Origin of the sequence: Enterobacter sp. MGH 37, assembly GCF_000534515.1 — a bacterium.
GTDB lineage: Bacteria > Pseudomonadota > Gammaproteobacteria > Enterobacterales > Enterobacteriaceae > Enterobacter > Enterobacter kobei.
Map to the genome: position 1 here is coordinate 721854 of NZ_KI973205.1, position 112642 is coordinate 834495.

Genomic DNA, 112642 nt, shown 5'->3' on the forward strand with positions numbered 1-112642 from the left:
CAGTTGATAATGCTAAATTGACCGAAGCAGATCTGACTGGTTTCACGAAAACCCCAGGGGCAAACGGTAACAGCACTTGGACTAAAGACGATGTTACTACTTATAAGTCAGCGACTACAGCTGATTTGCTGAATAGCGTTGCAAACGGCAGCAAAATCAGCCAGACAGCACCGACCATCGTGAACGGTTTAGGTGTTAATGCTGACGCTGATTATACTTTTGATTCCACCAGCAAGTCCTACAAATTTGATGCTACAGATGTAACATCAGCGAATGCTCTGAGTTATCTTACTAAGGGTGGTTCCGCTACTGCTACAGTCAAAATTGGAACAACAACCCAAGATGTAATCATTGATAGCGCAGGAAACATCACGGCGGCTGATGATAACTCACAACTGTATCTTGATACTACTGGTAACTTGACCAAGAACAGTGCAGGCAGTCCTCCAGCAGCTTCGCTTGCCGGATTGATGGCTAACACAAACGATGCCGGTACTACTGGTGTTATGACCACAATTACAACGGCTGATAAAGGTACGTTGGTTACTACTGGTGCAGGTGCAGCAGGATTTAAAATTACGGGTGCATCAATCTCTGCTAGCGATATGGCTACAGCATTATCTGGCAAAGATTACACTGTTACTAACGGTGCTGCGTCTTACGACGTTGATGCTGCTGGTGCGGTAACTGCTGGTGGTACGGCCGTGAATCTGGATTTAGATGGCAAACTGACTACTGATACAGAAAAAACTGTAACTACGACTTATCAAGAATTTGCCAACGGCAGCTTTATTGATGATAAAGGAGCTGCTCTCTATAAAGCAGCTGATGGTTCTATCACCACAGAAGCTCAGGGAGCGTCTGCGGCTACTCCTGACCCGTTGAAAGCGCTGGACGATGCTATTGCCTCTATCGATAAGTTCCGTTCTTCTCTGGGTGCAGTACAGAACCGTCTGAGCTCTGCTGTGACCAACCTTAACAACACTACCACTAACTTGTCTGAAGCGCAGTCCCGTATTCAGGATGCAGACTATGCGACCGAAGTGTCAAATATGTCTAAAGCGCAGATCATTCAGCAGGCTGGCAACTCCGTGTTGTCTAAAGCCAACCAGGTTCCTCAGCAGGTTCTTTCTCTGCTGCAAGGCTAATTCAACTCCAATACACGAAGCCCTGCAAATGCAGGGCTTTTTATTGAATAAATAAAGATGTATTTTGTGGCTAAATCCACTGATAGAAAATATCAATTTTAGCTTAGGATACTTACAGTGGTTTTGTTGTTCTTATAGGATTTATTGTGATCAAAAAAAAGGCATTTAAATTTCTGCTTGAACCAAGTAAAAGTCAGATTTCTGACGTTTTGGTTTTTGCTGGTGCCTGCCGTTTTGTATATAATAAAGGCCTTGCTCTCCTAAGCGAAAACTATAATAATGGCAAGCCGTTCCTGAACTACAATAAACTCGCACCTTTATTAGTTGAGTGGAAAAGTGATCATAAATTTGAGTGGCTTAAACTTTGTCCATCTCAATGCCTACAGCAATCTTTACGTGATCTCGATAGGGCTTTTCAGAATTTCTTCTCAGGAAGAGCACTGTATCCTCGATTTAAAAAGAAAGGCCGCAGTGATTCTTTTAGAGTCCCATGTCAAAGAGTCAGATTAAACCAAGAAAAAGGTTTAGTATCTTTGCCTAAATTAGGATGGGTTAAGTACCGTAAAAGTCGCGAAGTCACGGGGAATTTGAAAAATGTTACTATTTCAAAAAAACTTGATAAGTGGTACATAAGTTTTAATACTGAGGAATTTGTTTCTGAGCCGGTTCATCCATCAATCAATAAGACAAAAGTTTTACTCAATGATGGATATGTTACCCTGTGTGCTGGGAATGAGGTTTCAGTCGAAAGCTTTACTGGCATTGTTGATGAAAAAAAAATAAAACGTCTTAATAAAGAGTTAAGTAGGAAAGTAAAACACAGTAATAATTGGCTAAAAAGTAAAAAGAAAATTGACAGAATAAGAACAAGGTCAGGTAATTTCAGACTGGATGCCTTACATAAGATAACTACGGCAATATGCAAAAAACACGCAGTTGTAGAAGTAGTTGACGTAAAGAATTTTGTATCGGATAAAAACAATATTGCAAAAAATATGAGGTACGAGTTTGTTAGGCAATTATTGTATAAACAAGAGTGGTTAGGTGGAAAAATTGTTCAGCTGGATGCTTAGTTTTTATTAAATATCCTTTGAGATATTTTTCACCCGTTTTTTAATATAAATCAAAGTGATTATTGGCGGCAGGGCATGTCGTTTCAGTTTGTTGAGGAAGGTTTTTTTAACTTCTGTTGAAGCAAAAATCTCGAATGTTATTGAGAATGTCAACGTCTGGTCCAATACCAATTGGTGATTTTTCTATATATTTTATAAAGTAAAAATTTGTCGGTTGTTGATGTTAGAGCAACCGACGCAGATTCTAAGGAATTGCAATCATCGTGTAAACCAGTTATCTGCGCTTTCCAACGCTTCTTGTGGCACTTCCTGTACATATGTCTTTTTGTCTTCTTTTTCTAAGCCGCAGAATGGAAAAGCCATCTTTGCTTGCTGTCTTGACGATCACCTCTACGTCTTCATTATACGTACTCAGGCGCTTTGTCAGCTCCTGAGTCAGTGCGTCAATTGAGTCCTTCGGCCTAGCCATCGTTTTATTTTTGGCAATACTAATCTCGACACGCATGATAGTCACCGCTAATGCCTGGTTAAATATACAGTACCTGTAACCCAGAACTAAAGACTGTCAAGTCAATTGGCGAATTAGCAGTTCAGCTTTGAATGTTTTTTGATGTTTGGAATGGTCTACAAGCCTTATGGTGTCTGCTCTCGGGTAAAATTAGTCGTGGGGCATGGGTGGGGCAAAAGTGCCTTGTGAAGTTCGTTAAAGTTCGCAAATCTCGCTTTGAATCGATCTCTCTCATCCCTTGTTTAATGCGCTCCTGGACGATCTTTATCGATTTTAAAAATTATGCGTTCATATTATACAAATGTAGCGAAAAAGGTGTTTCTGCCTGAAAAGATGAACATTCTGCATAGCGCGTTTTGCGCAACAGGAATATATTGAAACGTTACTCGACAAACGATGCATAAGGTTTTCTATGACACAACAGCCACAAGCCAAATACCGCCACGACTACCGTGCGCCGGAATACCTGATTAGCGATATCGACCTGACGTTTGACCTGGATGCCACAAAAACCGTCGTGACGGCGGTGAGTCAGGTGACGCGCCACAGTGCGACTGCCGTGCCGCTGCGTCTCGATGGCGAAGACCTGACGCTGGTCTCCCTGCATATTAATGATGAACCCTGGTCAGACTATAAAGAAGAAGGCAACCAGCTGGTCATTGACAACCTGCCGGAACGCTTTACGCTGCGCATCGTGAATGAAATCAGCCCTTCAGCCAACACGGCGCTGGAAGGGCTTTACCAGTCAGGCGTGGCTCTGTGTACCCAGTGTGAAGCCGAAGGTTTCCGCCATATCACCTGGTACCTGGACCGCCCGGACGTCCTGGCGCGCTTCACGACGAAAATCATCGCCGATAAAACGCTTTATCCGTTCCTGCTCTCCAACGGTAACCGCGTCGGTGAGGGCGAACTGGAAAATGGTCGTCACTGGGTGCAGTGGCAGGATCCGTTCCCGAAACCGTGCTACCTCTTTGCGCTGGTGGCGGGTGATTTTGATGTGCTGCGCGATACGTTCAAAACTCGCTCCGGGCGTGAAGTGGCGCTGGAGCTGTTTGTTGACCGTGGCAACCTTGACCGCGCACCGTGGGCGATGACCTCGCTCATCAACTCCATGAAGTGGGACGAAGAACGTTTCGGCCTCGAATACGACCTCGACATCTATATGATCGTCGCCGTCGATTTCTTCAACATGGGCGCGATGGAGAATAAAGGTCTCAACATCTTTAACTCCAAATACGTACTGGCACGTACCGACACCGCTACCGATAAAGACTACCTTGATATCGAACGCGTCATCGGCCACGAGTATTTCCATAACTGGACCGGTAACCGCGTCACCTGCCGTGACTGGTTCCAGCTGAGCCTGAAAGAGGGACTGACCGTCTTCCGCGATCAGGAGTTCAGCTCCGATCTGGGCTCTCGTGCGGTAAACCGTATCAACAACGTCCGCACTATGCGCGGCCTGCAGTTTGCGGAAGATGCCAGCCCAATGGCGCACCCTATCCGTCCGGATAAAGTCATTGAGATGAACAACTTCTACACCCTGACGGTATATGAGAAGGGCGCTGAAATTATCCGTATGATCCACACCCTGCTGGGCGAAGAGAACTTCCAGAAAGGGATGCAACTCTATTTTGAGCGTCATGACGGCAGCGCGGCGACCTGTGACGATTTTGTGCAGGCGATGGAAGATGCCTCTAACGTGGATCTCTCGCACTTCCGCCGCTGGTACAGCCAGGCCGGGACGCCGATTGTCACCGTTAAAGACGACTACAACCCGGAAACCGAGCAATACACCCTGACCATCAGCCAGCGCACGCCGCCAACCGCCGAGCAGGAAGAAAAACATCCGCTGCACATCCCGTTCAGCATTGAGCTGTATGACAACGAAGGCAAAGTGATCCCGCTGCAGAAGGGCGGTCATCCGGTACACCACGTACTGAACGTAACCCAGGCAGAGCAGACCTTTATCTTCGATAACGTCTATTTCCAGCCGGTGCCAGCGCTGCTGTGCGAATTCTCAGCCCCGGTGAAGCTGGAGTACAAGTGGAGCGATCAGCAGCTGACGTTCCTGATGCGTCACGCCCGCAACGATTTCTCCCGCTGGGATGCCGCGCAGAGTCTGCTGGCGACCTACATCAAGCTGAACGTGAACCGTTACCAGCAGGGCCAGCCGCTGACGCTGCCGGTGCATGTAGCAGACGCGTTCCGTGCGATCCTGCTGGATGAATCTATTGATCCGGCGCTGGCGGCTGAAATTCTGACCCTGCCGTCGGCAACTGAAATTGCCGAGCTGTTTGACATCATTGACCCGATTGCCATCGTGGCCGTGCGTGAAGCGCTGACCCGCACGCTGGCTGCTGAACTGGCGGACGAATTCCTCGCCATCTATAACGCCAATAAGCTTGATGCTTATCGCGTTGAGCACGCGGACATTGGTAAACGTTCTCTGCGTAACACCTGCCTGCGTTATCTGGCGTTTGGTGAAACCGAGCTGGCGAACACGCTGGTGAGCATGCAGTATCATAAAGCGGACAATATGACCGACGCGCTGGCCGCGCTGGCGGCGAGCGTTGCCGCTGAACTGCCGTGCCGCGATGCGCTGATGCAGGAGTACGACGACAAGTGGCACCAGGATGGTCTGGTGATGGACAAATGGTTCATTCTGCAGGCGACCAGCCCGGCGGCCGATGCGCTCAGCAAAGTCCGCAGCCTGCTGAAGCACCGTTCGTTCACCATGAGTAACCCGAACCGCGTGCGTTCCCTGATTGGTGCGTTTGCCAGCAGCAACCCGGCCGCGTTCCACGCGGAGGACGGTAGCGGTTATCAGTTCATGGTAGAAATGCTGACCGAACTGAACAGCCGTAACCCGCAGGTGGCGTCGCGTCTGATTGAGCCGCTGATCCGTCTGAAACGCTACGATGCGAAGCGTCAGGCGAAAATGCGCGCCGCGCTTGAACAGCTGAAAGGGCTGGAAAACCTGTCCGGCGATTTGTACGAGAAGATCGCGAAAGCCTTAGCGTGATGTAAAAAAGCCCGGTGGGCAGGTAAAAGCAAAACGGCAACCCAGGTTGCCGTTTTTTGTGTTTTCTCCCTCTCCCTGTGGGAGAGGGCCGGGGTGAGGGCATCAGGCATTAGCCTTAACTCGCTGTAACTCCGTTCCCCCGCGCTTCATCACCCGATCCAGCACTTCTGCCTCCAGCTCCGCCAGTCTTGCCGAACCGACACGACGAGGCCGTGGAAGATCCACCGTCAGATCCAGACCAATTTTTCCGTCTTCTATTAACAGCACCCGGTCGGCCATCGCCACGGCTTCGCTGACGTCATGCGTGACCAGCAGAACCGTGAATCCATGCGTCTGCCACAGGGATTCAATCAGATCCTGCATTTCGATCCGCGTTAAGGCGTCGAGCGCGCCGAGCGGCTCATCAAGCAACAGCAGGCCAGGACGATGAATCAACGCCCGGGCCAGTGCCACGCGCTGCTTCTGCCCACCCGACAGCGCAGCAGGCCATTCACCGGCGCGGTTTTCCAGTCCGACGGCGGCCAGCGCCTGACGGGCTTCATCCCGCCAGTGTCCTTTGAGCCCCAGCCCGACGTTATCAATCACCGTCTTCCAGGGCAGCAGTCGCGCATCCTGAAACATCATGCGGGTATCGTCCTGAATAGTGGCCAGCGGCGTTGTTCCTGCCAGAATGTCGCCGCCGTTGGGGGATTCCAGTCCGGCCAGAAGGCGCAGCAGCGTACTCTTGCCGCCGCCGCTGCGCCCGACAATGGCCACAAACTGCCCGGCGGGAATATGCAGATCCAGCGCGTTAAGAATGGTGTTTTCGCCGTAGCGTTTGGTCACGCCGTTTAACAGTAACGGTGTCCCCTGATTCAGTCGTGCCGTATTCATGCTTTCGCCTCCTGAAGGGTATACGCCGGGTTCCAGCGTAGCCAGCTGCGTTCCAGCCACTGGGCGCTGACGTCGGCCAGTTTGCCGAGCAGGGCATAAAGGATAATGGCAACCACCACGACGTCCGTTTGCAGGAACTCGCGGGCGTTCATCGCCAGGTAGCCGATGCCAGAGTTAGCCGAAATGGTTTCCGCGACAATCAGCGTCAGCCACATCAGGCCGAGGGCAAAACGCACCCCGACCATGATGGAGGGCAGGGCGCCCGGCAGGATCACGTGTAGAAAGAGCGAAAAACCCGACAAGCCATAGCTTCGCGCCATCTCCACCAGGCCGCGATCGATATTGCGGATGCCGTGCCAGGTATTAATGTAAATCGGGAACAGCGTGCCCAGCGCCACGAGGAAGATCTTCGCGCTCTCATCAATCCCAAACCACAGAATGACCAGCGGGATCAGCGCCAGATGCGGCACGTTACGCAACATCTGAATGGAGGTATCCAGCAGCCGCTCGCCCCAGCGGGAAAGACCGCTGATCAACCCCAGCACCAGCCCGATGCTGCCGCCAATAGAGAACCCAATCACCGCGCGCCAGGAACTGATCGCCAGATGCTGCCACAGCTCACCGCTGACGCTCAGCGACCAGAACGCTTCTACAACGCCCTCAGGAGAGGGCAGAATACGGCTCGACAGCCAGCCGGTGGATGATGCGAGCTGCCAGAGAGCCACAATGCCGACGGGTAAAAACCACGGCGCGGCGCGCAGCAGCCATTTTTGTGAGGTGGCAGACATGGTCACTCCTTAGCTTTGCGCGGCTTTACGAGGGATAAATTCGTTTGCCACCGCTTCTCCCTGCAGCTGAAGCTGCTGTGGCTGCGGTATTTCCGGGATGGCCACATCCAGATGCGGGAATAACAGCTCGCCCACTTTGTAGGCCTCCTCCAGGTGCGGATAACCGGAGAGAATAAAGCTGTCGATACCGAGGTCGGCGTATTCATTAATCCGCGCTGCCACGGTCGGGCCGTCCCCGACCAGCGCCGTGCCCGCACCGCCGCGCACCAGGCCAACGCCTGCCCACAGGTTCGGGCTGATCTCCAGCTTCTCGCGCTTGCCGTTGTGCAGGGATGCCATTCGGTGCTGTCCGACGGAGTCGGTTTTGGCAAACGCGGCCTGCGCCTTTGCGATGGTCTCATCGTCCAGATGGGATATCAGACGGTCTGCCGCCCGCCAGGCCTCTTCAGTGGTTTCGCGAACAATCACGTGCAGACGAATACCGAAGCGCACCTTGCGGCCATGGGCGTCCGCTTTTGCGCGCACCTGGGCAATTTTCTCTTTTACCAGCTCAGGCGGTTCGCCCCAGGTCAGATACAGATCGACCTGCTCGGCAGCCAGATCCTGGGCTACATCCGACGACCCGCCGAAATAGAGCGGCGGGCGTGGGCGTTGTACCGGCGGGAAGTAGAGTTTCGCGTCACGAACGTGGATATGCTTGCCTTCGAAGGTGACGGTTTCACCTTCAAGCAGGCGTCGCCAGACGCGGGTGAACTCGGCAGAAGCCTCATAGCGCTCGGTGTGGTCGAGGAACACGCCATCGCCTGCCAGTTCCTGCGGATCGCTGCCCGTCACCAGGTTAAACAGGGCACGACCGTTGGAGAGTCTGTCCAGCGTTGCCGCCTGACGCGCTGCCACGGTGGGGGAAACCACGCCTGGACGTAACGCAACCAGGAACTTCAGACGCTGGGTGACCGGGATCATCGACGCGGCGACCAGCCAGGCATCTTCACATGAGCGCCCGGTTGGGATCAGCACGCCGGTGAAACCGATGCGGTCCGCCGCCTGTGCAATCTGCTGCAGGTAGCCATGGTCAACCGGGCGGGAACCCTCTTCAGTGCCAAGATAGTGGCCATCTCCGTGGGTGGGTAAAAACCAGAAAAGATTCAGACTCATGATTTAGCTCCTTCTTTGCCTGCGGGTTGCCAGATGCGTTCGCGAATATCGACCTGTTTTGGCACCAGGCGGTTTTGATAGAAGAGGTCAGCGGTTTGTTGCTGTAGCGCGGCGACGTGCGCATCCACGGGTGAAATGGTGGTCGGCGGACGGTGGCTGAGGTAGCTCGCAATCACCGGTTCAGGTAAGCCCATGGTTTTCGCCAGCAGCGCAAAACTTTCCTGACGCTGGCTTTGGGTCAGCGTGTCGGCCTGCGTAAAGGTATCCAGTACGCTCTGAATAAATGCGCCATTCTTTTCCGCGTAAGGACGCGCGGCAAGGTAGAACGAGCCGGTCTGTTTTAGCGTGGTGCCATCTTTCAGCACACGTACCCCTCCTTGCAGTAATGCTGCGGAGTAGTACGGATCCCAGATGGCCCAGGCATCAACGTTCTTCTGCTGAAACGCGGCGCGCGCGTCGGCAGGCGTCAGGTAAACGGGCTGAATGTCCGTGAACTTGAGCCCGGCTTCCTGCAAGGCGCGCAGCAGCAGATTGTGTGAACTGGAGCCCTTCTGGAAGGCAACTTTATGTCCTTTAAGGTCGGCAACGCTTTTAATCTCGCTGTTTTCAGGCACCAGAATCACTTCGGCCTTCGGTTTGGGCGGTTCAACGCCGACATAAACGAGGTCCGCTCCCGCCGCCTGGGCGAATATCGGCGGAATATCGCCGGTACTGCCAAGATCGATACTGCCTACGTTCAGGGCTTCCAGCATCTGAGGGCCCGCAGGAAACTCGATCCAGGAGAATTTGGTGTCCGGGAAGCGTTTTTCCAGAAGCTGGTGACTTTTTGCCAGCACCATACTGACGCTGCCTTTCTGATAGCCAATGCGTAAACTGTCCGGCGCTGTTTCTGCGGCCTGAGCCAGCCCGGTCAAGGCCATCAGGCCAGCCAGCCCGAGGCGGGTTAAGGTTTTAAACATGTGCGACTCCTTGAGGCTGGCCAAACGCAGGTGCCTGGATATCCCGGCGATGCAGCGCGTGCCAGAAGGTTTCCAGCGCAGCATCGAGGCGCGTTTGCAGATTCGGCGTAAAGTGCGGCTTGTGTTGATAATCAATGACCTGCGAATCGTCCGCGAAAACCCCATGAAGAATCTCTTGTGCTTTCAGGGCATTCAGGACCGGTTTCAGGGCATAATCCACCGCCAGTAGATGGGCAACCGTTCCGCCCGTTGCCAGCGGCAGCACCACTTTGCCGTCCAGTGCGCGCTCCGGCAGTAGATCGAGCAGGGTTTTCAGTGCGCCAGAAAAAGAGGCTTTATAGATCGGTGTCGCCACGATTAAACCGTCTGCCTCTTTCAGTTGCTCTGTGAGGGTTTTCAGCGCAGGGCTGTCGAAACGGGCGTACAGCAAATCTTCGGGTTCGAAGTTATGCAGATTCCAGTGGCACACTTCCACATCCAGCGCATTGAGCTTTTCACGGGCATATTCCAGCAGGGCGCTGGAACGCGAAGGGAATCGTGGACTTCCGGCCAGGGTAATGACGCGCATACTTCCTCCTTATAACCAATTGTTTGCTTTTATCTAACATTCATAACAATTTTCAGGAGTGTGACACCGCGCGGTTATTCCACTAAATGATTTATCTGCAATTAAAATGCGAAAAAGTGCATAAGAAAGAGACCGGGAGGTAAACGTTTGCGTTTTACGCTGATTTTTTTGCAGCAGGTCAATTCCTTTTCGCAGCGGGATCGCCCATAATCCCCTCCCGGTTTGCACACCGGGAATCCAGGAGAGTTCATGTACTACCCCTTCGTTCGTAAAGCCCTTTTCCAGCTCGACCCTGAGCGCGCTCATGAATTGACATTCCAGCAATTACGTCGCATTACCGGAACGCCTCTGGCGGCTCTGGTGCGCCAGAATGTGCCGGAAAAACCTGTGCAGTGCATGGGTCTGACCTTTAAAAACCCGCTAGGTCTGGCGGCCGGTCTGGACAAAAACGGCGAGTGCATTGATGCCCTGGGCGCAATGGGCTTTGGCTCCATTGAAATCGGTACCGTTACCCCGCGTCCACAGCCGGGAAATGATAAGCCGCGTTTGTTCCGCCTGGTGGAAGCCGAAGGGCTAATCAACCGCATGGGCTTTAATAATCTCGGCGTTGATCACCTGGTCGAGAACGTGAAAAAAGCCCATTTCGATGGGGTGCTGGGCATTAATATCGGTAAAAATAAAGACACGCCGGTTGAGCAAGGTAAAGATGACTATCTGATTTGTATGGAAAAAGTCTACGCCTATGCCGGTTACATCGCGGTGAATATTTCATCGCCGAATACCCCGGGCCTGCGTTCTTTACAATATGGCGAAGCGCTGGACGATCTTCTCAGCGCCATTAAAAATAAACAAAATGAACTGCAGGCGATCCACCATAAATATGTTCCGGTCGCGGTGAAGATCGCACCGGATCTTTCGCCTGAAGAATTGATCCAGGTTGCCGACAGTTTAGTTCGCCATAATATTGATGGTGTTATTGCGACCAATACGACGCTCGATCGCTCCCTCGTTCAGGGAATGAAAAACTGTGACGAAGCGGGTGGGTTAAGTGGCCGTCCGGTACAATTAAAAAGCACCGAAATTATTCGTGCTCTGTCTGCAGAATTAAAAGGGCGCTTGCCGATTATTGGTGTCGGCGGTATCGACTCGGTGATTGCTGCGCGCGAGAAGATGGCGGCAGGGGCATCGCTGGTGCAAATCTATTCCGGCTTTATTTTTAAAGGACCACCGCTGATTAAAGAAATCGTTACCCATATCTAATCTTTTCTCTTAATCAGACAACCAGGGCTTTATTTCCAGCCCTGGTTGTTTTATATTCCGTCACTGTTGCTTATTTAGACATTCTGGTCTTTTATTAATGGTGTTATAAACGAAGCGACAATCAGGACATTTTTAGTACAGGACGTTTGGGGACGGGAGAGAAACATGCGAATTAAACCTGACGATAACTGGCGCTGGTATTTTTGCGACGAGCACGATCGTATGATGCTCGATTTAGCCAATGGCATGTTGTTTCGTTCTCGTTTTGCCCGCCGAATGTTAACCCCGGACGCGTTTTCACCCTCGGGCTTTTGCGTTGACGATGCTGCACTTTATTTCTCCTTTGAAGAAAAATGTCGCGATCTGGTGCTCTCTAAAGAGCAGCGTGCCGAGCTGGTATTAAATGCGCTGGTGGCGATTCGTTTCCTGAAACCGCAAATGCCGAAAAGCTGGCATTTCCTGCCGCACGACATGAACTGGACGCCAGCAACGGGTGATGCGGCCAGCGTCAATCTGAGCGATACCGCCGAAGAGGTGAGTTTGTTAGTGGTGGAGCCGGGCGAAAATGCTGCGCTTTGTCTGCTGGCGCAACCCGGCGTGACGATTGCCGGGCGCGTAATGCAGTTAGGGGATGCGATCAAAGTTATGAATGACAGGCTGAAGCCACAGGTGCGTGTCGATTCCTTCAGCCTCGAACAGGCGGTTTAAGCTTCCAGCTGTACGGATGTTTTCGGTACGCAGCTACAGCACAGAATTGTGCCGTCGTTTCCCACTGCCGATTTCTTCAGCGCAGTCACTTCTCCCTCTACCAGCTTGATGCGACAGCATCCGCAGATTCCCGCACGACAAGAATACGGTACGCGAATACCGGCCTGTTCCAGTTGCTCCAGCAGCACCTGCTGATTGTTGCCACGAATAATTTTGCCCTGCCAGTGAATATCCACGGCAGAGGCGACGTTCGTCTCAACTTCAACGCTTTCTTCTTCCTGACCGGCGCCGTACACTCTCGCAGGTCCGCGGGCGAGGATTTCGACCTCATCGCCCACGCGGATCACACCGCTGGAGCGGGGGATCAGGTTCTGGCCGAAATCGACATCGCCGTTATCCTGGGCGGTGCGGAACGATTGCAGCGTTTTCAGCGGTTCGCCAGAGGGGTGCTTTTGCCCTTTTTCCGGACTCACGGTGGTAAAGATACAGCGGCTGCACGGCTTGACGACATCAAAGATGACGCTACCAATGCGGATCGTTTTCCAGGTGTCTTCTTCCCACGCATCGGCACCGGTTACCACCAGGTTCGGACGGAACTGCTCCATCTGCACGCTGGCTTTACAGCGGTTTTGTAAATCACGCAGCGACGCCTCGTTGGTCAGCAGGAACGGGAAGCCGTCGGCGAAGGAGAGCGGAACGGCATCGTGGCGCTTCACGCGGCGCGTCAGTTCAGGCCCCAGCCAGCGCAGCTGCACGTCACGGGAAAAGAAGCCGCTTAGCCAGCGGTTAATCTCTTCCGGGGCGATGCGCGCGGTAAAATGGTTACCCCAGACTTCCGTTGGCGCGTCGACGGGCGCAAAATCAGCAAAGCGAATCACCGTGCTGGAACCGTCCGGCGCGGTCAAATGCAATCCGTCATGAAGCGGGGAAGGGGTAAAGCGAACCATCTGCGGGAACTGGCGCGCGGTGATGAACGTACCGTCAGGCTCGGTGACCATAAAAATACGATCGAAGGCAAATCCGCTCATGTCTGCCAGTGCGTGAGAAACGCCAATGCCGCGCATGGATTTCACCGGATGAATAAAAAGCCTGGATAACGTCGCCACTGCATACTCCCGCAAATGAAAATAAGCCTTCAACTTTATGACATACACGCCATATTAGCTATAATGCGCGACAATTTTCTAAGAGTAAAAGTGACGATATGAATTCTCTGTTTGCCAGTACGGCCCGTGGGCTGGAAGAGCTGTTAAAAACTGAACTGGAAGCCCTGGGTGCGCAAGAGTGCCAGGTAGTTCAGGGTGGTGTCCATTTTGAGGGCGACACGCGGCTTATTTACCAGAGCCTGATGTGGAGCCGTCTGGCGTCGCGCATCATGCTGCCGATGAAGGAGTGCAAGGTCTATAGCGACCTTGACCTCTATACCGGCGTACAGATGATCGACTGGACAGAGATCTTCACCCCAAATGCCACCTTTGCGGTGCATTTCAACGGCGTGAACGATGAGATCCGCAACAGTCAGTACGGTGCGCTGCGCGTGAAAGACGCCATTGTGGACTGCTTCACCCGTAAGAATAAGGAACGCCCTAATGTCGATCGCGAAAATCCGGACCTGCGTATCAACGTCTGGCTGAACGGCGACACGGCGAGCATTTCTCTCGATCTGAGCGGCGCGGGTCTGCATTTACGTGGCTATCGCGATCGCACCGGGATGGCGCCGATCAAAGAAACCCTTGCCGCAGCCATTGTGATGCGCTCCGGCTGGCAGCCGGGCACCCCCCTGCTCGATCCGATGTGTGGTTCCGGTACGCTGCTGATTGAAGCCGCAATGCTGGCTACCGACCGTGCGCCAGGGCTGCACCGCGGTCACTGGGGCTTTAAAGGCTGGGCGCAGCATGATGAAGCCCTCTGGAAAGAGGTCAAAGATGACGCGCAGAGCCGTGCGCGTAAAGGCCTGGCAGAGTACACCTCGCATTTCTATGGTTCGGACAGCGACCCGCGCGTGATTGAACGTGCGCGAAGCAACGCCCGTCGAGCGGGTATCGGTGAGCTGGTCACCTTCGACGTGAAAGATGTCGCGAACCTGACCAACCCGCTGCCGAAAGGCCCGTACGGTACCGTCATCAGTAACCCGCCATACGGTGAGCGTCTGGACAGCGAACCGGCGCTGATCGCCTTGCACAGCCTGCTGGGCCGCAATATGAAAGACTATTTTGGCGGCTGGAATCTGTCTCTGTTCAGCGCGTCGCCGGAGCTGTTGAGCTGTCTGCAACTGCGCGCCGATCGCCAGTTTAAAGCGAAAAACGGTCCGCTGGACTGTGTGCAGAAAAACTACCATCTGGCAGAAAAAGCGGCGGACAGTAAGCCAACCGGCGTGGCGGAAGATTACGCCAACCGTCTGCGCAAGAATCTGAAGAAATTCGAGAAGTGGGCGAAGCAGGAAGGGATTGAATGTTACCGCCTGTACGATGCCGACCTGCCGGAGTACAACGTGGCGGTTGATCGCTACGCCGACTGGGTCGTCATTCAGGAATATGCTCCGCCAAAAACCATTGATGCACAAAAAGCGCGTCAGCGTATGCTGGACGTGATTGCGGCCACCATCGCCGTGCTGGGCATTGCGCCGAACAAGCTGGTGCTGAAAACCCGCGAGCGTCAGAAGGGCAAAAACCAGTACCAGAAGATGGGCGAGAAGGGTGACTACATTGAAGTGGGCGAATATAACGCCCGCCTGTGGGTTAACCTGACCGACTATCTCGATACCGGTCTGTTCCTTGACCACCGTATCGCCCGCCGTATGCTCGGCCAGATGAGCAAGGGGAAAGATTTCCTCAACCTGTTCTCTTATACCGGCAGCGCGAGTGTGCATGCCGGCCTCGGCGGCGCGCGCAGCACCACTACCGTGGATATGTCGCGTACCTACTTGGAGTGGGCCGAGCGTAACCTGCGTCTGAACGGTTTAACCGGGCGCCAGCATCGCCTGATGCAGGCCGACGTGCTGGGCTGGCTGCGTGATACCGATGAACAGTTCGACCTGATCTTTATCGATCCGCCGACCTTCTCCAACTCTAAGCGCATGGAGGATAGCTTTGACGTTCAACGCGACCACCTGCGCCTGATGACCGACCTGAAGCGTCTGTTGCGTAAAGGCGGCACCATTATGTTCTCGAACAACAAACGCGGCTTCCGTATGGATCACGACGGTTTAGCAGCCCTGGGACTGAAAGCACAAGAAATTAGCCAAAAAACGCTGTCTCAGGACTTCGCCCGTAACCGTCAAATCCATAACTGCTGGTTGATTACCGCGGTCTGAAAGGAAAAGTAAATGTCTTTAATTAGTATGCACGGCGCGTGGCTCTCTTTCAGCGACTCACCGCTTCTCGATAATGCAGAGCTGCATATCGAAGATAACGAACGCGTCTGTCTGGTGGGCCGTAACGGCGCGGGTAAATCCACGCTGATGAAAATCCTCAACCGCGAGCAGGGGCTGGATGACGGCCGCATCGTGTACGAGCAGGATCTGATTGTCTCCCGCCTCCAGCAGGACCCGCCGCGCCATGTCACCGGCAGCGTGTACGACTTCGTGGCGGAGGGGATCTCTGAGCAGGCGGAATACCTGAAGCGCTATCACGAGATTTCGCATCTGGTCATGACCGACCCGAGCGACAAGAATCTCAATGAGCTCGCAAAAGTGCAGGAGATGCTCGATCACCACGGCCTGTGGCAGCTTGAAAACCGCATTAATGAAGTGCTGGCACAGCTTGGTCTGGAAGCGGATATGGAGCTGTCTGCGCTCTCCGGCGGCTGGCTGCGTAAAGCGGCCCTGGGCCGCGCGCTGGTCAGCGGGCCGAAAGTGCTGCTGCTGGACGAACCGACGAACCACCTGGATATCGAAGCCATTGACTGGCTGGAAGGGTTCCTGAAAACCTTCAGCGGCACCATCATCTTTATCTCGCACGACCGTTCGTTTATTCGCAATATGGCGACCCGTATTGTCGATCTCGACCGCGGTAAGCTGGTCACTTATCCTGGCGATTACGATACCTATCTGCTGGAGAAAGAAGAAAACCTGCGCGTGGAAGAGCTGCAGAATGCTGAGTTTGACCGCAAACTGGCGCAGGAAGAGGTCTGGATCCGCCAGGGCATCAAAGCCCGCCGTACCCGTAACGAAGGCCGTGTGCGTGCCCTGAAAGCGATGCGCCGCGAGCGCAGCGAACGCCGCGAAGTGATGGGCAGCGCCAAAATGCAGGTTGAAGAGGCATCCCGCTCCGGCAAGATTGTCTTCGAAATGGAAAACGTTAACTATCAGGTTGACGGCAAAGTGCTGGTAAAAGATTTCTCTGCTCAGGTCCAGCGCGGCGACAAAATTGCGCTGATTGGCCCCAACGGCTGCGGCAAAACCACATTACTGAAGTTGATGCTGAGCCAGTTGCAGGCTGACAGCGGCCGTATTCACTGCGGCACCAAACTTGAAGTCGCCTACTTCGACCAGCACCGCGCGGAGCTGGATCCGGACCGCACGGTAATGGATAACCTCGCTGAAGGTAAGCAGGAGGTCATGGTAAACGGTAAGCCGCGCCATGTGCTGGGCTACCTGCAGGACTTCCTGTTCCATCCGAAACGTGCGATGACGCCGGTTCGCGCCCTGTCCGGCGGGGAACGTAACCGCCTGTTGCTGGCACGTCTGTTCCTGAAGCCAAGCAACCTGCTGATCCTCGATGAACCGACGAACGATCTGGATGTCGAAACGCTGGAATTGCTGGAAGAGCTGATCGACGGGTACCAGGGAACCGTGATGCTGGTCAGCCACGATCGTCAGTTCGTTGATAATACCGTGACCGAGTGCTGGATCTTCGAAGGGGAAGGGCGAATTGGACAGTATGTGGGCGGGTACCACGATGCAAAAGGGCAGCAGTCACAGTCTCTGGCGCAAAAACAGTCAAAGTCCAAAACAAGTGCTGAACCTGCTGTAACAAAAGCAGAAACAGTCAAGAAAAGCTCGGCTAAACTAAGCTATAACCTGCAGCGCGAACTGGAGGGGCTTCCTCAGCGTCTGGAAGAGCTGGAGGCGGCGCTTGAAGATCTTCAGGCACAGGTTGCTGATGCCTCATTCTTTACCCAGTCGCATGACTATACTCAGAAAGTATTGGCTGAACTGTCCGCGGCTGAAAAAGCCCTGGAAGAAGCATTTGAGCGCTGGGAGTACCTTGAGTCTCTGAAGAACGGCGCATAAACAGGGATAACATATGTGTGACCAGCACCATGCCGACAGGCATATATTATGCTCGCAATGCGATATGCTCGTGGCGTTGCCAGAGCTGGGTCACGGACATAAAGCCCTGTGTCCACGTTGCGGCGCAACGCTGACGACCGAGTGGGACGCGCCAAGGCAGCGTCCCACTGCTTACGCACTGGCGGCATTATTTATGCTGCTGCTCTCCAATCTCTTCCCCTTCATCTATATGAAGGTGGGGGGGATGACAAGCCAGGTGGATCTGCTTGAAATCCCGGGCGTGATGTTCTCGGAAGATTACGCCAGCCTCGGCACCTTTTTTCTGCTGTTTGTCCAGATAGTCCCGGCGTTTTGCCTGGTGGTCATTCTTCTGCTGGTCAACCGCGTCAGGATGCCGACATCACTGAAAATCCGGCTCGCGCGTGTCCTTTTCCAGCTCAAAAGCTGGGGGATGGCTGAGATCTTTCTGGCCGGGATACTGGTCAGTTTCGTGAAGCTGATGGCGTATGGCGATGTCGGGATTGGCAGTAGCTTTGTGCCCTGGTGCCTGTATTGCGTCCTGCAGCTGCGCGCCTTCCAGTGCGTGGACAGGCGCTGGGCGTGGGACGATATCGCCCCGGCACCGACGCTTGCACAGACGGTGAAGGTCGGTGTGCCGGGTATCCGCCAGGGGCTGCGTTCCTGTCCGTGCTGTACCGCCGTGCTGCCCGCCGATCTCGACGTGTGTCCGCGCTGCGAAACGAAAGGCCACGTCCGTCGCAAGAACAGCCTGCAGTGGACAATGGCGCTGCTGGTGACATCCGTCATGCTGTATCTGCCCGCCAATATTCTGCCGATTATGATCACCGACCTGCTCGGCGACAAAATGCCCTCGACGATCCTCGCGGGGGTGATCTTGCTCTGGGGCGAAGGATCCTATCCGGTCGCCGGCGTGATTTTCATCGCCAGTATTATGGTACCCACCTTAAAAATGATCGCCATTGCCTGGCTCTGTTGGGATGCAAAAGGTCACGGAAAGCGCGACAGCGAACGCATGCATCTGATTTATGAGGTGGTCGAGTTTGTTGGTCGCTGGTCAATGATCGACGTGTTTGTGATTGCCGTTCTTTCTGCGCTGGTGCGGATGGGCGGTTTGATGAGTATTTATCCCGCGATGGGGGCTTTAATGTTTGCGCTGGTCGTGATTATGACCATGTTTGCGGCCATGACCTTCGACCCTCGTTTATCGTGGGATCGTGAGCCTGAATCAAGCCATGAGGAAGAGTAAGAGCATGGAAAATAAGAGTGGAGAGGCGAAAGTGCAGAAGGTCAAAAACTGGTCACCGGTGTGGATTTTCCCCATCGTGACGGCGCTGATCGGTGCCTGGATCCTGTTTTATCATTACAGCCATCAGGGACCGGAAGTGACGCTGATTACCACCAATGCCGAGGGGATTGAGGGCGGTAAGACGACCATCAAAAGCCGCAGCGTGGATGTGGGCGTGGTGGAAAGCGCAACCCTGACCGACGATTTAACCCATGTGGAGATCAAGGCGCGCCTGAATGCCGGCATGGAAAAACTACTGCATGGCGATTCTGTTTTCTGGGTGGTTAAACCGCAGGTGGGGCGCGAAGGGATCAGCGGCTTAGGAACGCTGCTTTCAGGTGCCTATATTGAACTCCAGCCGGGTACAAAAGGTAACCAGCCGGGGCAATATCAGCTTCTGGATTCACCGCCGCTAGCTCCGCCGGATGCAAAAGGTATCCGCGTGATTTTAGACAGTAAAAAAGCGGGTCAGCTCACGGCGGGCGATCCGGTGCTGTTCCGCGGTTATCGTGTGGGTTCGGTTGAGAAAAGCACGTTTGACCCACAGAAAAGGTCCATCAGCTATCAGCTGTTCATCAATGCACCTAACGATCGTCTGGTCACAAGCAATGTCCGTTTCTGGAAAGACAGCGGCATCGCGGTCGATCTGACCTCGGCAGGCATGCGTGTTGAAATGGGCTCCCTGACAACGCTGTTTGGCGGTGGCGTAAGTTTTGACGTGCCGGAAGGTCTGGATCTGGGGCAGCCGGTTGCGGAGAACACCGCTTTCCGCCTGTTTGACGATCAAAAAAGCATTCAGGATGCGCTCTACACCGATCACGTTGACTTCCTGATGTTCTTTAAAGACTCCGTTCGTGGCCTGCAGCCGGGAGCGCCGGTTGAGTTCCGCGGCATTCGTCTCGGTACGGTTGGGCAAGTACCGTTCTTTGTGCCTGGTCTGCAGCAGGTTCTGGATGATGATTACCGCATTCCGGTGCTGATTCGTATCGAACCAGAACGTCTGATCAACCAGATTGGCGAGAACCAGGATATTGCCACGCATATCTCTCAACTGATGGAACGTGGTCTGCGCGGGTCGTTGAAGACCGGCAACCTGGTGACCGGCGCGCTGTATGTGGATATGGATTTCTATCAGAAAGCACCGCCGATTACCGGCATTCGTGAATTCGGTGGCTATAAAATCATCCCAACCGTGAGCAGCGGACTGGCTCAGATCCAGCAGCGTCTGATGGAAACGCTGGATAAGATTAACAATCTGCCGCTGAACCCAATGATTGAAGCAGCGACAGGTTCGTTACATCAGAGCCAGGCGACGATGCAACGCCTGCAAACCACGCTGGATAACATCAATAAGCTCACTGCAAGCCAGAGCATGCAGCAGTTGCCGCAGGATATGCAGAAAACGCTGCGCGAGCTGAACCGCAGTATGCAGGGCTTCCAGCCAGGCTCGGCGGCGTACAACAAGATGGTGGCAGATATGCAGCGTCTTGATCAGGTCTTGCGCGAACTGCAGCCGGTTCTGAAAACGCTCAACGAGAAGAGCAACGCGCTGGTGTTTGAAGCGAAAGATAAAAAGGATCCTGAGCCGAAGAGGGCGAAACAATGAAAAAATGGCTAGCGATTGTAGGAGCAATGGTACTCACGGCCTGTAGCTCAGGCAGTGAAACGAAAAGCTACTATCAGCTACCGCTGATGGCGCAGGCAGGTACCCAGAGTACCGCTTCGCAAGGCAACCGTCTGCTATGGGTTGAGCAAGTTGCCGTGCCGGACTACCTGGCCGGCAACGGGGTGGTCTACCAGACCAGCGATGTACAGTACACCATCGCCAGCAATAACCTGTGGGCCAGCCCGCTGGATCAGCAATTGCGCAATACGCTGGTGGCAAATCTGAGCAGCCAGCTTCCGGGCTGGGTTGTCGCTTCCCAGCCACTGGGTAGCGATCAGGATACGCTGAACGTCACGGTAACGGGCTTCCATGGTCGGTATGACGGTGCCGTTATCATCAGCGGAGAGTGGCTGCTGAATCATCAGGGACAGCTGATTAAACGTCCTTTCCATCTGGAACTGAAGCAGCAGAAAGATGGCTATGATGAAATGGTGAAAGTCCTGGCTCAGGGTTGGGCGCAGGAGTCAGCCAGTATCGCCAGGGAGATTTCCCGGCTGCCATAAGTAAAATTCATCATCAAAAACCGCAGTTAGCCTGTCGCTGATTGCGGTTTTTTTTTCGTTTTGGCTTCAGGTTGTTACTTGTGCCGGGTCACACTTTTTGTACAAATGATCTTCTGGCTAGCTCACAAATATGACACCCGTATGAATTTTGAACATTGACGCTGCAATGAATTCGGGGTATTCGTTATCTGTGCCTGTACATTTAGTGCAGACACTGTTTTCTTTCCACCAGACAAAAGAATGAGGGAAACGAGGCATGAAGAGACAGAAACGAGATCGCCTGGAACGGGCTCATCAACGTGGTTATCAGGCCGGCATCGCTGGACGTTCTAAAGAAATGTGTCCTTATCAGACGATAAATCAAAGGTCACAATGGCTTGGAGGCTGGCGAGAAGCCATCGGCGACAGGGCACTCATTGCCTGATAACGTCTCTTTAAAGAAAGAAACCTCCGCACTGCGGAGGTTTCGCCTTTCAGGGAGGGCTTAACGCAAAATCAGAATGCGGAAGTGTCCTGGAACAGGCCAACTTTCAGGTCGTTCGCGGTATAGATCAGACGACCATCTACCAGCACTTCGCCATCCGCCAGGCCCATAATCAGGCGACGGTTAACAATGCGCTTGAAGTGAATACGATAAGTCACTTTCTTCGCTGTAGGCAGAACCTGGCCGGTGAATTTCACTTCGCCCACGCCCAGTGCGCGGCCTTTGCCTTCACCACCCAGCCAGCCCAGATAGAAGCCAACCAGCTGCCACATGGCATCCAGGCCCAGGCAGCCAGGCATTACCGGATCGCCAATGAAGTGGCAACCGAAGAACCACAGGTCCGGGTTGATATCGAGTTCTGCTTCTACGTAACCCTTATCGAAGTTGCCGCCGGTTTCGGTCATTTTCACGACACGGTCCATCATCAGCATGTTCGGGGCCGGTAACTGTGGGCCTTTCGCGCCAAACAGTTCACCGCGACCAGAGGCAAGAAGATCTTCTTTTGTATAGGATTCGCGTTTATCTACCATGTTCTCAGTAAGCCTTATTTTAGTGAAGGACGCAGGATAGCTAACACGTGTACGCTGAACAAGTCCGATCAGTTTGAATTAAACCAGCCCAGCCAGCGTAACGGCCATGGATAACGGTGGCGAGCATCTTGCTGTGTCGCCTGAGCAATTCGCTCCTGGATGGTCTGCATCAGGGTCGTCTGCCCCTCGCCATCCCATACCAGGTTTGTCAGTAAGGGTAGTGCATCCTCAATCCCTTCGATGGCCCAGATGGCGAATTGTTCCTGCTCAACCGCGTCCAGAATAGCCTGGCTAAGGCTTAAATGGCGTACATTGGGTGCTGGAATAATCACACCCTGTTTGCCGTTTAAACCACGCTGCTGACAGATAGAGAAGAAGCCTTCAATTTTTTCGTTCAGACCGCCAACAGGCTGAGCACGACCGAACTGATCGACCGAACCGGTGATCGCGAGGTTCTGGTTGATCGGCACGTCTGCCAGGGCGCTGATCAAGGCGCAGAGCTCCGCCATAGAGGCGCTATCGCCATCCACTTCGCTATAGGATTGTTCAAACGTCAGCGAGGCGGAGAAGGGGATTTGCTGCTCAAGCTGCAGCTCAGACATCAAAAATGCCTGCATGATCATCATGCCTTTGGCGTGAATGTTGCCACCCAGCTCGGCTTTGCGTTCAATATCGGTGAACTCGCCATCGCCAACATGCACAACACAACTGATGCGTGAGGGTTCCCCGAACGCGCGCGGGTGGCCAGGGAATTCAATCACGGACAGGGCGTTAATCTGGCCGACGCGTTCACCTTCGGTCTCGACCAGAATTTGTTCCAGCAGAATTTCATCCTGCATACGGTCAGCAAGATAGCCTTCGCGCCACTCACGCTGCGCCAGCATCTGCGTGAGCTGTTCGCCAGTAAACGCACCTCTACCGCTGATCACACCCACTTCACGCAGCTGCTTGCCTATCCAGAGTGGACTGAGCGGCAGGGTTTCCTGGTCACCGGTATAACGAACCGCTTCGCGGATCAAACCCGGCCACGCGTCAGCGGCAGGCATTGGCAATGCAAAGCGTTCCGCAACGGCCAGCACCCACTGACACCACTGCGCCATGTCATCAGCATCGGCTACCTGGATGTTGTCTTCGTATTCGCTGTAAACCGCCAGCTCAGCCAGTTCCGGCTCCATTTCCTGGAAGTCAGCCAGCGATTCACGATCGCCCGTCAGCACGACGGTCAGCGACAGCGGCATTGACGGCACGGAGACCGGCAGAGGGCGAGACTCATCGTAACCGACCCAGTCAAAGCGTTGCTGGGTCACAATCGTTTTCAGGCGCATCCACAGCAGCGGCTGCGAGAGCAGGGTGCGCAGAGAGATGATCAGCACGCCGCCGTTTGCGCGATGTACCAGACCCGGTTGCAGTGAAAGCTCACCGTTGAACTGACGCAGACAGCCAAAGAGTTGTTCAGCCTCGACCCAGTTAGCGGTAATGACTTCACCTTTCGCTGCAAAACGGTCATCGGCCTGGTCCGCCGGTTCGAAGGCGATCTTATCTCCCGCGATACGATACTGGCCGCCAAAGACCGCGTTCGCTTCCGGGCGCAACTGGCGCATAGCGTCCCCGAGAAGCGTCAGATATTCCGCCTCTTCGGGGGCTTTCAGCAGCATGAAGGGCGATGTCGCCCATGGGCTTAACGCCTGCTCCAGCGCATAATGCAAACGGGGTTGCGTATCGCTAAGGATGAATGGATGTTCTGTTGCGAGTTCGGGCTGTGAAAACAGGTCCTGATAGCTCTCGGTATCCGGAACAAGGTCACGCCATGCAAGTTTCGTAATCGTCAAAGTTGATGTTTTTTAGTCAGATGTAAAAGCGTGGAGTATACCGTAAGCGGGGGGATCTACCCAAGCAGGATTGGGTATTTCGACAGCGGGAATGGCTGCATTGACTCACAGGATATGATTTCTTTTCAGCAGATTGCCAAAAAACTGATATTCTGAACAGAGTTACGTGGTAACACTGAGATCGCAATGAAATATCAACAACTGGAAAATCTCGAAAGCGGCTGGAAATGGAAGTACCTGGTCAAAAAGCACCGTGAAGGGGAGCTGATCACCTGCTACATCGAAGCCAGCGCTGCACAAGAAGCCGTGGATATTTTGCTGACCCTCGAGAATGAACCGGTACAGGTTAACGGCTGGATTGAGAAACACATCAATCCCGCGTTGTTAAACCGGATGAAGCAAACGATCCGCGCGCGACGCAAACGGCATTTTAATGCTGAGCATCAGCACACGCGTAAAAAATCAATCGATCTGGAGTTCGTGGTCTGGCAGCGTCTGGCTGGGCTGGCGCAACGGCGTGGTAAAACGCTGTCGGAAACCATCGTGCAGTTGATTGAGGATGCCGAACATAAAGAGAAGTATGCTAACCAAATGTCGTCGCTAAAAAACGACCTTCAGGCGTTGCTGGGCAAAAAGTAGATTTGTGTTTTTCTTCAGACAATAAAAAACCCCGCATTGCGGGGTTTTTTTATAAGACGATAACTTATGCCGCTGGCTGAGTTACAACGTCTTTAACGCCTTTAACTTCGATCTCTACGCGACGATCTGGAGCCAAGCAGTCGATCAGTGCAGCGCGAGCTTTCACGTTGTCACAGGTGTTGCCAGTAACTGGGTTAGATTCGCCCATACCACGTGGGGAGATCTTGTTAGCTGGGATACCTTTAGAGATCAGGTAATCAACAACAGACTGAGCACGTTTCTCAGACAGTTTCTGGTTGTAAGCGTCAGAACCGATACGGTCGGTGAAGCCCAGAACCACTACGGAACCGTCTTTAGGATCCAGGTTGCTCAGCTGGGTGTACAGTTGATCCAGTGCCTGCTGTCCTTCTGGTTTCAGAGTCGCTTTGTTGAAGTTGAACAGAACGTCAGACTTCAGAGTGAAGTGCTTGGTCTGTACTTCTGGAGCTGGAGCCGGCGCTGGAGCAACAACTGGTGCTGCATCTTCCTGCTGGCCGAAACGGTAGGAAACACCTACGCTCAGCATGCCGTTGTCTGGACGAACGCCAACGGTAGCACCGTCGCCGATGTTGTTAACCCACTGGTATTCCAGACGGGTAGCGATGTCACGGGTCATAGCCCACTCAACGCCACCAGCGAATACTGGGGAAACACCGGTGTCATGGTCGTCGCCAGCGATGCTGTTGCTGGAGTCAGCGCGCCATACCATACCACCCAGACGGGTGTACACGTCCAGATCGTCAGTTACTGGGTAACCCAGTTTAGCGGTCAGCTGTACGCCTTGAGCTTTAAAAGCGCCATTAACGTTGTCGCCTTTGTATGGCATACGACCTAACCAGTCGTAACCCATTTCAAAACCAACATACGGGTTAACCTGATAGCCACCGAACGCACCTGCACCAAGCTGGCTCTCGTGAGTAGGGCCATCATTGTTCAGGCTGCTGTTGTACCAGCCGGTGTCGTGGAACTGAGACCAGCCCAGTTTACCACCTGCATACCAGGTATTATCTTTCGGAGCGGCCTGCGCTACGGTAGCGAAGCCAGCCAGTGCCACTGCAATCGCGATAGCTGTCTTTTTCATTTTTTGCGCCTCGTTATCATCCAAAATTCGCCATGAATGTCTCAAGTAGAGAATCACGGTTAAATCCTTCACCGGGGGGCGTGGTCAAATATAAATCTACCGATATCTTCGGCTTAGGCCGAGCACCCCTGGCGATGTAAAGTCTACAACGTAGCTGAAAACTTACAAGTGTGAAGTCTGTCAGGCATATGAAAAAAAAAGTTCCGTATACCTATTATTTAACATTTTTAGAACGAATTTTGTGCAGTAAAATTAAGGAGAACCGCTCCAGACGCGCCTTGCCGCAATTTTGACGCCGGGAACTAAATCCGTATCTTGCGGTCAAAAAAAATTCCAGGAAAAATCTTAATTTCGCTCAATGATACAAATTTGAGTGAATTTTTAGCCCAGAAAGTTGTCCTCTGCGATAAGAATCTGGACGAACCGGGCGCATGATGAACCCGATCGCATTCCCTTCTTCAGCCGCTTCAGTCAGACGAAAATGTTCCTCTTCCGTCAGTTCTTCGGGTAACCAGCCGATCACCACGCTGTAATTTCCAGTGCGCAACGCGCGAACCATAGACTCAACGGTATCGCAGGGAGAGAGTTGGTTAATCTGCATCACCTTAGCCAGCGGCAGGCCTGCGGACTGAACCCATTCACGGCTCAATTTTTGCTGTGGCGTCAGCCAGAGCTGCCAGCGCGATTGCTGACCAAGCTGCTGTAATAAAGGCAGTAGCAGGAGTTGGGTCAACAGAGGCTGGTCTTCACGATAAACCACTTCACTAATAAGCCCCGTCGAAACACCCCCAACGGTGTTGTGCGCGACAGTGCCCGCGGTAGAGGAGAGAGAAGTTGAGCGATTTGCATAGCCTGAAGTGTACATATTCATTCCAGCCCTGTAGTTACTGTATGGATATACAGTAACCCCTGTATGCATAAAGATCAACCTCATTTTCGGAAAGCGACTCGCAAAATTCGTTCAATGTTGATGCCCCTCGAAAAATCATCTTGCTCAACGGCGCTAAGTTGCCTATTTTCCTGCTAACGGATCCGCTAGTAAGAAATTTCGCTGTTACCTTATGATTTAGAAGGGAAATATCATGAAAAAGATATCTTATGAACGGATTTATCAATCCCAGGAATACCTCTCACCGCTAGGAGAAATTCATCATCGCGCACTGTTCGGTGGCTATACCCTGGCGATAGATAACGCGGTTTTTGCCATGGTGTCAGATGGCGAGCTGTACCTTCGCGCCTGTGAAGAAAGCGCGAAATACTGTGTAAAAAATGCCGCCTCTTTTTTGACGCTGATGAAACGAGGCCGCCCGGTACTTCTCAACTATTACCGTGTCGATGATGGACTGTGGCAAGACAGGGAACGGCTGCTTCAGCTCTCCTCTTTCGCGCTCAATGCGGCGAGGAAAGAGCGCTGTCAGCGCCATCAACGAAACCGGCTTAAAGATCTGCCAAACCTGACCTTTCAGCTTGAGGTATTACTTTTTGAAGCTGGCATTACTAACGAAGAGACGCTGCGGGCACTGGGTGCCAGGGAGTGCTGGTTAAAGATGCGGGCTAAAAATAGGGCACTCGGTATTAAAGTGCTCTTCGCCCTTGAGGGGGCTATTGAGGGTTTGCATGAGGCGGCACTCCCGGCAGGCACTCGCCGGGAGTTGACGGAGTGGTTTAATGCGCTGCCTGAGCCACAGAAGAATCACTCCTCCAGGTAGCGATTTGCTGTTGTAACCGGCAAATTTCTGGCAGCAGAGCGATAAGCAGGCCAATCTGCTGTAGCACCAGCGGCGCTTTGCTGTCGTTTCCTGGCTCAAGACGCGCGATACGTTGAGTCAGTTCATCCAGCGACTGTCTCACTTTCGGTTCATCGGCTGGCCGGTGATGCAGTGCATCATCGACGTAGCAGACCGCGTCATCCAGCAGGTTGAGTATGCCCGGGTTGACCAGTTTCTCGCGGTGTGCACCCAGGGTGGAAATATAGCTGGTGAAGGTATGGTTGAGGCAGAGCAACCGGAAAGCCGTCTCACGCATCTCGGCCGTGGCACGAGGCTCCGTTGACATGTTAGAGACAACCGAAGCCAGTTCAGCATCACTGTTGTGCGCATCGCGGCGGGCTATCCGATAAGCCAGACGGTTATCGCGTCCCTGGTGGTACTGCTCAAGGATGGCATCCAGGTATCGGCAGTTGGCGTTCAATGCCCTGTCTAACACCCGCGGTAAATTACGGAAACGCCAGTCCGGCCAGATAAAGCTCACCGCTGCCCAGGCAATCGCACAGCCGATCAGGGTATCGAGCACGCGAGGCAGGGCGACCTCGAACCCTTCACCCAGCAGGTTAAAGCAGAGCAGCACCAGCAGCGTGATGAACATGGTGGCATGAGCGTACTGCACGTTGCGAAACGCGAAAAACAACACGCCGGTAATCACAATCAGCACCAGCTGCCCTTCAACAGAAGGCACGAAGTACAGCACGGGAAGTCCAATCGCGACACCGACCAGCGTACCGATAATACGCAGCGCAAGGCGGTGCCGGGTGGCGTTATAGTTTGGCTGGCAGACAAACAGGCTGGTCAGCAGGATCCAGTAGCCATGCTGCAAACCGGTTATCTGGATAAAGGCATAACCGACGCATAGCACCAGAGACATTCTCACCGCGTGGCGAAAGAGCGCCGACTCCGGCGTAAAGTTGCGGCTCAGCCGTAGCCACATATCGCTAAAGCTATGCACGCTGTCATCAGCCAGCTGATTTTCCACATCATTACCCGGTTGCGCCATCGCCTGTTCGGATTCGATGGTCGCCAGCTGAGCATCTATAGCCCGCAGGTTGTTGAGCAGAAAACCCAGCGCTTTGATATGTTCCGGTGATGTTCCGCTGGCCTGAACGCGATCGAGCGCCGCATCAAGATGGCTAAACACGCGTTCGAAACGGGGGTCATGCTGATAGGGCGTGCGCAGCAGAATGGATCGCGAGAGCTGCTGGCAGGCCAGGGACTGCATGGACAGCAGGCGCTGGAAGCGGAACATCACGTCGCTGTAGCGAAACTTTTCACGCAGGGCGGCATACTGAACATGCGAGGAACTGGCGCGTTCATGAATGTCCTGGGCGGCAAAATAGTAGTGTAAGGTTCTTCGCGTTCCACGCTGACCGCGATCGCCGCGCAGACGGGTAAGCAGTGAGGCTTTCGTCTGGTTAAGGGTGGTGACCAGCTGACCGTTTGCCAGCGCCAGATCGTAAAGCGGCGCCTGGCTTTCTTCTTCAATATCCGGGTCAAACAGCCGGGATTTCAGTTCCAGATAATGGGCCAACTGCTCAAAGCTACGGGCAAGGTTATCCTGGAGCGGGCGAACCGGGAAGATAAGATGGCCGGTTAACGTCAGCAGGTTATACCAGATGGCGCCCAGCAACAGCAGTAGAGGTTGCTGGTACCACTGGTCGTAAAGTGATACGCCCAGCATGGTATAGATGGCGATCAGTAAGGCGCCGAAGGCGATGGTGGCGTAGCGCTGCCCCAGTCCACCCAGCAAAATAAACCCGCTGGTCGAAAGCGTCAGGCCCAGCGCAAACAGCCACGGCCAGGGGAAGAGCAACTCAACGGACGCTGACGCAATAAAAAAGCAGACGAGCGTAATCACCAGATTACGCAAACGACCGGCCAGGCGATCGTCCAGATCCGCAAGCGCCCCGGCCACCACCCCCAGCGTGAGCGGGATGGTGAGTTTGACGTCATTCAACCACCACGGCAGGGCTACCGTGCCGCAAAGCGCGATAAAAATCCTGACGTTGTAAAGCCAGGAACTGTTCCAGGTATAACGGCGAAGCAGTGGGCTTAGCATAAACGCGGCCAGTCCTTATTTACTGAAAACGACGGCGTGCGTTCGCTTCACGCGCCGCCTGGGCCACTTCAACCGGAACAACTCTGCGCCCGACGGGCCAAAGGGCGATGGCGGCGATCTTAAAGTTCGCGAGCCCTACCGGAATCCCAATAATTGAGATGCACTGTGCAATACCGGCAAAAATATGCATGATGCATAGCCACCAGCCAAAGAAAATCAGCCACAGAATGTTCAGCAGGGTTCCCCCCGTGTTCATCAGGGCGTTCTTACTTTCCGGATTCAGTTCGTCAACGTGGATGGCTTCGTTACCGTAGGGGATCAACGAGAGTTTGGTGATTTCCCAGCAGGAGCGGGTCAGGGGGAGTGTGAAAATCAGGACGATGCTCACCAGTGTGGCAATAAGCCAGGAAAGGGTGGTGGCAAAACCGCCCAGCACAAAATTCAACACATTCAGAACGGTACGCATAAACCCTCACTTCCTTTCGATAAAATTAACGCCCAATGATTGTAACGTTTTTTTAGGCTGGAGCACCTTAAAACTGGCAGTTAAACTGTCAGGTAAATTATCTCTTCGTGGATTTGGCGGGACATGGAACTGAAAGCAACTTCATTAGGCAAACGCCTGGCGCAACACCCCTATGACAGCGTTGTTTTGCTCAACGCCGGGGTGAAAGTCTCCGGAGAACGCCACGAATACCTTATTCCGTTTAATCAGCTTCTGGCCATCCACTGTAAGCGTGGGCTGGTATGGGGTGAGCTGGAGTTTGTTCTGCCAGACGATAAAGTCGTGCGTCTTCACGGCACCGAGTGGGCGGAAACCCAGCGTTTTCATCACCACCTGAACGCCCGCTGGCAGCAGTGGAGTCACGACATGAGCGTGATTGCCGCCCAGGTTCTGCACCAGGTGCTGGACGAGATCGCCCAGAGCAACGCGCAACAAACGTGGTTGACCCGCCAGCAGACTGCCGGGCTGCAGCAAAAGATTCGCCAGGCTCTCTCGGCCCTGCCGATTGCCGTAACGCGTCTTGATGAGTTCGACAACTGTCGCGACGCCTGGCGTCAGTGTCAGGCCTGGCTGAACGATAGGGATAAGAGTCGGCTGGCGCATAACCAGGCCTGGACAGATGCCATGCTGACCCAGTACGCCGACTTTTTCAGTACGGTGGAATCTTCGCCGCTCAACCCTGCGCAGGCTCGCGCGGTAGTCAATGGCGAGCAGTCGCTGCTGGTGCTCGCAGGGGCAGGAAGCGGCAAAACGTCGGTACTGGTGGCGCGTGCAGGCTGGCTTCTGACGACCGGCGAAGCGGTTGCCGATCAGATTCTGCTGCTGGCTTTTGGCCGTAAGGCTGCCGAGGAGATGGACGAACGCATTCAGCAACGTCTGCATACCCGGGATATTACTGCCAGAACCTTCCATGCCCTTGCGCTGCATATCATTCAGCAGGGCAGTAAAAAAGTCCCTTCCGTCAGTAAACTGGAAAACGACACGCAGGCGCGCCAGGCGCTGTTTATCAAAACGTGGCGTCAGCAGTGCAGTGAGAAAAAGGCGCAGGCGAAAGGGTGGCGTCAGTGGCTGGAAGAGGAGCTCAACTGGGCAGTGCCGGAAGGCAGTTTCTGGCAGGATGATAAACTGGCGCGTCGGCTGGGATCGCGTCTTGACCGTTGGGTCAGCCTGATGCGGATGCACGGTGGCTCACAGGCTGAAATGATTGAAGGTGCGCCAGAGGGGATCCGCGATCTATTTTCGAAGCGGGTCAAACTGATGGCACCGCTCTTAAAAGCCTGGAAAGCCGCGTTGAAGGCGGAAAATGCCGTCGATTTTTCCGGTTTGATCCATCAGGCGATCGTCATTCTTGAGAAAGGACGTTTTGTCAGTCCGTGGAAACATATTCTGGTGGATGAGTTTCAGGATATCTCACCCCAGCGCGCAGCACTGCTCTGTGCGCTACGGGCGCAAAATAAACATACCTCGCTGTTTGCGGTGGGGGATGACTGGCAGGCCATCTATCGCTTCAGCGGCGCACAGCTTTCACTCACGACCGCGTTCCACCACTATTTTGGTGAAGGTGATCGCAGCGATCTGGACACCACGTATCGCTTCAACTCCCGGATTGGTGAAATCGCCAACCGTTTTATCCAGCAAAACCCGCATCAGCTGACCAAGCCGCTTAACAGCCTGCGGCCTGGGGATAAAAAAGCCGTCACCCTGCTGGCGGATGACCAGCTGGAACCGCTGCTGGACAAGCTCAGCGGCTATGCGAAGCCCGATGAGCGTATCCTGGTGCTGGCGCGTTATCATCACCTTAAACCTGCAGCGCTGGAAAAAGCAGCTACCCGCTGGCCGAAACTGCAGCTTGAATTTATGACTATTCACGCCAGCAAAGGGCAGCAGGCCGATTATGTGATTGTGATGGGGCTGAAAGAGGGCAGCGACGGTTTCCCGGCTCCGACCCGTGAATCGGTGATGGAACAGGCCCTACTGCCGGTGCCGGAAGATTTCCCGGATGCCGAAGAGCGACGTTTGCTTTATGTGGCAATGACGCGCGCACGTCACCGCGTCTGGCTGCTGTTCAATAAAGCGGAGCCATCCGTGTTTGTCGATATTCTGAAGAGTATTGATGTGCCGGTAGCGAGAAAGCCGTAGCGACGACGGGCAAGGATGGGTAGGCCGGGTAAGGCGAAGCCGCCACCCGGCAAAAAAGCTACTTCAGTCTCTCAGAAAGATAACGCTGATAGTCCGGAATCAGGATATCAACCGGCGAATTGAACTGCGGTGATTCGATGATGAAATCCGCCGTCGAGAGGTTTGTCGCCACCGGAATATTCCACACCGTCGCCAGACGCAGCAGGGCTTTAACATCGGGATCGTGCGGAACCGCGTTCAGCGGATCCCAGAAGAAGATCAGCACGTCAATCTTCCCTTCGGAAATCTGCGCGCCGACCTGCTGATCGCCGCCCATCGGGCCGCTCAGCATCGCATTGACCTCCAGACCCGTTTCGCGCTGGATCAGGTTTCCGGTGGTGCCGGTCGCTGAAAGGGCATGCTTTTCCAGCAAAGACTGATGGCGGCGCACCCAGTTAAGCAGCATTTGTTTACAGTGATCGTGCGCCACCAGTGCAATGTGTTTGCGTTCAGGCAGCGTGCGTGTTGTCAGTTCCATAATCATATCCATCAGGTTAACTGACTACACGATGACGGGAAGCGCCTGACGCTGCAAGCCTCAGGCGAAAAAAATGTGGCTTAGGATGAAGGTTGTTGCTTTGCCCACTGTAAAAATCGGGCCCGCGTGTCGGGATCGGCCTGCTGGAACCAGAATTTCAGGCGCTGTTCCGTCAGCGTCTGGGACTGAGGCGGGATAACATCCAGTTCTGATACGCCGGAAAGCAGCGTACTGTCGTCGGCCATCAGGGTGGCAAACTGCGGAAGGGAGGCGCGTTTACCGGCTTTGTTATAAACCTGCGTAGCCGCCTCGTAATCCGGGCCTTTGGGGGACGTGGTTAATGCCAGAATATCCAGCTTCACCGGGATTGGCATCGCATCACCGTCCAGCAGTTCAATGCGCGGCGAGGCGTCAAAGGCCGCCGATTCCTTTTCTGTTTCAAGGCGAGGCAGGGTAATGTTCACCTGACTGATTTGCCGGGTATTAAAGCTGATAATCAGCGGCGGCGAGATGTACAGTCGTTGCTCATGGTTAGCCAGGCCGATCGATTTTTCTACTCGAAAGACCAGTTGATGGGGGCCGTTATCTAATTCGATGCTGTCAGCACCGCGTAATAATGAGCTGGACACTTTTTTTCCGTCCAGTACCAGAAGATCAATGTCGCCAGAGAGCCGAAGCGTGGTAGCAAATACGCAAACCGGCATCACTAACGCAATCAGAGCCGTGGCAATACCGGTTTTCATAGGAGGCTCCCGTCAGACATACTGTCGCCGCATTAATGTATCTAAATTTTTCGATAATCACGTTTACTAACATATAGACATATTTTGCCGTTTTGCCCTCATGCATCTGTATGGGATGGATGGTTGAGATGTGCGCTTTGGCGTACACTTTTAAAAAAGCCAGGAGAAAAACCATGAAAGAGAATGATGTTGCTGAGATTTTGACATCCACGCGGACCATTGCGCTGGTGGGCGCGAGTGATAAACCCGATCGTCCCAGCTATCGGGTGATGAAATACCTTCTCGATCAGGGTTATCACGTCATCCCGGTCTCGCCAAAAGTGGCGGGGAAAACGTTGCTGGGCCAGCAAGGGTATGCCACGCTCGCTGACGTACCCGAAAAAATTGATATGGTCGATGTCTTCCGTAATTCCGAGGCCGCATGGGGCGTAGCGCAGGATGCTATTGCCGTCGGGGCGAAAACCCTGTGGATGCAGTTGGGTGTGATTAACGAGCAGGCGGCCGTGCTGGCGCGTGAAGCGGGTCTGAAAGTGGTCATGGACCGATGCCCGGCGATTGAGATCCCCCGTCTGGGGCTGGCGAAATAATAAAAAAAGCCCGTTATCGGGCTTTTTTTGCACGCTTAGTTCCGCAGGCGCGGAGCCTGTAGCTGTTTACGGATGGTCTGAGCAAGTTCATCCATCGTAGGTTGCTCCGGATGCTCTTCCTGCAACTCACTACTCAGCTGCGCTTCGGCAAGGTAGGTATGAACGGGTTGTCCGTCGTCACCTTCCATCACCACATGGTACCAGGGTGCAGCGCGAAGCTCGGCGTTAACCGCCAGCTCGTCTGCTGACGGTTCATCAAGGGAATACTCCGGGTCGATATCGACGACCACACCCAAATACCCTAGCAAAGTGTGGCGGACCTGCTGGCCGATACCGAATTTGCTGGCAATCATAGTCACCTCCCGGGAAATACGACTTACACGTTATGTGTGGTCAATATTTCTCTTTTCAAGTTACATGACGCGACAGGCAAACCCTTTCAGATACAGCCCTTCCGGGTAGGTAGCAATCACGGGATGATCGGCTGCCTGACGGAACTGCTCTATAAATTGTACATCACGACCAGCATCTATTGCGGCATCGGCGATGATTTTCTGAAATAAATCTGTGGTCATCAGACCGGAGCAGGAGAACGTCAGCAGAACGCCACCCGGGTTCAGCAGCTGGATGGCCAGCATGTTGATATCTTTGTACCCGCGGCAGGCGCCCATCAGCTGGCTTTTATTCTCCACAAACTTAGGGGGATCCATCACGATAACGTCGAACTTCTCGCCCTGATCGCGATATTTACGCAGCAGCTTGAAAACGTCGTCGCGTACAAACTCCGCTTTGCTCAAATCCAGCTTGTTTAGCTCGACGTTTTGTTTTGCCACGTCAAGCGCTTCCTGTGACGTATCCACGCTGACGACCTGCGCACAGCCACCCATCAGCGCCGAAACGGCAAAACCGCCGGTATAGGAGAAGCAGTTAAGTACGCGCTTGTCGGCGACGTACTGGCGTGTCGCCAGACGGCTGTCGCGCTGGTCAAGGTAATAGCCCGTTTTGTGACCGCCCTGAATATCCACCAGCAGCTTCATGCCATGTTCTTCAATGGGCAGCAGGGCTGGCGGCAGTTCGCCCGTTACTGGCCCCTGAGTCAGCTCCATGCCCTCTTTTTTGCGCACTGCCACATCGCTGCGGTCGTAAATGGCACACTGCGGGAACAGCGTTTGCAGCGCGCTAATCAGCGCGGCACGCTGGTATTCCGCTCCGGCGCTCAGGAGTTGCAGCACCAGGAAGTTGCCGAAGCGATCGATGGTCACACCCGGCAGGCCGTCGGACTCACCGGCGATCAGACGATAGCTGTCCAGACCGTCACGCTTTGCCAGCCATTCACGCCACTGCTGCGCCTGCTGCAGGCGGCGAACGAAGAAGTCGATATCAATGGTTTCATCTTTGTCGAAGGTCCAGACGCGAGCGCGGATCTGGGACGCAGGCGAGTATGCGCCTCGCGCTAACCATTTCCCCTGATGGTCAACGATATCAATGGTTTCACCGAGGCTGGCTTTGCCTTCCATGCGGGCAACTGCGCCAGAAAAAACCCAGGGATGACGGCGCAGTAAGGATTTCTCGCGCCCTTTGGCTAACACTAAACGTACACTCATAATTTGCTGTTCTGTCGATTTCAGGGAAATGGCGCGTAGATTATCACATTCAGCAAGTCGCAATCATCTGTGGATGCCTTTGAGCGTTTCGGCACAAAATCAAATCGCTTAAGCACATTACGGTATGGCCGCGTGCCTTACATTGGGGCTTCCCGTTCAGCAAAGGACCCCCCTATGAAAAAGCGCAGTGTAATAGCAACAACCGTTCTGGCGGCGATAAGTTTTCAGGTTTTAGCGGCAACGCCTTTCAGTATCACCAGTCAGGATATCTCCGGGGAGCACCGTTTAGCGCAACAGCAGGTGTTCAACGGTTTTGGCTGCCACGGTGATAATCAGTCTCCGCAGCTTGCATGGAAACATCCTCCAGCCGGTACGAAAAGTTTTGCCATCACGGTATATGACCCCGATGCCCCCACCGGCAGTGGCTGGTGGCACTGGACAGTCGCCAATATTCCTGCGAAAACAATGGCACTGCCTGCGGGCGCGGGTAACCCAAAGAGTGAGAAATTACCCGCTGGCGCGGTGCAGGGGCGTAATGACTTCGGTTATTCTGGATTTGGCGGCGCATGTCCACCTGAGGGAGACAAACCGCACCGTTACCAGATTACCGTCTGGGCGCTGAACGTGGACACACTGCCCCTTGATAACAATGCCAGCGGCGCGCTGGTCGGTTATATGATAAACAGTCACGTTCTCGGAAAAACGCAGTTAACCGCAACGTACAGCAGATAAGGATGACCCGGTGCAGGAGTTTTACCTTCAACATAAACAGCTGACGGCGGGCGAAGTCAGTGCCAGCAAAATGCATCGCCTGCACCAGGTTAAACTTTTTTTCCGGCCATTTGTCACATTACTCACGGCAGTAAGGTCATTGTTCAGGATGATAATCGCCTGGTGGCAACGAGGGATGCGCTGATTATTATCCCGGCCAACACGTCAATGGAGATTATTAATCAGCCTGCGAACGGCATGTTTCGATCGGACTTGCTGATGTTGTCGCCAGAAATCCTGGCCGAGTTTAAAGCGCATTACCTGAAATCCTGGCCGGGCACGACGTTACATTCCCTTTGTGTCCCGTTGAGCGAGGGGCTGACGTTTATGTGGGATAACCTGCTGCACGCCGTGCGTCAGGATTTACCGGAGGCGTTACAAAAACATCAGGCTTTCGGTCTTTTGCTGGCATTGCTGCATGAAGGCGTGGCAGGTCCGCTGCTTATTGAGCGAAGCAGTAACCTGACTGAGCAGGTGCGACAGTTCATCATGCTATCGCCGGCCAGATCCTGGACTGCGCAGGATATCGCAAGCCGTCTGGCCTTAAGCGTGCCGACGCTGCGCAGAAAGTTGCGTGAAGAGTCGCAGAGTTTTCGCCAGATCGTGGAAGAGGTGAGAATGGCCGTTGCGCTGTCACAGCTGCAATCGACCCGATTACCCATTGGCGAAATCGCATTACAATGTGGGTATCTTTCCAGTTCTCGTTTCACCGCCCGCTTTCGGCAACACTACGGCTGTTTGCCGAAAACGCTACGTTAAGGAGAAGAAAAATGTCAAAAGTTTGCACTATTGCCTGGGTTCACGGCATCGTTCAGGGCGTCGGGTTCCGCTACAGCACCCAGCGTGAGGCTCTTCAGCTCGGGATCACGGGCTATGCGCGAAACATGGATGACGGCAGCGTTGAGGTGGTCGCCTGTGGAGACGCGAAGCAGGTAGAAAAACTGATGGTGTGGCTGAAAGCGGGTGGCCCGCGCAGCGCGCGGGTTGACAGGGTGCTAACGGAACCGCATCAACCCGGCCGGGAATACGAGAACTTCAGTATTCGTTATTAAATGCACTTCACCGGCTTTGGCAGGCCAGCAACTTTGGTGGCCTGTTTTGCCGGGCCTTTCGGAAACAGACGATACAGATAGCGGCTGTTGCCTTTCTCTTCGCCAAACTTATTGGCCATCGCTTTCACCAGCATGCGGATCGCCGGAGAGGTATTAAATTCGAGATAAAATTCGCGCACAAAACGCACGACTTCCCAGTGTTCGGGGGAGAGGGTGATACCTTCGTTTTCGGCGATTTTTTCCGCCAGTGGCTCGCTCCACAGCGTGGTATCTTTCAGATAGCCTTCGCTATCGGTCTCAATTTCCTGGCCTGCAAAAATGAACATAGTGCTCTGTCGATAAAGTAAAAACCGCCCCTAGTCTAGCAAAGAAGGGGCGGCATGAGAAACTTCGGTCTATAGAAGAAGCTGTAGCAGATTGTTGGCATTCAGCTTTTTTAACGCGTTGCATTTGTACGTCGAGACCTGTTTTTCGCTCATCTGCGTCATTGTCGCAACATGTCTTACCGATTGCCCGTTAACCAGCCTGTCGAGAACATTGAACTCCATGCCCGTCAGGCAACAATTCAGGCTGCGGACCCGACGGGGCTCTTTTGCAAGCAGATACGCTGCATCCGCGACGGCAATTCTGTCATCAATAATATATGAGGTCAGCGTGGCAAAACGCTTTCGCAGATGCGTGGCCAGCGCCCAGCCTTTTTCATTGCACACCAGATAAAGCGTTCCTTCCCAGCGGCTGGCCTCTAGCTGAAGCAGAATCTCAACCAGCGCCTGATGCGTCCCGGCGACGGAAAAGCGGCAGCGCACAACGAGGGTGTCGCAGGCCAATAACGAATGGCGCCACGTTACCGCGCCGCTTTCAACCAGCATTTGAGCGTTACGGCGCAGAAGGGCGTAGCGTAAACCTTCGGCATAAAAGCGATTATTATCAAGAATAACGTAATTCACGGCGGCCTCCTTATAACGTACTGGGTGTGTAGATAATGCGTAGCGTGCCGGTGTAATCCCCGGCATTTTTGCTGCTGGCAGTAAATGAAGGGGTTTTCAGGATAATAGGAGCTGGCACGCACAGTACGCTCTCGCGTCCGCCGGGAAGGACGACCTGACGCAGATACTGCGGATCGTTAGTCCCTTGCCAGACCACGGTTTTACCGTTAGCGACGATGTCTGTTGCGCCTGTGATGGGATGGGTGACAAAGACCTGATAGTCGAGACGGTCTCGCGCATCGGTCTGGCTTCCTCCGCGTCGCCTGATTGAAAACGCACCTTCAGTACGGCCCGCTGAGGCGAGTCCGTCGTCCTCAAACCGAAGGTAGGTGCGGGTGCTGGTGCTGTTTTTACCATCGTACAGGCACATATCCAGCGTATTTTCTCCCTGGATCTCACTGCCACCCGGCCGCCCCGGGAAGTTAGTCAGGTTGAGGTTAACGATGGGCGTGGAGTGCGGAAATGCCGGCAGATAAATCTGCTGATTACCCGGATCGACCACCTCAATGCGAATGTTTGCCTGCCACCTGGCGATAGTGAGATAGCCAGGACAGCCGACATTCACGTCATTCCAGTTTCCTCCGCAGTCGGCGCTATCCCATTGACGCAGGTTCTGCTTCAGCGTTGCTGTCCAGATCCCCGGTAGGGCGAGCTTATCCAGTTCGCTTTTCACAATATAGAAATCAAAATACGGTTCTCTGTTCCAGTCAGCGATTGTGTCCGATCCCCTTGCTACGTAGCTGGCATAGGTAAACACTTTGTTTCGGATAAATATGTAATGATCGCCATTTACCTTGATATCCACCGTCTTGCTGGAGAGGGCATGCGTAAAACGTAAATTGATGGCATAGGGTGCGGCCGAGTTACTCGTCCACCAGACCGGAGAGGTCACGCAGGCCCCGTACGCGGTATCAGTCCGGGACTCACAGGTCAGGGTGTTACGCCCCCATTTTTGCGGGTCGGCGGTGTCAAAGCCGCCCGATTCATGCAACCAGATATCGAAACGCGCAGGCGGTGCCGTGCGATCGAAGCTGATACCAACGCTGGTGTTTCGTCCCGCAGGGGCGCCCGCCAGCGTCTGGCCTGTCCACAGGCTTAACAACAGTAAAATAAAGAGGTACTTCATCACATCATTTCCCTTTAGTGAGGTTGTCGGCGTTCATGGCAGTTGGCCCGGCAGGTACCGATCGTCCGGCGAGCATCAGCTGCGCCTGCTGCTGGACGGCATCCGGCAGGGCCGAGAAGGTTAATTCCCGACAAGGAATTGAGCCGACATAGCGCACCACGTCGCGCATACTTTTCACGTTGAGTTCGCACTGATAAAACTGCTGCTGACGCACCAGGTAGAGGTTATGCAGCAGGGCATCGCTCTGGGCGCTGAATCCGCCGTTGCCGAGATCGCTCCAGCCGTTAACGTTCAGCGGCACACCACCGATAAACGGCGAATGACGCTCGTCGGTTAACTGGCCGAGCCAGGTGTAGCTTGCGGTGGTTTGCACATCCCGACGCAGCAGTTTGCCTGGCACCATAAACAGCGTTCTGCTGCCTGAACCTTGCGTGATCTCACTGCTGGCTCCCCGGGATACATCCAGCGATTCGTTAATCGTCAACGTGGTCTGCTGGTAGCCCGGTACGGCGAAGAGAGCGCGGCTATTACCCGGAATGTCTGCGCTCCCGCTGTTATCCAGCGACACGGCAACGCTCGGAGCCAGGGTATCAGTCGGTGTGGCAACGTTAACCGCGACGGCGGAAGCAGGGCGTCCGTCGCTCCAGCGGCCCAGCCACAGGCCAGAACGCGACAGCGCAAGTGTCGAGCTGTAGTTGCCGCTGGTGCTCAGCGTATGGCGTCTGTCCTGACGATCCCAGGCGTCGCTGACGGTCAGACTGCCGTTGCCATATCGCCCGCCCTGGCGCGTATAGGCTGAGGTATTCAGCGAGTCGCTGTTAATGCCTGATGCGCTAAGGCCGTACTCGTTTTCACCGCGTGCATCGCTGTACCAGTTATGCGCCACGTTGTAGCTCAGCTGATTTTTTTCACGCTGCTGGTGCTGCCAGGTCGCCCCCAGAGAGGTATAGCTAGACGCATCACCCTGACGGTTATGCGCCATGGACAGGCTCACGCTCAGGTAGCCGCCTTTGTCCCTGCCGTCGCGGGCATCATCGTTGCGCATGAAGAGGTTAACGCTACTGTTAATGTTCAGACCATGGGTGCTAAAGGCATTGCTCAGGCCTCCCTGCCAGGCCCGCGAGCGCGAGCGGGTCATATAGACCGATTCCCACGGCAAACCCGCATCGTGGCGATCGTCGCTATCCGGCAGCTCCCGGCGTGAAACGTACCGTCCTTCGTTGCGGTTATCCGAATAGCCGAGGCTCGCATACCAGGCGCCGACAGGGACGGAAAACATCACCGAGAGGGTGCGATAACAGCCGTTCACGGCGTCAAACCCGGCGCTTCGGGTGTTGCAGTTTTCCGCTGATAGCGCGTTGCGATAGAGGCTCAGTGAAAAACCGTCGTTGTAGCTGATTTGCTGAATATTGCCGCGCTGGCCTTCGCTGCCGTAAAGGTAGCTAAACCGGGTACTCAGCACGCCGTCGATCGGGCCCGCGTTGAAGCCCCGGCTCCAGTCGAGCGCATTTTCCAGGAAGCGCTGGTTTTGCTTTATCGTTGCTCCGCTGGTAAGCGCTAAGGTCTCGGTGACGGGCAGGCGTACGCCCGCCTGCGCAACCGCGCTGGGTTCTTCGTTTTGATCGCTATTGTCGGTTTCACCCGCCTGCAGGAACCACTCGACGCGGTCGAATGGCGTAATGCCGGTTCGGGTAAACGGCACCTGCTCGGTACGCGTTAGCCGGTTATTTTCATAGACCGACAGCGTGACGGTGTAGCTCCCGTCCGGAAACGATCGCGTGTCGAGAGTTTGCGCCCCGGCATTCAGGTAAAAGCTGGCCAGCAGCTGACTGCCACGGCGGGCATCAATACGCGCGTCATGGGAAAGCAGCACGGTGATAGGGGTTCCCTTTGACTGCTGAACCGGATTTATCCACGCCCGTGTTGAGCCTGCGCGCACGCCGCGAATTTTCCCCAGCGGCAGCTGGCTGAGGTTGATATTTCCACCAGCATTACTGAACAGATCGCGGGTATCCATTTCGCCCAGCTGGACATAGTACTGGCGCAAGATATCCTGGCGGAACCAGGCATTGTTAACGGTGATTTCCTGTTGCTGCTGGTGCCTTGAACGCTGTCCCAGCCAGGTCCAGTCGAGGTTAACATAGCCGTCCTGCGTGAGCGCCAGCGCGCCATTGCCCTGCACGGTGGCTGACTGATAATCCCTGTCGGCAACAAAATTAACATTCTGCTGATGGATAAGCGCATTTTCGGTGTCCTGCGTGGGCTGATACCACTGATTTTCCGCGGTGGCTTTAGGCAGGAATTTCTTGTCTAAAAACAGGCTAATACGGGCGTTATTCTCGTCATAGATAATGGCCGCGCGGTCGGTATCAATGTAATCGCAGCCCGCTGCGGAGCTGTTGCTGCTGCAGGCCAGGTTGCCGTTACGGGCAAGCGGAACGGCCAGCGTGGCAGACACGGTGGCAACGAGAGCAGGGTCGTCGTTAAACCGTCGTTTGATGGCTGCTACAACGGTTTCAGGTGCGACAAAACTGACCGTTTCAAGCGTGATATCCGTTTCAAACAGGCCAAGCGACTCGCCATAGAGGTTTACCTCTGTCCACAGGCGCTGGGTTTTCGCCAGATCTTCAAAACCTGCCGGGACGGTCATCCCGGCACAGGCGAGTTGGATAGAAGCGGGTAACAAAGCAACAAAGAGGAGAGTATTTCTGTGAAACGCCATGAACGAGCCTCGACATCATCCTGACGTCAGAGGGTGGGCACCCTCTGACGTTATTCCTTAGGTGCTGTGGTGTTACGCACCGCCTTCCGTGGTCGTCGCTTGCGTCAGCATCAGGCTGACAACGCCGCTGTACTGACCTGTTTTCAGAATGCCTTTGGTGGTCTGAGAAATGGTCAGCGGCAGTACCGCTGAACCGTTTTCAATGCTCCCCGGGAACAGTTCGGTACCGGTATATTCAACATCGGCGGTAGAGAGGGTTTTATCGCCCAGCTTCACCGTCATTGGGATGGACTCAGCACCGTCGGCATTTGCCAGCTTCGCGGCACTCACCAGACGGACTTTCACGTTGCTGGTGGCGGAGTTAGACCATACCTTGGTATTCAGGCGGTAGCTTTCCAGACCGCGGCCTGGCAGGTACTGCATATCGATGCTTGCCGGCAGCGGCGTATTATCGGCCTGGGTCATATCCAGCTGTGAATCAACGCTGGCGTTGACGGTAATATCTTTTTGGATCGCCAGCGCGCTAACGGACGTGGTCATCGCGGCAACAATCATCAGGGGTTTAAAATACTTACGCATTGATATCTCCATATTTACAAATGAGCACCCTGGCTCTTTAAACAAACCCTTTGGGGTCTTTACGGTAACGTCGTGTTATTGCACGACGGGTAAATCAGCTTCTTCAGCGGTTTTATTCACCCAGTTGAAGTAGCGGAATTTATATTTATGGCCTTGTGTCTTTGTGAGCGTTTTTAATTTCCGTTCGGTGTCTGGATAAATCGTCGCGTCTTCTTTAATCCATTTACACGACGAATTTGCGTCACAAATACCGATCTCTCTCAGCGGCACGCGCAGCGTACCGTTGTTTTTTAATGTCCCCCTGCGAGGGTCTATCGAGAGTGAAACCACACTTTTTTCCGGGGCGAGGTGGATCAGGGCGCCCCAGATGACATTGACGCCCAATGTCGCCTTCGCCGCAGCGCTTTCTGCCTGACCTGGAATAATGCTGTCAGGTTGCTTTACCCCTTCAAAATAGACGCGCCAGGTGGTCTCTTTTTCCGGTGGCGTGAGCGATACCAGACGAACGACGCGCATTGCGCCAGCCGCCAGGGCAAATTTTTCTGGCGTCACAACAACGCCACCTTCTTTCCACGAGGCGACATCAATCTCTTTTTCGTCGGCAGTGCCGGGATTAAGAATTTTCTTTTGCCTCACCCGAATGAACTGAATATCATCCGTTTTTGAAGCCACTTTTATTTGCGCCGCCCCGGACTTATCCACGTTAAGTTCCATCGGGTACACGCTCATATTGGCCATTGCCATTTCTGAGAAAAATGGTAATGACAGCGCGGCGACATAAAAGGCGGTTGTCATGTTCACTCTTTTTTTCTGTTTCACATTCTGCCTGCCTGCTCTGAGTTCATCGGTGGCGCGTTAACACCAGGACACCGTCTGCTTTCGTATCGCTTCAGGGCAGGGAAACTTTAACCAGAACAGCGGTTTGTGAAAATTTGTATTAATTAACTCGTTAAATACAGTTTTTTATCCTGCTTTTCTGTCTTTAAGGTTGTATAGTTAAGCGAAAATACCGCGACCAGGGATGGGAAGAAAATTCCTTCTGATTACAAAATAAGCAGATCAGGAGGTGGTTTTCATGTCGATGTACCAGGGATTAAAAAGCATGCGGTAACAGCCGAGAATAAAAGATGTTTTTTATATGCAATAATTCGTTGTTATTCGATCCTGAAGCACATGCAATAAGTCTTGTTGGACAACCCGAGTCTGTATTAACGCTTTCGGCACCGGCCGTTCGTCTTTTACAGGAGTTTATTAAGCACAGAGGTCGTGACCTTAGCCGGGATGAATTGATCGCGCGCGTGTGGGAAGCGTTCGGCTTTACGCCATCAGGAAATAATCTCAATAAAGCGGTAAGCGAATTACGTAAAAGCTTCCAGTCGCTGGGAGAGGGGCATGAATTTATCGTGACCGTACCCCGCTATGGATTTCGTTTTGAGGCCGATGTGATTTTTCAGCCTCGGGAGAATATTCAACCCGTTGATTCTCAGTCTCCGGTTGAACAGCAAGACGTAAAGCCGCGGCGCACGTTCCTGAAAAGGGGGGCGATTACGGCGGTCGCGATCGTCGCTGCACTAGGGGGCTGCCTGTACTTTAGCCGCCCGCAGGGGATAACCGTTCCGGCGAAACTCACGCCAGTTAAGGAAAAAATTGCGCGTTGCAGTATCTGGATAATTAACGATCATGGACGGCCGTTAGTGTTATCGAAATTAGCGAAACAGCTGGAGGCGAATAACGTGGCATGCGAGCGAGAAGAGTATAATATTTATTATTTCAGCGCCCGTTTTGCTATTTCCGCCGCGGATGAGGTTTTCATTGGTGCCTGCCCGGGAAGTAAAACCAGACTGTGCAAAACCATTCGTTATAAAAGCGGGGCTGAAAAATGAAAATAAAACTTATTTTTGGGCTGAGCGGTGTACTGGTTGGTGGTGCAATAGCGCTTTTTACTGTTCTGGCGGCCTGGGTAAAAAGGATGTGCTTGCCTGCAGTACAGAATTTAATTTCACGCGCAATGAGGGAAAAGCAAGTGAGGTGAAGGTCAATACCTTTGCTCAGTTCTATTTTCATCAGGATGGAACCGGGTTGACGACTTACAAAGGCGCGGCAAGGGCTGGCGGGCAATGTTTGATCGTTGACAGGGATGTCGACTTTACCTGGGAGCAACGGAAAGATGATAACGTCATTGTATTGAGCTACACCAAAACCCGGCGTCGACACAATGACAATACCCCGGATGCTCAATGGGGAAGCTTCGCCTATCCGACCGCACGTTACTACCTGACGATCTCTGAACTATCGCCCGCCGTGTGGCTGATTCAGGACCGGCGTTATCCTACCTATATCTGCCGGGGAGAATAAGACAAAAAAAAGAGAATGCCATGGGCATTCTCTTTTTTCGTATCAGTGATGCAGATTAATCCCGGCTGGCGAAGCCCAGAATGCTCAGCAGGCTGACGAAGATGTTGTACAGCGATACATACAGGCTCACGGTGGCGCGAATGTAGTTCGTCTCACCGCCGTGAATGATGTTGCTGGTTTCATACAGGATCGCGCCAGATGACAGCAGGATAAACACCGCGCTAATCGCCAGATGCAGGGCAGGCAGCTGCAGGAAGATGTTAGCCACCATACCAATCAGCACCACCACGATACCCGCCATCAGCATACCGCCGAGGAAGGACATGTCCTTACGGGTGGTCAGCACGTAGGCCGAGCAGCAGAAGAACACCAGCGCGGTACCGCCCAGCGCCATGCCAATCACGTCGCCCATACCGGCAGACAGATACGCGTTCAGAATTGGCCCCAGGATATAGCCCAGGAAGCCGGTGAAGGCGAACGCGGACAGAATACCGACCGGTTTATCCGCGGTTTTGTAGGTCAGGAACATCAGCCCATACATCCCCACCAGCGTCAGGATCAGCCCCGGAGACGGCAGCATCAGCACGGTGCTGGCGGTGGCAGTGATCGCCGAAAACGCCAGCGTCAGGCTGAGCATGAAATAGGTATTGCGCAGCACCTTGTGGGTACTGAGTAGCGATGTGCGGTCGCGTGAAGAAGTAATAATACGATCCATGAGTCACTCTCTTATGACAGATGTAATTAGCGGAAAGAATAGGAAACGGCGAGCCAGTCTCAAAGTGGTTTTACCCATCTTTACTCAGCACGTTAGCGAAGGAGATGGTTATTTCTTCTGCAGAAATGCATTTCACCAGAATGAACAGCGGTTTGAGAAAATTTACCAGATCAACCTCTTATAGGTTACTGAAAAATATTGCGTTATTACCCTTAGGGCGCTAAGAGTTATCTCCGGATCGTCATAAAACAGACAATAAGGCGAAGGACATGAAACCACAAACACGCACGCGCTTTACACTCTCTTTACTTACCGCCGGGATCCTGTGCGCCAGTACGGCATCCTGGGCGGCCAACGTCCCGGCAGGAACCGCGCTGGCAGAGAAACAGGAACTGGTCAGAAATAATGGCAGTGAACCGGCTTCGCTCGATCCGCATAAAGTCGAAAGCGATGTCGAATTCAATATTATCAGCGATTTATTCGAAGGTCTGGTGAGCGTCTCCCCGACGGGTGAAATTCAGCCCCGGCTGGCGGAAAAGTGGGAGAACAAAGACAATACCGTCTGGACGTTCCATTTGCGGCCGGGCATCACCTGGAGCGACGGGACAGCGATTATCGCAGAAGATGTGGTCTGGAGCTGGCAGCGCCTGATCGATCCTAAAACCGCGTCACCGTATGCCAGCTATCCGGGCAACATGCATATTGCCAACGCGGCCGATATCGCCCAGGGGAAAAAAGCCCCCGATACGCTGGGGGTAAAAGCGATTAACGATACCACCCTGGAAGTGACGCTCACGCAGCCAAACGCGGCTTTCCTTGCGATGCTGGCGCACCCGTCGCTGGTACCGGTGGACAAAGTGCTGATTGGGCGTTTCGGCGATAAGTGGACCAAGCCGGAGCATTTCGTCAGCAGCGGGGCGTATAAACTTTCTCAGTGGGTGGTCAACGAACGCATTGTGGCGGAGCGTAACGCGCGCTACTGGGATAATGCGCATACTGTTATCAACAAAGTGACGTATTTGCCCATCACCTCTGAAGCTTCAGATGTGAACCGCTATAAAGCGGGTGAAATTGATATTGTCTACACGGTCCCCATTAACCAGTTTGCCCAGCTGAAGAAAACCCTTGGCAGCGAGCTGGACGTTTCACCGCAGCTCGCGACCTATTACTACGAGTTCAACACCACGCGCCCGCCGTTCAACGACGCGCGCGTGCGTAAGGCGCTGAATATGGCGCTGGATAAAGACATCATTGCCGGGAAAGTGTTAGGGCAGGGGCAGCGTCCGGCGTGGCTGATTAGCCAGCCGGACATCGGTGGGGTCAAGCTGCAGAACCCGGATTACGCCAGCTGGCCGCTGGACAAGCGCATCGCGGAGGCGAAAAAACTGCTCAGCGAAGCGGGGTATAACGAAAGCCATCCTCTGCGCTTCAACCTGCTCTATAACACCTCTGAATCGCACCAGCGCATCGCGATTGCCGCCAGCTCCATGTGGAAGAAAAACCTCGGCGTGGACGCGAAGCTGCAAAATCAGGAGTGGAAAACCATGCTGGATACCATGCACACCCACAACTTTGACGCGGTGCGTTACGCATGGATTGCGGACTACGACGATGCAGCAACCTTCCTGAACAACTTCCGTACCGGCGACAGCGAAAATACCAGCCAGTACAGCAATCCGGAGTACGACCAGGCCCTGATCAACGCCGCGAAAGCGAAAACAGCCGGGGAACGGGGTAAGTTCTACCAGCAGGCGGAGGATCTGCTTGGCCGTGATGTGCCAGCCATTCCGGTTTATCACTACGTTCGTACCCACCTGGTCAAACCGTGGGTAGGGGGATTCACACCGGATAAGCTCGGGTACTATTTCACAAAAGATATGTACATCAAAAAGCACTAAGAGGGCGGGCTGAATGTTATGCTGTTAAAATCGCCGATATGTCGTCAGTTCAACCGATTAAACGCGTTTTGGCTATTTTTACAGCGAACGATTGCAGCCACTCTTTACAGCACGCGGTGAGGTGTTTATAGTTCGCCTCACTTAGGAAGTGTGGCCGAGCGGTTGAAGGCACCGGTCTTGAAAACCGGCGACCCGAAAGGGTTCCAGAGTTCGAATCTCTGCGCTTCCGCCAGATATAAACCCCAGCTTACTCGTTAAGCTGGGGTTTTTCTTTTGGCGTGAATTTAAAACCTGACGTTTATGAACGGATAAACGCCAGAATGTCCGCGTTGATGGTCTCCGCATGCGTGGTGTGCATCCCGTGCGGGAAGCCTGGATAAATTTTCAGCACGCTGTTCGCCAGCAGCTTGTCCTGCAGAAGGGCGGCATTCTTATACGGTACGACCTGATCGTCATCGCCCTGCATTACCAGAACGGGAACCGTGATGGCTTTTAAGTCCTCCGTCTGGTCAGTCTCTGAAAACGCCTTAATCCCCTCATAGTGCGCTTTGGCACTGCCAATCATTCCCTGACGCCACCAGTTCTGAATCGTACCCTGTGAAACCTCCGCGCCATCCCGGTTAAAACCGTAAAAAGGGCCGCTGGCTACGTCGAGGTAAAACTGCGCGCGATTGGCTGCCAGCGCACTACGGAAGCCGTCAAACACCTCGATGGGTGTCCCGCCGGGGTTATCCTCTGTTTTGACCATCAGCGGGGGAACGGCGCTGACGAGCACCGCTTTGGCGACGCGCCCCTGCGGCTGGCCGTATTTCGCTACATAGCGGGCGACCTGGCCGCCGCCGGTAGAGTGACCGACATGCACGGCATTGTGCAGATCCAGGCTTTCAACCACGGCCGACGCGTCGGCCGCATAATGATCCATATCGTGACCTTCACTGACCTGATCCGAACGTCCATGACCACGACGATCGATAGCGATAACGCGATAGCCCTCTGCAAGGAAGAAGAGCATCTGGTTATCCCAGTCATCGGCACTCAATGGCCAGCCGTGATGGAAAACAATGGGTTGAGCTTCTTTCGGACCCCAGTCTTTGTAGTAAATGTTGACGCCGTCTTTCGTTGTTACGAATGCCATACCGCAGACTCCTCTGTTAAAAACAACACGACCCCTAAAGTGTAGGAGAAATCATATCAGCGGTGGGTTTCATTCCCGTGAAAGGTATTCATTTTGGATTCAGGGCTCTGGCGCGGTGCGCCAGAGCCCCCAGGGCGGGGTCATACAGAGGGGCTTAGCGGTTCTCTTCAATATAGCGGGCGAGATCTGCCGGGGTCTTCAACACCGTCGCTACGTCAGTTGGCGGGATCATACAGCCGTAAACGTCCTGCACTTCCAGCACCATATCGACTGCCAGAATAGAGTCGAGAATATCAGATTCAATCAGTTCATCGTGAAAGCCCACTTTACGGGATAATACTTTTTCGAACAGAGCGAGAATTTCGTTTTCCATTATGTTTCCTGGATAATTAATGAGTGCGGGCGTAAGCGTCCAGCAATTTGCGGTCAATTTTGCCGTTAGGGTTCAGCGGCAACGCGTCTTTTACGATAATTTGTGAAGGCACCATATAGTGGGGAACCACTTTCGACAGCGAGGTTTTGATCGTATCCGGTGCCATTTCCGTCACGCAGAACGCGGCAATACGCAGCACGCTGCCGCAGGGTTTCATCAGCGGCATCACTACCGCTTCATTAATGCCGGACATGGCCAGCAGACGGTTTTCGATCTCGTTGATTTCAATACGGTAGCCATTCAGTTTGACCTGACTATCGTTGCGACCCTGGCAATAGATCATCCCCGCTTCATAACCCAGATCGCCGGTCCGGTAGCCGCGACACGCGTCATCATCCCGATGCAGTAATTTTGCCGCGTTCTCCTGCGGCAGGCCGAGGTAGCCGCGCATGACGTTTTTACCCCAGATAATCAGCTCGCCCTCGGCGGAAATGTCCATTCTGCTCTCCGGCATCATGACCCCCACCGGCAGCACGGCGCTGTCCTGGATGAGGATCTCATCCGTAATTTCAACCACCGTCGTCGCGATGGTCGCTTCCGTTGGGCCATAGGAGTTGATGATTTTGGCCTGCGGGAAACGGCGGCGCAGCTGTTTAACCAGCGCTTTATTGAGCACTTCACCAATGAAGATAAAGACGCCGAGTTCAGGCAAATACTCGCTGTTAAACTGCGGGGACAGCAGCTGCTGGTAGGCAAAAGAGGGCGTGGACACCCAGGCGGAGACCGCGTTGCTTTTGAGTCGCGCCAGCCAGTTCTCTTTCTGAATAGCCTCTTTGGCGTTGAGCACGATGTGTCCGCCCATCGCCAGGTTCGCCAGCAAAGGGATCAGGGAGAGGTCAAAGCTGAACACCGCGTGGTTCATCAGCACCGGTTTTGCCGGCAGGGAAAAGTCCCGGCTGACCCATTTCATGAAGTGCCAGACGCTCTCGCGTCCAATCTGCACGCCTTTCGGTTTGCCGGTGCTGCCTGAGGTAAACATGATATAGGCGAGATCCTGCTCTTCCAGGACCTTGCCCGCTTCACCGGTGGCAATAAACTGCCGGGTTGCCACGTCGTAATAGTAAGGGACACTGGCCAGGCTACAAATCTCCCGGAGCCGCTCCTGCGGGTAGATGCAATCCACCGGGATGTACGGAATGTTGTGCAACAGGCAGCTATAAATCGCCACGGCGAACTCGGCCTGCTGATGACCATATAATACGACCGGTGTGCCTTCGATAGGCTTGCAGCGTTGATAGCGTTCCGCCCAGTCCATCACGGCGGCGGAAAGCTGTAGCCAGCTGAGGGTTTCGTCGCTACCCGTGATGGCCAGCTGCTGCGGGGAGGCGGGATCGCGCAATGCCGCACGTAAGAAATCCTGCAGTTCCTGCAGATCGGTGTGATTTTTCATAGAGGAGACATTCCACTAAAGATGTAAAGGGATCCTGCGGCGCTGCCCAGCGTCAGAATTCGCCCCAAAAACGCCACTGCCGGATACTGCAAACCGCGGTGTAATGCCGGGCTGCGTTTGGCTGACCACAGCAGCATGTTGTGTGCGACAGAAATGGCGCCAAACAGCGCGCCGCTGATGACATAATGGCGTTCCAGGCCATTCCATGCCCCCATGCAGAACAGGGTGCAAAAAATACCGATATTTTGCGCCAGCGTTTTGTTCTGACGGAAAAAGTTGAACTTCATCAGGTTCATATAGACGGGCATAAACACCACATCGCGCAGCCATTCAGACAGGCTGATGTGGAAGCGCCGCCAGAAGTCCTGAGGGTTCTTTGCAAGCAGCGGCATATTGAAGTTTGCCGGAATATTCAGCCCGAATAAGCGCCCGGCACCGATGGCCATATTGCTGTAACCTGCAAAATCAAAGTACAGATAGGCGCTGTAAGCAATCGACATCACCACGCCGACGGTCAGCGAAAACGGCTTATGGCTCCAGGGCTGCACCACAAGCGAATCGATCAGCATGGCAAACAGGAACTTCTGGATGATACCGGTGACGATCTGCTCTAACGCTGTTAAACATTGTTCACGGTTAAGGGTGAATGCGGGTTTATTCACATCGCTCATCCATGTCCGCCAGCGGTACATCGGCCCGGCCAGAATAATAAAGGGCATAAAGAGGTAGCAGAAATAGTGCAGAATATTCTGGCCCTCTTTTTTACTGCGATACAACAGCACATCCACCGCGCGAAAGGTCATAAAAGAGAGACCGATCATGCCGAGATGGTGATTAAAATGTAATTTCACCAAAAACAGGGGCAGCAGCGTTAACACGATCGCCTGCCAGGTTTTTAACCATCCTTTTTCTTTTAACGTGGCGAAAAGATAAAAACAGCCAAAAACGATCGCCGGAATACGATAATCGCCCTGAAAAATATAGCCCCAGCCCAATGCTGTCAGGACGGCCAAGGACGATAACCAGGTCAGGCGATGGCGCAGCAGGCGATTAATCAGCGCAAATACCAGTGCCGATGAAAATAAACAGACAAAAAACAGTCCTGAGCTGTACATCATTCGGCCTCAGAATTTCTGATATTCAAAATGCAGTTGCATACTCATGCTGTCATCGACAGCGGTCCACGCGACGATGGTGATCCCAAGCAGGAGATAAAGGAAAAACAGACGGATCGCGATTTTCATTATTTAAAACTCTGTGCAATAAAGCGAAGCATAGGCACCCAGGCCAGTTCAGTCGGGTGCAGTCGGTCCCAGTTCCAGCCATTCTGATAAGGCATAGCGTACATATCTAAATAAGGGATCTGGTTCTCTTTCAGAATGGATTGAATTTGCTTATCGTACGGGCGGAAAGTATCGGTATGGTAAAGCGCCCACGGGTTAACCGGGTCGACGATAGCAATGACCTGCACGTGATGTGCCTTCAGCAGCTGGACGGTTTTCCTGAACGCAGCGAATTGGCCGGGCACCACCGGCGTGTCATCCCACTGCTGCGGCTTACCGTCCTCTTCGTAAATCGTTTTGTCCATCCACAGGGTCGCCGCGCTTTGCTGGCGAACTTTATTTAATTCACGGGCATTCGCCAGCTCTTTATTCCAGTCCGGAGTCATGTGGGTGGTTGGCTGTTGCGGCCAGGGTTGCGCCGTCTCAGGCCTGATATTGAGCAGCGACAGCCAGTCGTTTTTTATCAGGGTACAAAAATTAGCGAACTGGAAACCGATCTCATCCCAAATCAGATCGGGGTGCCAGCCGAAGACACGCATTTGCCCAAAGGTTAAATGGCTTATCTCTTTAGCATCAATATGTTTTAAATAATTCACGAGGATCGGACGTGCCTGCGGATCCTTCATCAGGGGATCAAAAACAGAGCCCGGAAAATTATCCGCATAGATAGCGGGTGGCAGACCTTTTGAGTAAAAGCTGTCAGGTGCCAACAATAAAACCACTTTACTGTTTGCGTTAAGGCTATTTTTAAAACGTGAAAACAGTAAAAATTGTGTTTCATCATCGACAAACGCATCGCCATACGCCACGACGGGTTGGTGTAATTGCTGATTAAAATAATGATAGACCGCGTAATGTTCATCTTCGGAGGTGGCAACTTCAGAGGCACCAATGAAGAAAATGGCATTCCCCTCCAGGGCATGGGAAATGGTGGCAATTTTTTCCGCTTGTTCTTTCGTTGTGCCCGCCATGGATTTGATCAGCGGCTGGAATTTAAGCGGCGGATCAAAGCTGGTCACCAGCGGGTGAATGCTGAGGAATAAAATGGCCAGGGCTGCCATCAGGATATGTAAGCAAAACGTATTTTTGATTTTCATCATTAACCAGTAAGACTACATGGCGGCAATTTTCTAAAATCCGTTAATAACCGGCTTTATAACAATTACACAACAAATGGCCGTCTATTTTGGGGCATTCTATACCAGAGCGATTTAGAAGGATGAGCGTTGCCGTGTAACGGTATGTACAAGTGGGAGAGAGCGACGCGGGGATCGGGGAATGAGCGATTTTTTGTGCAGTTAAACGCCAGGGCGTAGAAATAGAAAAATTCCTGCTTTACAAGGCGCTAATAGATGTTTATAGTGCGCCTCACTTTGGAAGCGTGGCCGAGCGGTTGAAGGCACCGGTCTTGAAAACCGGCGACCCGAAAGGGTTCTAGAGTTCGAATCTCTACGCTTCCGCCAAATTCGAAACCCAGGTCGTTATGCGACCTGGGTTTTTTGTTTGTTAAAACCGCCTTAACCGGGAATTCTGGTGCCGGAGTTACTCCGTCGATACTGCAGCGGCGTCTGACGCATCATCTTTTTAAAGCAGGTAATGAAATAGGTCACCTCGCTAAACCCCACTGCCAGTGCAATGGCGTCAACAGGCTCACCGCTGTACCGTAAGAGATCGCAGCTGCTTTTAATCCGCCGGGTCAGCAAATATTCGTGGATGCTACCGCCGGTCTGCTGGCGGAAAATGCGTGAGGTATAGCTTCGCGAGAGCCCCAGGTCGTGCGCTAACCGATCGAGCGAAAACTTGCTGGCATAGTGGGCTTCGACCCAGCTCATTATCCGCGAGGCGACGGTCTGCTGGCGCGGCGGGTAGGGCTGCGGCTGCTCGGGCAGACATGTCATCAACTGCATCACCAGAAATGCCACCTCGCAGGCCTCGGTCTGCGCGTTGTCCTCCAGGCGCTGAAACTGTTCAAGTATTCTCTCAATAAACGGCGCGTGCGTGCTGAGATCGTAAATTTGTGCCGGGAGATTGCTGGCGGCCAGCGCGGCGAACCGGGCCTGATGGCGCGGAAAGGTGCTGAGCGCACTTTCGACGACCGATTGCGCAATGTGCATGGTGGTGCGGTGGTAGGGGTTCTTATCGCTATGATCGACCTGCACTTTGTGCAAACGGAAGGGCGGGAAGACAAATAAACGCCCTGGACGGGCGGTGTAGTGCTGATTGTCCACCACCACGATGCCATAACCGCTGGAAATATAGAGCAATTCAACGCACTGATGCCAGTGGTAGTAAACCGCGCTGGTGGTGTACATGCGGTTAAATGAAATGGCCTGCCGATCGAGCGTAATGCGTTCCAGCAGTTGCGTTTCACCCATTTTCCCTCCAGGACAACAGATTTAAATTTTTAGACCATCATTTGTAATTTATCCCTCTCTCGATCGACAAAATCCAGCAAAAATGAAATGCCGGTTTAATTTTGTGAGTCTGCTCACTCAGCACCGGGAATAAAAGCGGTTACTCTTCATTCAGACGTCGCACTCGTGGCTTTAAAAAGCCAAATAACAATAACTTATCTCTACCCTCGTGTTATGCGGGAGGACCCTGTGCAACCTGAAAATATTCATCTGGATAACCCACTGACGAGCCGTGATGAGGTACTGCGGCTGGTTAACGATATGCTGAACGCGGTGACGCCTTATTTTAAAAAAGACGCCAGCCGCATTGATTTAGCGAACTTTACCGCTCACTACGGCCAGCAGGTCGCGAGCATGGAAACCTTTTCCCGTCTGCTGTGGGGCATCACGCCATTGTTGGCTGGCGGCAGCGAGCCGCAACACTTCTCTTTCTATTTACAGGCGATAAAAAACGGCACCAATCCGCAGCATGCTGATTACTGGGGCGATGTCGGTCCTTTCGATCAGCGAATCGTCGAAATGGCGGCTTACGGGTTACTGCTGGCGCTGGCGGGCGAAACCGTACTGGCACATTTCACTGAGACGGAGAAAGAGAATCTATGGCGCTGGCTAAAGCAGTGCGAGACCCAGGATATCCCCGATAACAACTGGCACTTCTTTCCGATTCTAGTGCAGGTTGGCTTCCATTATTGTGGCATGCCGACCCATCCGCAGGCGCTGGAAAAGCATTTCGCTGCCATGGAGCACTACTATCTTGGAGATGGCTGGTACTCCGATGGACCGGGCCGGCCGCGCGACTATTACATCTCGATGGGCTTCCATTTCTATGGCCTGATTTACGCGAAGCTAATGGCCGATGTTGATCCAACGCGGTGTGCAACCCTGCGCGATCGCGCCGCGCGTTTCTCCTCTGACTTCATTCATTTCTTTGCCGAAGACGGCTCGGCGATCCCCTTTGGCCGTAGCCTGACCTACCGCTTTGCCGAGGCGGCGTTCTGGAGTGCGGCGGCTTTCGCCGGGCTGGAGGTCTTTTCGCCGGGCGTAATTAAGGGCATCGTGCTGCGCCATCTGCGCTGGTGGCTGAAGCAGCCGATATTCGACCGCGACGGCATACTGAGCGTCGGCTACAGCTACCCGAATCTGGCGATGGCGGAAGACTACAACGCGCCGGGTTCACCGTACTGGGGCCTGAAGACCCTGCTGGTACTGGCATTAGATGAGGGCGACGCCTTCTGGCAGGCGGCCGAGCTGCCGCTGCCGCCATTGCCCGCTCAGCACACGATAGCCCACGCGGATCAGGTGGTGGTGCATCAGGCCGATCACCTGTGGATGCTGATGTCCGGCCAGCTGGAGCTGAACAACTTCGTGAATACCGAAGCGAAATACTGCAAATTTGCCTATTCCACCCGCTTTGGCTTCACCCTCGAACGCGGGCGCTATGGCCTGAACCATGCCGCACCCGATTCGATGCTGCTGCTGGCCGAAAAAGATAACTACTGGCGTGGTCGCCGTGAATGCCAGCACGTGGTCACCGCTGACGGCACCATTTACAGCCGCTGGCTGCCGTGGCGCGACGTGGTGATTGAGAGCTGGCTGCTGGCGCTGGGCGACTGGCAACTGCGCGTCCATCGTATCAATACTCAACGCGCGCTGGATTGCGCGGAAGGGGGCTTTAGCCTCGCGAACCGCCCACAGCCGCAGGCGCAGGAGATTGAAAGCGCCTGCTGGTTACGCAATGCCCAGGATGCCTCAGCCATTTTCTGTTTACATCCGCACGCCCGCCGCGGCGAAACGGTGGTGACGCCGCCAAACAGTAATCTGTTGTTTGCCGAGCGCGCGGCAGTGCCGCTGCTGCGCGGTGAACTCGACCCCGGCACGCATTTGCTGATAAGCGCGGTGTGGGCGGGAAATGCCGCAGGCTTCGATCCGCAACACTGCCCGCAGGCCTTCATTAGCGATGACGCGGTACGCTTCGTGATGGCACGACAAGAAACGACGCTCGTTCTGGCCCCGGAGACATCGCTATGAGCACATCATCGTCCGTACGCGCCGCACAGTACAAAATGAGTACCTTTATTTTTCTCTACTTCTTCACCTGGTCATCCAGCTTTGGCCTGTACGCCTTGTGGCTGAGCCAGAAAGTGGGCCTCGATAGCATCACTATCGGCAGCGTGTTCGCCATCAATGGCGTCTTCGCGGTTGTCCTGAAGCCGGTGTATGGCTACATCATGGACAAAATCGGCATGAGCAAGTGGCTGCTCTATTTTGTCTGCGCCATTTCTGCGCTGATGGCACCGTTTTTTGCGCTGGTGTACCAGCCGCTGCTGGAAAGCCATGCGATGGCCGGGATTATCATCGGCGCGCTGTATCTGAGCCTGGGCTGGTACGCTGGCGTGGCGGCGTCTGAATCTTACGCTGACCGCTTTAGCCGCCTGTACGGGCTGGAGTTTGGCCGCATCAGAATGTGGGGTTCGCTGGGCTGGGCGATGGCGGCTTCGGTCTCCGGGCTGTTGTTTAACGTCACGCCGCTGGCCAACTTTCTGCTCAGCAGCGGTACCTCGGTACTGATGCTGCTGGTGCTGATTAGCCTCAAAATCGGCGATGAGCAGCTGCGTAATAACAGCGTTATTTCCGCCAATAAGATCGTCTTTGCCGATGTGCTGATGCTCCTGCAAAACCGCAAATTCTGGATGTTCAGCCTCTACGTCGCCGGGGTGGCGTGGATGATGTTTATCGCCGAACAGCAATTCCCGCGCTACTTCGTATCATTCTTCGCCACCAAAGAGCAGGGAAATGCCTGGTACGGCTACCTGAGCACCGTCCAGTCGGGTATGGAATTCCTGATGATGATGTGTATCCCGTGGCTGGTGAATCACTACGGCGCCAAGCGCGGCCTGGTGTTCTGCGGCTGCGTGGTCGGGGCTCGGCTGATCGCCTCCGGACTCACCAGTGACCCGATAGTGATCTCTATCATCAAACCGTTTTATGGCGTCGAGATCGCGCTGCTGCTGATCTCGGTCTTCAAATACATCGCCGAACATTTCCATCGTCGGGTTAACGCCACGATGTACCTGCTGGGCTACCAGGCGATGATTTACGTGGGGTCGATTGTGGTCGCCCCACCTGCTGGCTATCTGTACGACAGGATAGGCTTTGAGCATACCTATCTGCTGATGGGCTGCTGCGCCCTGATATTTACGCTGATTTCCGCCTTTACGCTGTCGCGCTGCCAGTCGAAGTGCGATGTCTCACGCCCCTTTGCTCCGGCATTAGATTCCGCCCCGGTTGAACCGGCCAAACATTAATTCAGGAGTTGTTATGACCAAATCTGTTATCACCGAAGCGCTGCGGCCGATCGAACTGCATCAGGTCGATCGCCTGGCCCTGAGCCAGAAGCTGGAAGCGGCGTTAACCCGCGTAACGCGCAAGCTCGACAAAAATATTGTTGCCTTCGGCGATAAATTCCCCGGCGAAGCCTGTGAGAAGGGCGTCTGGCCGCGCACCGATAACGTGGAATGGACCACCAGTTTTTGGCCAGGCCAGCTGTGGCTGGCGTGGGAGATGACGGGCAAAGCGCATTATCGCGACGCCGCCGAGCGCTATTTACCGTCGTTCGCCCGGCGTATTGAGCAGCGTATCGACACGGCAACGCACGATCTTGGTTTTCTCTATTCGCTCTCCTGCATCAGCGCCTGGCGCCTCACCGGCAACGAAGCCGCTCGCCGGTCGGCGCTGCTGGCAGCCGAGCGCCTGATGGAGCGTTTTAACCCAACGGCCAGGATTATCCAGGCATGGGGTGATTTAAACGACCCGGAGCAGCAGGGGCGAATGATCATCGACTGCAATATGAACCTGCCGCTGCTGTACTGGGCCAGCGAACAGACCGGAGATCCGCGCTATGCGCAAGCGGCGACGGCTCACGCCGGACAGGCCGCGAACTATATCGTGCGGGAAGATGCCTCGACGTATCACACATACTATATGGATGTCCAGACGGGTGAGCCGCGCTTTGGTAATACCCATCAGGGCTACAGCGACACCTCGTGCTGGTCGCGCGGGCAGGCATGGGGCATTTACGGCTTCCTGCTCAGCTATCAGCACACCGGCGATAAGCAGATGGTTGAGCTGTCACGCAGCCTGGCACATTACTTCCTCAACCGTTTGCCGGAAGATGATGTGTGCCACTGGGATCTGGCGCTGCTCGGTACTGACGCCGTGCGCGACAGTTCAGCGGCGGCGATTGCCGCTTGCGGTCTGCTGGAGCTGGTCAAGGCGCTGCCGACGCTCGACGCAAACCGTGCGTATTACGAAGAGATGGCGCTGCGTATTGCGCTGTCGCTGACCGATAACTACCTTGCCCACGACGACGATCCGACCGAAGGGCTGCTGCAACACTCGGTTTATCATATGGGCAGCGGCAAGGGGGTCGATCAGTGCTGTAGCTGGGGAGACTATTTCTATCTTGAGCTGCTGGCGCGGCTGCGACAGATTTGGCACCCGTACTGGTAACCCTGAAGCCATGGAGAGCAAAATGAAAAGCGTAGCCGTGCTATTGGCCCCCGGTTTTGAAGAGGGGGAAGCGATCGTCACCATTGATATCCTGCGTCGCCTGAATATTACGGTGCAGACGATTGCCTGCGGCGAGAGCCGCGAAGTAGTGAGCTATCACGCCATCTCAATGGTGGCGGACAGCACCCTGAAGGCCAGTTTCGATTGCACCTTTGACGCCGTGGTGTTACCGGGCGGCCCGGAGGGCAGCGTTAACCTGGCGAAAAGCGCGGAGGTCATCGCCTTCGTCCGCCGCCACGATGAAATGGGCAAATATATCTGCCCGATTTGTTCCGCCGCCGCCCGTGTGCTGGGCGGTAACGGGCTGCTGAAGGGGCGCCGCTACGTCTGTTCCGGCGATCTGTGGAAAACAGTCAGCGAGGGCAGGTACGTCGATGCCGAGGTGGTGGAAGACGGCAATCTGCTGAGCGGTCGCGGCCTGGGTAACGTATTTGATTTCGCCTTTACCCTGGCAGCGCGATTACAGGGCGATGATGCCCTGGCGCGCGAGCAGGCCAGCCATATTGAGTACGCGTGGCAGGGTAACGGCGATGTGTGAGTTTCGCCCGGCGGCGCTACGCTTGCACGGGCCTACAATGAATAGTGCAATATATTGATATTGTTACGGATTGTAGGCCGGGTAAGCACAGCGCCACCCGGCAAGAAGGGCCGCTAAAATGTTGATGTCGTTTTACAGCCCAATCACCAGCTCCCCCGAATGGCTCCGCGAGCAGCACAGCGCCACCTGCTGGTTTGTTGCGCCTTTTTCCGCCTCCGACTGCACGCTGTCCCGGTGATCCACCACGCCGTCAATCACCGGCGTCAGGCAGGCGCCGCAGATCCCCATTTCACAGGACAGCGGTACGTCTACGCCGTTTGCCTGTAAGACCTGGGCAATGGTCTTATCCGCAGGCACCGGCCAGCGCTCCCCGGTGGAGGCCAGTTTAACGGTAAAGATCTCGCCGGTTTCATGACCAGCGGCAGGCGCAGCAGGCTGAAACGCCTCGCTGTGAATGTGGGCGTTATCCCATCCCTTCGTCGTTGCCACATTGCGGACTTTCTCCATAAAACCCGCAGGTCCGCACACCCAGGCATGCAGTCCCGCTTCCGGTATGGGGAGATGTTCTGCCAGCGCTGAGCGGGGGCTGAGGGTATGAATGATGCACTCACCGTACTTTGAGAGTTCCCGAACAAACGCCGCGCTTTCGCGATTTTTAACGTAATAATGCAGCGTAAACGGCGTTCCGGCCGCCTTCAGCTGCAGGGCCATCGCAAACAGCGGCGTAATGCCAATGCCCGCAGCCAGGAGTAAAACCCGCTCTGCCTGAACGAGCGGGAACAGATTGCGTGGGGCGGAGATCGTGAGTTTCTGTCCAGGCCGCAGCGTCTCGTGAACGTAGCGCGACCCGCCGCGCGAGGCGGTTTCGCGCCCCACGCAGATAAGATACCCCTCGTCCTCACAGGCTCCGGTCAGGGAATACTGGCGCACCAGGCCGCAGGGCAGGTGCACATCAATATGCGCGCCGGGCTGCCACGCCGGTAGCGCGGCGCCGTTTTCCGCCACCAGCCTGACGGCGAGGCTTTTATCCCCCTCACGCCACAGCCCATCAACGATAACGCTCAACATATTGGCCTCCGTCATACCAGGAAAAATTCGCCGAATCCCATCTTTTTCAGTCCCCGACGGTAGGCAATCGAGCTTTTATCCGCCGGGATATGGGCTTCGAGCGTCAGATCCAGCGGCAGGCTTTCCGGGCGCTGGGTTTCGACCATCAGACGGTCTTCTTCAAAAATACGCAGATTGAAGGCATGCACATCTTCCACCGGAATATGCAGATCGAAGTTGCGCGCGATAGGGGCGAACATCCGGGTCACCCGCGATGATACCGGCGACGCGGCGTTCATAATCACCAGTCGGGATTCCCCCGGGAAATGGATCGTCAGCGTGGCGGTAAACGGCAGATGCATTTCAAAATGACGCAGCCACTGGAAGCCCTCCGGAGCCTGGACGTCTGAACTGGCGGGATAGTTGCTCACGGAACTCCAGTAATCGGCCACGAAACCGAACGGCGTCTCCTGCGGCTGATAGGTGGGAACCAGCTGATTATTGGGATCGGCAAAGGTATCGGTGTGGATCCAGGCAAAGTGCGCCACGTCCAGAAATCCTTCCACCTGGCGACCGGCGAAGCCATTCACCTCGAACGCCGGGCAGTTAATCTGCTGGAATCCGTCGTCATCCCAGTGCGGCATGGCGGGCAGCGGTACCGGATTGTCCGGGTCAAAGGCCAGACAGGTCCAGATCAGGCCAAAGCGCTCCTCCACGGCGTAGTTAATCAGGTTCAGCTTCGCCGGAACGGGCTGGTCGGGGCTGGACGGGATACGGTTGCAGCGCCCGTCCTCTCCGAAGCGTAAGCCGTGGTACGGACAAATAATGCCGTGCTCATCGTGAAAGCCCAGCGTCAGCGGCACGCCACGGTGCGGACAGACATCCCGGGCGACCACGACCTGGTCGTTAATCCGGTAAATGACCAGCTGTTCATCCAGCAGGGTTGCTTTAACCGGTGCCGGGCCGATGTCGCAGGCGCGTGCAACCGGATGCCAGCATTTCGCCAGGCGCAGCCAGTCCTCTGGCTCAAAGGTGCAGTGGGCGGGTGGAGTCGGTTCTCTTTTCATCGTTGTCCCTCTTGTTCAGCCTAACGGGCCGCCCTGAATGGTCTCGCACAGACCGTTAATGATGCGCTCCCCGGTCTCCTCTTTCAGCTCCTGATACCAGGCCTGCGTCAACGTCATGTCTTTGCCGTGGGTGACGTCGCAGCGTTTGCGCGCCTTCAGCACCAGGTCACGCACCCGGTCGCAGCGCAGCGCTTCGTACTGTCGCAGCGCGAGCGTAATGTGATGGTTCTCTCGCAGGCATTCGCCCAGCACCACGGCATCTTCCATCGCCGCACAGCCGCCCTGGCCGATATCCGGCGTGGTGCTGTGCCCGGCATCACCAAGCAGCGCGACGTTGCCGCGCACCAGGGTATCGAACGGTTCGATGTCGTGGATTTCAATCCGGTTAGTGGTGTCAGGATCGAGCGCGGCGATAAGCTTTTGCACCGGCGGCGCCCAGCCGCGGAAGTAGCCCGTAAGATCGGCACGCAGGGTGGTGCGATCTTCTGCCAGACCCGCAGGGAGCGGCACGTCAAAGAAGAAGTAGAAGCGTCCGCCGGAGACGGGCATCAGCGATACGCGTTTGCCCTCACCAACGAAGGTGGTCCACTGGTGCGCCGGGGCAATCTCTTCATCAATCTTCACCAGCCCGTTCCAGTTCACGTAACCGGCGTAGCGGCGCTCCGGCGTATACCCCAGCACATACGGACGAACCGCCGAGTGGCTGCCGTCGGCGGCAATCAGAAAATCCCCGGTTGCCGCGGTGCCATCGGTGAAGGTGACGCTCACGCCCGCGTCATCTTCCCGCACACGTTCGACGCGCTTGCCAAACTGCACGTTATCGCGCCCCCAGAAGTCCAGCATTTCGCGCTGAAGTTCCGCACGCGAGACGGGGCAGGGACGCCCGCCGGTGCGCTCGACCAGCGGCGCGAGGCTAAAGCGGGTCAGGGTATCGCCGCGCCGGTAATCTTTGTAGGCCATAAAACGCATCGGCCCGCCGTACGTCTCGATGATGTCGCCCATGCCGAGGTGCTGCATGCATTTCACGCCGTTAGGCCAGATGGAGATGGCCGCCCCGACGGGCTTGATCGCTTTGACGGCTTCAAACACGGTACAGTCGATGCCCGCTTTCTTCAGCGCAACAGCGGCGCTCAGGCCGCCAATTCCCGCACCAATAACGATTGCTTTCATGCTTCTCTCCTTTTGCAGGGTGTAAAGCCATTCAGCAATTTGCGTACCAGGCTGCAACGGGGTGAAAACGGCGTTGTGAAGGGCAGGTTTGCACTGCTAAGGTGCGCAGACGCGGTGAGCTTGCCTTTTTTTGAATCAAAAATTTCCAGTTGAGCTATACGGAATCAACTGTTTCACGCTCAGGCAAGGAGTGGCGTGGTTTGTGCAATGACCTGAAAGAGAATAATCAAGGAGATACTATGATAGCACTGCACGACTTTAATCGGCTTCCTGAGAAAGAGTCTCTCGCGTTACTCCACCCCTGTGTGGCGATCCCCGGCTGGGCTGAAGCCCTGGTGCGCGGACGGCCCTATTCCCGCCGGGAAGACGTGTTCAGTACGGCACTGGCGCTGACGCAACGCTGGGATGAGACGGCGTTAACGCAAGCCCTGAGCGCCCATCCGCGTATCGGGGAAAAGCCAGCGGGTTCCCAGGCGGAGGCAGCACTGTCGCGCCAGGAACAGGGCGCGGTGAATGACCGCGATGCTGCCCTGACGCAGGCGTTACGGGAGGGAAACGCCCGCTATGAAGCCCGTTTCGGACGGGTCTTTCTTATCCGCGCGAAGGGCCGCAGCGGAGAAGAGATCTTACAGGCGCTGAACGCGCGGCTGGAAAACAACGATACGCAGGAAGTATTGACCGCGCTGGAACAGCTGCGGGAAATTACGCTGCTGCGGCTGGAAGGAGTCATTAGCGAATGAGCACACTCAGCACCCATATTCTCGATATTTCAACGGGGAAACCCGCCGAGGGCGTGACGGTTCATCTTGAGCGGGACGGGGAGATCATGGCGACTGGCGTCACGAACGCCAGTGGGCGCATCACAGAATTCGTCCCGAACCTGGCAAAAGGCCGCTACCGGCTGGTGGCCGAAATCGGTAAGTGGTTTAGCGACACAGGCCGCGAGACGATCTATCCCTGCGCGCAGATTGAGTTTGTGACGGGAGAATCGGCAGACGAGCATTTCCATCTGCCGTTTGTGATTGCGCCCGGCGGCTGGTCAACCTACCGGGGCAGCTGACCACACCTGCACGCCGTTGACCCAGGTTTCGCTGATGTTGCGCTCATCGCCCAGGGTCATCAGCACAAAGAGCTGCTCGTAAATGTCCTGGCAGCGGCGATTGCGCAGGCGCTGCAGCGGCGTTACGTCCGGGTCGATGACGACGAAATCCGCCTCTTTGCCGGGCGTGAAGTTGCCAATCTTCTCGTCAAGCCGGAGGGCGTGCGCGCCGCCCAGCGTGGCGTGGTAAAACGCCTCGCTGGCGCGGAGACGGTAGCTCTGGAGCTGACCCACCTTGTACGCTTCCCCCAGGGTACGCAGCATGCTAAAGGTGGTGCCCGCGCCCACGTCAGTGCCGATGCCCATCCGCACTCTGTGCTGCCAGCAGGCGGGCAGGCGAAACAGCCCGCTACCGAGAAACAGGTTCGAGGTGGGGCAAAACGCCACCGCCGAACCGGTGTCATGCAGGCATTGCCACTCGCTGTGGTGCAGGTGGATGGCGTGGGCAAACACGCTGCGCTCGCCGGTCAGGCCGTAGTGGTGATACACGTCCAGATAGCGTTCATGCTCCGGCCAGAGGTCGTTCACCCAGGCCACTTCGTTTGGGTTTTCGCTCAGATGGGTTTGCAGCCAGGTATCCGGAAACTCCTCTCTCAGCAGGCTGACCGCGGCGAGCAACTCGGGGGATGACGTCGGGGCAAAGCGTGGCGTAATGGCATAGCCCAGCCGCCCCCGATGATGCCAGCGCTGGATCAGCTCACGCGTCTGCCGGTAGCTCTGTTTCGCGTCCTCGCTCAGGTAGTCAGGCGCGTGTCTGTCCATCATCACCTTCCCGGCGATAAGGCGCATGTTGAGGCGCAGCGCCTCAGTAAACAGCGCCTCGACCGATTCCGGATGCAGCGTGCAGAACACCAGCGCGGTGGTGGTGCCATTGCTCACCAGCTGGTTAATGAAAAATTCGGCGATCTCTTTCGCGTAGGCTTCATCGGCAAACTGGCTCTCCACCGGGAAGGTATAGGTGGTCAGCCACTCCAGCAGCTGCTCGCCAAAGGCGCCGATCATCTCCGTTTGCGGATAATGCACATGGGTATCGATAAAACCGGGCAGCAGCAGCTTACCGCGCAGGTCGGTGTAGCCCTTGTGGGGGTCAAGATACTGCTCGCCCTCCTGCCAGGGCATGTGCGCCAGAATGTGACCATTCTGAATAAACAGCAGCCCGTCCTCAAGGTAGCGCGCGTGTTCGGCAATGGTGTCTGCGCTGTCGCAGACCTGGGCAATGTCAAAAAATGTACCGCGTATCGCAGTCTGGTATTCCATCATGGTTCCTGCCTTCGTGTTTGCGTAGCGGGGTGAGAAAGCGCAGCAAGAACAGTGCCAGAATGAACGGGCCGCAGTTACGCTGCGGCCAGAGGAGGAGGGAAGGGTTACTCTTTTTGCGTTGCCACGCGGGAGCTGAACGTCGTCGCGCCTGCTGTCTCGCGATCTTCCCGCGCCAGCCAGCGGTAGGTCACGCCGCCGAGGAAGACGCCGATGAACCAGCTGAAGTTCGCCACCTCATGCAGGGCCGGGATAAAGCTAATCACCAGGCCCACGGCAACGGACGGGATCAGCGCGCCGATGGCTTTCGGGTTAAAGCCGTTGCGATACCAGTATTTGCCCTTTGGCGTGTCATCGAACAGGTCGTCAACCGACACCTTGCCGCGTTTAATCAGGTAGAAATCGGCAATCAGTATGCCGAACAGCGGGCCGATAAACGCCCCGAGCACGTCCAGGGTGTAGTGGATTAACTCCGGTGAGTTGAACAGGTTCCACGGGGTGAGCAGGATCGAGCCGACGGCAGCAATCATTCCCCCGGTGCGGAAGCTGATCTTCTGCGGCGAGCAGTTAGAGAAATCAAAGGCTGGCGAGACAAAGTTCGCCACAATGTTAATCCCGATGGTGGCGGTGATCATCGTCAGCAGGCCAATCGCCACGGCCAGATCGTTACCCACACGGCTGACGGTTTCAATCGGGTCGGTGATCATGCGGCCAAACAGCGACTGGGTACCGGAGACAATCACCACGGTGACGATGGAGAACAGCAGGAAGTTAAACGGCAGACCCCAGCGGTTACCGCGGCGGATCTCCCCCATGCTTTTCCCGTAGCGGGAGAAGTCACCAAAGTTGAGCAGCGGGCCGGAGAAGTAGGAGACCACCAGCGCGGTCGCGGTGATCATCTGCCAGGTTTGCTCGCCCGCGGTCAGGGATTTGCTGGCGAGGGTAAAGGAGATCCCGTCAAAACCGGTCTTGTATACAATCCAGCCCGCAAGGGCCAGCATCACTACGTATACCGCCGGACCGGCGATATCAATGAAGCGCTTGATGGCGCTCATCCCGTGCCAGAAAACCATCGCCTGCAATACCCACATGATGGCGAAGCAGATCCAGCCCAGATGTGACAGGCCGAGGAACGCGCCGGTGGTGAGTGAAGAGAGCGACGGCCAGAACTTCAGTGCCACCAGCATCAGGGCGTTGGCGGCCAGGTAGGTCTGGATGCCATACCACGCAAAGGCGATAAGCCCGCGGATCACCGCCGGAATATTCGCCCCAAAGACGCCGAACGCCTGACGGCTGATCACGGCATAGGGCACGCCCGCCATCTGGCTCGGTTTTGCGACCAGGTTGGCACACAGTTGCACAATACAAATCCCCACCAGCAGGCAGAGTAACACCTGCCAGCTTGCCAGCCCGAGCGTAAAGAAGCTCGCGGCGACCACATATCCCCCCATGCTGTGAACGTCCGACATCCAGAATGAAAAGATGTTGTACCAACTCCAGTTCTGGTCACGCGTGGGTGCCAGATCCTCATTGCAAAGACGTGGGCTGTAAACCGCACCGGAATCAGCGGCCGTACCCTGCTGCGCGTTTTGACTGTTTGGCATGAAACCTGCTCCTGTGAATGAAAACCCGTTGAGTGGGAGTGCAAACGGTGTTGCAGGATCCAGGCCAAAATAATAAATCTTGTATGCAATATTTTATTTTTATGTATACGATTCGATAACGAAAGGTAAAGCACGGAGTGGTGAATGAACAACGTAAATGGCCTGCAGACCGCGCCAGACCTGCATGACAAAGACGAATCCATCTTTCAGGCGCTGATGACCGCAATTGTCGAACATCAGTTGCTGCCGGGGAGCAAATTGCCGGAAGAGGCGCTGGCCGAGGTGTTTGGCGTGAGCCGTACCGGCATCCGAAAGGTGCTGCAACGACTCGCCGCTGTGCAAATGGTCACCTTAACGCCCAAACGTGGTGCACACGTCGCCAGCCCGACGGTAGAAGAGGCGCGGCACATCTTCCGCACCCGCGCGCTGCTGGAGGTCGCTAATCTGCCGGACGTGCTGGCCCACTGCCAGCCGCCGCATCTGGCAGCACTGGAGGCCATTATTCGTCAGGAGCAGCAGGCGCATGAGGCCTATGACGGCCCGGCGGCGATCCGCCACTCCGCCAATTTTCACATTCAGCTACAGGCCATCTCCGGCAACCAGGTGCTGACGGAGATGGTGACCGGCCTGAGCCAGCGTTCATCGCTGGTGATTGCCACCTGGGGTGCGCCGTGGCGGCAGGGCTGTCGCTGCAACGATCACGAACAGCTGGTGGATCTGCTGCGCCAGAAGGCGCTCCAGCCGCTTAGCGAGGCCTTAATGCACCATTTTGAACATATCGTCGCCAGCCTCTGCTTCGAGCGGGCGGGCGAGTGTCTGCCTGATTTTGCCCGGCTGTTTGCCGGCCACAAGGAGTCGTAATGTCGTCTGTCTGTATACAAGTGATCAACCCCAACACCAGCCTCGCCATGACGGAAACCATCGGTGCGGCAGCCCGTGCGGTGGCTGCACCGGGAACGGAAATCCTCGCGGTCTGCCCGACCGCAGGCGTGCCGTCCATCGAAGGCCACTTTGACGAGGCCATTGCTGCCGTGGGCGTTCTCGAACAGGTCAAACTCGGCAGACAGCAGGGCGTGGATGGTCACGTTATTGCCTGCTTTGGCGACCCGGGTCTGCTGGCGGCGCGCGAGCTGGCCCAGGGGCCGGTGGTAGGGATTGCTGAAGCCGCCATGCATATGGCGACGCTGGTGGCGACGCGCTTTTCGGTGGTCACCACGCTGCCGCGCACGTTGATTATCGCCCGCCATCTGCTGCATCAGTATGGCTTTCAGGACCACTGCGCGGCGCTGCATGCCATCGATCTCCCGGTGCTGGCGCTGGAAGACGGCAGCGGCCTGGCGCAGGAAAAGGTGCGCGCGCGCTGTATACAGGCGCTGAAAGAGGATGGCTGCGGGGCCATCGTGCTGGGCTGCGGCGGCATGGCGACGCTGGCGCAGGAGCTGACGCGCGAACTGCGCGTGCCGGTTATCGACGGCGTCAGCGCGGCGGTGAAGATGGTGGAGTCGCTGGTGGTGCTGGGGCTGTCGACCAGCAAGCACGGGGATCTGGCCTTCCCGGAAAATAAAGCGTTAAGCGGACAATTTCAGGCACTGAATCCATTTTAATTTTTGGGGGTGGCAATGGGGACTTTTGAACAGGATTACCCGCGCGATCTGCGCGGTTACGCAGGCAACCCACCGCACGCGCGGTGGCCGAATCAGGCGCGCATCGCCGTGCAGTTTGTACTCAATTACGAGGAAGGAGCGGAAAACCACGTTCTGCACGGCGATGCCGGATCCGAGCAGTTCCTGTCGGACATCATCGGTGCCGCAAGCTATCCGGACAGGCACATGTCGATGGACTCGCTCTACGAATACGGCAGCCGCGCCGGGTTCTGGCGCATCCACACTGAATTTCAAAAACGCGGTCTGCCGCTGACGGTCTTTGGCGTAGCGATGGCGCTGGCGCGTCATCCGGAAATCGTCGAAGCGATTAAGGCGGCGGATTATGACGTGGTCAGCCACGGCTGGCGCTGGATCCACTATCAGCATATGGACATCGCCCAGGAGCGCGAGCATCTGCATAAAGCGGTGCACGTGCTGACCGATCTGTTTGGCAAACCGCCCACAGGCTGGTACACCGGGCGCGATAGCCCCAACACGCGCCAGCTGGTCGTGGAGCATGGCGGCTTCGACTACGACAGCGACTACTATGGCGATGACTTACCCTTCTGGACGGAAGTGGCCTGTAGCGACGGGACCCGTAAACCGCACCTGATTGTGCCCTATACGCTGGATGCTAACGATATGCGCTTTGCCACCGCGCAGGGGTTTAACACCGCCGAGCAGTTTTATACGTATCTGAAGGACAGTTTTGACGTGCTGTACGAGGAGGGGGAGCGCGCGCCGAAAATGATGTCTATCGGCATGCACTGCCGCCTGCTGGGGCGGCCGGGGCGTTTTCGCGCGCTACAGCGGTTCCTGGATTACGTGCAGCAGCATGAGCAGGTGTGGGTCTGTTCCCGCCAGCAGATTGCCGACCACTGGCGGGAGGTGCATCCGTTTCTGAAATAATTGTGCGATGTTTTGCCGGGTGGCGGCTGCGCCTTACCCGGCTCACAGGACGTCGCCTGCCCGGTCGCGTTACGCCATCAAACTCACCTGCGCCGCCACGATCCGCCACCCACAGGCAAACCGCACCCATGTTTGCTGCTGGCGGCCGATGCGTTCGCTACCTTCACGGGTAAACTCGGTGCTGCACACGGCATAATTCTCCCCGAAGGTGGTGATGACGGTGTGACGCAACGTTCGCGCCAGCCCGGCTGACGCGCGCGCCGCACGAAAGGCGCGGATTTCATCAATGCCGTACAGGTTTTCACCTGCCCCCAGACGCACCGTATTTTTGTCGTGCCAGAACAGTTCATCCAGCACGGCAATGTTGTTGCTCACCAGCGCATCTTCATAGCGGTAAAACGCCGCCGTCACTTCGGCAACCACCCACGGCAGGTTAATGTCATCGTGATTGATCATGCTGCCACCTCCGCCGGGCGGGCATCGGTGATGCCACTCTCTTCAAGCACGCGCGCGACGCGCAGGCAGGCCTGCTCGTTAAACGGTGCGGCAATCAGCTGCAGGCCAATCGGCATACCCCGGGCGGTGCGTAGCGGAACGGTAGTCACCGGCAAACCCAGGAACGAAATCGGTTGAGTGAGCATGCCCATGCTGGCGCGAATGGGCAGCGGCTGACCGTTAATCTCCATGGTTTGCTCACCTATCCGCGTGGCGCTACGCGGCGTTGCGGGGGCGATCAGGACATCGGCTTGTTCAAACAAGGCGTTGAACGCCTGACGCGCCTGAGCGCGAAACCGCTGGGCCTGAATATACCAGGCGGAAGGGATCATCGCGCCTGCCAGAAGCCGTTCGCGTGAATGGGGTTCAAAACGCTCAGGCTCGCGGCGAAGCGCGGGCAGGTACTGGTTACCCCCTTCCGAGGCGCTGGTGATAAACGCCGCGGAGCGCGCCAGCCCGGCGTCGGGGAACTGCAGCTCCTCCTGCACGTCGAGGGCCTTCGCCACCCGCGCCACGGCGTCCCGGGCCTCCGTGTCGCACCAGGTGGTGAAGTAGCCGCCAAGCACCGCACAGCGCAGGCCGTCAAGACCGCGTTCGAGCAGGGGACGCGTCTCCTCGCGCGAGCGTTCTGCCTGAAAACCGTCGCGGGTATCGCGCCCCTGCAGCGCGTCGTACACCGACGCCAGATCGCACACGCGGCGCGCAAAGGGCCCGATATGATCCAGACTCGCGACAAATGGATGGCTACCGGATCGCGACAGGCGGCCAAAGGTGGGTTTCAGGCCATAAATCCCGCACAGGGATGCCGGAACGCGAATGGAGCCGTTGGTGTCGGTGCCGAGCGAAAAATGCACCAGCCCGGCGGCCACGGCGGCGGCTGAACCGCCGGACGAACCGCCCGCGATGCGCGTCAGGTCGTGCGGGTTATGCGTCGCGCCGTAGTGGCTGTTTTCGGTGGTAAAGCCGTAGGCGTAGGCATCCATATTCACCATCCCGGTCAGTAACCCGCCCGCGCTACGTAGCTGACGTACGGCAAAACTGTCAGTGGCCGCGGCAGGGCGCTGGCTGAACAGCTCGGCCCCGGCGAGGGTAGTATGCCCGGCAACGTCAAACAGGTTTTTCACCGCATAGGGCACGCCCGCCAGCGGTGGCAGGGGGCGCTTTTCGCGGCGCAGGGTGTCGATATTCGCGGCCTCGGCGAGCATGCGCGCTTCCGTCACGGCGGTCCAGGCGTTGATCTGCGGGTTCACGCGCGCTATCGCCTCCAGCGTCTGACGGGCAATCTCATGGGCGCTCAGCTCGCCCGCACTCAGCGCCTGCTGGATTGCGCTGATACTCATCTCGTGTAGCGTCATGCTTTATACACTCCTGCGATCTCCAGACGGTCATCGAGCGGCAGCGCCATCAATGGAGCGGCCATGCTGGCAATGCGGCTGAACTGTACCTGTAGCTCGGCGCGGCGGGCATCATCCAGCGTCACGCCAAGAACGGTCTCCATTTGCGCGAGATAGGCATGCCAGTCGGGTTGTTGTGTCGTCATTATTCTCTCCTCAAAATCCGGCGGCCGCGCCGTTGCTGCGCGGATCAAACGCCCCTTCAAACAGCCCGTTGGGGTGGCGCACAATCGCCCCCGCGTGGCCCATGGCTTCACTGAAGTCCGGGAAGATCTCCACGTCGTGTCCACGCGCCCTGAGCTGTGACACGGTCTCACCCGAAAAGCGTCCTTCCAGTTTTAACGTGTCCGACGTTTGTCCCCAGGTACGCCCCAGCAGCCAGCGCGGGCGAGCGATGCTCTCCTGCAGGGGCGCACCCTGGACCACATAGCGGGTAAACAGCGTGGCCTGCGTTTGCGGCTGTCCATCGCCGCCCATCGAGCCATAGACCATCACGCGCCCGTCCTTGAGGCGCGCCGCCGCCGGGTTCAAGGTGTGGAAAGGCTGTTTGCCCGGCGCGAGGGCCAGAAGATGACTGGGGTCGAGACTGAACGATGCGCCCCGGTTCTGCCAGACGATGCCGGTATCGGGCAGTACCACGCCGCTGCCAAATTCGTGATAAATACTCTGGATAAACGACACGGCAAGCCCGCTGTTATCCATCACGCCCATCCACACCGTATCGCCGGGACCTTTGCCGGTGCCCCACGGCGCGGCACGGCTGTCGTCAACCCTGTCGGCAAGCGCCTGAAGGGCGGTGGGTGCCAGCAGTGCCTGAATATCCGTTTTCAGCTCGCGCGGATCGGTAATGTGCGCATCGCGCAGGCCAAAGGCCAGCTTGGTGGCTTCAACAATACGGTGAATCGTTCCCGCATCGTCAGCCTCCGCCATATTCAGGCGGTCTGTGATGCCGAGTATCGCCAGCGACACCAGCCCCTGCGTCGGCGGGGCGTGGTTATAAATTTCTCCCTGCTGATGCTGCAACTTCAGCGGCGTGGTGCGCCGGGCGACGTGGGCGTGTAGATCGGCCAGCGTGACCGGCAGGCCCAGCGTCTCCATACCCTGCGCCAGCACCTCCGCCAGCGGGCCGCGATAAAAACTGTCCAGACCGTCTTCCACCAGGCGCGAAAGGGTCGTGGCCATGGCGGGCTGGTAAAAACGGCTCCCGACCGGCGGTGGCTTGCCGTCCACCAGCCAGGTTTCGGCAAAGCCGGGAACGTCCTTTAGCTCGTCAAATTTACTGGCGGTGGCATGCGCCTGTGACGCCGTGACCGGGGTACCGTTTTGCGCATACTCAATGGCGTCGGCCAGCAGGCGGGACAGCGGCAGCGCCTTGCCCGTCATCTCGCGCGAGACCTTCAGCGCCTCGTCCCAGCCGCTCACCGTGCCGGCAACGGTCAACGCCGCCTGAGGGCCGCGATGGGGGATATGCGGGAGCCCGTCGTAGGCCGCGAGCGTCGCGCGCGATCCCGCCGCACCGCTGGCATCAATGGCGATCGGATCCCCTTCCGGCGGCACGATAAGCCAGAAGCCATCGCCACCCAGCCCGTTCATGTGCGGGTAAACTACGGCAATGGTGGCCGCCGCCGCGACCATGGCTTCTATCGCGCTGCCGCCTTCGCGCAGGACGGCCAGCGCACTCTGGCTGGCAAGGTGGTGGGGGGCAACAGCCATCCCGTGTGTGGAGACATTACTTTGCATGAAGCGTCCTCATAACCCTGAAAGTCACAAGGTGCTGCAAAAGCTGTTCCAGTTCTGAATAAAAAGTTTCATGCCAGTTGCCGCAGAAGCTGGCATGCTTAATGAATAGTGAGTATGAGATGAAACAAACGTTACAGAGGCGTTATGGAACAGCTTGATGAACGACTGAAAGCGCAATACCCGTCACTGTCGCCGCAGGAGCAGCGGGTGGCGGATTTTATTTTCGATCATTTTGACGACCTTATTAGCTATAACAGTGCCGAGCTGGCGCAGCTGAGCGGGGTATCGAAAGCCACGGTGAGCCGTCTGTTCAAGCGTCTGGGCTATGAGAAGTATAAAGAGATGCGTGACGAGCTGCGCACCCTGCGTCAGAGCGGGATGCCGCTTACCGATAACCGCGACGCGGTGCAGGGCAACACGCTACTGGCGCGCCATTATAAGCAGGAGATGGCGAACCTGACCCAGTGGGTCAATGCTCTCGATGCTCAGCAGTTTGCCGACGCCATGGCCTGCATGGTGAAGGCGCGGCGCATTGTCATTATTGGCATGCGTAACGCCTATCCCGCGGCGCTCCACCTGCGCCAGCAGCTGCTGCAGGCGCGCGGTCAGGTGCTGGTGCTCCCTCAGCCAGGCCAGAGCCTGAGCGAAGAACTGGTGGATTTAACCCCTGACGATCTGGTGGTGATGATGGCCTTTCGCCGCCGTCCGCGCATTATCCGCCCGCTGATGCAGCAGCTTCAGAGTAGCGGTATTCCGGTGCTGCTAATGTGCGAGCCGCAGGCGCACAGCCTGTTTCCGCTGGCGAGCTGGCAGCTCTGCGCCCCGCTGGACAGCGTTTCGGCCTATGACAGCTATTCCTCGGTCAACAGCCTGATCAACCTGCTGGCGAATGCCTTCCTGCATGACAGTCTCGATAAAGGCCGTCCGCGCATTCACGAGATTGCTTCCCTTTATCAGCAGCTGGACGAACTCGAACAACGATAATGGGGCGTCAGACTGGTGCTTTGCATTGAAATGGTGCAACTTGGCGGGGCGTGAACATCCTCAATTTTTCGCTCCGTCCGCGTTTTATCAGGCTTTATAAGAATATCCCCCGTTTCGCCTCACCTGGCACATTAGTTGCAAAATCACATTCAAAGAATCTTTTGTTTCATGTTAACGTTACGGGGAAGCACCATGAAAAAACTGTTGATTGCACTGGCCGGGGCCGCATGCCTCTTCACACAACTGCCTGCAAAGGCTGACCAGCTTCAGGATATCGAGAAGCGCGGCACCCTCCGCATTGCCGTGCCGCAGGACTTCCCGCCGTTTGGCTCGGTGGGGACCGACCTGCAGCCGCAGGGCTACGACATTGACATGGCACGCTATCTGGCGAAACAGATGAAGCTCAAGCTGCAGCTCGTGCCGGTGACCAGCGCCAACCGTGTGCCGTATCTGCAAACCGATAAGGTGGATCTGGTCATCTCCAGCCTCGGGAAAAACCCGGAGCGCGAGAAGGTGATTGATTTTAGCCGCGCCTACGCGCCGTTCTTCCTTGGCGTGTTTGGCCCGAAAGGGGCCGAGCTGAAAGATGCCGCCGGGCTGAGCGGAAAAACTATCGGCGTGACGCGCGGGGCGGTGGAGGACATGGTACTCACCAGCCTGGCGCCGAAAGATGCCAACGTGAAACGTTACGAAGACAATAACACCACGCTCTCTGCATACCTTTCCGGACAGGTGCAGTACGTGGCGACCGGCAACCTCGTGGTGGCGGCGATTTCCCGCCAGAATGCTGATAAGGCCCCGGTGCCGAGCTTTATGCTGAAAGATTCACCGTGCTTTATCGGCCTGAAGAAAAACGAACCGGCCCTGAAGGCAAAAGTGGATGCGCTGATTGAGCAGGGCATTAAGGACGGCACGCTGAATGGTCTGTCTGAGCAATGGCTGAAGGCCCCGCTGCCGGCAAACCTTGGCGCCTGAGCCGATGACTGAGCAACTTCATTTCTCTGAACTGTGGCCGCACTGGCCGGCGCTGCTGGCGGGATTGTGGGTCACCATCCAGCTGACGGTGATGGCGACCGTCGGCGGGCTGGCGATAGGGATTTTCGGGGCGGCGATCCGCAGCGGACGCCCAACTTGGTACAGCCGGATCTGGGGCGGTTACGTGGAGATTATCCGCAACACGCCGTTTGTGGTGCAGCTATTTTTCATCGTCTTCGGCCTGCCGAATCTGGGCCTGAAGATGACGGCGGGGGAAGCGGCGCTGCTGGCGATGGTGGTGAACCTTGGCGCCTACAGCACTGAGATTATCCGCGCGGGCATTCAGGTAACGCCGAGAGGGCAGTGGGAGGCCGGACGCGTGCTGGGGCTGACCCGCCTGCAGACCTTTATTCGCGTGGTGCTGCCGCCCGCGCTGCAACGTATTTATCCGGCACTGGTGAGCCAGTGCATCATCGTGATGCTCGGCTCGTCGGTGGTGTCGCAGGTCTCGTATGAAGAGCTGACCTTCGCCGCCAACCTGATCCAGTCCAGAACGTTTTTGAGCTTTGAGGTCTATCTGGTGACAACCGGTATCTACTTAGCGCTGTCGATTACCCTGCGCCAGCTGATGATGGCGGCTGGACGGAAATGGCTGGGGGTGCAGGCATGATGACCACCTTTACCGACTGGGACATTATTCGCAACCTGCTGCTGGCCGGACGCTGGACGGTACTGCTGTCGCTGGTGGCGTTTGTCGGCGGGGCGGTGGTAACGCTGCCGCTCCTGCTGCTGCGCCTGACGGGCGGGCGCACGGTGAAGCGCATTATCCGCGGCTATATCGAGCTGTTTCAGGGCACCCCGCTGCTGATGCAGCTGTTCCTGGCCTTCTTTGGTGTGGCGCTGTTCGGCATCGACGTCTCGCCGTGGACCGCCGCCTCGCTGGCGTTAACCTTTTACACCAGCGCATTTCTGCTCGATATCTGGTACGGCAGCATTCGCGCCCTGCCGAAGGGGCAGTGGGAAGCCTCGCGCTGTCTGGGACTGACCTTCGGCCAGACCCTGTTTCGCGTGGTCGCCCCGCAGGCATTGCGCATCGGCATCGCCCCGACGGTCGGCTTTGCCGTGCAGGTGATCAAAGGTACCGCGCTGGCGTCGATTATCGGCTTTATCGAGCTGACCAAGGCCGGGACCATGCTGACCAACGTGACCTATCAGCCGTTCAAAGTCTTTGCGCTGGTGGCGCTGGGCTACTTCATTCTGTGTTATCCGCTGTCGCGCTACAGCCGCTATCTGGAGACGAAATTCAATGCCTCTCATCACCATTAATCAGGTGCAGAAGTACTACGGTGATAACCACGTGCTCAAGGGTGTCGATCTGGATATCGACATGGGCCAGGTGATCTCCATTATCGGGCGCAGCGGATCGGGAAAAAGCACGCTGCTGCGCTGTATCAACGGCCTGGAGGGCTATCAGGACGGCAGCATTAAGCTGGGCGGCATGACCATTACCGACCGGGATTCCCAGGCGCGTGAAATCAGCCGCTCGGTGGGGATGGTGTTCCAGAGCTTCAACCTGTTCCCGCACATGACGGCGCTGGAAAACGTCATGCTCGCCCCGCGTCGGGTGCTGAAGAAAAGTGCTGCCGAATGCCGGGAGCTGGCGCAGCGCATGCTGGAGAAAGTGGGCTTAGGCGATCGTCTGGATTACTACCCGTCGAGCCTCTCCGGCGGCCAGCAGCAGCGCGTGGCGATTGCCCGCGCGCTGGCGATGTCGCCTAAAGTTTTACTCTGTGACGAGATCACCTCCGCGCTTGACCCGGAGCTGGTGGGCGAAGTGCTCAAGGTACTGGAGCAGCTGGCCGCCGAGGGGATGACCCTGATTCTCGTGACGCACGAAATGAATTTTGCCCGCGAAGTGGGCGACCGCGTGGTGTTTATGCACCAGGGGAAAGTCTGGGAGCAGGGCGACAGCAAAACGCTGTTCGCCAACCCGCAGACCACGGAACTGAAGCAGTTCATCTCCTCCGTGCGCGGCCTCAACTGATAAGGACTGACTCATGGATATTGCACATTTTCCACAAATTAACCCGCCGCAGCGTCTGCTGATGGGGCCGGGGCCGATCAACGCCGACCCGCGCGTGCTGCGCGCTATGTCGAGCCAGCTGATTGGTCAGTACGATCCGGCCATGACCCACTACATGAACGAGGTGATGGCGCTCTATCGCGGCGTATTCCGCACTGAAAATCGCTGGACGATGCTGGTCGACGGTACCTCCCGGGCGGGGATTGAAGCGATACTGGTTTCCGCCATTCGCCCGGGGGATAAAGTGCTGGTTCCGGTCTTTGGCCGCTTTGGTCACCTGCTGTGCGAAATTGCCCGCCGCTGTCGGGCGGAGGTGCATACCATCGAGGTGCCGTGGGGCGAGGTGTTCACCCCGGACCAGGTGGAGGATGCAATTAAGCGTATTCGTCCTCGCCTGCTGCTCACCGTACAGGGCGACACCTCCACCACCATGCTGCAGCCGCTCGCGGAGCTTGGCGCTATCTGCCGCCGCTACGACGTGCTGTTTTACACCGACGCCACCGCGTCGCTCGGCGGCAACGCGCTGGAGACCGACGCCTGGGGGCTGGATGCCGTCTCGGCCGGGATGCAGAAGTGTCTCGGCGGGCCATCGGGTACTTCGCCAGTCACCCTGAGTACGCGGATGGAGGAGGCGATCCGCCGCCGCAAGTGCGTTGAGGCGGGCATTCGCACCGACGCCCACCGCGACGGCGACGAGGAGATGATCTACTCCAACTACTTCGATCTTGGCATGGTGATGGACTACTGGGGGCCGGAACGGCTGAATCACCATACCGAAGCTACCACCGCGCTGTTTGGCGCCCGCGAATGCGCGCGGCTGATCCTGCAGGAAGGGCTGGAGAACGGCATTGCCCGCCACAAGCTGCACGGCGATGCGCTCCTGAAGGGCATTCAGGCGATGGGGCTGGAGACCTTCGGCGACCTGAAGCACAAGATGTATAACGTGCTGGGCGTGGTGATTCCACAGTGCGTCAACGGCGACGAGGTGCGTAAGCTGATGCTGGAGGATTTCGGGATTGAAATCGGCACCTCGTTTGGCCCGCTGCACGGTAAAGTGTGGCGCATTGGCACCATGGGTTATAACGCGCGTAAGGATTGCGTGATGACCACCCTGAGCGCGCTGGAGTCGGTGCTGAACTACCTGAAATTCACCACCACGCAGGGGGCCGCCATGCAGGCCGCGTGGGATCACTATCGCCGCGAGACGCCGCAATGAGCCCGGCGGCAGAACGGGTGATGGCGCGCGCCGATGCGCTGGCCGCCATCAGCGAAACGCCGGATGCGCTGACCCGGGTCTACCTCTCGGCGCAGCATCTGCAGGCCAACCAGCTGGTCGGACAGTGGATGAGCCAGGCGGGGATGACCGTCTGGCAGGACAGCGTGGGCAATATCTGTGGACGCTATGAAGGTGCTCAGGAAGGGGCGCAGGCGGTGCTGCTCGGTTCGCATCTGGATACCGTGCGCAATGCGGGGCGCTACGACGGTATGCTCGGGGTGCTCACCGCGATTGAAGTGGTGGACAGCCTGCACCAGAAGGGTCTGCACCTGGCGCAGGCCATTGAGATTGTCGGTTTTTGCGATGAAGAGGGCACCCGTTTCGGCATTACGCTGTTAGGCAGCCGGGGGCTGTCGGGCACCTGGCCGCAGGACTGGCTGGAAAAAACCGACGCCAGCGGCATCAGCGTGGCGCAGGCAATGGTGCAGGTGGGGCTCGATCCCGGCCGCGTGTCGCATGCCGCACGCCGTCCCGAGGATTTCAGCGCCTACCTGGAGCTGCACATTGAACAGGGGCCGTGCCTTGAGCAGGACGGTCTCGCGCTCGGCGTGGTGGAAGCCATCAACGGCGCGCGTCGCCTGAATTGCCGTTTCACCGGCGAGGCCGGGCACGCGGGAACCGTGCCGATGAACCATCGTAAGGACGCGCTGGCCGCCGCTGCCGAATGGATGGTTCTCATCGAAAATACCACCCGGCAGCAGGGCGGCAATCGGGTGGCGACGGTCGGGGAGCTGCGCTGCCTGCCCGGTGCGGTAAACGTGATCCCCGGCGAGGTTCAGCTCTCGCTGGATATCCGCGGTCCGCAGGATGCGCCGCTGGATCGGTTGCTGGCCGAATTGCTGGAAAATGCGCAGGCAATCGCGTCGCGACGCGGACTGCAGTTCAGCGCCGAGGAGTTTTACCGCATCGCCGCCACGCCGTGCGATATCCACCTGCAAAACGTGTTAGGGGAGGCCGTCGAATCGGTGCAGGGGCGTTCACTGTCGCTGCCCAGCGGCGCGGGCCATGATGCGATAGCCATCGCGGAACGCTGGCCGGTAGGGATGCTGTTTGTGCGCTGCAAGGGGGGCGTCAGCCACCACCCGGCAGAGTCGGTGATGGCTGAGGATGTCGCGCTGGCGATTGAGGCGTTTTCGCGAGCGGTGATCCAGCTGGCGGACCGCGTTACTCCAGCCCCAGCGTATATTGCGCGATCTTGAAGTAGATAATCAGCCCGGTGCCGTCGATAAGCGTCGCGATAAACGGCGCGGAGACGACCGCCGGGTCAATGCCGCAGCGTTTGAGCACCATCGGAATCACGGACGACACAATCGCGCTCCACAGCGTTATGCACACCAGCGTCAGGCTGACGATAAGCGTGATTTCCAGCCCAATCCCCATCATCCACGCGCGGATACACCCGGCAATCCCGAGCGTCACGGCAATCATCAGCGAGGTGGTCATCTCTTTTCGCAGCACGCGCCCGACGTCGCGAAGATGCACCTCTCCCAGCGCCATGGCGCGCACCAGCGTGGAGGTGATCTGCGTTCCGCTGTTGCCGCCCGTGCCGATCAGCAGCGGAATAAAGAACGCCAGCGCAATGGCGGACTCCAGCGCCTCTTCGAAGTGCTGGATCACCGAACTGGTATAGGCTTCTGCGACAAACAGCAGCAGCAGCCAGACGGAGCGTTTCTTCCACAGGCTGAAGGCGCTGGTTTCCAGATAGGGCTTCTCCAGCGGCAGCGTCGCCCCCTGAAGCTGAGCGTCTTCGGTGACGTCATCTTCCAGCAGATGGGCGATTTCGCGCTCGGTCAGGCAGCCGACGAGCTTGCCGTGGGTGACCACCGGCACAACGTCCGCGCCGCCGTGCGCCAGCTGGCCGGCAACATCGGCACGTTCATCCTCCGGTTTGACCTGTAAAAACTGCGAGATCATCAGCGATTTCACCGGCTGTAGCGTATCGGCGGTTTGCAGCAATTTACGCACCGCAATCATGCCCGCCAGGCGGCCATTGTCTTCAATAAAAATATGCGATGGAATATCGTCGTCTTTTAATTTTGCGAAGAATTGCTCGCGCGCCAGCGCCACGCATAATGCAATATCAAGGACGATAAAATCGGTATTCATATATTGCGCGATGGCGCTGTCATTGAATGCCGGGTTTTGATTGTGAATAGCGTAAGACATAGTGAATTCCCTTTGAATAATAACATCTCTCAGGGGCGAGCAAGACAGGGCATGTCGAAGAGGAGATCCCCACGTCCTGGGTTCAGCACTGTACACCGTATCCCGCAAGGGAAGTTATACTGACAAAGCCTTGATTCGACAGTGCCTGTTTTACCCTGTGTTGGTTCTCTCGAACCCACCAGAGCGATAACGTGTATTTGTACAGGAGCCTCGCCATAACGAGATCGTTGTAAAACGTGAGGGATAATACGCATATTTAATTTTACCGCTCAGGATTTTAAATAATGTTTAAGAACGGTTTAGAAGAATTTTATTAATACGATGTTGAGGGTTTATTTAAGGTTATTCATTTTAAATAAAAGATTAAATCATCACGAGGATGGGGTAAATGGCGTGGTTTGATCATCTGCTTACTCATTTTGCGCTCTATCCGGCACATCTGTTTGCGTTGTTATTCGTGATGGCGCTGGGTAAATCGACGGTACTGATCTCCTCCGTGCTGCCACCCGCCTCGGTGATGCTGCTGGCGGGCATCGGCGTCAGCCAGGGGAGCATGCATCCTGGGCTCGCATGGCTTGCCGTGGTAATGGGGGCAACGGTGGGATCGGTGCTAAATTACCATGTTGGCCAGCTGATGGGACACACCCGCCTGGTCACGCGTTTCACGTCTAAGCATGCCGACAGGTTTTTGAGAGTGCAGCATCAGCTGCAAAAGAACGGTGAAATTGCGCTGTTTACGTCGCGCTTTCTGGCGGTATTGCGTTATATCGTGCCGCTGGCAGCGGGGATGCTCAGGCTAAGCGCCGTGAAGGTCTACGCCGTCAGCCTGCTTTCTGCCTGCGCGTGGGCGGCGCTGTATGTTGGTATCGTCGCTGGTATCAGCGTCTAAATCGGCGAGTAAGGTATTCATCAGATTGAGAAATGCTTCCCGGAAAATTGTCACGAATCTGTCACACTGAATGCGACATTTTAAAACGAGTGAGGAATTAGGGATGAGAAAAGCACTACTCGCGCTGGCAGTCGCCGGTTCCATTTCAGCAACGTTTGGCGTGCAGGCACAAGAGACGCCGGAAGGGTATCAGCTGGAGCAAGTTTTAATCATGAGTCGCCATAACCTGCGCGCACCGCTCGCCAACAACGGCAGCGTGCTGGAGCAGTCCACGCCGAAACAGTGGCCAGAGTGGGAGGTACCGGGTGGTCAGCTCACCACCAAAGGCGGCGTGCTGGAGGTCTATATGGGTCATTACATGCGCGAGTGGCTGGCGCAGCAGGGGATGATAAAGACTGGAGAGTGCCCGCCAGCGGAGACCGTTTATGCATATGCCAATAGCCTGCAGCGTACCGTTGCGACTGCGCAATTCTTCATTACCGGCGCGTTCCCGGGGTGCGATGTGCCTGTGCATCATCAGGAAAAAATGGGCACGATGGATCCCACCTTTAATCCGGTCATTACCGATAACTCGCCTGAGTTCCGCGAAAAAGCGCTGAAGGCGATGGAGACCGAGCGGCAGAAAATGCAGCTTTCAGAAAGCTATAAGCTGCTGGAGCAGATGACGAACTACGCCGATTCGCCGTCCTGCAAAGAGAAAAAAGTCTGCTCGCTGGCGGACGCGAAAGATACGTTCAGTGCCGACTATGAAAAAGAGCCAGGCGTGTCCGGTCCGCTGAAAGTGGGTAACTCGCTGGTGGATGCGTTCACGCTGCAATATTACGAAGGTTTCCCGGCTGACCAGGTGGCCTGGGGTGAGATCAAGACTGACCAGCAGTGGCGTGTGCTGTCGAAGCTGAAAAACGGCTATCAGGACTCGCTGTTTACCTCCACCGAGGTGGCGCAAAACGTCGCCAAACCGCTGGTGAAATATATTGATAACGCGCTGGTCACCGATCAGGCGAAAGCGCCTAAAATCACCCTGCTGGTGGGGCATGATTCGAACATTGCGTCGCTGCTGACCGCGCTGGATTTCAAACCGTATCAACTCCACGATCAGCACGAGCGCACGCCAATTGGCGGCAAAATAGTCTTCCAGCGCTGGCATGACAAAAACGCTAACCAGGAACTGATGAAAATTGAGTATGTCTACCAGAGCTCAGAGCAGCTGCGAAACGCCAGCGTGCTGTCGCTGGAATCCCCCGCGCAGCGTGTGACGCTGGAGCTGAAAGGCTGCCCGGTGGATGCTAACGGCTTCTGCCCGGTTGATAAGTTTAATGCGGTGATGAACAGCGCGGCAAAATAGAGGATAACCCCCCGCAAAGGCGGGGGGAAACGTTCAGACGTTTTTACGTTCGATGGTCTGTTCGCCCCAGAAGAGCGAGTCTTTGTCCGTCTTTTCGAAGGCGCGAACCAGCACTTCGTCGCTACCTTCTTCCCAAATCTGCTCTGCCAGTTTCTCGTCATATTTCGCGACTTCAAAAATGGCTTCGGCAATCTCCGGAGAGGTATTGCGTAAACTTGCCCATTCACCCACGCGGTGGGCTTTTGATTCCTGAGTTGGCATGCTTGTCCTCCTGTTGAGTTAGCCGTTCAGTTTTTTGGCGAGGCCCGCGACATGCTCACCCTGATAACGGGCGATGGCGAGCTCTTCGTCGCTCGGCTGTCGGGAACCATCGCCGCCGGCAATGGTGGTTGCACCGTAGGGAGTACCGCCACGTACCTGAGAAACATCAAAGAGTTCCTGCGCGCCGTAGCCAATCGGCACAATCACCATCCCATGATGAGCAAGGGTAGTCCAGGTTGAGGTAATCGTCTGCTCCTGACCGCCACCGGTGCCGGTAGAGCTGAAGACGCTGGCGAGTTTGCCGTATAAAGCGCCTGAGGCCCATAGCCCGCCCGTCTGATCGAGGAAGGTGCGCATCTGGCCGGACATATTGCCGAAACGGGTTGGCGTCCCGAAAATAATCGCATCGTAATCTGCCAGCTCCTGAGGCGTGGCGACCGGGGCATTCTGTGTTTTTCCCCCGGCTTTGGCGAAGGCTTCCGCCTGCATGGTTTCCGGTACGCGCTTCACCACAACCTCAACGCCGTCCACCCTGTTTGCACCTTCTGCGACTGCGTGAGCCATGGTTTCAATGTGTCCATACATGGAATAATAGAGCACCAGAACTTTTGCCATTTTGCATCACTCCTCGTTTGTGTTTTCTGACAGCGGATCGCTGCGTTCATTTAAAGATATGCCATCACGGCCAGACTGCAAAAATGAACATCATTTCTTTGATTTATAACAATATGATTGGGGAAGCGTGCTGTAGCAAAATGAAACAACTTTCTCGCCTCCGTTTTTTGAAATGATAAGAAAGAGTTATGAATTTCCGTCGCGTTATCTCACCCGAAAGACTGAGATCCTGTTGCAGGATATTACCAGCGGCTTGCCGGACAGCCTTAGTCCACTAAGCTTAGTTTCACGCGGCACAGATAAAGGCACTGTCCTCATGCCGCGAGGTGAAAGAATCCTCTTTTACTGAATGCAATATGATGTCTAATGTTTCACACTCTGGAGGTTAGAGATGGCAAACCATCGTGGTGGTTCAGGTAATTTCGCTGAAGACCGTGAAAGAGCATCAGAAGCAGGTCGTAAAGGTGGCCAGCATAGCGGGGGCAACTTCAAAAATGACCCTCAGCGCGCATCAGAGGCTGGCAAGAAAGGGGGTAAAAACAGCCACGGCAGCAATAAGTAACGCGCCAGGCTGAACCCTGCCGCCGGGCGTTCCCGGCGGTTTTTTTATTTCTGCAACATTGAACTGTAACCAAAGGCGACGCACACTACAGAATTGTTCTCATTTGCTGGTGTCGCATGTCTGTCTCACGCTTTAAATTCTCCGTAAAACCGCAGGAAGCCATCCTTATTCTCATCACCATGTTCTGGGGCGGGACGTTTCTGGCCGTACAGTACGCGGTAACGCTGAGCGATCCGTTCTTTTTTGTTGGTCTGCGCTTTGCGACGGCGGCGATAGCCGTGGCGATCGTATCGCTAAAATCCCTGCGCGGACTAACCCTCAAAGAGCTGAAGGCCGGGGTGGCGATCGGGGTGGCGATTGCAATGGGCTACAGCCTGCAGACATGGGGATTACAGACTATCTCCAGCAGCAAATCGGCATTTATCACCGCCATGTATGTGCCGCTGGTACCGCTCCTGCAGTGGCTTTGCCTGGGGCGGCTGCCGGGGATGATGTCCTGCATCGGTATCGTGCTGGCGTTTATCGGCCTGATTTTGCTGGCCGGGCCGGAAAATAACCTGCTGGCACTTGGACCGGGCGAGATCATTACCCTCGTCGGGGCGATTGCCATTGCGGCGGAAATTATTCTGATTAGCGCCTGGGCGGGCAAGGTGGACGTCAAGCGCGTGACGGTGGTCCAGCTCGCCACGGCCTCGCTGGTGGCGTTTGCGACGATGGTACCGGCCGGAGAGTCTGTGCCGCCGATGTCTACCGGTCTGATCGTGGTCGCGTTGGGGTTGGGCATCTTCAGCGCCATTATTCAGGTCACCATGAACTGGGCGCAGCGCAGCGTCTCCCCGACGCGGGCAACGGTGATCTACACCGGTGAACCGGTATGGGCGGGGATTTTTGGTCGCCTCGCCGGAGAGCGTTTGCCGCTGCTGGCCCTGGCCGGTGCGGCATTTATTGTCGCCGGGGTGCTGGTGAGCGAGCTGAAGCTCAGAAAACGCCAGATTGAGGTGAGCGATCTGACGACTGAAAAAGGTTGTGATTGAAAAACGGAGCGGATTAGTCCAGGATATGTACGGATAAATACCGTACACGGTGATGTAAACCATGCCAGCACTTAAAAAACAGCGTATCGATCTTCGCTTAACGGACGAAGACAAAACAATGATTGAAGAAGCGGCGGCGATGACGAACCAGACAATCACCCAGTTTATGGTGAACAGTGCGTCAGAACGCGCTGCTGAAGTCATCGAACAACATCGGCGTCTCGTATTAAACGAGTCATCATGGAATGCGGTGATGGACGCCATCGACAATCCGCCAGAGCCAAATGAACGCCTGAAGCGAGCGGCAAAACGTCTTCGAAACATGGAGTGAAGCATCGTGGCAAATCTCACGATCGAAATGTTTTCAGAGGGAAGTGATTACGATTTCAGGGGCTTCGATTGTGGTGAACCCTCGCTCAATGCCTTCCTGACGGAACATCTGGTGCGTCAGCACAAGGGACGGATATTGCGAGGCTACCTGCTTAAAGATCGTGACCATCCGCGTGTGCTGGGCTATTACACGTTGTCCGGAAGTTGCTTTGAAAAAGCGATGCTTCCTTCTAAGACCCAGCAGCGTCGGATCCCCTATGTCAACGTACCCAGTGTGACGCTGGGGCGTCTGGCTGTGCATAAAGATCTACAGGGAAAGGAGTGGGGAACAACGCTCGTCGCACATGCTATGCGCGTTGTGTATCTGGCATCGCAGGCGGTAGGGGTACACGGAATCTTTGTTGATGCTCTCAATGAACAGGCAAAACGATTCTATCTGAAGCAGGGTTTTATTCCGCTGACAGGTGAAAACAGCCATTCTCTTTTCTTCCCCACAAAATCTATCGAACAACTCTTTGAGCAGGCGTGATCGTTGTACTGCCTTTTGATAGTACGCAAGATTATGGTCGGGTAAGGTGTGACTATTACCCGACGTCAAGATTTTACGAATCCTGATGCACCACCTCACCCTGCGGTGCTGCGCCCATCCGGCGGCTCAGCAGGGCGTTAAGCAGAATTGCCCCGAACGTTGCCGTGCCGATCCCACCAATCGTAAATCCGCCCAGCGTTAGCGCGAAATCGCCCGCGCCCAGCACCAGCGTGACCGCCACCATAATCAGGTTGCTGTTCTGGCTCAGATCGACCCGATGCTGCACCCAGATTCGCGCGCCAGCCACGGCGATCAGCCCAAATACCACAATCGATGCTCCGCCGATGACCGGCGACGGAATGGTGTGGATCAGCGCGCCGAACTTCGGAGAGAAACCAAGCAGTATCGCCATCGCCGCTGCCGCGACGAAGACCAGCGTCGAGTAGACTTTGGTCACCGCCATCACGCCGATATTTTCGGCATAGGTGGTGACGCCGCTGCCGCCCACGGAGCCTGAGATCATGGTAGCCAGACCGTCACCGACAAATGCCCGGCCCATGTACGGGTCCATACTGCGGCCGGTCATTCCCGCGACCGCCTTCAGGTGACCTAAGTTCTCCGCCACCAGGATCACCGCCACCGGTGCGATAAGCATCATTGCCTGGGTGTTAAAGGTGGGGGAAGTGACCTGCGGCAGGCCAAACCAGGCAGCCTGATGGAGCAGGGTAAAATCGACCGGCTTGCCGAGACCGAAAACGTTCGCCAGCAGAGCGTAAACCAGACAGGCGACAATCAGCCCGACCAGAATCAGCAGACGCTGGATCATCCCGCGCGTAAACACCGCCACCAGGCCGATACACAGCACGGTGATCACCGCCATCCAGCTTTCAAACGGCGAGCCGGAGACGCTTTTCACTGCGATCGGCGCCAGGTTCAGGCCAATCGCCATGACGACGGCACCGGTCACCACGGGAGGCATCATGCGTTCGATCCAGCGCGTGCCGATCTTCATCACCACCAGACCAATCAGGGTATAGACCAGGCCGCAGGCGATGATGCCGCCGAGCGCCACGCTCAGGTTAGGGTTGATCCCCTGGCCGTTAAATCCGGTTGTGGCGATAACCACCCCGACAAACGCGGCGCTGGAGCCCAGATAGCTGGGCACGCGCCCACCGGTGACAAAAAAGAACAGCAGGGTGCCGATACCCGACATCAGAATCGACAGGTTGGGATCAAGCCCCATCAGCATCGGCATGAGTACGGTCGCACCAAACATCGCGACTGCATGCTGGACGCCCATCACCATCGTTTGTCCGAGCGGGAGTCGTTCATCCGGCGCGACCACGCCTGCTTCTGTGGAGGTCGATTTCAACTGCCAGTGGGGAAATCCGAACATGGTCTGTCTCCTTAAAGCGCCTTAGCAGGCGGGTCGCATAAGCGCGTGGTAGCCGCGGTCAAACCACACCAGCCCTTGCGGCGCGGGGTGGCGAACAATCGAAACAATGTCGCAAAACAGAATGTCGTGGGTACCGACGCTCACCACCTGGCTGATGCGGCAGTCAAACGAGGCCAGCGCATCCTCCAGACGCGGACACCCCGTATCGCCCGTTTGCCAGCGGGCGGCGGCAAAGCGCGTCTCCATTGGCGTTTTGCCGCCAAACAGGTTGGATAGCGGCTCTTGTCCGGCGCTCAGGGTGTTCACGCACAGCGTGCGGTTTTCGCTAAACGTCGGCCAGACGGACGCGCCGCGGTTCAGGCATACCAGCAGGGTGGGAGGCGAATCCGTGACGCTGCACACCGCGCTGGCAGTGAATCCCGCCATTCCCGCCGGGCCGTCGGTGGTGATGATGTTGACTGCCGCGCCGACGCAGGCCATGGCGTCGCGAAAGGTTTGTTTATCCGGTGTCGTCATGATTGCTCCTTACGCCAGCCCGCAGGCATCTTCGAACGCCAGACGCGGCAGGCGTCCGTAAAGTTTGTTCGTATCACCATAGCCAATGTTGATCAGCAGATTGCTTTTAAGCAGCGTGCCGGTGAAAAAGGCCTCGTCGACCTTTTGTCGGTCAAAGCCTGACATCGGGCCGGTGTCCAGCCCGAGGGCGCGACAGGCGAAAATCAGGTAAGCAGCCTGCATGGAGCTGTTGCGAAATGCCGTCTCTTCGGCGAGCGCCGGGCTGGTGGTAAACCAGCTTCTGGCATCGCCGTGCGGGAACAGTTCCGGCAGGCGCTCATAAAACTCGCTGTCCCAGGCAACAATCGCCGTGACCGGCGCGGTGAGCGTTTTTTCCAGATTGCCGCTGGAGAGCGCCGGGCGCAGCTTCTCTTTTCCCTCTGCGCTGCGCACAAACACGATTCGCGCCGGGGAGCAGTTGGCGGAGGTTGGGCCCCATTTCATCAGGTCGTAGATTTCGCGCAGCGTCTCGTCGCTGACGGGCAGATTCTGCCAGCCGTTGTGGGTACGGGCGCCGGTGAATAGCGTTTCGCGCGCCGCAGGATTAATGGCTTCGCTCATTAAAGCTCCTTATAAAGCGGGTTCATGACTGTGCAGCAGGCTGGCAAGCCCGTTCAGCAGCAGGGTGTTAAAGGTGTTCGGTTCGGTGACGTTGCAGGCATGCCCGCCCTGGCGCATGACCACGCTGTGGCTGCGTGGGAGAGCCGCCTGTAGCTCAGTCGAGCAGACACAGGGCACCAGCATGTCGTCGGCGGAACAGATGAGGTGTACCGGACAATGAATACGCGCGGCGTGGCGGCTGAAATCCGCTTTCTTCAGGGCGCTGAGCCTGTGCAGCAGGTTGCTTTTGCCCTGGAAATGGGCCAGCGCCAGCGCTTCTTCGGCCTCCAGGCGGGGCGCACGAGCAGCCATCCAGTCTGCCGGGTAGAGAAACAGCGGCTGCGCCTCTACCCACGCCTGCGCGCCGCCGGAATGCAGCAAACGCTCGCGGATCTGAAAACAGCGTCGGGTATGGGCGTTGAGGGTTAGCCAGCCGTTGACGCACACCAGCGCGGTGAGCGCATCAGGTCTGTCGAGGGCCAGCTGTAGCCCGATCAGCGCGCCCAGCGCATGCCCTACCACGCAGTAGCGGGCAATTCCGGCTTCAGCCAGCGCTATGGCCAGTTCGTCCGCCATTTGCGCCAGGCTATAGCCTTCCGGCAGGGTATCGCGGTTATTACCCGTCCCCCGCTGGTCATAGCACACCACCTGATACTCCGGCTCCAGCGCGGCCAGCTGGGGCAGCCAGTAGCTGCCGCTGCCGCCGAGACCGGCAATGAGGACTACCACGGGTGCCCCCTCATACGGGGGCGGTGAGACGGAGAGTTTCATGGCTGCCTCACTTCGCAATGTGCGCAACGGTGGCAATTTCAACCAGCGCGTCAGGCTTCACCAGCCCGCACTGTATACAGAACCGGGCCGGCTTATCGCCGGGGAAGAACTCGGAGTAGATCTCGTTAATCGCGGCGTAGTTTTTCCAGTCGGTGATAAAGATGCTGTTGAAGGTCACATCCTCCATCGTGCCACCCGCCGTTTCGATCACGCTTTTGATCGTCTCCAGCACGTGGCGGGTTTGTGCCTTTGGGTCGTTGATAAACACCACGTTGTTGTCTTTATCAAACGGCAGCGTACCGGAGACATACACCACGCCGTCGGCGAGCGTTCCGGGGACAAACGGGGCAATCGGTGTGCTGGTGCCCGGCGGAATAATCACGGATTTCGGCATCGTCGTTCTCCTCAGGCGATACGGGCGAGCGGCGGATTCAGGGCATCGCAGAACGCTGCGACGTTACTCACCCAGCCAAAAAAGGTTTCGATATTGAACAGGGCCGCTTTCTGCGCGAATTCCGGCCCGGCCTGATGGGTCGCGTCTTCCAGCACCACGCCAAAATACTCAAGGAAAAAGCCGTCGCGCAGGGTCGACTCCACACAAACGTTGGTGGCGATGCCGGTAAAGACCAGGTGACGAATGCCCCGGCTGCGCAGCAGGCTGTCGAGCGGGGTGTTGAAAAAGCCGCTGTAGCGCGGTTTGGGCAAGACAATATCACCTGCCTGCGGGACCAGCTCGTCCACCAGCTGATAATCCCAGCCGCCTTTTGCCAGCAGCTTGCCCTGCAGTTCAGGGTTTTTGCGCATCGTTTTCAGGGCGTTGGACTTGTGGAAGTTGGGCGAGCCGGGGCCACCGGCCTCCACGTACTGGTCGTCCCAGCCGTTCTGGAACCAGACGATGAGCATGCCGGCTTCCCGTGCGGCGCTGACGGCGGTGTTGATGTTCGCAATGACCGGCTGCGTGGCGGAGACGTCGAACCCCGCCAGATCCAGATAACCCCCTTTACTGGCGTAGGCGTTTTGCATGTCCACCACGATCAGCGCGCTCTGCTGCGGCGCAAAGGTGATGGCTTCCGGGCGAGCGTTTAAGGTCGTCATTACGCAACCTCCTTCGTGACGGCAGGAATGTGGGCGCGGCATTGCATCAGCGGCTGGATGCGCTCGCCGAAGGTTTCCACACCGGTGAGGAAATCATCGAAGGTCAGCAGAACGCCCTCTGCGCCGGGTACGGCGGCGACTTCGTCGAGCATTCTGGCAACGCTGGCATAGGATCCAACCAGCGTGCCCATATTGATATTGACGGCGGAGGTGGGGTCAGCCATCTGGCGGACGTTGGTGTCTGCGCCGGAACGGGTATCTTTCTGGCTCTGCTCGGTAAGCCAGCTCAGGGCCTCCTCGTCAGCACCGTCCTTGTAACACTCCCATTTCGCGCGTGCGGCCTCGTCGGTTTCGTCGGCAATCACCATAAACAGCACGTAGGAGCCCACGTCGCGCCCGGTTTTGTCGGCAGCCTCTTTCATGCGCGCCGCGGTGGGGGCGAAAGCGGCAGGGGTGTTAACGCCTTTCCCGAAGCAGAAGTTAAAGTCGGCGTATTTGGCGGAGAATTCCATCCCCGCGTCGCTCTGCCCGGCGCAGATCACCTTCATCGGCACCGACGGTTGCGGGCTGACGCGGCAGTCGTTCATGGTGAAGAAGTCACCTTTGAAATCGCTTTTGCCGGTGCCCCAGAGATCGCGCAGGACCTGCACGTATTCGGTCAGGTAGTCGTAGCGACGCGAGAAGTAATCGTCACCCGGCCAGAGCCCCATCTGCTCGTACTCCGGCTTTTGCCAGCCGGTCACCAGGTTCACGCCAAAGCGTCCTCCGGAGATCGAGTCGATGGTTGAGGCCATGCGCGCGACGATCGCCGGTGGCAGGGTGAGCGTGGCGGCGGTAGCGTAGATCTGAATCCGCGAGGTGACCGCGGCCAGTCCTGCCATCAGGGTGAAGGACTCCAGGTTGTGATCCCAGAATTCGGTTTTGCCGCCAAAGCCGCGCAGCTTGATCATCGAAAGTGCAAAGTCGAAATGGTAGTGCTCCGCTTTTTGTACGATGGCTTTATTCAGCTCAAAGGTCGGCATGTATTGCGGGGCAGTGGTCGAGATAAGCCAGCCGTTGTTGCCGATAGGTACAAATACGCCAATTTTCATCACGAACCTCTCTTCACTACGTTGCAGGTACTGGCGTTTTTTGCAAAGGGAGTGCCAGTTTTGAAAATGACTTTGTTATTAATGTGTTAATCGAAGGTTGGCGTATTGATGCGGTTAAAAGTGGACTAACTGGTCAAAAACATTGCACAGAAAACAGGCATTCATGCGCGATGGGAGTGCAGAATGTCGTGGCGAGACGGGGGTTTTGCTATGCTGAGGGCAACGCAGAATAAGGAGAGCGGGAATGACACAAGGCGCAGTGAAAACACCAGGTAAACGGTCACAGGCAGTCAGCGCCAAGAAGCAGGCTATTCTCAGCGCGGCGCTGGAGACGTTTTCACAGTTTGGCATTCACGGCACGCGACTGGAGCAGGTAGCGGAGCAGTCCGGGGTTTCCAAAACCAATCTGCTCTACTACTACCCGTCGAAAGAGGCGCTCTATGTGGCGGTGATGCAGCAGATCCTCGATATCTGGCTGGCGCCCCTGAAAGCGTTCCGCGCAGAGCTGGCCCCGCTGGTGGCGATCAAAGAGTACATCCGCCTGAAGCTGGAGGTGTCACGCGATTACCCGCAGGCGTCGCGCCTGTTTTGTCTTGAGATGCTGCAGGGCGCGCCGCTGTTGCAGGCTGAGCTGACGGGGGATTTAAAGCAGCTGGTGGACGATAAGTCGGCGATTATTGCCGGGTGGGTCGCCAGCGGAAAGCTGGCGCCGGTCGATCCGCAGCATTTGATCTTTATGATTTGGGCCGCCACCCAGCATTACGCTGACTTTGCGGCCCAGGTCGAGGCGGTGACCGGGAAAACGCTCCAGGATGAAGCGTTTTTCCACAGCACCCTGGAAAACGTACAGCGGATGATTATCGAAGGGATCCGCGTGCGTTAGTTTCCCGGAGGGAGAGGGCAGCTTAAATCGCCCTCTTCACATTGCATCAGCGAGGCCAGAAACGCTTCTCGCTCCGCGGTTTTCTCTGCCAGGCACTGATTGACAATCATTGGCTGAATGCTTCCACCTTCCGTACCCGAACCGATAAACGTGCAGTCTGCATCCCGCAGGGTAATCCACGCCTGCTGCGCTTTTTTTAGCAGGTCACGCTGGGGGGCTGCCGCACGTTTGATAGCGGCCTGATATGTCGCGTTGAGCTTCTTATCCGCCGCCTGGTACTGTTGCGCGCTACAGGTGTTCAGTTCAAGCTGGGTGGTGGCGTTGTCGCACTCGTTGGCCAGCGCGCTGGTGCTCAACAGCAGTGCGGCACCTGCGAGAAATACTCTTTTCATCATCCCCTCCGTGTAAAAAAAAGCCGGATGCGCTATGCATATCCGGCCTACGATTCTTTGTAGCCCCGGTAAGCGTAGCGCCACCGGGGAGAGTTTACACGATTAACCGATGGTCATCAGGCTGGCGTTACCGCCCGCCGCCGCGGTGTTGACGCTGAGCGAACGCTCCACGTACAGACGCTCCAGCAGCAGGTTGGTTTCCCCACGCGCAAAGCCCTGTACCGAAACAATCGCCCCGCTGCGGGCCGCCACCTGTTCGCACAGTTCGCGCAGCTGGTCGGAATCACCGTGATAAATCACGGCGTCAAACGGCTGCGTCAGCAGCGCATCGGCCTTCGCGAAGCGAATGCGGGCTGAAACGGCTTTTGGCAGCTGTTTTGCCAGGTCGCGATGCAGCGCATCTTCCGGCCACAGCACTTCACATCCGGTTGCCATCGCGGCAGCCAGCTGTACCAGCGCATCCTGCTCGTTATCCGCTACGCAGAGTACGTGCTCGCGCGGCATCAGCGTCCAGGTGTTGCGCTCGCCGGTTGGCCCCGGAAGCAGACGCTGCGTGCCAGCCTGCGCCAGCTCGCCGTACTGCTGCGCAATGGCACGCAGTTCAGGACGTTTTTCCGCCCAGGCGATCAGCGCTTCAAGCGGCTGCGTCAGCACGGTTTTCAACTGCGCGTCGACCGGATAGTCTGCGTCCTGACGTGCCAGCGTCACGCCCAGCGCGTTCTCTGGACGGTTCGCCAGCAGACGGTACAGGTAAAGCGGACCGCCCGCTTTCGGACCGGTGCCGGACAAACCTTCACCGCCGAACGGCTGTACGCCCACGACCGCGCCGACCATGTTGCGGTTAACGTACAGGTTGCCCACTTTGGCACTGCCGGTCACCTGCGCGATGGTTTCGTCGATACGGGTGTGTACGCCAAGCGTCAGGCCATAGCCCGAGGCGTTGATCTGATCGATCAGTTCATTAAGGTTGTTACGGTTGTAACGCACCACGTGCAGCACCGGACCGAAGACCTCTTTTTTCAGCTCGTCGAAGCTTGCCAGCTCAATCAGCGTTGGCGGCACGAAGGTGCCGGTCTGCCACTCGCGGGCATCTTCGCTGTTCTCACGCACCGCCTGGAACACCGGACGGCCTTTGGCGCGCATGGTCTGGATGTGGTTTTCGATATTGGCTTTGGCTTCCGCGTCAATCACCGGGCCGATGTCGGTGGTGAGACGCCCCGGGTTGCCCATACGGCATTCGGCCATCGCGCCGCGCAGCATCTTCAGCGTGTGGTCGGCCACGTCATCCTGCAGGCACAGTACGCGCAGGGCGGAGCAGCGTTGACCGGCGCTGTCGAACGCCGAGGCCAGCACGTCAACCACCACCTGTTCGGTGAGGGCAGAGGAGTCAACGATCATGGCGTTCATGCCGCCGGTTTCCGCGATGAGCGGGGTAGGACGACCCTGCGCATCCAGACGGGTAGCAATATTGCGCTGCAGCAGAGAGGCAACTTCGGTCGAGCCGGTAAACATCACGCCGCGTACGCGGTTATCGGAGGTCAGTTTAGCGCCGACCGTTTCGCCGCGGCCTGGCAGCAGCTGGACCACGCCCGCAGGTACGCCGGCTTCCAGAAGAATGTTGATGCCCTGCGCGGCAATCAGCGGGGTCTGCTCTGCCGGTTTGGCCAGCACGCTGTTACCTGCGGCAAGGGCGGCGGCAATCTGACCGGTAAAAATAGCCAGCGGGAAGTTCCACGGGCTGATACACACGACCGGTCCGAGCGGACGGTGGGTTTCGTTATCGAAATCATCGCGCACCTGACCCGCGTAGTAGTGCAGGAAGTCCACGGCCTCACGCACTTCGGCGATAGCGTTGCTGAAGGTTTTACCCGCTTCACGCACCAGAATGCCGATAAGCGACTGCATCTGATCTTCCATCAGCACGGCAGCACGCTCCAGAATGGCGGCACGCTCCTGCGGCGGGGTGGCAAACCAGATTGGCGCGTTGTTGACCGCACTGTCCAGCGCCTGATCCACTTCCGCTTCGGTGGCTTCGCGTACATAGCCGACGATATCTTTTGGCTCTGCCGGGTTGATAACCGGCTGCATTTCACCGTCCTCGACGGACTGCTCAAGGATCGGTTTCGCCTGCCATTTCTGCAGCGCGCTGTTGAGCAGGGCAGAGGAGAGGGACGCCAGACGATGTTCGTTCGCCAGGTCCAGACCCGCAGAGTTGACGCGGCCTGCGCCATACAGCTCGCGCGGCAGGGCAATCTTCGGATGCGGCAGACCAATCTGACCTTCCTGGGCCGCCATCTTCTCAACGGCCTGCACCGGATCGGCCACCAGCTCGTCGAGCGGCAGCGTGGTGTCGGCGATGCGGTTTACGAAGGAGGTATTCGCGCCGTTTTCCAGCAGACGACGCACCAGGTACGCCAGCAGCGTTTCGTGCGTACCTACCGGCGCATAAATGCGGCATGGGCGGTTCAGCTTGCCATCCGCTACCTTACCGGTCACCTGCTCGTAAAGCGGTTCACCCATGCCGTGCAGGCACTGGAACTCGTACTGGCCAGGATAATAGTTTTGACCCGCCAGGCTGTAGATTGCCGCCAGGGTGTGGGCGTTATGGGTAGCGAACTGCGGGTAGATCAGGTTCGGCACGCCGAGCAGTTTTTTCGCACAGGCGAGGTAAGAGACGTCGGTGTAGACCTTACGGGTATAGACCGGATAGCCTTCCAGACCTTCCATCTGGGCGCGTTTGATTTCGCTGTCCCAGTAGGCGCCTTTCACGAGGCGGATCATCAGGCGGCGACGGCTGCGGCTTGCCAGGTCAATCAGATAATCAATGACGAACGGGCAGCGCTTCTGGTACGCCTGGATAACGAAGCCAATGCCGTTCCAGCCCGCCAGCTCTGGCTCGAAGCACAGTTTTTCCAGCAGATCGAGGGAGATCTCCAGACGGTCGGCCTCTTCGGCGTCGATATTGATGCCGATGTCATACTGGCGCGCCAGCAGGGTCAGGGATTTCAGGCGCGGGTAAAGTTCCTCCATCACGCGGTCGTACTGCGCGCGGCTGTAGCGCGGGTGCAGGGCGGACAGTTTGATAGAGATACCCGGACCTTCATAAATACCGCGGCCGTTAGAGGCTTTACCGATGGCGTGGATCGCCTGCTGATAAGAGACCATGTAGGCCTGCGCGTCGGCGGCAGTCAGGGCCGCTTCACCGAGCATGTCATACGAGTAGCGGAAACCTTTGTCTTCCAGCTTGCGGGCGTTCGCCAGCGCTTCGGCAATGGTTTCGCCGGTCACGAACTGCTCGCCCATCAGGCGCATCGCCATGTCCACGCCTTTGCGGATCAGCGGCTCGCCGCTCTTACCGATGATGCGGTTCAAAGAGCGTGACAGGTTGGCTTCGTTATGGGTTGAGACCAGTTTGCCGGTAAACAGCAGGCCCCAGGTGGCGGCGTTAACGAACAGGGACGGGCTGCGGCCAATGTGCGAATGCCAGTTGCCGTTGCTGATCTTGTCGCGGATCAACGCGTCGCGGGTGGCTTTATCCGGAATACGCAGCAGCGCTTCCGCCAGACACATCAGCGCCACGCCTTCCTGTGAAGAGAGGGAAAACTCCTGCAGCAGACCCTGCACCATCCCGGCGCGGCCGGTGGCGGTTTTTTGGTTGCGCAGCTTGTCGGCCAGCTGATACGCCAGGCTGTGCGCCTGGGCGGCAATGGCTTCCGGCAGGCGGGCCTGCTCCAGCAGCATCGGCACGGCGTCGGTTTCGGCACGACGGTAAGCGCCGGTAATGGCGGCACGGCTGACGGACTGCGGCAGGATCTGCTCGGCGAATTCGAGGAACGGCTGGTGGCTTTCGTCACCAGCGGCGGGCGCATCCTCGCTTTCATTGGCGGCACCCGCCAGCAGGGCAGGCAGTTCTGGCAGGCCTTCGTCGCTCTCCAGTCTTTCGAGATAGTTAAAAATCGCCTGCTTGATTAACCAGTGCGGTGTGCGGTCAATGCGGGTCGCTGCGGTTTTAATCCGTTCGCGGGTAGCGTCATCCAGCTTAACCCCCATGGTGGTCATCCCCATGCCAAAACTCCTGTTGTTCTGTAATCGCGTTTTGTAGATGGCATGAAATATCCACCATGTTGCAACTTTGTGCAACCGTGTTAAATGTGACCTGGTTTGCAACCCAGAAAATGAATGGATTGTTAATGATTGGTTAGCTGGAAAAAAGCGCTGGCTTCTGCATGAGAAGCCTGTTTTTATGCGGTACTTAACACTTTTAAAAGGTGCAACCCGTATAAGTGTGAGCGAGTGCAACCTATAGGAAACTCGTATCAAACCGGGGATGAATTTGATGTAAATGCAGTGTTAAATCGTTTGTCAGCGGGATGCGCATACGGCAGGATAGCGCGCCCAATGGAAACACATACACACATCACTACGTTCCGGTGATGACATAACAAGGCAACCCGGACGGTTGTCGCTCGACATTTTGGAGAATTTGAATGGCTATTAGCACACCGATGCTGGTGACATTTCTCGTTTATATTTTTGGCATGATCCTGATAGGGTTTTTGGCATGGCGTTCAACAAAGAACTTTGACGACTACATTCTCGGCGGCCGCAGTTTAGGCCCGATGGTGACCGCGCTGTCTGCGGGCGCATCCGATATGAGCGGCTGGCTGCTGATGGGGTTACCGGGCGCGATTTTCATCTCCGGTATCTCTGAAAGCTGGATTGCCATCGGCCTGACCCTTGGGGCGTGGATCAACTGGAAGCTGGTAGCAGGCCGTCTGCGCGTGCATACCGAAGCGAACAACAATGCCCTGACGCTGCCGGATTACTTCACCGGACGTTTTGAAGATAACAGCCGCATTCTGCGCATTATCTCCGCGGTGGTGATTCTGCTGTTCTTCACCATCTACTGTGCTTCCGGCATCGTGGCGGGCGCGCGTCTGTTTGAGAGCACCTTCGGCATGAGCTATGAAACCGCGCTGTGGGCAGGTGCCGCGGCGACCATTCTCTATACCTTCGTGGGCGGATTCCTGGCGGTAAGCTGGACCGACACCGTGCAGGCGAGCCTGATGATCTTCGCCCTGATCCTGACCCCGGTGATTGTGATTTTCACCGTTGGCGGCTTCGGTGAATCGCTGGAAGTGATCAAGCAGAAGAGCATTGAAAACGTCGACATGCTGAAAGGGCTGAACTTCGTGGCCATCGTCTCTCTGATGGGCTGGGGTCTGGGCTACTTTGGTCAGCCGCACATTCTGGCGCGCTTTATGGCCGCTGACTCTCACCACACGATTGTTCATGCCCGTCGTATCAGTATGACGTGGATGATCCTCTGTCTGGCGGGTGCCTGTGCGGTTGGCTTCTTCGGCATCGCTTACTTCAACAATAACCCGGCGCAGGCAGGTGCAGTAAACCAGAATGCCGAGCGTGTGTTCATCGAACTGGCGGGCATTCTGTTCAACCCGTGGATTGCCGGTATTCTGCTCTCCGCAATTCTGGCGGCGGTGATGTCGACTCTGAGCTGCCAGCTGCTGGTCTGCTCCAGTGCGATTACCGAAGATCTCTACAAAGCTTTCCTGCGTAAAGGTGCGAGCCAGAAAGAGCTGGTATGGGTCGGGCGCTTTATGGTGCTGTTAGTGGCGCTGATTGCCATCGCGCTGGCGGCCAATCCTGATAACCGCGTTCTGGGTCTTGTGAGCTATGCGTGGGCGGGCTTTGGTGCGGCGTTTGGTCCGGTGGTTCTGTTCTCCGTTCTGTGGTCACGCATGACCCGCAACGGCGCGCTGGCGGGGATGATCATCGGAGCGGTGACCGTTATCGTCTGGAAGCAGTTCGCGTGGCTGGGTCTGTACGAAATCATCCCGGGCTTCATCTTCGGCAGCATCGGTATTGTGGTGTTCAGCCTGCTGGGTAAAGCACCGTCTGCCTCCATGCAGAAACGCTTTGCGGAAGCGGACGCGCACTACCACACTGCACCACCGACGAAGCTTCAGGCTGAGTAAAAAAACCTATTCCCTCCTGTAAGCCGGGTAAGCGCTAGCGCGACCCGGCTTTTTTCTTGCCAAAATGCGTAAATTACGTTGATATCGCTGCACTTATAACAATGAGGATAGCGAACAATGACCATCAAAACAGGGCTTATGGCGGCGGCATTATTGATGCTCGCAGGCTGCAACGCACCCGCGCAACACGCGGCAATGGAGACCTGCAAAGCAGATAACCAGATGCAGCAAACCACGCTTTATTTCGGACTGAATCGTCCGGCCGGAGCGCAGATCACCGGCAACGAGTGGCAGCAGTTTGTTGACCAGGACGTGACGCCGCGCTTTCGGGACGGCTTAACGGTGTTTGATGCACGTGGCCAGTGGCTGGGGAATGACGGGAAAGTGGCGCGCGAGCCGAGCAAAGCGTTGATGCTGATCCACGGTAAAGACGCGCAGAGCGAGAAGAATATCGAAGCGTTGCGCGGGATTTATAAATCTCGCTTCGCGCAGGAGTCGGTGATGCGGGTCGATCAGCCGGTGTGCGTGCAGTTTTAAGCAAAATGGCGGGATAGTTTTGTAGGCCCGGTAAGGCGTAGCCGCCACCGGGCACAAACCGCACAAAACTTACAACACTAATCCCGCAAAGCTCGCCGACAGCAGGCTCACCAGCGTCGCGCCGTACACCAGGCGCAGACCAAACCGCGAAACCACGTTCCCCTGCCGCTCGTTCAGGCCCTTGATGGCGCCTGCGACGATACCAATAGACGCGAAGTTAGCGAACGACACCAGGAAGACGGATAAAATGCCCAGCCCGCGCGGTGACATCTGATGGGCAATTTTTTGCAGCTCAATCATCGCCACAAATTCATTCGCCACCAGCTTGGTTGCCATAATACTGCCGGCGTTGAGCGCATCACTGAGCGGAATACCGATGAGCCACGCCAGCGGATAAAACACATAACCCAAAATCTGCTGGAAGCTCATGCCGAATACGCTGGAGAAGAGGGCGTTAACGGCGCTAATAAGCGCGATAAAGCCAATCAGCATCGCCAGAATAATCATCGCTACCTTAAAACCGGCCAGAATATACTCCCCGAGCATTTCGAAGAAGCTCTGGGATTCATGCAGTTTTTCCAGCTTGATATCCGGCTCCGCTTCCGGACGCACCGGATTGATGACGGAGAGAATAATGAAGGTGCTGAACATGTTCAGGATCAGCGCCGCAACGACAAATTTGGCGTCGAGCATGGTCATATAAGCGCCGACAATCGACAGGGAAACGGTCGACATGGCGGTCGCAGCCATGGTGAACAGACGGCGCGAGGAGAGATCCCCCAGCACGCCTTTGTAGGCAATGAAGTTTTCCGACTGGCCGAGGATCAGCGAGCTCACCGCGTTAAACGATTCCAGCTTGCCCATACCGTTCAGTTTTGACAGCAGCGTCCCGATAACCCGAATAAAAATCGGCAGGATCCGCCAGTGCTGGAGAATACCAATCAATGCGGAAATAAAAATAATCGGGCAAAGCACGCCAAGGAAAATGAACGCCAGCCCTTTTTCACCCATTCCGCCAAAGACAAAATTGGTACCTTCGCCAGCAAATTTCAGCAGGGATTCAAAGAAGCCGGAAACGTATTTAATCAGGAATAACCCGCTTTCGGCGTGCAGGAAAAAGAACGCCAGGGCAATTTCAATAACAATCAGCTGTAAAACATAACGAATGCGAATTTTTCGGCGGTCGAAACTCACCAGCCAGGCGAGCGCAAGAATAATCACCAGCGCCAGCAGGAAATGGATAATCTTAAACATGGTTTATTTTCACTTGGTTTTCGAGGCAGATATTTAGCCACAGCGCTGATTAACCGTAAACGGGCATTTTCGTTATAACTTATAAACGTAATGATTACGTTGACAACTATTATCAGGCTTCGCGTTTACAACTCGTCATCAAAACATCCCACATTTCGCTTGTTTTTCTTCTCGGCGTAATGATAATCACTATCACAAGAATTTACCTTTCTTTGCATCAGTTGACCGCGATAAACATTTAAGGTGTAGGCATGTTTGTTCCATTTCTCATTATGTTACGTGAAGGGCTCGAAGCGGCTCTGATTGTCAGCCTTATCGCCAGTTATCTGAAGCGAACCCAGCGCGGACGCTGGATTGGCGTCATGTGGATTGGCGTGTTCCTCGCCGCGGCGCTCTGCCTGGGCCTGGGTATCCTGATCAACGAAACCACCGGCGAGTTCCCGCAGAAAGAGCAAGAGCTGTTTGAGGGGATCGTCGCCGTCATTGCGGTGGTGATCCTGACCTGGATGGTGTTCTGGATGCGTAAGGTCTCCCGCAATGTGAAAGTCCAGCTGGAGCAGGCGGTGGATAACGCCCTGCAAAAAGGCAACCATCACGGCTGGGCGCTGATCATGATGGTCTTTTTTGCGGTGGCGCGTGAAGGGCTGGAGTCGGTCTTCTTCCTGCTGGCCGCCTTCCAGCAGGATGTAGGCATCTGGCCGCCGCTGGGGGCGGTGCTGGGGCTGGCAACGGCCGTCGTGCTGGGTTTCCTGCTCTACTGGGGCGGTATTCGCCTTAACCTGGGGGCGTTCTTCAAATGGACCAGCCTGTTTATTCTGCTGGTCGCCGCGGGGCTGGCGGCTGGGGCGATCCGCGCCTTTCATGAAGCGGGCCTGTGGAACCACTTCCAGGACGTGGCGTTTGATCTCAGCAATGTCCTCTCCACACACTCTCTGACCGGCACTCTGCTCGAAGGTATCTTCGGTTACCAGGAGACACCGAGCGTCAGCGAAGTGGCGATGTACTTTATTTATCTGGTGCCGGCGCTGGTGTTGTTTGCGATGCCGCCGCGTACCGGCACACAGGCGACGCGCGTCGCGCCGTAATAATTGATTTAGTTACAACATACTTTAAAAGGGAAGAGTCATGGCAATTCAGTTCCGTCGTAGTGCGTTATGCGCAGGCATTGCCGCGCTGTTCGCTTCCGCATTTTCCGCCTGGGGGGCCGATGTTCCTCAGGTCAAAGTGACCGTCAATGACAAGCAGTGCGAGCCGATGACCCTCACGGTGAACAGCGGTAAAACCCAGTTCATTATTCAGAACCACAGCCAGAAGGCGCTGGAGTGGGAGATCCTGAAAGGGGTACTGGTCGTCGAAGAGCGTGAAAATATCGCCCCTGGCTTCAGCCAGAAGATGACTGCCAACCTGCAGCCGGGCGAGTATGAAATGACCTGCGGTCTGCTGACCAATCCTAAGGGTAAGCTGATCGTTAAAGGTGAAGCGACGGCGGATGCGGCGAAAGGCGCTGCGGTGCTGAGCCTGGGTGACGCGATTACCGCTTATAAAGCATACGTTACCAAAGAGACGGCAGATCTGGTGGCGGGCACGAAAGCCTTTACCGATGCGGTGAAAGCCGGTGATATCGAAAAAGCCAAATCCCTTTATGCACCAACCCGTCAGCACTACGAGCGCATCGAGCCGATTGCCGAGCTGTTCTCAGATCTGGATGGCAGCATTGATGCCCGCGAAGATGATTTCGAGCAAAAGGCCGCCGATCCGAAATTCACCGGTTTCCACCGTCTTGAAAAAGCCCTGTTTGGCGATAACACCACCAAAGGGATGGAAAAATACGCCGCACAGCTGAACGGTGACGTGCTGGAACTGCAAAAGCGCATCAGCGAGCTGGCCTTCCCGCCTTCAAAAGTGGTGGGCGGCGCGGCGGGTCTGATTGAAGAAGTGGCCGCAAGCAAAATCAGCGGTGAAGAAGATCGCTACAGCCACACCGACCTCTGGGACTTCCAGGCCAACGTCGACGGTGCGCAGAAAATTGTCGATCTGCTGCGTCCTCAGCTGCAGAAAGAGAACAGCGAACTGCTGGCAAAAGTGGATGCCAACTTCAAAAAAGTCGACACCATTCTGGCGAAATACCGTACCAAAGACGGATTTGAAACATACGATAAGCTGACCGACGCCGACCGTAATGCGCTGAAAGGCCCGATTACCGCCCTGGCGGAAGATCTCTCTCTGCTGCGCGGCGTACTGGGTCTGGACTAAGCACGATGAACAAGAATGGTAAGTTCGACGAGGTAGAACCTTCCCGTCGTCGGTTGTTAAAAGGGGTAGGGGCGCTGGGCGGCGCGCTTGCCCTTGCAGGCGGCTGCCCGGTGGCGCATGCGGCGAAACCGCAAAGCGCACCCGGCACGCTGTCCCCCAATGCCCGCATGGAGACGCAGCCTTTTTACGGCGATCATCAGTCGGGCATTCTGACGCCGCAGCAGGCCTCCATGATGCTGGTAGCCTTTGATTCGCTGGCCAGCGATAAAGCCGATCTGGAACGTCTGTTCCGCCTGCTGACGGCACGCATTGCGTTTCTGACCGCAGGTGGACCGGCGCCGGACACGCCGAATCCGCGCCTGCCGCCAATGGACTCCGGTATTCTCGGGGCGTTTATCGCGCCCGATAACCTGACCATTACCGTGTCGGTCGGAGAGTCGCTGTTTGATGGCCGCTACGGCCTCACAAAGCAGAAGCCGAAAGCGCTGCAAAAAATGACGCGTTTTCCAAACGATTCCCTCGACGCGGGGTTGTGTCATGGCGACCTGCTCCTGCAGATTTGCGCCAATACCCAGGACACGGTGATCCACGCCCTGCGCGATATCATCAAGCACACCCCGGATCTGCTCAGCGTGCGCTGGAAGCGGGAAGGGTTTATCTCTGACCACGCTGCGCGCAGTAAAGGGAAAGAGACGCCGGTTAACCTGCTGGGCTTTAAGGACGGCACGGCCAACCCGGACAGCAGCAATGCTGCGCTAATGAAAGAGGTGGTGTGGGTGACGGCGGATCAGGGCGAACCGGCGTGGGCCGTCGGCGGCAGCTACCAGGCGGTGCGCATTATCCAGTTCCATGTGGAGTTCTGGGACCGCACGCCGCTGAAAGAGCAGCAGACCATTTTCGGCCGCGACAAGCAGAGCGGGGCGCCGCTCGGTATGACGCATGAGCATGATGTGCCCGACTATGCCCGCGATCCCAATGGCGAAGTGATTGCGCTGGACAGCCATATTCGCCTCGCCAATCCGCGCACCAAAGAGACGCAGTCCAGCCTGATGATGCGTCGTGGCTACAGCTACTCGCTCGGCGTGACCAACGCAGGCCAGCTCGATATGGGCCTGCTTTTCGTCTGCTATCAGCATGACCTTGAAAAGGGCTTTCTAACCGTGCAGAAGCGCTTAAACGGCGAAGCGCTGGAAGAGTATGTAAAACCCATCGGCGGCGGCTACTTCTTTGCCCTGCCTGGCGTGCGCGACCGGAACGCGTATCTCGCGCAAGATCTGATTGAAGCCTGATAGTTGTCCCTGCGAGAGTTCGCGGGGACATTATTTTTTCCTATGACAAACATATTGTTATATTTCTGTAATATTTCTATATAAGACTGAATCCGCTGCAGGAGCAGTCTGAAAAGTTGCAATCAGGTAAAATAAATGTTGCATTTATGATAACTCCTGATGTACTTAAGATAAGACAGCGGTAGTTCCCGGCAGTGATGCTGAATCACTATGGAGATCGCGAATGGTTGCGTCCTGTACTGGACAAGGTAAACATAACAACCGCAGCACCCGGCGCGGAGGCTCAGACTCCGGCAGCGATTTCCTCACCACTAAATTCTCCCCCTCTCCTCAAGAATCTGATTCGACCGACGTGCAGACTGGTGCGCGTAGCCGTTCTGTATCGTCATCTGATAAAGCAAGCAATGGCTTACAAGGAAGCCAACCCTCTGATGTTCGTGCGCATAATCGTGCCGACGCTGGCACGTGTGATGAATACCAACAACTCAAGGTGCTATCCATGGGAAGACAAAAAGCAGTGATCAAAGCTCGTCGCGAGGCAAAACGTGTGCTGAGACGGGACTCACGTAGCCATAAACAGCGTGAAGAAGAATCGGTCACCTCGCTTGTGCAGATGAGTGGCGTAGAAGCAATTGGCATGGCCCGAGACAGCCGTGATCATTCTCCAATTGTGGCGCGCAATGAGGCTCAGGCGCACTACCTGAATGCTATCGAGAGTAAACAGCTCATCTTTGCAACCGGTGAAGCCGGATGCGGGAAAACCTGGATCAGTGCAGCCAAAGCGGCGGAAGCGCTGATCCATAAGGACGTGGAGCGTATTATTGTTACCCGTCCGGTACTGCAAGCGGATGAAGATCTCGGCTTCCTGCCCGGCGATATTTCGGAGAAGTTTGCCCCGTACTTCAGACCCGTCTATGACGTACTGGTGAAGCGTTTGGGGGCATCCTTTATGCAGTACTGCCTGCGACCAGAGATTGGCAAGGTGGAAATCGCGCCGTTCGCCTATATGCGCGGACGTACATTTGAAAATGCGGTCGTCATTCTTGACGAGGCTCAGAACGTGACCGCTGCGCAAATGAAGATGTTCTTAACGCGCCTCGGGGAGAACGTGACGGTCATCGTTAACGGCGACATTACCCAGTGTGACCTGCCATCCGGCGTGAAATCCGGGCTGAGCGACGCGATGTCACGTTTTGAGGAAGATGAGATGATTGGGGTGGTACGCTTCACGAAAGAGGATTGCGTGCGTTCGGCACTGTGTCAGCGGACGTTGCAAGTCTATTCCGACTGAAGGTAAAACATTACCGTTTTATCCTTCTTCAGTAATCCCTTCCCGGCATCATGCCGGGAAGCTTCTTTTATTCCTGTGCTCTACTCGCGCCTGGTTATCTTTTAATAGATCGCCTGTCGTACGGAATTCATCATTTCGGTATTCATTTCAGCGGTGGGTTTTTATCACACCTGGCGAAATGTGATGCGTATTTATAATATCCACAAAATACCCATGAATATCATGATCGCGCTAATTGTTCGTTCAAATTTAAACGTGAATGTTGTCACATAATGTTACTAAGTTGTAAAAATTAAGTTGGTGTATTGAGGGTAATTATCTATGTTTCGTACTGATTCAAACAACATTCTAACAAGAAAATCCCATGGGGAACCGTTTCCCTGGAACATCACGTTGAGGGTCATACATGAACGAACTGGTTGGTGCAATTAACGGTGTTATCTGGAGCCCGGCGTTAATATTCTTATGTCTGGGTGTCGGTCTCTATTTCTCATTACGTAGTCGTTTTTTGCAGTTACGTCATATAAAACATATGATTACCTTGATGTTCCAGGGGCGTCCTACCGATGCAGGGGTATCGTCTTTCCAGGCACTGACGATGACGCTGGCAGGGCGAGTAGGGACCGGAAACATTGCTGGTGTCGCCACCGCAATCACCTTCGGTGGACCGGGCGCACTTTTCTGGATGTGGATGGTGGCATTTTTGGGTGCCAGCTCAGCGTTTGTGGAATCTACGTTGGGCCAGGTTTATAAAGAAAAAATCAACGGTGAATATCGTGGCGGTCCTGCCTTTTATATCGAAAAAGGATTAGGGGTCAAATGGTATGCATGGTTATTTGCAGTCGTCACCATTTTCTCCTGCGGTTTATTAATGCCAGGGGTTCAAGCAAACTCGATTGGCGCCAGCCTGGAGATAGCTTTTGGGCTTGATCCCAATGTCACGGCGGCATTACTTGCCGTACTGTTAAGCTTTATTATTTTCGGTGGTGTGAAAAGGATCGCCAGTTTTAGCAGTATGGTCGTTCCGTTTATGGCACTCGGCTATATTATTGTGGCTTGCGTTATTATCGCGATTAATATTACCGAGCTTCCTGGTGTTATTCTGCTGATCTGGAAAAGTGCTTTTGGCTTTGAAGCGGGCTTTGGCGCGATTCTGGGTCAGGCGATTATGTGGGGCGTTAAGCGCGGCGTCTATTCCAACGAAGCGGCACAGGGGACCGGACCGCATGCTTCATCTGCGGCAGCGGTGAGCCATCCGGTGAAACAGGGGCTGGTGCAGGCCTTCTCAGTTTATATCGATACGCTGTTTGTCTGCTCCGCGACCGGGTTTATGCTGCTGATCACCGGGCTGTATAATGTTCAGGGCGTCGACGGCGCTGCACTCTATACGGGGATTGCAGGCGTGGCCGCAGGTCCTGGCTATGTTCAGACGGCGATGGAAAGTATGATGCCGGGCTTTGGTAATTACTTTGTTGCCATTGCGCTGTTCTTCTTCGCCTTTACCACCATTATTGCGTACTACTATATCGCCGAAACCAATATCGCATACATCAACCGTAAAATTCACCGTCCCTGGCTGACATTCCTGCTCAAATTATGTCTGATGGCTTCCACCGTGTACGGGACCGTCCGCACCGCGGATCTGGCGTGGGGACTGGGGGATATCGGGGTTGGGATGATGGCATGGCTTAACATTATTGCCATTGTACTTTTACATAAAAAAGCCTTTGTCAGCCTTAAGGATTATGAAACCCAGAATGCACAGGGGCTGGATCCACAGTTTGATCCGGTTCGACTGGGAATTAAAAATGCCGATTACTGGCTGGGAGAGCGTAAGGATGAACCGGCTGCGAATCCGGGGCAGACGACTTCTGTCGTGAGAGAGCAAAGCGCAGGGAAACTGAACAATTAATCGTGACAGCCCGTATTGCAATACGGGCTCAGACTGCTGACAACGTTTCGCCCGGCGGCGCTACGCTTGCACGGGCCTACGGGTTTTGTAGGCCGGGTAAGCGTTAGCGCCACCCGGCCAGTAAGGTGACGACGTTGCTCATCCCCCTTCAGGCGTGCAACATGCGAAAAAAAAGCCCGCATTTTCATGCGAGCTCTTCTTTAAATATGGCGGTGAGGGGGGGATTCGAACCCCCGATACGTTGCCGTATACACACTTTCCAGGCGTGCTCCTTCAGCCACTCGGACACCTCACCATATTGTTTTGCTGCCTGACCGCGTGGGGGGCAACGGGGCGCTACTATAGGGAGTTGCGCTTACACGGTCAAGCAGATTTTCTGTATTCGTGCTTGTTCGGTTAAGCCTTAATCAGCACATGCCGCTGAGGGCTGAATTAACGCTGTGAATCGAGCACTTCGCTGTTTTTAACCACTTCCTGAGCTTTGCTATAGCTTTCGATCAGCAGCTGGTACGCCGGGAAGATATGGGTGTACACCTCAGCCCACTCCGCAGCATCTTCGCGGTTCCATGTTCGCTGGATCTCAGACGCCACCGCCGCGGTGTCCATCGGTACCACACCGGCCTGCATCACACGCGCGAGGGTGATCTCCTGCGCCATTTTGCTGTAGGTGCCGGAGGCATCAATCACCGCAAAGACTTTATAGCCATCCGCAACCGCGCTGATCGACGGGAAGGCCATGCAGACGCTGGTGATCGTACCCGCAATGATCAACGTGTTGCGCCCGGTGGCTTTTACTGCCGCCACAAACTCCGGGTTATCCCAGGTGTTGATCTCACCTTTGCGGGCCACGTACTGAGCATGCGGCGCATTGGCGTGGATCTCCGGGATAAGCGGGCCGTTCGGTCCCTGCGGGACGGAAGCGGTGGTGATCACCGGGATCTTCGCCAGGGTGGCGATTTTTGCCAGCGCCGCCGCACGGGCGCGCAGTTCTGGCATCGGCATATCGCCGACGGTCTGGAACAGCCCGCTCTGGTGGTCGATAAGCAGCATGACTGCATCGTTTACGTCAATGACGGGACGTGTACCGTTGAAGTTTGCAGGGGTAGACATTTTGCGCTCCTTATTACGTTTAGATCTGGCCGAAGCGGCCGGAGTTGAAATCACGAATGGCTTCCGCAATTTCGGTTTTACTGTTCATCACAAATGGGCCATAGCCCACAATCGGTTCATTCAGCGGCTCGCCGGCCATCAGCAGTACTTTTGCGTCGCCGTTTGCTTCCAGATGAAGCTTGTCGCCTTGCTGACTGAATACGATCAGCTGTGCCTCACCCGCTGGCGTGGTGCCGTTCACCGTTACGCTGCCCTCAAGTACCACCAGCGCCGTGCTCCAGCCTTCAGGCTGATTGAGCGTCAGGTGGCTGCCCTGGCGTAGTGTCAGATCCCACACATTCAGCGGTGAGAAGGTATGAGCCGGGCCAGTCACCTCGTCAAAGCGGCCGGCGATGACGCGCAACGTTCCGCTGCTATCCGGCAGCGTGACGACAGGGATATCCGCCTTCGTGATGCTCTGGTAACCGGGCGCTGCCATCTTGTCTTTGGCGGGCAGGTTGACCCACAGCTGCATCATTTTCAGTTCGCCGCCTTTCTGCGAGAACGCGCTGGAGTGGAACTCCTCGTGCAAAATGCCTGCGCCCGCCGTCATCCACTGCACGTCGCCCGGTCTGATGACTCCGCCTTTGCCGCTGGAGTCACGATGTTCCACTTCGCCGGAGTAGACGATGGTGACCGTTTCAAAGCCACGGTGAGGGTGCTCGCCCACGCCACGCTTCGCGCCATCCGCCGGGAAGGTGTAGGGACCGGCATAGTCCAGCAGCAGGAACGGACTGAGTGATTCACCATGCGTCTGATAGGAAAACATCGAACGAACCGGGAAACCGTCTCCGACCCAATGGGGACGAGGTGCGGTATAGACGCCTGTTACGTTTTTCATGATTAACTCCTGATGTGCTGTCGATGTAATTAGCTTATATTCAGAGCTAATATCCCGGTAGAGAGTGAAAATGACATTCACTGTTCTTAAAATGGAACAATGGGGGCATATGCAGGATCTCAATGATTTCGTGTGGTTTGTGAAAGTGGTGGACCACGGTGGGTTTGCAGCGGCAGGTCGGGCGCTCGATCAGCCTAAATCGAAACTGAGCCGCCGGATTGCGCAACTGGAAGAGCGACTGGGTGTGCGGTTGATACAGCGTACCACGCGGCAGTTTACGGTGACGGAGGTGGGGCAAACGTTCTATCAGCACTGTAAAGCCATGCTGGTCGAGGCTGAAGCGGCGGAGGAGGCGGTGGCTGCCTTACAGGCTGAACCGCGCGGTGTTGTCAGGATAACGTGTCCTGTCACGTTGCTGCACGTTCATGTGGGGCCCATGCTGGCGCGGTTTATGTCGCGTTACCCGGGGATCAATCTTCAGCTGGAGGCCACCAACCGGCGGGTTGACCTGGTAGGTGAAGGCATTGACGTGGCGATCCGCGTTCGTCCGCGTCCCTTTGATGACAGCGATCTGGTGTTAAGGGTGCTGGCTGACAGAGGACACTGCCTGGTGGCGAGCCCGGCGTTGATTGAGCGGATGGGCAACCCGGTGATGCCTGCTGAACTCAGTGACTGGCCGGGTTTAAGTATGGGGGCGGGCAAGCAACTGCATAAATGGGATCTGAGCGGTCCGGAGGGAGCGAAAGCCGAAATCCACTACACGCCGCGCTTTATAACTACCGATATGCTGGCGCTGCGGGAAGCGGCGATGGCGGGCGTAGGCGTGGTGCAGTTGCCGATTTTAATGGTTAAAGATCAGTTGGCGAAAGGGGAATTGGTGCGGGTTCTGGATGCCTGGGAGCCCAGACGGGAAGTGATCCACGCGGTGTATCCTTCGCGGCGCGGTCTACTGCCATCGGTCAGGGCGCTGGTCGATTTTCTAACCGAAGAGTATGCACGGATGGTGGAGGAGTAAATTCTTTGTAGGTCGGGTAAGCGAAGCGCCACCCGACACCATCACCGCAGAGGAAGCAAAGTTCGAATCCCCCCCGCTGGAGAATATAAAAGAAAAAAGCCCGTACTTTCGTACGAGCTCTCATCTTGAATATGGCGGTGAGGGGGGGATTCGAACCCCCGATACGTTGCCGTATACACACTTTCCAGGCGTGCTCCTTCAGCCACTCGGACACCTCACCATATTGTCATCCCGTTGTTGCCGGGACGGGCGCTAATGTAAGGAAAAGCCGAACTGCCGTCAACTCACTTTTTCAGTAATTTAGCGTGTTTAGACAAACTTCAGGCAACCTGATTCCGAAATGTGCGAAAAGCGTCTTTTTTATCAGCAATAACATAGCGCCATAAATTTGTTATGCTGACAATCCATTTGAAAATGAAAACAAAACAGCGCGAAAAAAGGCAGGAATGACTATGGATATACTCTTCTATCACCCCACTTTTGATACGGCTTATTGGATTAAAGCACTGTCGGCAGCACTGCCGGGCGCGCGCGTTCGTGAGTGGAAGCGGGGCGATAACGAACATGCTGACTATGCGCTGGTCTGGCATCCACCCGTTGAGATGCTTCAGGGCCGTAAACTGAAGGCCGTGTTTGCGCTTGGCGCTGGCGTGGATTCCATTCTGAGCAAACTGAAGGCACACCCGGAGATGCTGCCGGAAGATATCCCCCTGTTCCGCCTGGAAGATACCGGTATGGGCCAGCAAATGCAGGAATATGCCGTCAGCCAGGTCCTGCACTGGTTCCGTCGCTTTGATGATTATCAGGCCTTTAAGCAGCAATCCCACTGGGAGCCGCTGCCGGAATATCAACGTGAAGACTTTACCATCGGTATCCTCGGGGCGGGCGTGCTGGGCTCAAAGGTGGCTGAAGCCCTTGCCCCGTGGGGCTTCCCGTTACGCTGCTGGAGCCGTAGCCGTAAAGCGTATCCGGGCGTTGAGAGTTTTGCCGGAACGGATGAACTCCCGGCATTTCTGAAAGGCACACGCGTGCTGATCAACCTGCTGCCGAATACGGCGGAAACGGTGGGGATTATCAACGAAGCCTTGCTCAATCAGCTGGCCGATCGGAGCTACCTGATGAACCTTGCGCGCGGGGTGCATCTGGTGGAGCCGGATCTGCTGAAGGCGCTGGATAGCGGAAAGCTTAAAGGTGCCATGCTGGATGTTTACAGCCGTGAGCCGCTGCCTGAAGAAAGCCCTCTATGGCGACACCCTCGCGTGGCAATGACCCCGCATGTCGCCGCCGTGACGCGACCGGCTGAGGCGGTGGCTTATATCTCGCATACTATCGGTGAAATAGAGAAGGGGAACGCGGTTACCGGTCAGGTCGACCGACAGCGCGGCTACTGAGAGAAACCCGGCGTTGGCCGGGTTTTTGCTAATATTCGCCGCTGATAACTGCTATCCTTTGGAAAAACCGCAGAGGAGAGAAAGATGTATCCCGTTGACCTGCATATGCACACCGTCGCCAGCACCCACGCGTATAGCAACCTCCATGATTATATCGCCCAAGCAAAGCTAAAAGGTATTAAGCTGTTTGCGATAACCGATCACGGCCCGGATATGGCGGATGCGCCGCACTACTGGCATTTTGTGAATATGCGGATCTGGCCACGTCTGGTGGATGGCATTGGGATACTGCGCGGCATTGAGGCGAACATCAAAAACACCGACGGTGAAATCGACTGCACCGGCCCGATGCTGACCTCCTTAGATCTGATCCTTGCCGGTTTCCATGAGCCGGTTTTCCCGCCGCAGGATAAAGAGACCAATACCGCGGCGATGATTGCCACCATTGCCAGCGGCAACGTGCATATCATCAGCCATCCGGGTAATCCTAAATATCCTATTGATATTCAGGCCGTGGCGCAGGCCGCCGCGAAACACCGTGTGGCGCTGGAGATTAACAACTCCTCGTTCGTGCACTCGCGTAAAGGCAGTGAAGCCAACTGTCGCGAAGTAGCAGCCGCCGTGCGTGATGCCGGAGGGATGGTGGCGCTGGGCTCTGATTCGCACACGGCCTTCACGCTGGGGGATTTTGGCGAGTGCATGAAAGTGCTGCAGGACGTCAATTTCCCGGAAGCACAGATCCTGAACGTCACGCCGCGCCGTATGCTCGACTTCCTGGAGTCGCGCGGCATGACGCCCGTTGATGAATTTGCCGACCTTTAATTGAATAACGGAATAACACAATGAATGAATTCTCCATCCTTTGCCGCGTGCTGGGCTCCCTGTATTATCGCCAGCCGCAGGACCCGCTGTTGGTTCCGCTGTTTACGCTCATTCGCGAGGGTAAGCTGGCGCAGAACTGGCCGCTGGAACAGGATGAGTTACTGGAACGTCTGCAGAAAAGCTGTGATATGCAGCAGATCTCAACGGACTACAACGCATTGTTCGTGGGGGAAGAGTGCCGCGTTTCGCCTTACCGTTCTGCCTGGCAGGAAGGGGCGACCGAAGCGGAAGTGCGGGCATTCCTCTCTGAGCGCGGTATGCCGCTGAGCGATACGCCAGCCGATCATATTGGTACTCTGCTGCTGGCGGCC

General features: G+C 55.9%; 107 protein-coding genes, 4 tRNA genes, 3 pseudogenes and 1 riboswitch (2 of these 115 only partly in view). Of the genes and pseudogenes, 58 read left to right on the forward strand and 56 right to left on the reverse strand.

Annotation, left to right across the window (positions count from 1 at the left end):
- Together L383_RS20270 and L383_RS20265 are read left to right on the forward strand one after the other, a co-directional pair.
- On the forward strand, window positions 1-1148 hold the 3' portion of the coding sequence (locus L383_RS20270) for a flagellin (protein WP_023332602.1). Its footprint begins 538 nt before the window's first position; the window shows 1148 of its 1686 coding nt (coding positions 539-1686); its start codon lies off the left edge, out of view; the stop codon is at window positions 1146-1148.
- A 146-nt stretch (window positions 1149-1294) separates the two neighbouring features.
- The gene (locus L383_RS20265; protein WP_023332603.1) at window positions 1295-2221 is read left to right on the forward strand and encodes an RNA-guided endonuclease InsQ/TnpB family protein; all 927 of its coding nucleotides are present in this window, start codon (window positions 1295-1297) and stop codon (window positions 2219-2221) included.
- Between the two features lie 258 nt (window positions 2222-2479).
- On the opposite strand, the pseudogene L383_RS0123680 reads toward L383_RS20265, so the two are convergent.
- Window positions 2480-2726 (reverse strand): annotated as a pseudogene (locus L383_RS0123680) (DinI-like family protein).
- Window positions 2727-3141: 415 nt separating this feature from the next.
- Between L383_RS0123680 and pepN the strand changes: the two are divergent.
- The gene (gene pepN / locus L383_RS20260) at window positions 3142-5754 is read left to right on the forward strand and encodes an aminopeptidase N (RefSeq protein ID WP_023332604.1); all 2613 of its coding nucleotides are present in this window, start codon (window positions 3142-3144) and stop codon (window positions 5752-5754) included.
- A 102-nt stretch (window positions 5755-5856) separates the two neighbouring features.
- Here pepN and ssuB read toward each other — a convergent pair whose 3' ends face one another.
- Genes ssuB through ssuE form a run of 5 tightly spaced genes read right to left on the reverse strand, consistent with a single transcriptional unit; the run spans window position 5857 to window position 10097 of the window.
- Entirely contained in the window at window positions 5857-6627 is a 771-nt protein-coding gene (gene ssuB / locus L383_RS20255) for an aliphatic sulfonates ABC transporter ATP-binding protein (RefSeq protein ID WP_014883237.1), read from the reverse strand.
- The gene (gene ssuC, locus L383_RS20250) at window positions 6624-7415 is read right to left on the reverse strand and encodes an aliphatic sulfonate ABC transporter permease SsuC (RefSeq protein ID WP_014883238.1); all 792 of its coding nucleotides are present in this window, start codon (window positions 7413-7415) and stop codon (window positions 6624-6626) included. Before ssuC ends, ssuB begins: the two co-directional genes overlap by 4 nt.
- Before the next feature lie 9 nt (window positions 7416-7424).
- Window positions 7425-8570 (reverse strand): FMNH2-dependent alkanesulfonate monooxygenase, encoded by a 1146-nt coding sequence (gene ssuD, locus L383_RS20245; RefSeq protein WP_023332605.1) that lies wholly within the window; start codon window positions 8568-8570, stop codon window positions 7425-7427.
- The gene (locus L383_RS20240) at window positions 8567-9529 is read right to left on the reverse strand and encodes a sulfonate ABC transporter substrate-binding protein (protein WP_023332606.1); all 963 of its coding nucleotides are present in this window, start codon (window positions 9527-9529) and stop codon (window positions 8567-8569) included. Before L383_RS20240 ends, ssuD begins: the two co-directional genes overlap by 4 nt.
- The gene (ssuE, locus tag L383_RS20235) at window positions 9522-10097 is read right to left on the reverse strand and encodes an NADPH-dependent FMN reductase (RefSeq protein WP_014883241.1); all 576 of its coding nucleotides are present in this window, start codon (window positions 10095-10097) and stop codon (window positions 9522-9524) included. The genes L383_RS20240 and ssuE overlap by 8 nt, the downstream gene beginning before the upstream one ends.
- 249 nt (window positions 10098-10346) lie before the next feature.
- Between ssuE and pyrD the strand changes: the two genes are divergently transcribed.
- Together pyrD and zapC are read left to right on the forward strand one after the other, a co-directional pair.
- Window positions 10347-11357, forward strand: coding sequence for a quinone-dependent dihydroorotate dehydrogenase (gene pyrD / locus L383_RS20230; protein ID WP_014883242.1), 1011 nt, complete (start codon window positions 10347-10349; stop codon window positions 11355-11357).
- Window positions 11358-11522: 165 nt separating this feature from the next.
- Complete coding sequence (gene zapC, locus L383_RS20225) at window positions 11523-12065, forward strand: cell division protein ZapC (RefSeq protein ID WP_014883243.1); 543 nt, start codon at window positions 11523-11525, stop codon at window positions 12063-12065.
- Here the strand turns inward: zapC and L383_RS20220 are convergent.
- Complete coding sequence (locus tag L383_RS20220; RefSeq protein WP_023332607.1) at window positions 12062-13171, reverse strand: YcbX family protein; 1110 nt, start codon at window positions 13169-13171, stop codon at window positions 12062-12064. The genes zapC and L383_RS20220 overlap by 4 nt on opposite strands.
- Before the next feature lie 98 nt (window positions 13172-13269).
- Here L383_RS20220 and rlmKL point away from each other — a divergent pair, with 98 nt between their 5' ends.
- The 6 genes from rlmKL to rmf all read left to right on the forward strand — a co-directional run bounded on the left by rlmKL (window position 13270) and on the right by rmf (window position 21197).
- Window positions 13270-15378, forward strand: coding sequence for a bifunctional 23S rRNA (guanine(2069)-N(7))-methyltransferase RlmK/23S rRNA (guanine(2445)-N(2))-methyltransferase RlmL (gene rlmKL / locus L383_RS20215; RefSeq protein WP_023332608.1), 2109 nt, complete (start codon window positions 13270-13272; stop codon window positions 15376-15378).
- Between the two features lie 12 nt (window positions 15379-15390).
- On the forward strand, window positions 15391-17298 hold the full coding sequence (locus L383_RS20210; protein ID WP_014883246.1) for an ABC transporter ATP-binding protein: 1908 nt from the start codon (window positions 15391-15393) through the stop codon (window positions 17296-17298).
- Window positions 17299-17311: 13 nt separating this feature from the next.
- The gene (gene pqiA, locus L383_RS20205; protein ID WP_014883247.1) at window positions 17312-18565 is read left to right on the forward strand and encodes a membrane integrity-associated transporter subunit PqiA; all 1254 of its coding nucleotides are present in this window, start codon (window positions 17312-17314) and stop codon (window positions 18563-18565) included.
- A gap of 4 nt (window positions 18566-18569) precedes the next feature.
- A complete protein-coding gene (pqiB, locus tag L383_RS20200; RefSeq protein ID WP_014883248.1) occupies window positions 18570-20210 on the forward strand; it encodes an intermembrane transport protein PqiB in 1641 nt (546 codons plus the stop codon).
- A complete protein-coding gene (gene pqiC, locus L383_RS20195; protein ID WP_023332609.1) occupies window positions 20207-20773 on the forward strand; it encodes a membrane integrity-associated transporter subunit PqiC in 567 nt (188 codons plus the stop codon). The genes pqiB and pqiC overlap by 4 nt, the downstream gene beginning before the upstream one ends.
- Window positions 20774-21029: 256 nt before the next feature.
- Complete coding sequence (gene rmf, locus L383_RS0123685; RefSeq protein WP_013097261.1) at window positions 21030-21197, forward strand: ribosome modulation factor; 168 nt, start codon at window positions 21030-21032, stop codon at window positions 21195-21197.
- Between the two features lie 71 nt (window positions 21198-21268).
- Here the strand turns inward: rmf and fabA are convergent, their stop codons facing one another.
- Window positions 21269-21787 carry a bifunctional 3-hydroxydecanoyl-ACP dehydratase/trans-2-decenoyl-ACP isomerase gene (gene fabA, locus L383_RS20190; RefSeq protein WP_000227926.1) on the reverse strand — a complete coding sequence of 173 codons (519 nt, stop codon included), beginning with the start codon at window positions 21785-21787 and terminating at the stop codon, window positions 21269-21271.
- Between the two features lie 68 nt (window positions 21788-21855).
- Window positions 21856-23616: an AAA family ATPase gene (locus tag L383_RS20185; protein WP_023332610.1), complete on the reverse strand. Its 1761-nt coding sequence runs from the start codon at window positions 23614-23616 to the stop codon at window positions 21856-21858.
- A gap of 186 nt (window positions 23617-23802) precedes the next feature.
- On the opposite strand from L383_RS20185, the gene matP reads away from it, so the two are divergent.
- Window positions 23803-24255 carry a macrodomain Ter protein MatP gene (gene matP / locus L383_RS20180; RefSeq protein ID WP_023332611.1) on the forward strand — a complete coding sequence of 151 codons (453 nt, stop codon included), beginning with the start codon at window positions 23803-23805 and terminating at the stop codon, window positions 24253-24255.
- Window positions 24256-24319: 64 nt separating this feature from the next.
- Here the strand turns inward: matP and ompA are convergent, their stop codons facing one another.
- Together ompA and sulA are read right to left on the reverse strand one after the other, a co-directional pair.
- On the reverse strand, window positions 24320-25375 hold the full coding sequence (gene ompA / locus L383_RS20175) for a porin OmpA (protein ID WP_014883252.1): 1056 nt from the start codon (window positions 25373-25375) through the stop codon (window positions 24320-24322).
- Window positions 25376-25730: 355 nt separating this feature from the next.
- A complete protein-coding gene (gene sulA, locus L383_RS20170) occupies window positions 25731-26240 on the reverse strand; it encodes an SOS-induced cell division inhibitor SulA (protein WP_014883253.1) in 510 nt (169 codons plus the stop codon).
- Between the two features lie 217 nt (window positions 26241-26457).
- Here sulA and L383_RS20165 point away from each other — a divergent pair, with 217 nt between their 5' ends.
- Window positions 26458-27084 (forward strand): TfoX/Sxy family DNA transformation protein, encoded by a 627-nt coding sequence (locus tag L383_RS20165; RefSeq protein ID WP_023332613.1) that lies wholly within the window; start codon window positions 26458-26460, stop codon window positions 27082-27084.
- On the opposite strand, the gene yccS is transcribed toward L383_RS20165, so the two are convergent.
- Together yccS and L383_RS20155 are read right to left on the reverse strand one after the other, a co-directional pair.
- A complete protein-coding gene (gene yccS, locus L383_RS20160) occupies window positions 27041-29203 on the reverse strand; it encodes a YccS family putative transporter (protein ID WP_023332614.1) in 2163 nt (720 codons plus the stop codon). The two genes, L383_RS20165 and yccS, sit on opposite strands and share 44 nt — an antisense overlap.
- Window positions 29204-29222: 19 nt before the next feature.
- Window positions 29223-29669: a YccF domain-containing protein gene (locus L383_RS20155; protein ID WP_023332615.1), complete on the reverse strand. Its 447-nt coding sequence runs from the start codon at window positions 29667-29669 to the stop codon at window positions 29223-29225.
- A gap of 123 nt (window positions 29670-29792) precedes the next feature.
- Between L383_RS20155 and helD the strand changes: the two genes are divergently transcribed.
- Window positions 29793-31847 (forward strand): DNA helicase IV, encoded by a 2055-nt coding sequence (gene helD, locus L383_RS20150; protein WP_023332616.1) that lies wholly within the window; start codon window positions 29793-29795, stop codon window positions 31845-31847.
- Between the two features lie 58 nt (window positions 31848-31905).
- On the opposite strand, the gene mgsA is transcribed toward helD, so the two are convergent.
- A complete protein-coding gene (gene mgsA / locus L383_RS20145) occupies window positions 31906-32364 on the reverse strand; it encodes a methylglyoxal synthase (RefSeq protein WP_008499922.1) in 459 nt (152 codons plus the stop codon).
- A gap of 80 nt (window positions 32365-32444) precedes the next feature.
- Entirely contained in the window at window positions 32445-33107 is a 663-nt protein-coding gene (locus tag L383_RS20140) for a curli synthesis inhibitor (RefSeq protein ID WP_023332617.1), read from the reverse strand.
- 173 nt (window positions 33108-33280) lie between these two features.
- Between L383_RS20140 and L383_RS20135 the strand changes: the two genes are divergently transcribed.
- Window positions 33281-33694, forward strand: a complete 414-nt coding sequence (locus L383_RS20135; RefSeq protein ID WP_014883259.1) for a CoA-binding protein — start codon at window positions 33281-33283, stop codon at window positions 33692-33694.
- 35 nt (window positions 33695-33729) lie between these two features.
- On the opposite strand, the gene hspQ is transcribed toward L383_RS20135, so the two are convergent.
- Together hspQ and rlmI are read right to left on the reverse strand one after the other, a co-directional pair.
- The gene (gene hspQ / locus L383_RS20130) at window positions 33730-34047 is read right to left on the reverse strand and encodes a heat shock protein HspQ (RefSeq protein ID WP_008499919.1); all 318 of its coding nucleotides are present in this window, start codon (window positions 34045-34047) and stop codon (window positions 33730-33732) included.
- Between the two features lie 60 nt (window positions 34048-34107).
- Window positions 34108-35298: a 23S rRNA (cytosine(1962)-C(5))-methyltransferase RlmI gene (rlmI, locus tag L383_RS20125; protein WP_014883260.1), complete on the reverse strand. Its 1191-nt coding sequence runs from the start codon at window positions 35296-35298 to the stop codon at window positions 34108-34110.
- A gap of 174 nt (window positions 35299-35472) precedes the next feature.
- Here rlmI and L383_RS20120 point away from each other — a divergent pair, with 174 nt between their 5' ends.
- From L383_RS20120 to yccX, 3 genes and pseudogenes are all read left to right on the forward strand, one after another.
- Entirely contained in the window at window positions 35473-36030 is a 558-nt protein-coding gene (locus L383_RS20120) for a kinase inhibitor (RefSeq protein WP_023332618.1), read from the forward strand.
- 70 nt (window positions 36031-36100) lie between these two features.
- Window positions 36101-36828: pseudogene (locus L383_RS20115) on the forward strand (helix-turn-helix transcriptional regulator).
- 11 nt (window positions 36829-36839) lie between these two features.
- Window positions 36840-37121: an acylphosphatase gene (yccX, locus tag L383_RS20110; RefSeq protein WP_023332620.1), complete on the forward strand. Its 282-nt coding sequence runs from the start codon at window positions 36840-36842 to the stop codon at window positions 37119-37121.
- On the opposite strand, the gene tusE is transcribed toward yccX, so the two are convergent.
- From tusE to L383_RS20080, 6 genes are all read right to left on the reverse strand, one after another.
- Window positions 37118-37447: a sulfurtransferase TusE gene (gene tusE / locus L383_RS20105; protein WP_023332621.1), complete on the reverse strand. Its 330-nt coding sequence runs from the start codon at window positions 37445-37447 to the stop codon at window positions 37118-37120. The genes yccX and tusE overlap by 4 nt on opposite strands.
- 69 nt (window positions 37448-37516) lie before the next feature.
- Complete coding sequence (locus L383_RS20100) at window positions 37517-38068, reverse strand: LuxR C-terminal-related transcriptional regulator (RefSeq protein WP_023332622.1); 552 nt, start codon at window positions 38066-38068, stop codon at window positions 37517-37519.
- 10 nt (window positions 38069-38078) lie between these two features.
- On the reverse strand, window positions 38079-39236 hold the full coding sequence (locus L383_RS20095) for a CfaE/CblD family pilus tip adhesin (RefSeq protein ID WP_032628830.1): 1158 nt from the start codon (window positions 39234-39236) through the stop codon (window positions 38079-38081).
- Between the two features lies 1 nt (window position 39237).
- Window positions 39238-41955: a TcfC E-set like domain-containing protein gene (locus tag L383_RS20090; RefSeq protein ID WP_023332624.1), complete on the reverse strand. Its 2718-nt coding sequence runs from the start codon at window positions 41953-41955 to the stop codon at window positions 39238-39240.
- Window positions 41956-42027: 72 nt separating this feature from the next.
- Window positions 42028-42534 carry a CS1 type fimbrial major subunit gene (locus L383_RS20085; RefSeq protein ID WP_023332625.1) on the reverse strand — a complete coding sequence of 169 codons (507 nt, stop codon included), beginning with the start codon at window positions 42532-42534 and terminating at the stop codon, window positions 42028-42030.
- A gap of 75 nt (window positions 42535-42609) precedes the next feature.
- On the reverse strand, window positions 42610-43353 hold the full coding sequence (locus L383_RS20080) for a hypothetical protein (RefSeq protein ID WP_023332626.1): 744 nt from the start codon (window positions 43351-43353) through the stop codon (window positions 42610-42612).
- A gap of 308 nt (window positions 43354-43661) precedes the next feature.
- Here L383_RS20080 and L383_RS20075 point away from each other — a divergent pair, with 308 nt between their 5' ends.
- Genes L383_RS20075 through L383_RS0123690 form a run of 3 tightly spaced genes read left to right on the forward strand, consistent with a single transcriptional unit; the run spans window position 43662 to window position 44889 of the window.
- Complete coding sequence (locus tag L383_RS20075) at window positions 43662-44417, forward strand: winged helix-turn-helix domain-containing protein (protein WP_023332627.1); 756 nt, start codon at window positions 43662-43664, stop codon at window positions 44415-44417.
- On the forward strand, window positions 44414-44566 hold the full coding sequence (locus tag L383_RS26270; protein ID WP_255344241.1) for a hypothetical protein: 153 nt from the start codon (window positions 44414-44416) through the stop codon (window positions 44564-44566). The genes L383_RS20075 and L383_RS26270 overlap by 4 nt, the downstream gene beginning before the upstream one ends.
- Entirely contained in the window at window positions 44563-44889 is a 327-nt protein-coding gene (locus tag L383_RS0123690; protein WP_248189706.1) for a hypothetical protein, read from the forward strand. The genes L383_RS26270 and L383_RS0123690 overlap by 4 nt, the downstream gene beginning before the upstream one ends.
- A gap of 55 nt (window positions 44890-44944) precedes the next feature.
- Here L383_RS0123690 and yccA read toward each other — a convergent pair whose 3' ends face one another.
- The gene (gene yccA, locus L383_RS20070) at window positions 44945-45604 is read right to left on the reverse strand and encodes an FtsH protease modulator YccA (protein ID WP_013097244.1); all 660 of its coding nucleotides are present in this window, start codon (window positions 45602-45604) and stop codon (window positions 44945-44947) included.
- Between the two features lie 269 nt (window positions 45605-45873).
- On the opposite strand from yccA, the gene L383_RS20065 reads away from it, so the two are divergent.
- Window positions 45874-47502: an ABC transporter substrate-binding protein gene (locus tag L383_RS20065; RefSeq protein ID WP_023332628.1), complete on the forward strand. Its 1629-nt coding sequence runs from the start codon at window positions 45874-45876 to the stop codon at window positions 47500-47502.
- Window positions 47503-47646: 144 nt separating this feature from the next.
- Window positions 47647-47734, forward strand: a tRNA-Ser gene (locus L383_RS20060).
- Window positions 47735-47800: 66 nt separating this feature from the next.
- Here the strand turns inward: L383_RS20060 and L383_RS20055 are convergent.
- From L383_RS20055 to L383_RS20035, 5 genes are all read right to left on the reverse strand, one after another.
- The gene (locus L383_RS20055; protein WP_023332629.1) at window positions 47801-48637 is read right to left on the reverse strand and encodes an alpha/beta fold hydrolase; all 837 of its coding nucleotides are present in this window, start codon (window positions 48635-48637) and stop codon (window positions 47801-47803) included.
- A gap of 154 nt (window positions 48638-48791) precedes the next feature.
- Window positions 48792-49010 carry an acyl carrier protein gene (locus L383_RS20050; RefSeq protein ID WP_023332630.1) on the reverse strand — a complete coding sequence of 73 codons (219 nt, stop codon included), beginning with the start codon at window positions 49008-49010 and terminating at the stop codon, window positions 48792-48794.
- 16 nt (window positions 49011-49026) lie between these two features.
- Complete coding sequence (locus L383_RS20045) at window positions 49027-50460, reverse strand: AMP-binding protein (protein ID WP_023332631.1); 1434 nt, start codon at window positions 50458-50460, stop codon at window positions 49027-49029.
- On the reverse strand, window positions 50457-51575 hold the full coding sequence (locus L383_RS20040) for an MBOAT family O-acyltransferase (RefSeq protein WP_023332632.1): 1119 nt from the start codon (window positions 51573-51575) through the stop codon (window positions 50457-50459). The genes L383_RS20045 and L383_RS20040 overlap by 4 nt, the downstream gene beginning before the upstream one ends.
- 128 nt (window positions 51576-51703) lie before the next feature.
- Complete coding sequence (locus tag L383_RS20035) at window positions 51704-52840, reverse strand: D-alanyl-lipoteichoic acid biosynthesis protein DltD (RefSeq protein WP_032628833.1); 1137 nt, start codon at window positions 52838-52840, stop codon at window positions 51704-51706.
- Between the two features lie 278 nt (window positions 52841-53118).
- Between L383_RS20035 and L383_RS20030 the strand changes: the two genes are divergently transcribed.
- Window positions 53119-53206 (forward strand) — tRNA-Ser (locus L383_RS20030).
- A gap of 54 nt (window positions 53207-53260) precedes the next feature.
- Here L383_RS20030 and L383_RS20025 read toward each other — a convergent pair.
- Window positions 53261-54118, reverse strand: a complete 858-nt coding sequence (locus L383_RS20025; RefSeq protein WP_023332634.1) for an AraC family transcriptional regulator — start codon at window positions 54116-54118, stop codon at window positions 53261-53263.
- A 228-nt stretch (window positions 54119-54346) separates the two neighbouring features.
- Between L383_RS20025 and L383_RS20020 the strand changes: the two genes are divergently transcribed.
- From L383_RS20020 to L383_RS20005, 4 genes are read left to right on the forward strand one after another with little or no spacing between them, the layout of a single operon-like run.
- Window positions 54347-56185: a DUF2264 domain-containing protein gene (locus L383_RS20020; RefSeq protein WP_023332635.1), complete on the forward strand. Its 1839-nt coding sequence runs from the start codon at window positions 54347-54349 to the stop codon at window positions 56183-56185.
- The gene (locus L383_RS20015; protein ID WP_023332636.1) at window positions 56182-57462 is read left to right on the forward strand and encodes an oligosaccharide MFS transporter; all 1281 of its coding nucleotides are present in this window, start codon (window positions 56182-56184) and stop codon (window positions 57460-57462) included. The genes L383_RS20020 and L383_RS20015 overlap by 4 nt, the downstream gene beginning before the upstream one ends.
- Window positions 57463-57475: 13 nt before the next feature.
- Window positions 57476-58666: a glycoside hydrolase family 88 protein gene (locus L383_RS20010; protein WP_023332637.1), complete on the forward strand. Its 1191-nt coding sequence runs from the start codon at window positions 57476-57478 to the stop codon at window positions 58664-58666.
- 22 nt (window positions 58667-58688) lie between these two features.
- Complete coding sequence (locus L383_RS20005) at window positions 58689-59264, forward strand: DJ-1/PfpI family protein (protein ID WP_023332638.1); 576 nt, start codon at window positions 58689-58691, stop codon at window positions 59262-59264.
- A 132-nt stretch (window positions 59265-59396) separates the two neighbouring features.
- Here L383_RS20005 and L383_RS20000 read toward each other — a convergent pair whose 3' ends face one another.
- From L383_RS20000 to hpxO, 3 genes are read right to left on the reverse strand one after another with little or no spacing between them, the layout of a single operon-like run.
- Complete coding sequence (locus L383_RS20000; protein ID WP_023332639.1) at window positions 59397-60332, reverse strand: PDR/VanB family oxidoreductase; 936 nt, start codon at window positions 60330-60332, stop codon at window positions 59397-59399.
- 11 nt (window positions 60333-60343) lie between these two features.
- Window positions 60344-61378 carry a molybdenum cofactor-independent xanthine hydroxylase subunit HpxD gene (gene hpxD / locus L383_RS19995; RefSeq protein ID WP_014883280.1) on the reverse strand — a complete coding sequence of 345 codons (1035 nt, stop codon included), beginning with the start codon at window positions 61376-61378 and terminating at the stop codon, window positions 60344-60346.
- Window positions 61379-61393: 15 nt separating this feature from the next.
- On the reverse strand, window positions 61394-62548 hold the full coding sequence (gene hpxO / locus L383_RS19990) for an FAD-dependent urate hydroxylase HpxO (RefSeq protein ID WP_023332640.1): 1155 nt from the start codon (window positions 62546-62548) through the stop codon (window positions 61394-61396).
- 239 nt (window positions 62549-62787) lie between these two features.
- On the opposite strand from hpxO, the gene uraD reads away from it, so the two are divergent.
- Window positions 62788-63288 (forward strand): 2-oxo-4-hydroxy-4-carboxy-5-ureidoimidazoline decarboxylase, encoded by a 501-nt coding sequence (gene uraD / locus L383_RS19985; RefSeq protein WP_023332641.1) that lies wholly within the window; start codon window positions 62788-62790, stop codon window positions 63286-63288.
- The gene (gene uraH / locus L383_RS19980; RefSeq protein WP_023332642.1) at window positions 63285-63608 is read left to right on the forward strand and encodes a hydroxyisourate hydrolase; all 324 of its coding nucleotides are present in this window, start codon (window positions 63285-63287) and stop codon (window positions 63606-63608) included. Before uraD ends, uraH begins: the two co-directional genes overlap by 4 nt.
- Here uraH and guaD read toward each other — a convergent pair.
- Window positions 63588-64904 carry a guanine deaminase gene (guaD, locus tag L383_RS19975; RefSeq protein ID WP_023332643.1) on the reverse strand — a complete coding sequence of 439 codons (1317 nt, stop codon included), beginning with the start codon at window positions 64902-64904 and terminating at the stop codon, window positions 63588-63590. The genes uraH and guaD overlap by 21 nt on opposite strands.
- A gap of 107 nt (window positions 64905-65011) precedes the next feature.
- Window positions 65012-66508 carry an NCS1 family nucleobase:cation symporter-1 gene (locus tag L383_RS19970; RefSeq protein ID WP_023332644.1) on the reverse strand — a complete coding sequence of 499 codons (1497 nt, stop codon included), beginning with the start codon at window positions 66506-66508 and terminating at the stop codon, window positions 65012-65014.
- Between the two features lie 144 nt (window positions 66509-66652).
- On the opposite strand from L383_RS19970, the gene L383_RS19965 reads away from it, so the two are divergent.
- The 3 genes and pseudogenes from L383_RS19965 (at window position 66653) to puuE (ending at window position 69060) form a co-directional block, all read left to right on the forward strand.
- Entirely contained in the window at window positions 66653-67369 is a 717-nt protein-coding gene (locus tag L383_RS19965) for a GntR family transcriptional regulator (protein WP_014883286.1), read from the forward strand.
- Window positions 67369-68240: pseudogene (locus L383_RS19960) on the forward strand (aspartate/glutamate racemase family protein); the annotation flags it as partial. The gene L383_RS19965 and the pseudogene L383_RS19960, both read left to right, overlap by 1 nt.
- Window positions 68161-69060, forward strand: coding sequence for an allantoinase PuuE (gene puuE / locus L383_RS19955; protein ID WP_226882748.1), 900 nt, complete (start codon window positions 68161-68163; stop codon window positions 69058-69060). The pseudogene L383_RS19960 and the gene puuE, both read left to right, overlap by 80 nt.
- Window positions 69061-69129: 69 nt before the next feature.
- Here the strand turns inward: puuE and hpxZ are convergent, their stop codons facing one another.
- From hpxZ to hpxW, 4 genes are read right to left on the reverse strand one after another with little or no spacing between them, the layout of a single operon-like run.
- Window positions 69130-69516: an oxalurate catabolism protein HpxZ gene (hpxZ, locus tag L383_RS19950; RefSeq protein ID WP_023332647.1), complete on the reverse strand. Its 387-nt coding sequence runs from the start codon at window positions 69514-69516 to the stop codon at window positions 69130-69132.
- Complete coding sequence (locus L383_RS19945) at window positions 69513-70910, reverse strand: AtzE family amidohydrolase (RefSeq protein WP_023332648.1); 1398 nt, start codon at window positions 70908-70910, stop codon at window positions 69513-69515. The genes hpxZ and L383_RS19945 overlap by 4 nt, the downstream gene beginning before the upstream one ends.
- Window positions 70907-71095, reverse strand: a complete 189-nt coding sequence (gene hpxX / locus L383_RS19940) for an oxalurate catabolism protein HpxX (protein ID WP_023332649.1) — start codon at window positions 71093-71095, stop codon at window positions 70907-70909. Before hpxX ends, L383_RS19945 begins: the two co-directional genes overlap by 4 nt.
- Before the next feature lie 10 nt (window positions 71096-71105).
- Entirely contained in the window at window positions 71106-72689 is a 1584-nt protein-coding gene (gene hpxW / locus L383_RS19935; protein WP_023332650.1) for an oxamate amidohydrolase, read from the reverse strand.
- Between the two features lie 144 nt (window positions 72690-72833).
- Between hpxW and hpxU the strand changes: the two genes are divergently transcribed.
- The 7 genes from hpxU (at window position 72834) to hpxK (ending at window position 79206) form a co-directional block, all read left to right on the forward strand.
- Entirely contained in the window at window positions 72834-73673 is an 840-nt protein-coding gene (gene hpxU / locus L383_RS19930; RefSeq protein WP_014883293.1) for a MurR/RpiR family transcriptional regulator HpxU, read from the forward strand.
- Window positions 73674-73865: 192 nt separating this feature from the next.
- Entirely contained in the window at window positions 73866-74648 is a 783-nt protein-coding gene (locus tag L383_RS19925) for a transporter substrate-binding domain-containing protein (protein ID WP_014883294.1), read from the forward strand.
- Window positions 74649-74652: 4 nt separating this feature from the next.
- Window positions 74653-75318, forward strand: coding sequence for an amino acid ABC transporter permease (locus L383_RS19920; RefSeq protein ID WP_023332651.1), 666 nt, complete (start codon window positions 74653-74655; stop codon window positions 75316-75318).
- Window positions 75318-75974, forward strand: a complete 657-nt coding sequence (locus tag L383_RS19915) for an amino acid ABC transporter permease (protein ID WP_014883296.1) — start codon at window positions 75318-75320, stop codon at window positions 75972-75974. The genes L383_RS19920 and L383_RS19915 overlap by 1 nt, the downstream gene beginning before the upstream one ends.
- Complete coding sequence (locus tag L383_RS19910; RefSeq protein WP_008499843.1) at window positions 75955-76692, forward strand: amino acid ABC transporter ATP-binding protein; 738 nt, start codon at window positions 75955-75957, stop codon at window positions 76690-76692. Before L383_RS19915 ends, L383_RS19910 begins: the two co-directional genes overlap by 20 nt.
- 13 nt (window positions 76693-76705) lie before the next feature.
- Entirely contained in the window at window positions 76706-77947 is a 1242-nt protein-coding gene (locus tag L383_RS19905) for a pyridoxal-phosphate-dependent aminotransferase family protein (RefSeq protein ID WP_023332653.1), read from the forward strand.
- Entirely contained in the window at window positions 77944-79206 is a 1263-nt protein-coding gene (gene hpxK, locus L383_RS19900; protein WP_023332654.1) for an allantoate amidohydrolase, read from the forward strand. Before L383_RS19905 ends, hpxK begins: the two co-directional genes overlap by 4 nt.
- On the opposite strand, the gene L383_RS19895 is transcribed toward hpxK, so the two are convergent.
- Entirely contained in the window at window positions 79172-80173 is a 1002-nt protein-coding gene (locus L383_RS19895) for a magnesium transporter (protein ID WP_014883298.1), read from the reverse strand. The two genes, hpxK and L383_RS19895, sit on opposite strands and share 35 nt — an antisense overlap.
- 60 nt (window positions 80174-80233) lie before the next feature.
- A riboswitch (M-box (ykoK) riboswitch) is annotated at window positions 80234-80403 on the reverse strand.
- 158 nt (window positions 80404-80561) lie between these two features.
- Here L383_RS19895 and L383_RS19890 point away from each other — a divergent pair.
- Complete coding sequence (locus tag L383_RS19890; RefSeq protein WP_014883299.1) at window positions 80562-81062, forward strand: DedA family protein; 501 nt, start codon at window positions 80562-80564, stop codon at window positions 81060-81062.
- Between the two features lie 103 nt (window positions 81063-81165).
- Window positions 81166-82407, forward strand: a complete 1242-nt coding sequence (agp, locus tag L383_RS19885; protein ID WP_023332655.1) for a bifunctional glucose-1-phosphatase/inositol phosphatase — start codon at window positions 81166-81168, stop codon at window positions 82405-82407.
- A gap of 33 nt (window positions 82408-82440) precedes the next feature.
- On the opposite strand, the gene L383_RS19880 is transcribed toward agp, so the two are convergent.
- Window positions 82441-82668 (reverse strand): YccJ family protein, encoded by a 228-nt coding sequence (locus tag L383_RS19880; RefSeq protein ID WP_014883300.1) that lies wholly within the window; start codon window positions 82666-82668, stop codon window positions 82441-82443.
- 18 nt (window positions 82669-82686) lie between these two features.
- Window positions 82687-83283 (reverse strand): NAD(P)H:quinone oxidoreductase, encoded by a 597-nt coding sequence (wrbA, locus tag L383_RS19875; protein ID WP_014883301.1) that lies wholly within the window; start codon window positions 83281-83283, stop codon window positions 82687-82689.
- Window positions 83284-83674: 391 nt separating this feature from the next.
- On the opposite strand from wrbA, the gene L383_RS19870 reads away from it, so the two are divergent.
- From L383_RS19870 to L383_RS19855, 4 genes are all read left to right on the forward strand, one after another.
- On the forward strand, window positions 83675-83845 hold the full coding sequence (locus tag L383_RS19870) for a con-10 family general stress protein (protein WP_023332656.1): 171 nt from the start codon (window positions 83675-83677) through the stop codon (window positions 83843-83845).
- A 116-nt stretch (window positions 83846-83961) separates the two neighbouring features.
- Complete coding sequence (locus L383_RS19865) at window positions 83962-84879, forward strand: DMT family transporter (RefSeq protein ID WP_023332657.1); 918 nt, start codon at window positions 83962-83964, stop codon at window positions 84877-84879.
- Between the two features lie 61 nt (window positions 84880-84940).
- Window positions 84941-85210: a type II toxin-antitoxin system TacA family antitoxin gene (locus L383_RS19860; protein WP_014883303.1), complete on the forward strand. Its 270-nt coding sequence runs from the start codon at window positions 84941-84943 to the stop codon at window positions 85208-85210.
- A gap of 3 nt (window positions 85211-85213) precedes the next feature.
- Entirely contained in the window at window positions 85214-85738 is a 525-nt protein-coding gene (locus L383_RS19855; protein WP_176450254.1) for a GNAT family N-acetyltransferase, read from the forward strand.
- A 73-nt stretch (window positions 85739-85811) separates the two neighbouring features.
- Here L383_RS19855 and rutG read toward each other — a convergent pair whose 3' ends face one another.
- The 7 genes from rutG to rutA are packed head-to-tail and all read right to left on the reverse strand — an operon-like array spanning window position 85812 to window position 91246.
- The gene (gene rutG / locus L383_RS19850; protein WP_014883305.1) at window positions 85812-87134 is read right to left on the reverse strand and encodes a pyrimidine utilization transport protein G; all 1323 of its coding nucleotides are present in this window, start codon (window positions 87132-87134) and stop codon (window positions 85812-85814) included.
- 21 nt (window positions 87135-87155) lie between these two features.
- Entirely contained in the window at window positions 87156-87650 is a 495-nt protein-coding gene (gene rutF / locus L383_RS19845; protein WP_023332659.1) for an NADH-dependent FMN reductase RutF, read from the reverse strand.
- 9 nt (window positions 87651-87659) lie between these two features.
- Window positions 87660-88250, reverse strand: a complete 591-nt coding sequence (locus L383_RS19840; RefSeq protein WP_014883307.1) for a malonic semialdehyde reductase — start codon at window positions 88248-88250, stop codon at window positions 87660-87662.
- A 9-nt stretch (window positions 88251-88259) separates the two neighbouring features.
- On the reverse strand, window positions 88260-89060 hold the full coding sequence (gene rutD / locus L383_RS19835; RefSeq protein WP_023332660.1) for a pyrimidine utilization protein D: 801 nt from the start codon (window positions 89058-89060) through the stop codon (window positions 88260-88262).
- A 7-nt stretch (window positions 89061-89067) separates the two neighbouring features.
- On the reverse strand, window positions 89068-89454 hold the full coding sequence (gene rutC / locus L383_RS19830; protein WP_023332661.1) for a pyrimidine utilization protein C: 387 nt from the start codon (window positions 89452-89454) through the stop codon (window positions 89068-89070).
- Window positions 89455-89465: 11 nt separating this feature from the next.
- Window positions 89466-90155: a pyrimidine utilization protein B gene (gene rutB / locus L383_RS19825; RefSeq protein ID WP_014883310.1), complete on the reverse strand. Its 690-nt coding sequence runs from the start codon at window positions 90153-90155 to the stop codon at window positions 89466-89468.
- Window positions 90155-91246: a pyrimidine utilization protein A gene (gene rutA, locus L383_RS19820; RefSeq protein ID WP_014883311.1), complete on the reverse strand. Its 1092-nt coding sequence runs from the start codon at window positions 91244-91246 to the stop codon at window positions 90155-90157. Before rutA ends, rutB begins: the two co-directional genes overlap by 1 nt.
- A 244-nt stretch (window positions 91247-91490) precedes the next feature.
- On the opposite strand from rutA, the gene rutR reads away from it, so the two are divergent.
- Window positions 91491-92129: an HTH-type transcriptional regulator RutR gene (gene rutR / locus L383_RS19815; protein WP_014883312.1), complete on the forward strand. Its 639-nt coding sequence runs from the start codon at window positions 91491-91493 to the stop codon at window positions 92127-92129.
- On the opposite strand, the gene L383_RS19810 is transcribed toward rutR, so the two are convergent.
- The gene (locus tag L383_RS19810; RefSeq protein WP_014883313.1) at window positions 92126-92521 is read right to left on the reverse strand and encodes a lysozyme inhibitor LprI family protein; all 396 of its coding nucleotides are present in this window, start codon (window positions 92519-92521) and stop codon (window positions 92126-92128) included. The genes rutR and L383_RS19810 overlap by 4 nt on opposite strands.
- A 102-nt stretch (window positions 92522-92623) precedes the next feature.
- Window positions 92624-96586 (reverse strand): trifunctional transcriptional regulator/proline dehydrogenase/L-glutamate gamma-semialdehyde dehydrogenase, encoded by a 3963-nt coding sequence (gene putA / locus L383_RS19805; RefSeq protein WP_014883314.1) that lies wholly within the window; start codon window positions 96584-96586, stop codon window positions 92624-92626.
- Between the two features lie 422 nt (window positions 96587-97008).
- Between putA and putP the strand changes: the two genes are divergently transcribed.
- Window positions 97009-98517: a sodium/proline symporter PutP gene (gene putP, locus L383_RS19800; protein ID WP_014883315.1), complete on the forward strand. Its 1509-nt coding sequence runs from the start codon at window positions 97009-97011 to the stop codon at window positions 98515-98517.
- A gap of 117 nt (window positions 98518-98634) precedes the next feature.
- Entirely contained in the window at window positions 98635-99054 is a 420-nt protein-coding gene (locus tag L383_RS19795; RefSeq protein WP_014883316.1) for a DUF3574 domain-containing protein, read from the forward strand.
- Window positions 99055-99123: 69 nt separating this feature from the next.
- Here the strand turns inward: L383_RS19795 and L383_RS19790 are convergent, their stop codons facing one another.
- On the reverse strand, window positions 99124-100308 hold the full coding sequence (locus L383_RS19790; protein ID WP_014883317.1) for a NupC/NupG family nucleoside CNT transporter: 1185 nt from the start codon (window positions 100306-100308) through the stop codon (window positions 99124-99126).
- A 251-nt stretch (window positions 100309-100559) separates the two neighbouring features.
- Between L383_RS19790 and efeU the strand changes: the two genes are divergently transcribed.
- The 5 genes from efeU to L383_RS19770 all read left to right on the forward strand — a co-directional run bounded on the left by efeU (window position 100560) and on the right by L383_RS19770 (window position 107053).
- Complete coding sequence (efeU, locus tag L383_RS19785; protein ID WP_014883318.1) at window positions 100560-101393, forward strand: iron uptake transporter permease EfeU; 834 nt, start codon at window positions 100560-100562, stop codon at window positions 101391-101393.
- 40 nt (window positions 101394-101433) lie between these two features.
- Window positions 101434-102561 (forward strand): iron uptake system protein EfeO, encoded by a 1128-nt coding sequence (gene efeO / locus L383_RS19780; RefSeq protein WP_023332662.1) that lies wholly within the window; start codon window positions 101434-101436, stop codon window positions 102559-102561.
- 5 nt (window positions 102562-102566) lie between these two features.
- Window positions 102567-103850: an iron uptake transporter deferrochelatase/peroxidase subunit gene (gene efeB / locus L383_RS19775; protein ID WP_023332663.1), complete on the forward strand. Its 1284-nt coding sequence runs from the start codon at window positions 102567-102569 to the stop codon at window positions 103848-103850.
- A 499-nt stretch (window positions 103851-104349) separates the two neighbouring features.
- Entirely contained in the window at window positions 104350-105141 is a 792-nt protein-coding gene (phoH, locus tag L383_RS0123700; protein WP_014883322.1) for a phosphate starvation-inducible protein PhoH, read from the forward strand.
- 406 nt (window positions 105142-105547) lie between these two features.
- The gene (locus L383_RS19770) at window positions 105548-107053 is read left to right on the forward strand and encodes an alanine/glycine:cation symporter family protein (protein ID WP_023332665.1); all 1506 of its coding nucleotides are present in this window, start codon (window positions 105548-105550) and stop codon (window positions 107051-107053) included.
- Between the two features lie 207 nt (window positions 107054-107260).
- Here the strand turns inward: L383_RS19770 and L383_RS19765 are convergent.
- The 3 genes from L383_RS19765 to L383_RS19755 all read right to left on the reverse strand — a co-directional run bounded on the left by L383_RS19765 (window position 107261) and on the right by L383_RS19755 (window position 109043).
- Window positions 107261-107348, reverse strand: a tRNA-Ser gene (locus tag L383_RS19765).
- A 137-nt stretch (window positions 107349-107485) separates the two neighbouring features.
- Window positions 107486-108163 carry an isochorismatase family protein gene (locus tag L383_RS19760; protein ID WP_023332666.1) on the reverse strand — a complete coding sequence of 226 codons (678 nt, stop codon included), beginning with the start codon at window positions 108161-108163 and terminating at the stop codon, window positions 107486-107488.
- Between the two features lie 19 nt (window positions 108164-108182).
- Entirely contained in the window at window positions 108183-109043 is an 861-nt protein-coding gene (locus L383_RS19755; protein ID WP_023332667.1) for a pirin family protein, read from the reverse strand.
- 109 nt (window positions 109044-109152) lie between these two features.
- Between L383_RS19755 and L383_RS19750 the strand changes: the two genes are divergently transcribed.
- Window positions 109153-110058 (forward strand): LysR family transcriptional regulator, encoded by a 906-nt coding sequence (locus tag L383_RS19750; protein WP_032628841.1) that lies wholly within the window; start codon window positions 109153-109155, stop codon window positions 110056-110058.
- A 132-nt stretch (window positions 110059-110190) separates the two neighbouring features.
- Here L383_RS19750 and L383_RS19745 read toward each other — a convergent pair.
- Window positions 110191-110278 (reverse strand) — tRNA-Ser (locus L383_RS19745).
- A 232-nt stretch (window positions 110279-110510) separates the two neighbouring features.
- On the opposite strand from L383_RS19745, the gene ghrA reads away from it, so the two are divergent.
- From ghrA to L383_RS19730, 3 genes are all read left to right on the forward strand, one after another.
- A complete protein-coding gene (gene ghrA / locus L383_RS19740; protein WP_023332669.1) occupies window positions 110511-111449 on the forward strand; it encodes a glyoxylate/hydroxypyruvate reductase GhrA in 939 nt (312 codons plus the stop codon).
- A gap of 84 nt (window positions 111450-111533) precedes the next feature.
- Window positions 111534-112271, forward strand: a complete 738-nt coding sequence (locus tag L383_RS19735; RefSeq protein WP_014883328.1) for a phosphatase — start codon at window positions 111534-111536, stop codon at window positions 112269-112271.
- A 20-nt stretch (window positions 112272-112291) separates the two neighbouring features.
- Window positions 112292-112642, forward strand: partial view of a TorD/DmsD family molecular chaperone gene (locus L383_RS19730; protein WP_023332670.1) — the 5' portion only. 204 nt of this gene lie beyond the right edge of the window; 351 of the gene's 555 nt are visible here — the first part of the coding sequence; its start codon is at window positions 112292-112294; its stop codon lies beyond the right edge, outside the window.

What these genes read in the sequence shown, in the direction of transcription:
- pepN (WP_023332604.1), top strand. Translation starts at nt 3,142, where the DNA reads ATGACACAACAGCCACAAGCCAAATACCGCCACGACTACCGTGCGCCG.
- ssuB (WP_014883237.1), bottom strand. Translation starts at nt 6,627, where the DNA reads ATGAATACGGCACGACTGAATCAGGGGACACCGTTACTGTTAAACGGC.
- ssuC (WP_014883238.1), bottom strand. Translation starts at nt 7,415, where the DNA reads ATGTCTGCCACCTCACAAAAATGGCTGCTGCGCGCCGCGCCGTGGTTT.
- ssuD (WP_023332605.1), bottom strand. Translation starts at nt 8,570, where the DNA reads ATGAGTCTGAATCTTTTCTGGTTTTTACCCACCCACGGAGATGGCCAC.
- L383_RS20240 (WP_023332606.1), bottom strand. Translation starts at nt 9,529, where the DNA reads ATGTTTAAAACCTTAACCCGCCTCGGGCTGGCTGGCCTGATGGCCTTG.
- ssuE (WP_014883241.1), bottom strand. Translation starts at nt 10,097, where the DNA reads ATGCGCGTCATTACCCTGGCCGGAAGTCCACGATTCCCTTCGCGTTCC.
- pyrD (WP_014883242.1), top strand. Translation starts at nt 10,347, where the DNA reads ATGTACTACCCCTTCGTTCGTAAAGCCCTTTTCCAGCTCGACCCTGAG.
- zapC (WP_014883243.1), top strand. Translation starts at nt 11,523, where the DNA reads ATGCGAATTAAACCTGACGATAACTGGCGCTGGTATTTTTGCGACGAG.
- rlmKL (WP_023332608.1), top strand. Translation starts at nt 13,270, where the DNA reads ATGAATTCTCTGTTTGCCAGTACGGCCCGTGGGCTGGAAGAGCTGTTA.
- L383_RS20210 (WP_014883246.1), top strand. Translation starts at nt 15,391, where the DNA reads ATGTCTTTAATTAGTATGCACGGCGCGTGGCTCTCTTTCAGCGACTCA.
- pqiA (WP_014883247.1), top strand. Translation starts at nt 17,312, where the DNA reads ATGTGTGACCAGCACCATGCCGACAGGCATATATTATGCTCGCAATGC.
- pqiB (WP_014883248.1), top strand. Translation starts at nt 18,570, where the DNA reads ATGGAAAATAAGAGTGGAGAGGCGAAAGTGCAGAAGGTCAAAAACTGG.
- pqiC (WP_023332609.1), top strand. Translation starts at nt 20,207, where the DNA reads ATGAAAAAATGGCTAGCGATTGTAGGAGCAATGGTACTCACGGCCTGT.
- rmf (WP_013097261.1), top strand. Translation starts at nt 21,030, where the DNA reads ATGAAGAGACAGAAACGAGATCGCCTGGAACGGGCTCATCAACGTGGT.
- fabA (WP_000227926.1), bottom strand. Translation starts at nt 21,787, where the DNA reads ATGGTAGATAAACGCGAATCCTATACAAAAGAAGATCTTCTTGCCTCT.
- matP (WP_023332611.1), top strand. Translation starts at nt 23,803, where the DNA reads ATGAAATATCAACAACTGGAAAATCTCGAAAGCGGCTGGAAATGGAAG.
- ompA (WP_014883252.1), bottom strand. Translation starts at nt 25,375, where the DNA reads ATGAAAAAGACAGCTATCGCGATTGCAGTGGCACTGGCTGGCTTCGCT.
- sulA (WP_014883253.1), bottom strand. Translation starts at nt 26,240, where the DNA reads ATGTACACTTCAGGCTATGCAAATCGCTCAACTTCTCTCTCCTCTACC.
- L383_RS20165 (WP_023332613.1), top strand. Translation starts at nt 26,458, where the DNA reads ATGAAAAAGATATCTTATGAACGGATTTATCAATCCCAGGAATACCTC.
- yccS (WP_023332614.1), bottom strand. Translation starts at nt 29,203, where the DNA reads ATGCTAAGCCCACTGCTTCGCCGTTATACCTGGAACAGTTCCTGGCTT.
- L383_RS20155 (WP_023332615.1), bottom strand. Translation starts at nt 29,669, where the DNA reads ATGCGTACCGTTCTGAATGTGTTGAATTTTGTGCTGGGCGGTTTTGCC.
- helD (WP_023332616.1), top strand. Translation starts at nt 29,793, where the DNA reads ATGGAACTGAAAGCAACTTCATTAGGCAAACGCCTGGCGCAACACCCC.
- mgsA (WP_008499922.1), bottom strand. Translation starts at nt 32,364, where the DNA reads ATGGAACTGACAACACGCACGCTGCCTGAACGCAAACACATTGCACTG.
- L383_RS20140 (WP_023332617.1), bottom strand. Translation starts at nt 33,107, where the DNA reads ATGAAAACCGGTATTGCCACGGCTCTGATTGCGTTAGTGATGCCGGTT.
- L383_RS20135 (WP_014883259.1), top strand. Translation starts at nt 33,281, where the DNA reads ATGAAAGAGAATGATGTTGCTGAGATTTTGACATCCACGCGGACCATT.
- hspQ (WP_008499919.1), bottom strand. Translation starts at nt 34,047, where the DNA reads ATGATTGCCAGCAAATTCGGTATCGGCCAGCAGGTCCGCCACACTTTG.
- rlmI (WP_014883260.1), bottom strand. Translation starts at nt 35,298, where the DNA reads ATGAGTGTACGTTTAGTGTTAGCCAAAGGGCGCGAGAAATCCTTACTG.
- L383_RS20120 (WP_023332618.1), top strand. Translation starts at nt 35,473, where the DNA reads ATGAAAAAGCGCAGTGTAATAGCAACAACCGTTCTGGCGGCGATAAGT.
- yccX (WP_023332620.1), top strand. Translation starts at nt 36,840, where the DNA reads ATGTCAAAAGTTTGCACTATTGCCTGGGTTCACGGCATCGTTCAGGGC.
- tusE (WP_023332621.1), bottom strand. Translation starts at nt 37,447, where the DNA reads ATGTTCATTTTTGCAGGCCAGGAAATTGAGACCGATAGCGAAGGCTAT.
- L383_RS20090 (WP_023332624.1), bottom strand. Translation starts at nt 41,955, where the DNA reads ATGGCGTTTCACAGAAATACTCTCCTCTTTGTTGCTTTGTTACCCGCT.
- L383_RS20085 (WP_023332625.1), bottom strand. Translation starts at nt 42,534, where the DNA reads ATGCGTAAGTATTTTAAACCCCTGATGATTGTTGCCGCGATGACCACG.
- L383_RS20075 (WP_023332627.1), top strand. Translation starts at nt 43,662, where the DNA reads ATGTTTTTTATATGCAATAATTCGTTGTTATTCGATCCTGAAGCACAT.
- L383_RS26270 (WP_255344241.1), top strand. Translation starts at nt 44,414, where the DNA reads ATGAAAATAAAACTTATTTTTGGGCTGAGCGGTGTACTGGTTGGTGGT.
- yccA (WP_013097244.1), bottom strand. Translation starts at nt 45,604, where the DNA reads ATGGATCGTATTATTACTTCTTCACGCGACCGCACATCGCTACTCAGT.
- L383_RS20065 (WP_023332628.1), top strand. Translation starts at nt 45,874, where the DNA reads ATGAAACCACAAACACGCACGCGCTTTACACTCTCTTTACTTACCGCC.
- L383_RS20055 (WP_023332629.1), bottom strand. Translation starts at nt 48,637, where the DNA reads ATGGCATTCGTAACAACGAAAGACGGCGTCAACATTTACTACAAAGAC.
- L383_RS20050 (WP_023332630.1), bottom strand. Translation starts at nt 49,010, where the DNA reads ATGGAAAACGAAATTCTCGCTCTGTTCGAAAAAGTATTATCCCGTAAA.
- L383_RS20045 (WP_023332631.1), bottom strand. Translation starts at nt 50,460, where the DNA reads ATGAAAAATCACACCGATCTGCAGGAACTGCAGGATTTCTTACGTGCG.
- L383_RS20040 (WP_023332632.1), bottom strand. Translation starts at nt 51,575, where the DNA reads ATGTACAGCTCAGGACTGTTTTTTGTCTGTTTATTTTCATCGGCACTG.
- L383_RS20035 (WP_032628833.1), bottom strand. Translation starts at nt 52,840, where the DNA reads ATGAAAATCAAAAATACGTTTTGCTTACATATCCTGATGGCAGCCCTG.
- L383_RS20025 (WP_023332634.1), bottom strand. Translation starts at nt 54,118, where the DNA reads ATGGGTGAAACGCAACTGCTGGAACGCATTACGCTCGATCGGCAGGCC.
- L383_RS20015 (WP_023332636.1), top strand. Translation starts at nt 56,182, where the DNA reads ATGAGCACATCATCGTCCGTACGCGCCGCACAGTACAAAATGAGTACC.
- L383_RS20010 (WP_023332637.1), top strand. Translation starts at nt 57,476, where the DNA reads ATGACCAAATCTGTTATCACCGAAGCGCTGCGGCCGATCGAACTGCAT.
- L383_RS20005 (WP_023332638.1), top strand. Translation starts at nt 58,689, where the DNA reads ATGAAAAGCGTAGCCGTGCTATTGGCCCCCGGTTTTGAAGAGGGGGAA.
- L383_RS20000 (WP_023332639.1), bottom strand. Translation starts at nt 60,332, where the DNA reads ATGTTGAGCGTTATCGTTGATGGGCTGTGGCGTGAGGGGGATAAAAGC.
- hpxD (WP_014883280.1), bottom strand. Translation starts at nt 61,378, where the DNA reads ATGAAAAGAGAACCGACTCCACCCGCCCACTGCACCTTTGAGCCAGAG.
- hpxO (WP_023332640.1), bottom strand. Translation starts at nt 62,548, where the DNA reads ATGAAAGCAATCGTTATTGGTGCGGGAATTGGCGGCCTGAGCGCCGCT.
- uraD (WP_023332641.1), top strand. Translation starts at nt 62,788, where the DNA reads ATGATAGCACTGCACGACTTTAATCGGCTTCCTGAGAAAGAGTCTCTC.
- uraH (WP_023332642.1), top strand. Translation starts at nt 63,285, where the DNA reads ATGAGCACACTCAGCACCCATATTCTCGATATTTCAACGGGGAAACCC.
- guaD (WP_023332643.1), bottom strand. Translation starts at nt 64,904, where the DNA reads ATGGAATACCAGACTGCGATACGCGGTACATTTTTTGACATTGCCCAG.
- L383_RS19970 (WP_023332644.1), bottom strand. Translation starts at nt 66,508, where the DNA reads ATGCCAAACAGTCAAAACGCGCAGCAGGGTACGGCCGCTGATTCCGGT.
- L383_RS19965 (WP_014883286.1), top strand. Translation starts at nt 66,653, where the DNA reads ATGAACAACGTAAATGGCCTGCAGACCGCGCCAGACCTGCATGACAAA.
- hpxZ (WP_023332647.1), bottom strand. Translation starts at nt 69,516, where the DNA reads ATGATCAATCACGATGACATTAACCTGCCGTGGGTGGTTGCCGAAGTG.
- L383_RS19945 (WP_023332648.1), bottom strand. Translation starts at nt 70,910, where the DNA reads ATGACGCTACACGAGATGAGTATCAGCGCAATCCAGCAGGCGCTGAGT.
- hpxX (WP_023332649.1), bottom strand. Translation starts at nt 71,095, where the DNA reads ATGACGACACAACAACCCGACTGGCATGCCTATCTCGCGCAAATGGAG.
- hpxW (WP_023332650.1), bottom strand. Translation starts at nt 72,689, where the DNA reads ATGCAAAGTAATGTCTCCACACACGGGATGGCTGTTGCCCCCCACCAC.
- hpxU (WP_014883293.1), top strand. Translation starts at nt 72,834, where the DNA reads ATGGAACAGCTTGATGAACGACTGAAAGCGCAATACCCGTCACTGTCG.
- L383_RS19925 (WP_014883294.1), top strand. Translation starts at nt 73,866, where the DNA reads ATGAAAAAACTGTTGATTGCACTGGCCGGGGCCGCATGCCTCTTCACA.
- L383_RS19920 (WP_023332651.1), top strand. Translation starts at nt 74,653, where the DNA reads ATGACTGAGCAACTTCATTTCTCTGAACTGTGGCCGCACTGGCCGGCG.
- L383_RS19915 (WP_014883296.1), top strand. Translation starts at nt 75,318, where the DNA reads ATGACCACCTTTACCGACTGGGACATTATTCGCAACCTGCTGCTGGCC.
- L383_RS19910 (WP_008499843.1), top strand. Translation starts at nt 75,955, where the DNA reads ATGCCTCTCATCACCATTAATCAGGTGCAGAAGTACTACGGTGATAAC.
- L383_RS19905 (WP_023332653.1), top strand. Translation starts at nt 76,706, where the DNA reads ATGGATATTGCACATTTTCCACAAATTAACCCGCCGCAGCGTCTGCTG.
- hpxK (WP_023332654.1), top strand. Translation starts at nt 77,944, where the DNA reads ATGAGCCCGGCGGCAGAACGGGTGATGGCGCGCGCCGATGCGCTGGCC.
- L383_RS19895 (WP_014883298.1), bottom strand. Translation starts at nt 80,173, where the DNA reads ATGTCTTACGCTATTCACAATCAAAACCCGGCATTCAATGACAGCGCC.
- L383_RS19890 (WP_014883299.1), top strand. Translation starts at nt 80,562, where the DNA reads ATGGCGTGGTTTGATCATCTGCTTACTCATTTTGCGCTCTATCCGGCA.
- agp (WP_023332655.1), top strand. Translation starts at nt 81,166, where the DNA reads ATGAGAAAAGCACTACTCGCGCTGGCAGTCGCCGGTTCCATTTCAGCA.
- L383_RS19880 (WP_014883300.1), bottom strand. Translation starts at nt 82,668, where the DNA reads ATGCCAACTCAGGAATCAAAAGCCCACCGCGTGGGTGAATGGGCAAGT.
- wrbA (WP_014883301.1), bottom strand. Translation starts at nt 83,283, where the DNA reads ATGGCAAAAGTTCTGGTGCTCTATTATTCCATGTATGGACACATTGAA.
- L383_RS19870 (WP_023332656.1), top strand. Translation starts at nt 83,675, where the DNA reads ATGGCAAACCATCGTGGTGGTTCAGGTAATTTCGCTGAAGACCGTGAA.
- L383_RS19865 (WP_023332657.1), top strand. Translation starts at nt 83,962, where the DNA reads ATGTCTGTCTCACGCTTTAAATTCTCCGTAAAACCGCAGGAAGCCATC.
- L383_RS19860 (WP_014883303.1), top strand. Translation starts at nt 84,941, where the DNA reads ATGCCAGCACTTAAAAAACAGCGTATCGATCTTCGCTTAACGGACGAA.
- rutG (WP_014883305.1), bottom strand. Translation starts at nt 87,134, where the DNA reads ATGTTCGGATTTCCCCACTGGCAGTTGAAATCGACCTCCACAGAAGCA.
- rutF (WP_023332659.1), bottom strand. Translation starts at nt 87,650, where the DNA reads ATGACGACACCGGATAAACAAACCTTTCGCGACGCCATGGCCTGCGTC.
- L383_RS19840 (WP_014883307.1), bottom strand. Translation starts at nt 88,250, where the DNA reads ATGAGCGAAGCCATTAATCCTGCGGCGCGCGAAACGCTATTCACCGGC.
- rutD (WP_023332660.1), bottom strand. Translation starts at nt 89,060, where the DNA reads ATGAAACTCTCCGTCTCACCGCCCCCGTATGAGGGGGCACCCGTGGTA.
- rutC (WP_023332661.1), bottom strand. Translation starts at nt 89,454, where the DNA reads ATGCCGAAATCCGTGATTATTCCGCCGGGCACCAGCACACCGATTGCC.
- rutB (WP_014883310.1), bottom strand. Translation starts at nt 90,155, where the DNA reads ATGACGACCTTAAACGCTCGCCCGGAAGCCATCACCTTTGCGCCGCAG.
- rutA (WP_014883311.1), bottom strand. Translation starts at nt 91,246, where the DNA reads ATGAAAATTGGCGTATTTGTACCTATCGGCAACAACGGCTGGCTTATC.
- rutR (WP_014883312.1), top strand. Translation starts at nt 91,491, where the DNA reads ATGACACAAGGCGCAGTGAAAACACCAGGTAAACGGTCACAGGCAGTC.
- L383_RS19810 (WP_014883313.1), bottom strand. Translation starts at nt 92,521, where the DNA reads ATGAAAAGAGTATTTCTCGCAGGTGCCGCACTGCTGTTGAGCACCAGC.
- putA (WP_014883314.1), bottom strand. Translation starts at nt 96,586, where the DNA reads ATGGGGATGACCACCATGGGGGTTAAGCTGGATGACGCTACCCGCGAA.
- putP (WP_014883315.1), top strand. Translation starts at nt 97,009, where the DNA reads ATGGCTATTAGCACACCGATGCTGGTGACATTTCTCGTTTATATTTTT.
- L383_RS19795 (WP_014883316.1), top strand. Translation starts at nt 98,635, where the DNA reads ATGACCATCAAAACAGGGCTTATGGCGGCGGCATTATTGATGCTCGCA.
- L383_RS19790 (WP_014883317.1), bottom strand. Translation starts at nt 100,308, where the DNA reads ATGTTTAAGATTATCCATTTCCTGCTGGCGCTGGTGATTATTCTTGCG.
- efeU (WP_014883318.1), top strand. Translation starts at nt 100,560, where the DNA reads ATGTTTGTTCCATTTCTCATTATGTTACGTGAAGGGCTCGAAGCGGCT.
- efeO (WP_023332662.1), top strand. Translation starts at nt 101,434, where the DNA reads ATGGCAATTCAGTTCCGTCGTAGTGCGTTATGCGCAGGCATTGCCGCG.
- efeB (WP_023332663.1), top strand. Translation starts at nt 102,567, where the DNA reads ATGAACAAGAATGGTAAGTTCGACGAGGTAGAACCTTCCCGTCGTCGG.
- phoH (WP_014883322.1), top strand. Translation starts at nt 104,350, where the DNA reads ATGGGAAGACAAAAAGCAGTGATCAAAGCTCGTCGCGAGGCAAAACGT.
- L383_RS19770 (WP_023332665.1), top strand. Translation starts at nt 105,548, where the DNA reads ATGAACGAACTGGTTGGTGCAATTAACGGTGTTATCTGGAGCCCGGCG.
- L383_RS19760 (WP_023332666.1), bottom strand. Translation starts at nt 108,163, where the DNA reads ATGTCTACCCCTGCAAACTTCAACGGTACACGTCCCGTCATTGACGTA.
- L383_RS19755 (WP_023332667.1), bottom strand. Translation starts at nt 109,043, where the DNA reads ATGAAAAACGTAACAGGCGTCTATACCGCACCTCGTCCCCATTGGGTC.
- L383_RS19750 (WP_032628841.1), top strand. Translation starts at nt 109,153, where the DNA reads ATGCAGGATCTCAATGATTTCGTGTGGTTTGTGAAAGTGGTGGACCAC.
- ghrA (WP_023332669.1), top strand. Translation starts at nt 110,511, where the DNA reads ATGGATATACTCTTCTATCACCCCACTTTTGATACGGCTTATTGGATT.
- L383_RS19735 (WP_014883328.1), top strand. Translation starts at nt 111,534, where the DNA reads ATGTATCCCGTTGACCTGCATATGCACACCGTCGCCAGCACCCACGCG.